We start from the raw sequence: 111,364 nt of genomic DNA, 5'->3' as shown, positions 1-111,364 counted from the left end.
CAGGCTCGTGGTCCGCGCCACCCGCGTCGGCTCCGACACCCAGCTGGCGCAGATGGCCCGGCTGGTGGAGCGGGCGCAGGCGGGCAAGGCGGCCGTGCAGCGGCTCGCCGACCGGATCTCCGGGGTGTTCGTGCCGGTCGTCATCGCACTGGCGCTGGGCACGCTCGTGTTCTGGCTCGTGACCGGCGGATCGGCCGCGGCCGCGTTCACGGCGGCGGTGGCCGTGCTCATCATCGCCTGCCCGTGCGCGCTCGGCCTGGCCACGCCGACCGCGCTCATGGTCGGCACCGGCCGCGGCGCCCAGCTCGGCATCCTCATCAAGGGACCCGAGGTGCTGGAGTCGACCCGCCGCGTCGACACCGTCGTGCTCGACAAGACCGGCACGGTGACCACCGGCCGGATGGCACTGGTGGACGTGCACGTGGCCGAGGGCACCGACACCACGGAAGCGCTGCGCCTGGCCGGGGCGCTGGAGGACGCCTCCGAGCACCCGATCGCGCAGGCCATCGCCGCCGGGGCCCGCGACCGCGTGGGCGACCTGCCCGCCGTCGGCGAGTTCGCCAACGAGGAAGGGCTCGGGGTGCGCGGCGTCGTCGAGGGGCGCGCCGTGCTCGCCGGGCGGCCGCGCCTGCTCCAACAGTGGAGCCAGCCGCTGCCGCCCGACCTGGCCGAGGCCGTCGACGCGGCGCACGCCGAGGGCCGCACCGCCGTGGCAGTGGCCTGGGACGGGCAGGCGCGCGCGGTGCTGGTCGTGGCCGACACGGTCAAGCCCACCTCCGCCGACGCCGTCGCCCGGCTGCGCGGGCTCGGGCTGACCCCGGTCCTGCTCACCGGCGACAACGAGGCCGTCGCCAGGGCGGTGGCCGCGGAGGTCGGCATCGACGAGGTGATCGCGGAGGTGCTGCCCGAAGACAAGGTCGACGCCGTACGCCGCCTGCAGGCCGACGGCAAGGTCGTGGCGATGGTGGGTGACGGGGTGAACGACGCCGCCGCGCTCGCCCAGGCCGACCTCGGCCTCGCGATGGGCACCGGCACCGACGTCGCCATCGAGGCGGGCGACCTCACGCTCGTGCGCGGGGACCTGCGCGCCGCCGTCGACGCGATCCGGTTGTCGCGCCGGACGCTGCGCACGATCAAGGGCAACCTGTTCTGGGCGTTCGCCTACAACGTGGCCGCCCTGCCACTGGCCGCGGCCGGCCTGCTCAACCCCATGATCGCCGGTGCGGCGATGGCGCTGAGCTCCGTGTTCGTGGTGACCAACAGCCTGCGGCTGCGCCGCTTCCGCACCGCCGTCTGAGCCCGGCAGTGAATGGCACATTCCTTGCGTTCACCGCAGGGAATGTGCCATTCACTGCCGGGGAACAGCTCAGTCGCCGACCTGGCGGTTGCCCTTCGGCTTGCCGGGCTGGCCGGCGACGCCCTTGGGTGGCGGGTGGATCGGCTCGGCCGCGCTGTCCGGGGACACCGGTGAGCCGTGCCGGGTCGGCCCCGGCTGGTCCGGCCGGGTCTCCTGGTCACCGCCCGGTGACGGCTCCGCGCCCTGCTCCAGCTGCTCCAGCCGGTTCTCCAGGGTGGTCACGACCGGTGCCCGGTCGGCGTGCGCCCGCTCGTAGTCGAGCACCTGACGCACCTCGTCGGCCGTCAGCGACCGGATCCGGTCGCGCAGCGCGGGCACCGGCAGGTGGTCGTAGTCCGCGAGCGGAAGTTCCTCGCGGGCGGTCTCGGCCATGGCTGCCTCCTTGTCCTCGTTCACACGTCAGGGATGTGGCCTGGTCGCCTCCGCGTCGATCTCCGCGATCGCCGTCCGGACCGCGTCGGCCACGTCCCGCTCCGCCAGCGAGCGCGAGCGCTGCCCGCGTGCGGCCACCCGGACCGGCACGCCGCCGATCGCGCCCTCGCCCTCCTCTTCGTCCGGATCGACGAGCAGCAGCGACCGCACCGGACCGGGCCGCCGCGACAGCAGGTCGCGCACGTCCGGCCGCACGGGACCGCGGGTGACCACGTCGATCGGCCTGCCCAGCGCGTCCGGATCGGCCAGCATCCGCTCGGCCTCCGGAAACGCGTCCGGGGTGGCGAGGCGGCACCACACCACCTGCCGCTCGGACGTCAGCCGCCGCCAGGCCTCCGGCAGCTCCTGGTGCCATTCCTCCGCCGGGTCGAGCACGAGCACGGCCGGCGCCTCGAAATCGCCCTCCTGGACGACGGAAGTACCCACTGGCCGCTCCTTCCCGGCGACACGTCCGGCGTCATTCCCCGAACGGGTAGGTCTCGGGCTCGCCCGCCTCGGGTTCCCAGGGATGCAGCGGAGCAAGCGCGTCCGTTCGATCACAGTGGACGAACACGTCGTACCGGTCACCGAGCACCGTGGGCACGTCGCCGCCCACACGGCCGAGCTCCGGGTCGTAGACCACACCGATCGCGCGGTGTCCGCGAACGGCCGAGGCCCACCCCGGTGCGCGGTCGCCGTCGAGCACGAACAGGCTGTCGCGGTCGGGTACCGCCTCGTGCAGCAGCGCCTCGGTGGTGCCCGGCCGGGCCTCCGGCACCGGCATCCGGCTCACCGGGCCGCCCCAGAAGCCGGACGCGAGGACGGTGCCGGAGTGGGTGCCGAAACCCACGGCCACGACCCCGTCCCCGGCATGCCGCTCGCGGACCAGCTGCCCGACGTTGAACATCCCGGCGGAGGCCATCGAGGTGGCCCTGGCGTCGCCGATGTGGGTGTTGTGCGCCCACACCACGGCCTTGGCGTCCGGGCCGTACGCTGCGACGAGCCGGTCGAGCGTGTCGGTCATGTGCTCGTCCCGCACGTTCCACGAACGGGCCCCGCCGCGCACCATCTCGCGGTAGTAGCGTTCGGCGCCCGCCACGATCTCCGCGTTCTGGGCGGCGACGAACGCCGGGTCGAGGCCCTCCGTGGCGGAGCCCGCCGCCTTCGACCGCAGCCCGGCCAGCAGCCGCACGACCTCCTCCTCGCATGAACTGGGCACGAGCGAGGCGGCCGAGCGGGCGTACGAGGCCGGGTCCTCGTGGTGCGGTTCGAAGCAGTGGTAGGCCTCCATGGCGGCCTCCACCTGGTCCGGCTCGTGCTCGCGGAGGTAGTCGAGGATGTCCCGCAGCGAGTCCCACAGGCTGTAGACGTCCAGCCCGTGAAAGCCCACCGGCGGGCCGCCGGGACGCGCCGTGTTGAACCCGCGCAGCCACCCCGCGAAGTCGGCGACGTCCTCGTTCGCCCACATCCACGTCGGCCACCGACGGAATCCCCACAGCACCTGCCTCGGGTCGTTCGGGGCGCCCGGCGCGCCGGTGACGCAGCAGTGCACGCGGTGGCAGTCGGGCCAGTCGCCCTCCACGGCGACGAACGAGAAGCCGCGCTCGTCGATCAACCGCTTCGTCAGCTCGGCCCGCCACCGGTAGAACTCCGCCGTGCCGTGCGAGGCCTCGCCGATCAGGACGTAGCGGGCCGCGCCGACCCGCTCCAGTACCGGGTCGAGATCCTGCGGGCTGCGCAGCGGCACCGCGTCCTGCCGGGCACGCGCGACATCGTTCTCCATCGTTGTCTGGTTTCCCGCCGCCGGTGGGGCGAAACCGGCGAATAGGTGCTGTCCGGGCCGGGTAACCGGCCGCCGTCGGCAGGAAGGAGGAACACCCGTGATCAGGCATCAGGATCTCGTCGACTCCGTCCGGCGGCACGCCGGGGTGGACACCACCGAACAGGCGAGGGGCGCCACGACGGCGGTGCTGCGCACGATCGGGCACTGCCTGCGCCCCGAGGACCGGCGGCGGCTGGCGGAGGACCTGCCCGGCACCGTGGCCGAGGCGGCCGACGTGCCCGGCCAGCTCGAGGCGCGCGATGCCGACGAGCTGCTGACGGAGGTGGCGTACCGGCTGGACACCACCCCGGAGCGGGCCCGGTACCTCGCCAAGGCCGTGGTCGCGGGGCTGCGGGACAACGACCCGGACCTGGTCGCGTTCCTCCGTGCCCGCGTGACCTCCGACCTGCTGGACGTCCTCGCGGCGGACGGCGACCCGCCGGACCGCGCGGAGAGCGTCCGGCCCGGCGAGCCCACCGAACTGTCCGATGAGGACGTTCAGCGGGCACTGCGTGGCCGCACCGGGTGGACGGGCGACCACACCGGGATCTCCCGCACGGTGGAGTTGCCGGACGACCGCGTCACCCCGCTGGTGGAGCGGGTTCAGCGCGAGGCGCGGGCGCGCAACGACCACGCGCACGTCGACCGGTTCCCCGGTGGCGTGACGTTCACCCTGCGCACGGGCAACCGCGGCGTGGTGACCCGGCCGGACCTGGAGCTCGCCGAGCGGATCGACGCGGCGGTCGAGGACGTCGGCTCGGGCGGCCGCCCCGGCTGACCGCGGTGCAGGGCACATTCCGTGCGCTGGAGGCAGGGAACGTGCCCTGCACCGCCCGCCGGGCGGGCTCAGCCGTCCGGTTCGAGGCAGTACACCGAGAACGCCTTGCGGATGACCGGCTGCGCCACGTTGCGGACGGGCACGCCGCCGGGGGTCTCGCCCTTCTCGGAGCCCAGGTGCGCGTGCCCGTGCAGCGCGAGCCGGGTGCCGCTCGCGTCGATCGCCTCGCCGAGCTGGTACGCCCCGAGGAACGGGAAGATCTCGGGCGGCTCGCCCGCCAGGGTCTCCGGCACGGGCGCATAGTGGGTCAGCGCGACCTTCGCGTCGCAGTCCAGGGAGTCCAGCGCGGACCGCAGCTTGTCCGCGATCTCCACCGTGTGCCCCACGAACGCCTTCATCTCCGGCTCGCCGAAGGCGCTGCCGCACTTGCCCGCGAAGCCGCCGCCGAAGCCCTTGACCCCGGCCACGCCGAGCGTCAGCCCGTTCACCGGCACCACCGCGGTGTCGCCCTCCAGCACGTGGATCCCCGCGTTCTCGAGGATCTGCCCCACCTCGGGGACGGCGTCGTCGTGGTAGTCATGGTTGCCGAGCACCGTGAACACGGGCACGCCGACGTCGCGGAACTCCTCGGCCACCACCCTCGCCTCGGCGGGTGTGCCGTGCCGGGTGAGGTCGCCCGCCAGCAGCAGGACGTCCGCGTGCTCGGGGAGGTGGTCCAGCGCGGGCCGCAGGCGGCCGCCGGCGTCCTCGCCGAGATGCACGTCCCCGACCGCCGCGACGCGGATCATCGGATCACCTCCGCTTCCCCCGGTTCGTCCGCCTCGACGACACGCACGTCGTTGTGGACGGTGGCCCCGGGCTCCCACTCGTGCAGGACCTGGCCGAGCTCCTCCTTGCAGGATTCGGAGGACACGGTGCCGGTGAGCCGGATGTCGTCTCCGTCGACGGACACCTGCACCCCCAGCTCGGACGTGCGGGGATCCTCGGCGAGCGCGCGGTGCAGTCTGGCCGCGCGGTACTCGGGTGCTTCGGACTCAGCCGGGCCGGACATCGGCGGTCCCTCCTTCCGGAACGGCGCGCAACGTGCCGGACAGGTCCCGGGCGTGCACGATGCCGAGCTCCGCGAGCAGGGTCAGGAACGCCCTGGCGTAGGGCGACGCGGCCGTCTCGCGGGCGACGCGGGACCAGTCCACCTGTTCCCGCAGTGCCCTGGCGATGGGCAGCAGCGGGGTGAAGTCGCAGCGATGCTCCTCCAGCACGAGGAGCTTGTCGACGAGGACGTCGGTCGCGGGCAGCACCGGGGCCCTGGCCGGCCCGATGCGCCGCTCGTCGGCCCGGCCGAGCAGCTCGTGGGTGACCTCCCGCTGGTTCGGGCGGTAGATCAGGTCGACCAGCCGGTCGCCGTCGTAGGCCTTGGTGAGCCAGTCCTCCGGCGGGTCCACCGCGCGCATGCCCTCGGCGACCAGCGCCTGCCGCGCCGCGGCCGCGTCGTCCTCGGTCACGAGGACGTCCACGTCGTGTTCCGTCGCGGGGCCGCCGTGCGCGTACACCGCGCATCCGCCGGCGATCGCGAACGGGATGCCGCTGGCGCGCAGGATGCTCGTCACCTTGGTCACGGTGCGCAGCAGCTGCTCCTGGTCCACGTCCACGAGCACCGGGTACCCGGTTGTCCGTGCCGCCAACCGGGGGCGTTTGCCCCCGGCCCCGCCGGGTACGCGCTGGGCACGGTGACGAGAGGAGGCGGCCATGGCGCGGCCGAACCCGATCACGATGCAGAAGTACCTCTCCGGGGTGCACTACCCGTGCTCCCGCGACGAGCTGGTGGAGCACGCCAGGGACCAGGGCGCCGACGGCGACGTGCTGGAGCACCTGCGCTCCCTGCCGGACCGCACCTACGACGGCCCGAACGCGGTGAGTGCCGAGTACTCCCGCACCTGACGGCGGGTCCCGCCGGGCGCGGCACCCCCCGGGCGACGTTTACGCGCGGGGCGGGCGGACCACCCTGGCCGCAGGAGGTGCGCCATGACTGATCTCGCCGTGGAACTGGACCTGCCCGCCGCCGGTGCGGACACCGCGCGCGGCATCCGCATCGACAACCCCGTCGACGGTTCGCTCGTGGGCCGCATCGCGATGGCCACCCGCGAGGAGGTGACCGGGATGGTGGCCTCCGCGGGGCGGGCAGCGTACTCGTGGGCGCGGACTCCCGCGGCTGAGCGGGGTGCCGCGCTACGGGCGGCCGCGGCGGCCGTCCGGGACCGGGCCGACGACCTGGCCCAGGTGAACGAGCGGGAGACCGGCAAGCCGGGGGCCGAGGCCAGGGAAGGGGCCCTCGCGGGTGCGGGCACGCTGGAGCAGTACGCCGAGCTCGGGCCCGTGCACCGCGGGCGGAGCCTGCTGGGGGACGTGTCCGCCACCGACCTGATGGTGCCGGAGCCGCGTGGCGTGGTGGCCGTGCTGACGCCGTGGAACGACCCGGTCGCGGTCGCGTGCGGCCTGCTCGGCGCCGCGCTCGCCACCGGCAACACCGTCGTGTACAAGCCGAGCGAGCGGTGCCCGCACACCGGCCTGCTGCTCGGCGACATCCTCGCGCCGTACTTCCCGGCGGGGGTGCTGCACAGCGTCGCGGGCGACGGTGAGGTGGGCGCGTGGCTCGCCGGCAGCGCCGGGGTGGACGTGGTCGCGCACGTCGGCAGCACCCGCACCGGCCGGTCGATCGCCGAGGCCGCGGCCCGCACCGGCGCGAAGGTGCTGCTGGAGAACGGCGGCAACGACCCGTTGCTCGTGGACTCCGACGTGGACCCCGTGTGGGCGGCGAAGCAGGCCGCGACCGGCGCGTTCGTCAACAGCGGCCAGATCTGCGTCGCCGTGGAGCGGATCTACGTGCACCGTGCGGTGGCCGACGTGTTCACCGACGCGCTCGCGGCCGAGGCCGAGCGCACGGGCCTGCTGCCGCTGGTGGACGTGCCGCACCGGGACGGGGTGCACGAGCACGTGACCGACGCCGTCGCCCGTGGCGCCGTGCTGAAGGCCGGGGGCGTGGTGCCGGACGGGCCGGGCGCGCAGTACCCCGCGACGGTCCTGTCCGGTTGCGAGCCCGGAATGCGGGTGCTCACGGAGGAGACGTTCGGACCCGTCGCGCCGGTGCGCGTGGTGGAGGACTTCGAGCGGGGGCTGAACGAGGCGTGCGACGACGCCTACGGCCTCGCGGCGACGGTGCTGACCAGCTCGATGGAGCACGCCCAGCGCGCGTGGCGGGCGCTGCCGGTCGGCACGGTGAAGGTGAACGCCGTGTTCGGCGGCGCGCCCGGCGGGGCGGCCCAGCCGCGCCGGGCCAGCGGCCAGGGCTTCGGCTACGGCCCCGAGCTGCTCGACGAGATGACCACCACGAAGGTCGTCCACATCGAGCCCGCGCCCGGCTGAGCCCGCAGACCCATCCCCGCGCCGCAGTGGCGAGCGCTGCCTCGCTGCCTCGCCGCCGGTCTGAAGCGCACCCAATGTGGCGTTCGGTGCGTCGAGCGCACCGAACGCCACATTGGGTGCGGCCACCGTAGCGGGGCGCGTGGGGTGGGGTGGGGGGTCAGCGGGCGAAGAGGCCCACGAGGTTGCCGCGCGCCAGCGTGTGGTCCTTGGCGGCCGCGCGCACGTCCTCGGCGGTGGCACCTTCGCCGAGCCCCAGCGGCCGGTCGACGGCGTACAGCCGGAAGAAGTACCGGTGCGCGTCGTCGCCGACGGGTGGCTGGGGGCCGCCCCAGCCGAGCTCGCCGAAGTCGTTCCGGCCGGGCACGCCGCCCGGCGGCAGCTCGCCCTCCCCGGCGCCCCGGGCGTCCGGTGGGATGTTCGTGACCACCCAGTGCGTGAACGTGCCGCCCGGCGCGTCCGGGTCCTCGACCACGAGCGCCAGCTCCTCGGTGCCGTCCGGCACCCGTGTCCACTCGAGCGGGGGCGAGATGTCGTCGCCGACGCGGGAGTAGCGGTCGGGAACGATCGTGTGGTCGCTGAACGCCGCGCTGCGCAGCTCCAGCTCCGCCGCCACCGGCCGGGGCGGCTGGTCGATCGACGGGTCGCCCCGGCTCGTGCCCCGGGTGCCCTGCGGTCCGGCCGCGCGCCCCGGGTCGCCGAGCGGGCGCGCCGGGTGCTCACGCTCCAGCCGCTCGTTGGCCGCCTCGTCCGCGTGCTGGTCCGGCACGCCACGGTCGTCGTACTCGGCCCGCAGCCGCGTGCGCCGCACGTCGTAGGAGTGGCTTCCGGGATCCGGCATCGCGACCTCCTTTCGGCAGTGTCGCGACAGGCATTCCCGGCCGGGACGGGGGCAAACCCGCTACCGCACCACCACCGAGTGCTCGCCGCGCGGCACCAGCTCACCGATCACCGGCGCTCCCGGGATCTCCCCCGCCACGAGCAGTCCCCCCGACGTCTGCGCGTCCGCGAGCAGCACCGCGGTCTCCTCGTCGACGGCCGACAGATCCGTGTGCGGGCGCACCCAGTCCAGGTTGCGCCGGGTGCCACCGCTGACGAACCCCGCGCGGACCGACTCCCGCGCCCCCGCGACGTACGGCACGGCGGCCGAGTCGAGCACGGCCGACACCCCGCTGGCCCGCGCCAGCTTGTGCAGGTGCCCGAGCAGCCCGAACCCGGTGACGTCGGTGGCGCACCGGGCGCCCGCGGCCACGGCCGCCCGGGCGGCCCGGTCGTTGAGCGTGGTCATCACCTCGATCGCCTCCGCGAAGCGTTCCGCGGTCGCCTTGTGCCGCGTGTTCAGCACCCCGATCCCGAGCGGCTTGGACAGCGACAGCGGCTGTCCCGCCCGCCCGGCGTCGTTGCGCAGCAGCCGGTCCGGGTGCGCCGTTCCGGTCACCGCGAGCCCGTACTTGGGTTCCGGGTCGTCGACGCTGTGCCCGCCCGCGAGGTGGCAGCCCGCGGCGGCGCACACCTCGGCGCCGCCCCGCAGCGTCTCGGTGGCCAGCTCGAACGGCAGTGTCTCCCTCGGCCAGCACAGCAGGTTCAGCGCCACCACGGGGGCGCCGCCCATCGCGTACACGTCGGACAGCGCGTTGGCCGCCGCGATCCGCCCCCAGTCGTACGGGTCGTCGACCACCGGCGTGAAGAAGTCGGTGGTGGCGATCAGCGCTTGGTCGCCGCGCAGGCGCACGGCCGCCGCGTCGTCGCCCGCGTCGAGCCCGACGACCAGCTCGCCCTCGGCTCCCTCGGGCCGGGCGCCGGTGAGCCCGCTCACCATCTCCTCGAGCTCGCCGGGCGGGATCTTGCAGGCACAGCCGCCGCCGTGGGCGTACTGGGTGAGTCGGTAAGCCATGTCACCATGGTGCCGCCGCCGCTCGGCTCGCACACCTCGGCGACTCCTGCGAGGATTGTCCGCACGGCACGGGGAGGCGTATCCGGCCTGGTGGCCGGCGCGGTCTTCAAAACCGTTGAACGGCAGGCACTGCCGTTGGCGGGTTCGATTCCCGTCCGCCTCCGCCATACCACAGAGGTCCGGACCATGACTGACGACCCGAGGCGTCACATACCCCGCACCGACGCGCTGCTGGCGGAGCCCCGGCTGGCGAAGGCGGCGGCGGAGCTCGGGCGCGCTCTGGTCAAGTCGACCATCGCCGCGGCGCAGCACCAGGCGCGGCTCGGGGAGATCGCGCCGGGGGAGGTCGCGGAGCGCGCGCTGGAGTCGCTGCCGCCCACGGCGGCGTCGCTGCGCCCGGTGCTCAACGCCACCGGCATAGTGGTCCATACCAATCTGGGCCGGGCGCCGCTGTCGGCGGCCGCGCTGGACGCCGTGCGCGCCGCGGGCGGGAGCACCGACGTCGAGTTCGACCTCACCACGGGCCGGCGCGCCCGGCGCGGGCGCGGGGCGCTCGCCGCGCTCGCCGAGGCCGTGCCGGACGCGGGGGGCGTGCACGTCGTCAACAACAACGCGGCCGCGTTGCTGCTGTGCGCGCTGGCGCTCGCGCCCGGCCGGGAGATCGTGCTGAGCAGGGGCGAGCTGGTCGAGATCGGCGACGGCTTCCGCATCCCGGAGCTGCTGGCCAGCGCGGGCGCCCGGCTGCGTGAGGTCGGCACCACCAACCGCACCACCGCGGCCGACTATGCCGCGGCCATCGGTCCCGACACCGGCTTCGTGCTCAAGGTCCACCCCTCGAACTTCCGGATCAGCGGTTTCACGGCCGAGGCCCGGATCGAGGAGCTGGCCGGCCTCGGCGTCCCGGTGGTCGCCGACATCGGTTCCGGCCTGCCGGCCCCGCACCCGCTCCTGCCGGACGAGCCCGACGCCACCTCGGCGCTGCGGGCCGGGGCCGCGCTGGTCACCGCGAGCGGGGACAAGCTCCTTGGCGGCCCGCAGGCGGGGCTGCTGCTGGGTGAACGCGAGCTCGTCGAGCGGTTGCGCAGGCATCCCGCGGCCCGTGCGCTCCGGGTGGACAAGCTCACCCTGGCCGCGCTCGAGGCGACCCTGCGCGGCCCGGCGCCTCCGGTGACCGCCGCGCTGGACGCGGATCCCGGTGAGCTGAAGTCCAGGGCCGAGCGGCTCGCCGCCGCGCTCGCCGGCCGGGGCGCCGACGCCGTGGCGGTGGAGTCGGCCGCCGCGGTCGGCGGTGGTGGCGCTCCGGGAGTCGAGCTCAGCAGCGCCGCGGTGTCCCTTCCGGAGGACGTCGCCGCGCGGCTGCGGGCGGCGGACCCGCCGGTGGTGGGCCGCGTGGAACGCGGCCGGTGCCTGCTCGACCTGCGCACCGTCGACCCCCGCGACGACGACCGCCTGCTGGAGGTGGTGGCGCGATGCGCGTGCTAGCCACCGCGGGCCACGTCGACCACGGCAAGTCCACGCTCGTCCGCAGGCTGACCGGGATGGAACCCGACCGGCTCGCCGAGGAACGCAGCCGTGGCCTCACGATCGACCTCGGCTTCGCCTGGACCGAAGTGGACGGTCGTCTGCTCGCGTTCGTCGATGTGCCGGGGCACGAGCGGTTCGTGTCCAACATGCTCGCCGGCGTGGGTCCCGTCGCGGCGGCGCTGGTCGTCGTCGCCGCCGACGAGGGCTGGCAGGCGCAGTCCGCGGAACATCTCGCCGCGCTCGACGCGTTCGGTGTGCGGCACGGCCTGCTCGTGGTCACCAAGGCGGACCGGGCGGACCCCGCGCCGGTGCTGGCCGACGCGCGTGACCGGATCGCGGGCACGACGCTCGGCGACGTGCCCGCCGTCGCGGTGAGCGGGCGGACCGGGGAGGGCCTGGACCGGTTGCGCGCCGAGCTCGCCGCGCTCGCCGACCGGCTGCCCGATCCCGACCCGGCCGCCGACGTGCGGCTGTGGATCGACCGGGCCTTCACCGTGCGCGGCTCGGGCACGGTCGTCACCGGCACCCTCGGCGCGGGCACCGTGCGCACGGGGGACGAGCTGGTGCTCGCGGGCACCGGGGACCGGGTGACCGTGCGCGGCCTGCAGTCCCTGGGCAACACCGCCGCCGAGATACCCGCGGTGGCCAGGATCGCGGTGAACCTGCGCGGGGTGGACCGCGACCGGGTGCGCCGGGGCGACGCCCTGCTCACGCCCGGTGCGTGGCCCTGCTCGGCCGAGCTGGACGCGCGGCTGCGCGGCGACAAGGCGGCCGAGCTGCACCGGGAGCTCGTCCTGCACCTCGGCGCCGCGGCCGTGCCCTGCCGTGTCCGTCCACTGGGGACGGACACGGTCCGGCTGACGCTGCGCTCCGCGCTTCCCGTCCGCGCGGGCGACACCGGTCTGCTGCGCGACCCTGGCGAGCACCGCGTGCCGGCCGGGATCGAGGTTCTCGACGTGTGCCCGCCCGGGCTGCGCCGCCGGGGAGCCGCGCGGCGGCGGGCCCTCGAGCTCGGCGCCGGTGAGGCTGCCGCCGCCTACGTCCGCAGGCAGGGTGCCGTCACCGGCAGTGAGCTGCGGACGCTCGGCTGGGATCCGCCCTTCCCGCCGCGGGTGGACGACTGGGTGGTCGACGACGGACTGTGGGAGAACCTGCCCGCTCGCGCACGCGACGGCTACGCCGCCTGGTCCCGCGGGGACGAGCTCGCCGCGGGCATGCCCGCCGACGCGCTGCGCCGGGAGCTGGGGGTGCCCGCCGAGCTGCTGCCCGCCACCCTCGCCAGGGCCGGGCTGGAGCTGCGCGACGGGCTCGTGCGCAGGCCGGGATCGGCGGGCGCGCTGCCCGAGCGCGTCGAGCGTGCCCTGCGCGAGGTGGAGCGGGGCCTGGCGGCCGCGCCGTTCCGCGCGCCCGAGGCCGACGATCTCGCGGCGCTCGGGCTGGGCAGGCGGGAGCTGGCCGCCGCCGAGCGCGCCGGCAGGCTGTGGCGGCTCGCCGACGGCCTCGTGCTCGGCCCCGACGCGCCGCGCAGGGCCGCGGAGGTCCTGCGCGGCCTCGCCGGGACGTTCACGGTCAGCCAGGCCAGGCGCGCGCTCGGGACCACCCGCCGGGTCGCGGTGCCGCTGCTGGAGCACCTCGACGCCGACGGGGTCACCGAGTGCCTGCCCGACGGCACTCGCCGGATCAGCCCAGGCTGAACAGCGGCCCCGTGATCGTGAGCCCGAGCTCGTCCACGTGGGCGAAGAAGGCGAACAGCATCAGCGAGGCGCCGGCCAGCGAGAGATCCTTGTTGAACTGGATCATCTCCGACTGCCGGGCCTGCGCGTCGGTCTCCTTCCAGAACGGGTGCATGAGCACCGCGGTGGGGACCAGGAACACCAGCAGAAGCAGCGCACCGAGGTCGGCCCACACGCCGAGCAGCACCATCAGCCCGCCGACCGCGAGCAGGACACCCGACGCGGGCACCGCCACGCTCGGTCCCGGCACGCCCCGCGACCGGGCGTACCCCGACATGGCCTGGACCTGTGTCAGGTGTCCCATGGCCGAACCGAGGAACAGCACCACGAAGAGGATGCGACCGATCAGCACGAGAACGTCCATCATGGACCTCCTGGGGGTTGAGGTGCCCCCATGATGGACCCATGTAGCTGAGCGTTCAACCTTTGCCGCCGCGCGGTGGCCGTGGCGCCGGGCCGGGCGGGGTGTTCGCGTCCAGTGAATGGCACATCGCCTGCGCTGAACGCAGGCGATGTGCCATCCACTGCCGTCGCCTCAGACGTGGTCACGGGGCACGGTGGTGTGCCAGTTTCGCGAGACCACCCGCTGGCCCCCCTCGAAGGCGTCGAGCCGCGCGTGGACCCGGAACTCGGTGGGCGTGCACGTCAGGGTCGTGTGCGTCTTCGTCTCGACGTCCCAGTCCCCTCGCACGAACCGCATGGTCCAGTCCACGTGCCCGCGCACCGAGGAGAAGTCGTCGCCGACCCACTCGTAGTTCTCGTAGGCACAGCGCCGCACGTCCAGCTCGATGTCCTCGAACCGGATCACCCCGAGGTCCTTCACCACCTCCAGGGCCGAGTGGTAGTCGACGAGGTCGCGCGACACCGTCCACTTCTGCCTGCCGGGCTCCACCTGGGTGGTCTCGATCGGCGGCGCGCCCTCGGGCTCGCCGAACGGTGTCATGGGAGCGTCCTCGGTGTCCGTGGCCCGCACCGGCAACGTCAGCGTGCTGGCGCCGGTGAACACGCTCAGCCGCACCGGCTCCGGCGGCGGCCAGGCGAGCGGCCAGTACGACGTGGAGATCGCCAGCCGGATCCGGTGGCCCGCCGGGAAGGCCTGCGCCATGCCGTTGAGCTGCACCCGTACCCGGTAGCGCCGGCCCGGCTCCAGAGTCTGCGGCTCCGCGGGCCCCTCCAGGTGGGTCAGGTTGAGCAGGCCGTAACTCACTCGCGTGGCCCTGCCGTCGGGCGCGACATCGGACAGCCGTACGGCCACCATCGCCACCGGCCGGTCGACCGCGAACTCCAGGTCCAGCACCGGCCCGCCGAGGATCTCGTAGCGCTCGGTGAGCACCTCGCTGTCGAACACCAGCGAACCGCCGTCCTCCTCCCGCTGGTCGTACGGCAGGTCCGGGGGTGCGTTGTAGGAGCACCACTTCCCGGCGAACTGCCCCACCGACAGCGGCGACTCGATGGTCAGCTCCTCCTCGGCCTCCGCGGGGTCGCCTCCGTCGTGGGTGAGGCTGTAGCGGCGCAAGGTGAACGCGTCCTCGGCCAGCCGCCGCGGCGGCCACTCCGGCTCGCCGATCCAGCGGCCGGGCCGCTCCTCGTAGGCAGTGGAGGGCCGTACGCTCTCCTGCATCCAGATCCGCAGCATCGGTTCCCGCTCGATGCCGTTGTCGATGCCCTTGAGCCAGCGGTCCCACCAGCGCACCAGCTCCTGCAGAAATCCGATGGCCGGGCCCGGTTCGCCCAGATGCGGGTACTTGTGCGACCACGGCCCGATCAGCCCCTGCCTCGGCACGTCCAGTTCGGACAGCAGCCGGAACACCGAGTTCGAGTAGCCGTCCGCCCAGCCGCTGACCGCCAGCACCGGGCACTGCACGGCGGTGTAGTCCTCGCAGATCGAGCCGTGCCGCCAGTAGTCGTCGCGGCGCTGGTGCCGCAGCCACTCGATGATCCAGGGCTCGCCGCGCTCGAGGCGGTCGTGCCACATCTTCCGCCAGTTATCGCCGACCACGGCGGGATCCGGCGGGCACGAGTTGTAGGCGAACATCGTGGACGCCCACGACAGGTTGTCCGACAGCAGGCAGCCGCCCATGTAGTGCACGTCGTCGGCGTACCGGTCGTCGGTGGAGCTGACGGTCGCGATCGCGCCGAGGCTGGGCGGCCGCCGCGCCGCGATCTGCAGCGCGTTGAAGCCGCCCCACGAGATGCCCATGATGCCGGTGCTGCCGTCGCACCACGGCTGTTCGGCCAGCCAGCGCAGCACGTCCTCGCCATCCCGGAGCTCCTGCTCGAGGTACTCGTCGGCGAGCACGCCCTCGGAGTCGCCGCTGCCGCGGAGGTCGACCCGGACGCCCGCGTAGCCGTGCCCCGCGAGGTAGGGGTGGTGGATCGAGTCCCGCCGGGCGGTGAGGTCGCGCTCGCGGTACGGGATGAACTCGAGAATGGCGGGCACCGGATCGATGTCGGAGGAGACCGGCCGCCAGACTCTGCCCGCCAGCCGGGTCCCGTCGGACATCGGGATCCAGACATGCTCGTCCTCACGGACGGGGTGGGGGAGTGACGTTACCGTCCGCATACCGCGGTTCTCCTCCTTCGTCTACCGGTTGTCGGCTTCTTCCACGTCCTCGATCTCGAACCGCAGGTGCTCGACGCACTGCTCGTACTTGGCGGTCAGCTCACGCTGGCTGTTCGCTCCGATGTGGACGTCGGCGAGCTCGAAACTGTAGGAATCGCGGTTCTGCTGCTCCGCCAGGCGCACGCCCTCCTCGGTCGTCACCTCGATGGCCACGCCGGGCAGCTCCCGCTGGACCTCGGCGACCTCCTCCTCGGTCGGCACCCTGCGGACGACACCGTCGGTGAACCGGCGCAGGAAGCACTTGGCCGCCATGGGGTAGTTGCCCTCGCCCCGGATCAGCCGTGGTTCCCGGCCCAGGCCGAGCTCCAGCATGTAGTGGTGGTTGGGGACGCCGTCGACCTCCTCGAACAGCCGCGCGTGCGACTGCGAGTGCCGGGGATTGACCTCCAGCACCCAGAGCTTGCCCTCCTCGACGTCCACGAAGTACTCGATGTTGAACGCGACGTTGTCCAGCCCCAGGTGCCGGACGAGCCGCACCGAGACGTCGCTGACCCGGTCGAGAAGGTGCTCGGGGAGCACGGAAGGGTACTGGTAACGGAGGAAGCTGGGGCTCTCCGGGTAGTTGACCGAGTCGATGATGCCGTAGACGCGTGGTTCACCGCGGTAGCTGAACCCTTCCACGGTGATCTGCGCGCCCTCCACCGCCTCCTCCGCGAGGCAGGCCTGGCCGCCGGCCTCCGCGATCTCCGGCGGCAGCGTCAGCCGGTTCAGCACCGCCTCGAACGGGCCGCCGAGCTCGGCCACCCCGGCCTTGATCTCGTCGACCGCCTCGGTGAAGGCCTCGTCACTGTCCACACGGAACGCCAATTTGGACGAATAGGACTTGACGGGCTTGAGCCACAACGGGTAGCGGAGGTCGCCCGGCGGGTTCGTGTCGTGGTCGAGGTCCACGGTCGCGAACGCCGGGTACTCCTCGATCACCTTGCTCTGCTCGAGCCTGCTCCAGTACTTGTGCTCGCACTTGGCCACGGCCTCCAGGCTCGCGGCGGGCAGGCCGAACCGTTCGCAGAGCAACGGAACCAGCGAGGACACGGGGAAGTCCCAGTAGCCCACGATGGCGTCGATCGGGCCGTCGAACTTCTCCAGCTGCCGCTGCGCCGAGTCGAGCAGCGCGTCGAAGTCGATGTTCTCGCCCATCAGCTCGTCCAGATCGAGCAGTTGGTGGAAGCGGTAGTCGCCCGCGTCGGGCAACTGCCGCAGCACCTCGTGGTTGAAGTCGTCCAATCCGACCACGAAGACGTTCTTGGTCACGGCACCGGTCCTCCCTGCGCACTGTCGTGCCCGCAGGGTGTCCAGTCGGCCCGTGGCTAAACCCCGCCCGGTGCGCCGCGCCGTGGCCAGGAGCGGAAACGATCAGCGCACACCGCGCGGGCGGAACTGGATGCTGATCCGCGGGCCGACGGGCCTGTTCGTCTTCGGCACCGCGTGTTCCCAGGTCCGCTGGCAGGAGCCGCCCATCACGATCAGGTCCCCGTGGCCCAGCGCGTGCCGCACCGTGCCGCCGGGGGAGTCCCTGGGGCGCAGCAGCAGCGCGCGCGGTGCCCCGACCGACACGATCGCGACCATCGTGTCCTCCGTACCGCCCCGGCCGATGGTGTCGCCGTGCCAGGCCACGCTGTCGCGCCCGTCGCGGTAGTAGCACAGGCCCGCGGTGCGGAACGGCTCACCGAGCTCGCCGGCGTAGTGCGCGGACAGCGCCGACCGCGCCTGCGCGAGTACCGGGTGGGGCAGCTCGTCGTGCTCGTCGTAGAAACCGAGCAGGCGGGGCACGTCCACCACGCGGTCGTACATCCGCCTGCGGTCGGCGTGCCACGGCACGTCGGCCACCAGCCGGTCGAACAGCGTGTCGGCTCCGGTGAGCCAGCCGGGCAGCACGTCGATCCAGGCACCCCGGCCCAGCTCGGTCCGGCAAGCCCCGGACAGCGGCCGCAACGCCACCGGCGCTCCGGCGTCGAAGAGGGAACCCTGCAGTGCGGGACGCATACCCCGAGCGTACCCCCGATCGAACACCCGTTCTACCCGCGAGTCCCCCGCTCAAGCTCGCGAGTGCTGCACTCCGTGCCCCGAATGTCGCGCTCCGGTGCGGAGCGGCGGCGAACTCGCACCGGCTCGCCGCGCCGAGCGCGGAACACGCCACCCTGAACGCAGCACTCGCGGTGTTGAACGCAGCACTCGCGGTGCTGGCCGGGGACTCGCGAGTCTGGGCGGGGGACTCGCGGTCAGGCGGCGGTGAGGCTGTCCAGGGCGGCGCGCAGGCGCTCCGTGGCCTCGCGGGCGACGGGCTCCAGGTCCGGGTTGCCCGTCACCTGCGCCATCAGGTCCGGGTGCAGTGCCTCGACGACGGTCTCGCCCTCGTCCGTGCGGACGACGACGTTGCAGGGCAGCAGCAGGCCGATTCGCCGGTCGGCGCCGAGGGCACGGTGGGCCAGTGGCGGGTTGCAGGCGCCGAGGATGAGGTAGTCCTCGACGTCCTCGCCGAGCTTCTCCCGCAGGGTGGCCTGGACGTCGATCTCCGTGAGCACACCGAAGCCCTGCTCCCGCAACGCCTCGCGGGTCCGCTCCACGGCCTCGGTGAACGGCACGGGCAGGCGAGTGGTGATTCCGATGTCCATCACTCCAATATACCTGCCGGGGTATGCCCACGTTGGGTGGTATACCCGGCGGGGTATACTGGACCGTATACGGCGTGGGGTATCGGACCGAGGAGGATTCCCATGGCCACCATGGAACTGACGAACGAGAACTTCGAGAAGGTCGTGCGGGGACCGGGCACGGTGCTCGTGGACTTCTGGGCATCGTGGTGCGGGCCGTGCCGGGTGTTCGGCCCCGTCTTCGACCGGGTGTCGGAGCGGTACCCGGACGTCGTGTTCGGGAAGGTGAACACCGAGACGCAACCGGAGCTGGCGAGTGCGTTCGGCATCTCGTCGATCCCGACACTGCTCGTCGTGCGTGACGGCGTCGTGCTGTACGCGCAGCCAGGGGCGCTGCCGGAGCTGTCGCTCGAGCAGCTGATCGACAAGGTGCGCGAGGCCGACATGGACGAGGTCCGCGGCCGGATCGCCCGGGCAGGGCGATAAGTACCCTACCGGGTACGGACAAGGAGGATGTCGTGGAACTCAACGAAGATGTGGTCACGGACGTGCTGAAGCGCCTGCGCCGCGCGCAGGGCCAGGTCGGCGGCGTGATCCAGATGATCGAGGACGGGCGGGACTGCAAGGACGTCGTCACGCAGCTCGCGGCCGTGTCGAGAGCGCTCGACCGTGCCGGTTTCAAGATCATCGCGAGCGGTCTCACCCAGTGCGTCCGCGAGGCGGGCGAGGGCTCGCCCCAGGCGGAGGCCGACCGCGAACAGCTGGAGAAGCTCTTCCTCGCCCTCGCCTGAAGGGAGATCGTCATGATCCGGATCGACTCCATCGACACGCCGACGCTCGGTGACCGCAGCTACCTCGTCAGCGACGGCGAGGTGGCCCTCGTGGTCGACCCGCAGCGCGACATCGACCGCGTGCTGGATCTCGCGCGGCGGCGCGGCGTGCGGATCACGCACGTGTTCGAGACGCACATCCACAACGACTACGTGACCGGTGGTCTCGCGCTGGCCCGGGCCACCGGCGCGGCCTACCACGTGAACGCGGCCGACGAGGTGTCGTTCGAGCGCACGCCGGTCGCGGAGGGCGAGGTGGTCGAGGTCGGCGCCGTTCTGCGGGTGCGGGCGCTGGCCACGCCGGGACACACCCACAACCACCTCTCCTACGTCGTCACCGCGCCCGGCAGGCCGCCCGCCGTGTTCACCGGCGGCTCGCTGCTGTACGGCTCGACGGGGCGGCCCGACCTGCTCGGCCCCGAGCACACCCCCGTGCTGGTGCGGGCCCAGTACGCGTCGGCGCACCGGCTCGCGACCGAACTGCCGGAGGAGACCGAGATCTACCCGACGCACGGTTTCGGCAGCTTCTGCTCGGCGACGCAGTCCGGCGGCGAGCGGTCCACGATCGGCCAGGAGAAGCGGACCAACCCGGCGTTCACCCAGGACGAGCAGGACTACGTCGAGCACCTGCTGGCCGGGCTGGACGCCTATCCCGCCTACTACGCGCACATGGAGCCGCTCAACAGCGCGGGCCCCGGCGAGCCGGACCTGAGCCCGCCCCGGCGGGCCGCGGCGGGGGAGCTGCGCGAGCGGATCGAGTCGGGTGAGTGGGTGGTCGACCTGCGCACGCGAACGGCGTTCGCGGCGGGGCACGTGCTCGGCAGCCTCAACTTCGGCATCGAGGGCAGCTTCGCGACCTACCTCGGCTGGCTCCTCCCGTGGGGCACGCCGATCACGCTCCTCGGCGAGACCGGCGAGCAGGTCGCCGAGGCGCAACGGGAGCTGTGCCGTATCGGCATCGACCGGATCGAGGCGGCGGCCACGGGGTCGGTACGCGACTGGACCGGCGGGCAGGAGCCGGCGAGCTTCCCGGTGGCGGACCTCACCGACCTCGCCGCGGTGCTGCGGCACCGGCCGGTCGTCGTGCTCGACGTCCGGCGCGACCTCGAATGGGGCGGCGGGCACGTCGACGGCGCGGTGCACATCCCGCTGCACGAGCTTCCGCGGCGCCTCGGCGAGGTACCGCCCGGTGAGGTGTGGGTGCACTGCAAGTCCGGCTACCGTGCCGCGATCGCCGCGTCCCTGCTCGACGCGGCGGGCAGGCGGGTGGTCGTGGTGGACGACGAGTTCGACACGGCGGAGCGCGCCGGAGTGCCCCTTGTGGCCGCGGGGGCGGGTCGCTGACGCACTCGGCGGCACCGGCCCGCCCTCCCGGTCAGCGGCGCAGCACCGCACGCCTGCGCTCGTACTCCTCCTGGTCGATCTCCCCGCGCGCGAAGCGCTCGTCGAGGATCCGCTGGGCGTCACCCGAAGGGCGCTGGCCGCCGCCGGGGTGCGTGAACCGGCGCAGGAGCAGCACCGTGATCGTGATCAGGCCGCCCCAGAACACGATCATCATGATGACCATGAGCAGGCCGCCCAGCCAGCCACCGTTCCAGTATCCGTGGTCCCAGTAGGGCATCTCATTCCTCCTTGTCCCGCGTGCGCCGTCCGAACCGGAAGTAGGCGGCGGGCCCGGCGAAGTTGACGGCGATGGCGAGTGCCCACGCGCGTCGCGGCCCGCGGACATCCGCCGGGTCGCGGCGCGCCAGGTCGGCCCACGCCGCGCTCGCGAGGCCCAGCTGCACCGCCGTGAGCCCCGCGAGCAGACACCGCTGCGCGGTGCTCAGGTCCCGCAGGCGCCGGTACTTCGCACTCTCCATGTACTGAGGATGCCCGCGGCCGGCCGGGCTCACGCAGGGCCGGACGACACCGGTCGCCGGGACGTTCGATCCTGCCCCGGCGCGCGAGAACGACGGATCGTCGGCGGCGGCGCGTTGCTGTGGGCCGACCGGGTGGAACGTGGTGCGGACGGGTACCTCTCGGTCTCGCACCCGTTGGGCACCGGTGGCCACGCCATCGCCGCCGAGGGGATCCACCTGGAGGGGCCCGCGACCGACTGGGTACCGGTGGGCGCGGCCGTCGGCGAGTTGCGCGTGCGGGTCACCGGCCTGGGCGCGCCGGACCCGGTGTTCGTCGGTGTCGCCCCGGCAGCCGAAGCGGCGCGCTACCTGGCGGGCGCGGAGTACGCGACCGTGCGCGACCTCGCCGACGGCTCGCTGACTGTCCACAGTGGCGGACCGCTTCCCGTTCCGCCCGCGGCGGCGGGCATCTGGGTCGCCGAGGACTCCGGGGCCGGCTCGCGGACGCTGAGCTGGCCGGTGGGCGGCGGTGACTGGACGGTGGTGGTCGCCAATGCCGACGGTACGCCCGGGGTGTCCGTCCGGGTGGAGGCCGGTGCGACCGTTCCCGGGCTGCCGTGGTTCGCCACCACGGTGCTCGCCTGCGGTGCGGCCCTGCTCGTCGGCGGTGTCGCACTGATCGCCGTGGCCGCGTACCGGGCGGCCCACGAGCCGGCGAGGCTCGCCGGGGTCGCGCGGGTCTGGCGAGGCTGGCGCCGCCCCCTACAATCGGAGCATGCGACCGGTGACCGAGGTGCCCGATGTCGTGGGCCTGGGTGCGGAAGACGCCTGCGAGATCGTCCGGAGGGCCGGTCTCGTGCCGTTCGGCCCCGAAGGTGCCGACGCGCCAACATCCGGCGTGGTCACCGGGCAACGGCCGGTGGGTGCGGCGGGCGCGGAGGAGGGCGCGCCCGTGTATCTGTGGACCAACCGCGGCAAGGACCTCGCGGGGGACCTCGTCGGGCCGACTCCCGTCGAGTCCGCCGATCTCGACCCGGTCTAGTTCGCCTGGCGGTGCCGGTGAGTGACCTTCAGCAGGGGGACGCGACGTTCTGGCTGTGCCGGAACAGGTTCGCCGGATCGACCGCCGACTTGACCGCGGCCAGCCGCCGGTGCGTCTCCGGTTCGAACACCGTGCCGGGGTCGACGCGCTGCCCGTAGGCGAAGTTCAGCGACCTGCCCAGCGTGTACGACCGCACCGCGGCGAAGGCCCGCGCGTGTGCCGCGCCGGCCGCCGCGAACTCCTCGGCACCGGTGACGGGGGAGAGCACCCGCAGCAGGTACCGGGCCGAGCGATGTCCGACAGGGCTCCCTTCCGCCGGTGGGCGGGCGAGTGCACCGCCGAGGTGACGGATGTCCACAATGCACGGGACCGGTGCGGCGGCGGTCAGGTCGAGCACGTCTCCCAGCGCGGCCGTGTCCCCGCCGGACAGCAGCGCGCTGTCGCCCCGGTACCCGTGTGGTTTCGTGGGATCCTGGAAGATCGACCCGTAGTCGCGGAACGGCACCGGTCCCAGCGTGTCGAGCAGCGGTGCCCCGGCCGCCCGCAACGGTGCCACGAGTTCCTCGCCGGCGGCGACATCGGTGCAGGTGATCCGGACCTGGGCGATCCGCCGTCCCCGCAACGCCTCCGGTACCGCGGGGATGTCGGGGAACGGGACGACGGCCAGCGCCGAGGTCAGCGTGTCGGGCAGGTCCGCCGTCCACCGCAGGTACGCCGCGAGCGCCGAGCGCGTGGCGGGGAAGGACAGGCCGCCACCGTACAGTGTGGTCACCGGCACCAGGCCGATCTCGAGGCCGGTCACGACCCCGAAGGCACCGCCGCCGCCCCGTAGCGCCCAGAACAATTCGGGTTCGGCATGCGGCGAGACCCGGCGCAGCCGCCCGTCGGCGGTGACGATCTCGGCGGAGCGCACGTGGTCGGCCGCGTAGCCGTAGCGGCGGGCGAGCGGCCCGAGACCACCGCCGAGCGTGTACGCCACCGCGCCGACGTCCGGCGCGGAGCCGCTCAGCGGGGCGAGGCCGTGCGCGGCGGCGGCGTCGATCACCCGCCGCCACGGTGCGCCCGCGGCGACCCAGGCGGTGCCCGCCCCCGGGTCCAGGCGCACGGTGTCCATGCGCCGGGTGGAGATCAGCACGCCGCCGTCGGCGGCCGACACCGTTCCGTGGCCGGTGGCCTGCACGGCGACCGGGAGGTTCCGTTCGGCGGCGAAACGCACGGCGGCGCACACGTCGCCGGCGCCGAGCGCGCCCACGACCACGTCCGGCTGGTGGCGGAGGTGGGTCTGGAAACCGCCGCACTCGTCGGCGAAGCCGTCCGCACCTCGCGTCCGGACGGGGCCGCGGACCTGGCCGGCAAGGACGTGGACGGTCGAACTCGGGATGCTCATGGGACCAGCCTGCGCGCGCCCGAATCAGAAGTCCAAGATCTGGATCAGCTCACTGCTAGCATTTCTGCTTATGGAACTACGCCAGCTGCGTTACCTCGTCGCGGTGGTCGACGAGGGTGGCTTCACCCGGGCAGCCGAGAAGTTGCACGTCGCCCAGCCCGGCGTCAGTGCGCAGATCCGGCAGCTGGAACGTGAGCTCGGCCAGCCATTGCTGGATCGCTCGGCGCGCGGCGTGCGGCTGACCGAGGTGGGTCTCGCCGTGCTGCCGTACGCGCGGGCCGCGCTCGAGGCCGTCGAGGGAGCCCGGTTCGCCGTCGACGAGCTGACCGGCCTGCTGCGCGGCCGGGTGTCGGTGGGCACCGTCGTCTCGTGTGGCGCGCTGGGTGTGCCCGACCTGCTGGCCGCGTTCCACCGGGCGCATCCGGGCGTCGAGATCACGCTGTCCGAGGCCAACTCCGACGAGCTGCTGCGCCGGTTGCGCACCGGCGAGCTCGACGTCGCCGTCGCCGCGCTCGCGGGCGGCCCGCCGCCGGACGTCGAGGTACGCACCCTCGTCGAGGAGCCGATCGTCGCGGCGGTCGCGAACGGGGACCCGCTCGCGGAGCGTGGCGCGGTGCCCGTCGCCCGGCTCGCGCGCCGACCGCTGATCAGCCTGCCGCCGGGAACGGGGCTGCGGGCGAGCCTGGACGAGGCGTGTGCGCAGGCGCGGGTCACGCCGAAGATCGCCTTCGAGGCGGGTGACCCGGATGTGCTCGCGGACCTCGCCGTGCGGGGACTGGGGGTGGCGGTGCTGCCCGAGTCGGCGGTGCGGGAGCGGCCGGGCGAACTGCGTGCGGTCGCGATCACGGATCCTCCGCTGCGCGGCCGTGTGGTGGTCGCCTGGCGGCGCGGCGGGCCGAACGGTCCCGCGGCGCGCGCCTTCCTCGGCCACGCCCGCGCGGCCCTGGCCGGGCCCGCGCCGCCGGCTCATTCGGCCGGGGTGACGAGCCCGTAGCCGAGCCCCGGGCCGCGCGCGTACACCGGCGTGGTGAGCTCGGGTTGCTGCGGAGGACCTCCGTTCATTCCGGATAGGACGGAGCTCAGCGCGGCACGGGTCTGCGTTCGTCCGTCCGCTGTGGCCTGCTCGGCTAGGCCCTGGAGCCGGGTGATCGCGACCTCCGCCTGTCACCGAGGCCGGCCCCGGCGAGGACTCGGTGCCCTACCGGACCGGGGATGCTCCGGGACGGGCCGGCGCAGGTTGTCCTCCGGCCCGGCCGGATGCCGGGCGGGACGTCGGCAGCCGCGTGCGCCACGTTGCCGCAGCTCCGCGATCGCGACGCTGTCCGCGCCGGCCACTCTGCCCCGCCGTCGGTATCGGTCGGCGCACACACGGCGGGACGTGCTCCGCTCGTGGCGCGGCGCGTGCTGGGCGAGCTCCTTCCGCTGTGCGGGTGTCACGGAGCCGGGTCATGCGCCCTTCTCGTCGTTTCCGGTGCGCGCCGCCCGCCGTTCGCCGGGCCACCCAGGGCCGGAGGTCACCCCGGGGACGGGCCTTCGGACCGGCGCGCGGAAGGTTGGCGGGTTCCTAGTGTGGGAAACCACCCGGACACGGCACGACGAGGGAGGGCTGACGGCGATGACCAGGAACGTTTCGCACGAACCGACGGCGGGGCAGCGGCACCGGGCCGCGCGGGCGCTGGCAGCGCACGCGCGCGACGCGGATGAGCTCGCCGAACTGCTGCAGATGACCGGGCTGACCGCCGCGGAGGGCCGCTACGAGCCGCCCGCCGACGCGGAGCGGCCGGAGGAGGCCCGGGAACCGGCCGCCGACCCGGAGGAGACGCGCAGGCTGGCGAGGACGCTGCTCGCGTCCTACGCGTCCGCGAGGTGACCGGCGCTCCGCGAGCGGCGGGAAGGCACACGGCCCCTCCGGAGCGGTGCGCGGCGGGAGCTACCTGTACCGGGGCCACGGCGGGCCGCGTGGTTTCGCGTGTGCGGCTCGGCGACGGCTGACCGTGTCCGCGACTTGTGCACGTGTGCCTGCGTCGTGCGATGCGGACACGCGTGCGCAGTCGGCGGACACGCGTCCACAGATCGCGGACACGCGTGCACAGCCGGCGGACACGGTGGCTGGTCAGGTGCACCACTCACACGGGTGGAGATGAGGACTACGGAAGGTCGCACACGACCATCCTTTGTGGACAAAGGGCACATCGCCCGCGCCGAACGCGGGCGACGTGCCCTTCGCTGCCACAGTTCAGGACTCGCGCTGGGCCGCGGTGTACGGCTGGGAACCGGAGGCCGGGCCGTCGTCGGTCAGCGTGCTGCGGTGGGTCTCCTTCGTGGCCAGGATGCACAGCACCGTGAGCAGGCAGCAGCCCGCGATCATCGCGGAGATCGCCATGGTGCCCGAGCCGCCGGTGGCGCTGAGCGTCCCGGCGAACAGCACCGGCGCCAACCCAGCGCCGGTGCCGGCGATCTGGTAGCCCAGCGACGCTCCGGTGTACCGGGTCCGGGTGCCGAACATCTCGGTGTACAGCGCCGCGAGTGGCCCGTACATCGCCGGGTGCACCACCGACTGGCCGAGGATGACGGCCAGTGTCAGCAGGGCCGCGGACCCGGTGTCGATCATCGGGAACAGTGCGAAGCTGAGCGCGCCCATCGCGACCGCACCGGCCAGCACCACCGGCCGCCTGCCGACCCGGTCCGAGAGCGCCGAGAAACCGATGATGCCGGCCACCGCACCGACCGAGGACACGGTGAGTGCGTTGAGCACGGTCTGCCGCTCGAAACCGGCGTCCACCGCGTACGCGATGAGGAACGTCGTGAGCGTGGCCTGCGCGACGAAGGCGCCGAAGCCGACGCCGACGGCCAGCAGCAGGTTCCTTGGGTGCCTGCGGACGACCTCGACCAGCGGCATCGACTCGCGCCCGGCCGGCTTGGCGACGCTGAACACCGGCGTCTCCTCGACCTTGAGCCGCACGAACAGGCCCAGCGCCAACAGCGCGGCGCTGAGCAGGAACGGGATCCGCCAGCCCCAGGCGAGGAACTGCTCCTCGGTGGTCGCCGCGGCGGTCAGCGTCAGCGCGAGCGTCGAGACGACCATGCCGCTGGGCGCGCCCGCGTTGGTGAAGCTCGCCCACAGGCCGCGCCGGGACGTCGCGTGCTCCGCCGACATGAGCACGGCGCCGCCCCATTCGCCGCCGACCGCGATGCCCTGCGCCACTCGCAGCAGCACGAGCAGGATCGGGGCCCACGCGCCGATCTGCTCGTTGGTCGGCAGCATGCCGATCAGCATGCTCGCGACGCCCATCATCGTCATCGTGATCACGAGCATCTGCTTGCGGCCGAGCCGGTCGCCGAAGTGGCCGAACACCACACCGCCGAGCGGCCGGGCGAGGTAGCCGGTGGCGAACGTGCCGAGGCTGGCGACCGTGCCGACGAGCGGGTCCAGGTCGGAGAAGAAGACCCGGCTGAACACGACCGCCGACGCCGTCGCGTACAGCAGGAAGTCGTAGTACTCGATCAGGCTGCCGAGGTAACTGGACAGCACCGCCCTGCGGAGCTGCGTTCTGGAATGGCGGGGAGGCTCTGCGCCGTGCGTCTCGCGCGGTTCGGTCATCGCGATGCCCTGTCTGTCGGAGTCCGCTGCGGTGGGGACGAACGTGGCGTAGGCCACGTCCCGTGCCTCAGAAAGTAAGCAGATGAATCACTGCCGTCAAGGTGATGCCCAATATCGAAGTGGCTACGCTGGCCGGGTGACCGAGTTCGCGCACCTTCCCGTGGAGTCCGAGGCGGCAGGCGACACCGACGAGCAGGCAGGCGGCCCGCACGGCGCCGCGCGCCCGCAGGCGTTGCTGCTGACCTTCTTCGGCGGCTACGTACTGGGCCGCGGCGTGCACGTGGCCACGTCGAGCGTGCTCGACGTGCTCGCGCGGGTCGGGCTGTCCGAGCACGCCACCCGGTCGACGCTCAGCCGGATGGCGCGGCGGGGCCTGCTGCACCGCACGCGCCGGGGCCGCAAGGTCTACCTCGGGCTGACGCGCAGGTCACGCCAGATCCTGCACGACGGCGAGATCCGCATCTGGCGCCTCGGCGCGGTCAACACCCACTGGGACGGCACGTGGACCCTGCTCGGCTTCACGATGCCGGAGTCCTGGCAGCGGCAGCGGCACGTGCTGCGGTCGCGGCTGCTCTGGGCCGGGTTCGGCAGCCTGCAGGGCGGGTTGTGGATCGCCCCGTCGACGGTCGAGGTGGAACCGCTGCTCGAAGGGCTCGAGGCGGCCGAGCACGTGAAGGTCTTCCAGGCCAGGGCGCTGCCCCCGACCGACGTGGACGACCTGGTGCACGACGCGTGGGACCTCGGCACCCTCGCGGCCCGCTACCATCGCTTCCTCGAGCGGTGGGGGTCCGGTGCGCCGCCCGCCGACCCGCCGGACAGCCTGGCCAAGCAGTTGCTGCTGCAGACCGAGTGGCTGCAGATCGTGCGGCAGGACCCGAGGCTGCCGCAACAGCACCTGCCCGCCGACTGGCCTGCCGAGCGAGCCCAGCGGGTGTTCCGGGCGCTGCACGCGGACTTCGAGCCCGCGGCGCGCGCGACCGCCGCCGACGTCCTCGACACCATCCCGGACGAGGAGGCGACGATCGATCACATTGGGCAGGTCGATGACGGAAGTTGACGTCACTGCCCGTGATGATGACTCGCCGCCGGTCCGGAGCCGAGCAGTCCGTTCAGCAGCGCGCGGATCCTCGGCGCCGGGTCGGGGGCGGTACCGGGAAAGGTGAGCCGGCCGAGGATCGTCCCGTCGAGGTACTCCAGGAGCATCGCGCAGTGCCGCTCGGGGTCGGTGGAGCCGAGCCGGGCGAGCCACGACACGCCCAGTTCCGTCAGCCGCGACCGGCCGCGAGCCAGTGGTGCGCGCAGCTCCGGCCGGGCCGCCGCCTCCAGGAACAGGGCGTAGCGGGCGGCCGTGCGGTCACGGCCGGGGCCGGTCGCGTCCACGACGAGACCGGCGAGCGCGTCCGCCAGCCCCGCCGGGTCGGTGGGCCGGATCCGGTCCGTCAGCGCCTCCCACGTGCGCCGGTCGAGTTTCTCGAGGTGTTCGGCGAGCCCGGCGACGAGTGCGGCCCGGGTGCGGAAGTGGTTGGACGTGGTGCCCGGCGGCACACCGGCGGCGGCGTCGACGGCCTGGTAGGTCAGCCGCCGGGCGCCTTCGGTGCCGAGCAGGTGCATCGCCGCGTCCAGTACCTGTTCCCGCCTGCCGCGCATGACCCTCCCTCGGTACTACAAACATAGTGAAAAATTACTACGAACATAGTAGCGTGGCGACATGAGCGGGAGAGCGGCGATCGTCGGCGGGGGAATCGGCGGCCTGGCCACGGCGGCCTGCCTGCGCGGCCACGGTTGGGAGGTCGAGGTGTTCGAGCGGGCGCCGGGGCCGCCCGAGACGGGCACCGCACTGGGCATGTGGCCGCACGCGCTCGCCGCCCTGGACACCCTCGGCCTCGGCGGTGCCCTCCGGGCCGGAGCCACCCGGCAGAGCGGCGGAACGCTGCGCCGCCCCGACGGCACCACGGTCGCCTCCCTCGGCCTCGGCGGGGGCGTGTACCTGGTGTCCCGGCCTGCGCTGCTGAAGCTCCTCTCCGGGGCACTCGGCGGCACGGCCGTCCACTACGGAACCCCCGTGGCCGACATCCGTGCGCTCACCGGGTACGACATCGTGGTCGCCGCCGACGGGGCGAACAGCAGGGCCAGGTCAGTCCTCTTCGGACAGCGATACACCCCCGTCCCGGCGGGGGTCACGGCGTGGCGCGGAACCGTGCCCGGTGCCCCCGCCGTCGCGGGTGAGACGTGGGGCAGGGGCGCGCTGTTCGGCATCACCCCGCACGACGACGGGAGCACCAACTGGTACGCGTGCGTGCGCGACGGCGACCTGGCGGGCACCGGCGCCGCCGACGACCGCACCCTCCTGCGCACCCACTTCGGCGCGTGGCACCGCGACGTGCGGGACGTCCTCGCCCGAATCGACGCACCGGGTGTGCTGCGGCACCAGCTCACCCACCTGGTCACACCGCTGCCCTCGTACGTGCGTGACGGCGTGGCGCTCATCGGCGACGCAGCCCACGCGATGCTGCCCAACCTCGGCCGCGGTGCGTGCGAGGCGCTCGTCGACGGCGTCACCCTCGCCCGGCTGCTGGTCACCTCCGACCGGCCCGACCGGGCGCTCGCCGCCTACGACCGGGTCCGGCGCCGCCGGACCCAGCGCCTGGTGCGGGCGTCCGCCGTGCTCAACCGCGTCGCGCTCGCCCGCCGGTGCACCGGTCTGCGCGATGTCACGGTCCGCCTGGCGACGGCCGCGGCCCCTCGCCGGTGACCGCGCCCCAGGTGCGCGCGAGCCGGTCGGTGTCGGCGTACGCGGGCAGGTCCGGCGGCAGCGGCGTGCCGTCCCGCACGGCCAGCGCGGTGCCCACGGTGGCGTGCAGTGCCGCACGGAACAGCAGGGACCCCGTGCTCACCCGCCGGACCCCCAGCCTGGCCAGCCCGCGCAGCGTGTGCCGGGAGGGGTCGAACAGGACGTTCAGTGGCACGGGCACGGCGGCGGCGACCGCGCGGATCTCGTCGGCGCCGGAGAGCCCGGGCACGAAGACCCCGTCGGCACCGGCCGTGACGTAGCGTTCCGCGCGGGCCAGCGTCTCCGCCAGATCCGCCGGTTCCGCGCGTGCCCAGTGGGTGTCGATCCGGGCGTTGACGAACAGGCCCGGCACCCGCTCCCGCACGGCCCGGATCAGCACCGCCTGCCCGGCCGGGTCGGCCAGCACGCCGCCGCCCCGGCCGTCCTCCAGGTTGATGCCCACCACCCCGGCGGCAGCGAGCTCGGCGGCCAGCGTGGCGACGTCGGCGGGATCGGGGGAGAAGCCGTCCTCGATGTCCACCGTCACCGGGCAGGGCAGCCGCGTGAGCAGCCGTGCCAGCGCGAGGGCGGCCGCGCGTCCCGCACCGGCGGCGTCGGGCAGCCCGTGTGCGGCGTTGACGCCGAGACTCGTGGTGCCGACGGCCGGGAAGCCTGCCTCGGCGAGCGCGGCCGCCGACGCGAAGTCCCACGCGTTGGGCAGCACCAGTGGCGCGGGACCGCGGTGCAGCGCGCGGAAGCGCGCGGCGTGCCCCGGGCTCATCGGACCGCCCCCGACCGCGGGAGACGCGGTGGGCGCGGCGGACCCAGCGGACGCAGTGCGGTGACGACGCCGGTGGCCAGGGCGACGGCGTGCTCGCGGCCGGGGCAGGCGTGCTCGCCCGCGCCGAACGGCAGTCCCGCCGCGGCGAGGTCCAGCTCGGCGACCGCACCCGCCGCGAGCGCGTGCCCGCCCAGCCGCACCGCGTCGCGGGCGTGCCTGCGGGTCAGCCGCACGGGCGGGGCGGTGGCGAGGGCGTGGCCGACCGCGGTGCCCGGGTCGCCCGGCACCGTGGCGGCCGCCGCGACCAGTCGTGCCGTCGCGTCGCAGGCCTGCACGAGCAGGCCGATGAGCACGGCGGTGCGGTCGTCGGTGCGGCCGCCCGCGGCCGCCACCAGGCGCCCGACGGCGGCGTCGGCCTCCGGGTTCTGCGCGGTGTGCGGCTGGTAGTGGCGCGCGACCGTGCGGACATCGGCGGGTTCCACGCCGGGCAGCCCGAGCGCGCCGGCGAGCACCACGACCGGCACGTCCCCGGGATCGGCTGCCGGATCGCCGTCCGGCGGCCCGGCCACCGCCCGCTCGGCGGCGCGTTCCAGCGCCGGCACGGAAAGCCGCGCCAGCTCCGCGACGGCGAGCGCCCGCAACGCGTGGTGGCGGGCGCCGGTGGCGAACCGGGGGACACCCGCCCGCAGCCAGGCCAGGCCGCCGGGCGGCGGGTCCACGGCCACGGCAGGCACGGTGCAGCGCGGGTCGGTGAGCGCGGCCAGGACGAGGCCGGGTTCGGACACGGTGATCGGCATGCCCGGGACGTTACGGTCCGGTCGTTTCGGGCGGCGCCGAAACGTCGGCGGGGGAGAATGGGCGGATGACCGGGAACGCGCCGGGCGTCGCGCTGGCGGAGCTGGCCGGGCTGCTCGCCGACCGCACCCGCGCCACCTTCTGCCTCGCGCTGCTCGACGGCCGCGCGTGGACCGCGGGCGAGCTGGCCGCCGAGGCCGGGGTGGCGGCCTCGACGGCGAGCGAGCACCTGGACCGGCTGCTCGCGGGCGGGCTGCTCGTGCAGCGGCGGCAGGGCAGGCACCGCTACGTGCAGCTGGCCGGTCCCGGCGTGGCGGAGCTGCTGGAGGGGCTCGTCGCGCACGCCGGGCCGGACCCGCGGCCGCGCGGGTCACTGCGGGCCGCCACGGCCTCGGCGGCCCTGGCCAGGGCCAGGACGTGCTACGACCACCTGGCGGGAAAGCTGGGCGTGGTGCTCACCGACGCGCTGGTGGCCCGCGGCCTGCTGGACGGTTCGGCGGGGTTCGCCTTCACCGAGGCGGGCAGGCAGTGGCTGGCCACCCTCGGCCCCGGCGCGGCGAACCACCCGCCGTCCACCCGGCGGCCCCTGGCCAGAGCGTGCCTCGACTGGACGGAGCGCCGCTCCCACCTCGCGGGCGCCGCCGGGGCCCTGCTGTGCGCGCACTTCTTCGACCGCGGCTGGGTCAGGCGGATCGGCGGCGGGCGTGCCGTCCGCCTGACCCCGGCCGGTGAAGCCGCCCTGCGCGACGTGTTCGGCGTCGACCCGGCCGCCGCCGGACTCCGCTGACCGTCCGCCGGTCGGTCAGGTGCGGGCGGGGGTGGCGAGCAGGGACTCGACCCGCGCGCGGATCTCCGGCGTGTCCAGGCCGCGGACCGTGAGCGTGGTGCGGCGGCGCAGCACGTCGTCGGCGGAGACCGCCCACTCGCGGTCGGCCGCGTACGCCACCTGCGCCCAGATGTCCGGCCCCTCGGGATGCACCCGCTCCAGCAGCGCCGCGTCCCGCAGCCCGAGCCCGAGCAGCTCGTGGCTCTGCGTGCCGTACTGGCGCACCAGGTGCTCCACCACGTCGGCGGGCAGGTCCGGCAGCGTGGCGGACACGACGTGACCGATGGCGGCTGGCTCCCCGGCACCGGGCAGCGGCACCGCACCCGGAACGGAAGCCCGCTCCGGCAGCAGGCCGCGCAGCCTGCCGAGCACGGTGCGGCCGATGTGCCGGAACGTCGTCCACTTGCCGCCCGCGATGCTCACCATGCCGCGGCTGCCGAGCGAGATCACCGTCTCCCGCCTGGCGTGGCTGGTGTCCTGGTCGCCGCCCGGCAGCACCCGCAGGCCGGCGAACGAGTACAGCACGTCCTCCCGCCGCAGGTGGTCCGGTTCGATCGCCAGCGCGGCCTCACCGAGGATCTGCTCCGTGTCTCCCGCTGTGACGCCCACCTCGGCCGGGTCGCCCTCGTACGGCTCGTCGGTGGTGCCGAGCAGCAGCCGCCCCTCCCACGGGAGCGCGAACGACACGCGCACGTCGTCGACCGGCGTGGTCACCGCGGCGTGCCACGGCGCCCGCCTGCGCAGCACCAGGTGCGCGCCCTTGGACAGCCGTACGCTGGGGGCCGCGGCCGGGTCCTCCATCCGCCGGAGGTGGTCGACCCACGGCCCGGTCGCGTTCACCACCACCCGGGCGTCCACACCGAACTCCGCTCCGGACAGCCGGTCCCGGACGTCCACACCGGACACCCGGCCCCGGGTCGTGCGCAGGCCGGTCACCTCGGCGTGGTTGAGCAGCACCGCCCCGGCCTGCGCCGCGGCCATCGCGGTGGTGACCGCGAGCCGGGCGTCGTTCATCTGGTGGTCGTGGTAGAAGCCGCACCCGGTGAGGCCGTCGGCGCGCAGCGCGGGGACGTACTCCCGCGCCGTCGCGGGGGAGACCAGCCTGCCGATCCCGTCCCGGAAACCGGACAGCGCGGTGTAGGCGAGCATCCCCGCGCCGATCGCGGCCCTGCCGTGCGGGCCGCCCCGCCGCAGCGCCACCAGGAACGGCAGCGGCCGGACGTGGTGCGGTGCGACCAGCCGGCCGAGCGCCTGCCGCTCCCGGTGGTTCTCCCGGACCAGCCGGATGTTGCCCATCGCGAGGTACCGCAGCCCGCCGTGGGCGAGCTTCGACGACGCGCTCGACGTGGCGCAGGCGAAGTCGCCCCGCTCCACCAGCGCCACGCGGTAGCCCGCGCGCGCCGCCTCCCACGCGGTGGCGAGGCCGATGATGCCGCCCCCCACCACCGCGACGTCGAACCTGCCGGTGCCCAGCGCGGCCATGGTGGCCGCGCGCCGGTCGTGCCGTGACTCGTGCACGTGTTCTTCCTGCCCCTCTCTGCGACATGGACGCCCGGGACGGCTCAGTCGACGTCGACCCAGCCGAGCGTGCGGGAGACCGCCTTCTGCCATCCGGCGTGGCCGCGCGCACGCTGCTCGGCCGACCAGGTGGGCTGCCAGCGCCGGTCCTCCTGCCAGTTCTGTTCGAGCTCGTCGGTGGACCTCCAGAAGCCGACGGCGAGCCCGGCGGCGTACGCGGCGCCGAGCGCGGTGGTCTCGGCGACCACGGGCCGCGACACCGGTACGCCGAGGATGTCGGCCTGTAGCTGCATGCACAGCTCGTTGGCGGTCACGCCGCCGTCGACCCGCAGCACGTCCAGCGTCACGCCGGAGTCCGCGGTCATCGCGTCGACCACGTCCCGTGTCTGGTAGCAGATCGCCTCCAGCGTCGCCCTGGCGACGTGCGCGTTGGTGCTGTACCGCGAGAGGCCGAGCAGCGCACCGCGCGCGTCGGACCGCCAGTGCGGGGCGAACAGGCCGGAGAACGCGGGTACGAAGTAGACACCGCCGTTGTCCTCGACCTGCCGTGCCAGTGACTCGCTCTGCGCGGCGCCGCCGATGATGCCGAGCTGGTCGCGCAGCCACTGCACCGCCGACCCGGTCACCGCGATCGACCCCTCCAGCGCGTAGACCGGCTTGTCGTCGCCGAACTGGTAGCACACCGTGGTGAGCAGCCCGTGCCGCGAGCGGACCAGCTCGTGGCCGGTGTTGAGCAGCAGGAAGTTCCCGGTGCCGTAGGTGTTCTTGGCCTCGCCGGGCCGGAAGCACAGCTGGCCCACGGTGGCCGCCTGCTGGTCGCCGAGGACGCCGGTGAGCGGCACCTCGCCGCCGAACGGCCCGTCGGCCCGGGTGGTGCCGAAGCAGCCGGGGTTCGACGACGGCGCGATCGCGGGCAGCATCCGCCGCGGGATGCCGAAGAACGACAGCAGCTCGTCGTCCCAGTCGCGCGTCTCCAGGTCCATCAGCATCGTGCGGCTGGCGTTGGTCGGGTCGGTGACGTGCACACCGCCGTCCGTCCCGCCGGTGAGCTGCCACAGCAACCAGGTGTCGGTGGTGCCGAAGAGCGCGTCGCCCGCCTCGGCGGCCTCGCGCACGCCCTCGACGTTCTCCAGGATCCACTGCAGCTTGCCCGCCGAGAAGTACGTGGCGGGCGGCAGCCCGGCCTTGCGGCGGATGACGTCGCCCCGCCCGTCCCGGTCCAGCGCGGAGGCGATCCGGTCGGTGCGGGTGTCCTGCCACACGATCGCGTTGCCGTACGGCCTGCCGGTCCTGCGGTTCCACACGACGGTCGTCTCCCGCTGGTTGGTGACGCCGACCGCGGCGAGGTCGGCCGCCCGCAGGTCGGCCTTGGTGAGCGCGGACGCGATCACCGCGCGGGTGCGCTCCCAGATCTCGGTGGGGTTGTGCTCGACCCAGCCCGCGCGGGGCAGGATCTGCTCGTGCTCCAGCTGGTGGCGGACGACCTCGTTGCCGCCCCGGTCGAACACCATGAACCGGGTGCTCGTCGTGCCCTGGTCGATCGCGCCGACATAGCCGCTGTGATCGCTCATCGTTCGCGGTTCCTTCCTGCTCAGGCCTTCTCGAGTTGGGCGGAGGTGGGCACGCGGCCCGGTTCGGGCGGTTCGGTGACCGGCAGGAACCGGCCGACGAGGACCCGGTACAGCGCGACGCCGAGGACCCCGCCGATGAGCGGGCCGACGATCGGTACCCAGAAGTAGGGGTGGCCGTGCTGGTCCAGCCACGCGGTGCCGTACCCGGTGAGCCATGACGCGAGGCGCGGGCCGAAGTCGCGGGCGGGGTTGATGGCGTACCCGGCGTTGGTGCCCCAGGCCATGCCGATGCCGACCACGACGAGGCCGACGACCACCGGCGCGAGATAGGGCGGCGGGTTGATGTTGCGCAGGTCGGTGATGGCGACCACGAGGAACAGCAGGATCGCCGTGCCGATGATCTGGTCCCGGAGCGCGCCGAGGTCGGACACCGCGAGCACGCCGTTGCCGGGCAGCGTCGAGAACACGCCCTGCGTGGCGATCGTGTGGCCGGGATCGGCGGCGGCGAGCACCTCGGAGTAGTTCCACCGCACCAGCAGCGCGGCCACGAACGCGCCCGCCGTCTGTGCGAGCGCGTAGGGGGCGACCTTGCGCCAGGGGAAGTCACGGAACACCGCCAGCGCGACGGTGACGGCGGGGTTGATGTGCCCGCCGCTGATCCTCGCCGAGACGTACACGCCGAGCGTGACGCCGATGCCCCAGGCCCAGGCGATGCTGTCGTGGTCGCCGATCTCGGCGGCGGCCACCTGGGCGACGACGCCGACGCCGAACAGGATCAGGATGAACGTGCCCGCGAACTCGGCGGCCATCTCGCCCACCAGTCCGCGCGCCCGCAGGCGCTCGACCATGTCTCCTCCGTTGGATATGGCTGCGTCCGCCCGGCGGGGCGGACTGTCGAGGGATGACCGCGCGATCGAGAGCGGACGTTAGGAACGGGTTTCCGGCAGGTCAACGCGCCGCGGTCGGCATTGTCGAACGGAGTCACTGGCCCGCGCGGACCACGTCGGTACGCTCCCGCGGCTATGGCCCAGCTCATCGCCCTCCCCCGCGGACGGACGGCGCGCCCGGCGTGTTCGGCATTGTCGAACCGGCGATGCCGGAATACGGTCGTCGGCATGCCTGGCCCGGTGCAGTCCATCGAACGCGCGGCGGCGATCCTGCGCCTGCTGGCGCGCGGCTCCGGCCGGCTCGGCGTCGGCGAGATCGCGGCGTCGCTGGAGCTGGCGAAGGGCACCGCGCACGGCATCCTGCGCACCCTGCAGGGGGTCGGCTTCGTCGAGCAGGACCGCGCCACCGGCAAGTACCAGCTCGGTGCGGCCCTGCTGCACCTCGGCTCGAGCTACCTCGACGTCAACGAGCTGCGTTCCCGCGCGCTCAACTGGGCCGACGCGCTCGCGGCCCGCAGCGGGGAGGCGGTGCGCATCGGCACCCCGCTGGAGGGCAGCGTGCTGGTGGTGCACCACGTGTTCCGGCCGGACGACACGCTGCAGACGCTGGAGGTGGGCGCGTTGCTGCCGCTGCACGCCACGGCGCTGGGCAAGGTGCTGCTCGCCTACGACGCCGACCTCGCGGCCAGGGTCCAGCGCGGCCCGCTGGAGTCGTTCACACGCCGGACGCTGGTCACCGCGCCCGCGCTGACCCGGGCGCTGGCCGCCGTGCGGGACGCGGGCTGGGCCGCCGACGTCGAGGAGTGCGTGCCGGGCGAGGCGGGCATCGCCGCGCCGATCCGGTCCTCCGGCGGGCTCGTGGTCGGGGCGATCGGCATCTCGGGGGCGGTGGAGCGGCTGTGCGGCGCCCGGTCCAGGCCGGACGCGACGCTGGCCGGCCACGTGCGGGACGCGGCGCGGGCCGTGTCCCGCGACCTCGGCGCGGCCCGGTAGCGGGGGAGGGGCGGACCATGGCGCACCGCTACGTGATGGCCATCGACCAGGGCACCACATCGACCCGCTGCATCCTGTTCGACCAGCGCGCCCGGCTGGTGTCGGTGGTGCAGCGGGAGCATCAGCAGCACTTCCCGAAACCGGGCTGGGTCGAGCACGACGCCGTCGAGATCTGGCGCAACGTCGACCGGATCGTGCCGCGCGCGCTGCGGGAGGCCGGTATCGACGCCTCCGACGTGGCCGCGCTGGGCATCGCCAACCAGCGCGAGACCACCGTGCTGTGGGACCGGCACACCGGCACGCCGGTCGGGCACGCGCTGGTCTGGCAGGACACGCGCACCGACGAGCTCGTCCGCGAGCTGGGGCAGCGGCCGGGTGCGGAGGAGGTCCAGCGCCGCTGCGGCCTGCCGCTGTCCACGTACTTCTCCGCGCCGCGGGTGCGCTGGCTGCTCGACCACACGCCGGGGCTGCGGGAGCGGGCGGCGCGGGGTGACGTGCTGTTCGGCACCATGGAGACCTGGCTGATCTGGAACCTCACCGGCGGTCCCGACGGCGGCGCGCACGTCACCGACGTGACCAACGCCAGCCGCACGTTGCTGATGAACCTCGGCACCCTCGACTGGGACCCCGAGCTGCTGGCGTTCTTCGGCGTCCCGAGGGCGATGCTGCCGGAGATCCGGCCGTCGACGGACGTGCACGGCACCACCCGCAGGGTCGTGCCCGGCATCCGGATCGCCGCGACGCTCGGTGACCAGCACGCGGCGCTGTTCGGGCAGACGTGCTTCGCGCCCGGCGAGGCGAAGTGCACCTACGGCACCGGCAGCTTCCTGCTGATGAACACCGGCGCCGAGCCCGTGCACTCCGGGCACGGCCTGCTGACGACCGTGGCGTTCAAGCTGGGGGACGAGCCGGCCCGCTACGCGCTGGAGGGGCCGATCGCGATCACCGGTTCGCTGGTGCAGTGGTTCCGCGACGGGCTCGGCCTGATCCGCAACGCGCCCGAGATCGAGACGCTGGCGCGCACCGTGGCGGACAACGGCGGCTGCTACATCGTGCCCGCGTTCTCCGGCCTGTTCGCCCCGTACTGGCGCAGCGAGGCGCGCGGCATCATCGTCGGGCTCACGTCGTACATCACGAAGGGTCACCTCGCGCGGGCGGTGCTGGAGGCCACCGGCTGGCAGACCAGGGAGGTCGTCGACGCGATGAACGCCGACTCCGGGCTCGCCGCGGCGAACCTGAAGGTCGACGGCGGGATGACCGCGGACAACCTGCTGATGCAGTTCGTCGCCGACGTGCTCGACGTGCCGGTGATGCGGCCGATGCACGCCGAGACGGTGTCGCTCGGCGCCGCCTACGCCGCGGGTCTCGCCGTCGGCTTCTGGCCCGACCTCGAAGGGCTGCGGCGCAACTGGCACCGGGCGGCGCAGTGGCTGCCGCAGATGCCCGCCGCGCGGCGGGAGGAGGAGTACGCGAACTGGCGCCGCGCGGTGGAACTCACGTTCGGCTGGATGAGACCCCGGGGCGGCGGGCCACCGGATCCGCGCAACCCTGGTGACAAGAACTGACAGAATCAGACATAACCGGACAGAATCGAACGGCGATACTTTCGTCCCTTGCCGCCCGCGCGCCGCCGTCGTCATATTGGTTTGGACCACTTCGCCGTTGAAGGGTTCGAACCAATGGTTGACCGCAGAACGTTCCTCGCCGGAATCGGCGCCACCGCCCTGTCCTTGCCCGCGGCGACCGCGTGGGCCCGGCCCGGACGGGCTACCGGGCGCGCCGCCGCGCCCGCGGCCACGCTGCCGCTGACGATCGAGAACTCCTCCGGTGCCTTCGCCAACAGCTCGATCCGGGTCTACATCGTCGGCACCGACCTCGTGCGCGATGTCCAGTGCCGGGTGACCCCCGACGGCATGCCGGTGCCGGTGTCCCTTTCGGACAACGGCCCCGACGGCTACACCGACTACTCCATCCCGCTGTCCGCGTCGGGGACCACCACGCTGCACCTGCCCAGCATGTCCGGGCGCATCTACTTCGCGCTCGGCGACCGGCTGCGATTCCGGGCGGTGACCGACGGAAACGGCAGGCCCGCCCTCCAGTACCCGGCGGGGTGGGTGGAGTCCGACCCCAACTTCGGCGTGCTGCACGACTTCGTCGAGTTCACCCACGCCGCGCCGGGAACGCCGGGACTGAACCCCGGCATGTACTGCAACACCACGATGGTCGACCAGTTCAGCGTCCCGCTGGGGATCCGGCTCGAGGGCGCGGCGTCGCACACCACCGGCACGCTCGAACCCGGCGGCCGCGACCGGATCTTCGCCACGGTGGCCGGCCAGCCGGAGTTCTCCCGGCTCGTGGTGGACGACCTGCGCGTGATCGCGCCGGGGCACGGAATCGACGCGGGCCGCTTTCCCGGCGACTACTTCGCGCCGTACGTGGACGAGGTGTGGTCGAGCTACGGCGCGCGGGACATGCGCATCGACACCGGGTCGGCGACCTTCACCGGGCGGGTCGACGGGTCCGGTGAGTTCGTCTTCACCAAGCACACCGGGGAGCGCACGGCGATTCCGAAACCGTCCACACGCGACGTCTTCTTCTGCGACGGCGCGCTCGCCGCGCCCAACGACGGCCTCCGCGGTCCCGTCGCCTCCATCCTCGGGGCCGGGTTCAACCGCTCGGTCCTGCACGACCAGCCTGCCCAGCCGAGCACCGACCCCGCCACGTTCTACCGGCGCGGCGTGACCAACCACTACGCGCGGGCCCTGCACGAGAACACCGTCGACGGACGGGCCTACGGGTTCGCCTTCGACGACGTCGCCGGGTTCGCCTCCTACGTGCAGGACCCGGCACCCGCGTCGTTCCACGTCACCCTGACCCCCTTCTGACCGGAGCCAGCGATGTCCCGACTTCCCCGTACCCTCGCGGCGGTGCTCGCCGCCGCGCTCGCTCTCACCGGGCTCACCGGGATCGCCGCACCGGGCACCGGCGCCGCGGAACTGCCCGGCAAGCAGCTCACCGGGTACTGGCAGAACTTCGTCAACGGCGCCACGCCGCTGCGGCTGTCCGACGTCTCCGCCGACTACGACCTGATCGCGCTCGCCTTCGCCGAGGCGGACCCGGCACGGCCGGGCGCCGTCACCTTCGATGTCGACCCGGGTCTGTCCGACGCGCTCGGCGGCTACTCGGACGCCCAGCTCAAGGCCGACATCGCCGCCAAGAAGGCGGCGGGAACGTCGATCGTGCTGTCCATCGGCGGTGAGCGCGGCAACGTCGACCTGAGCAGCCCCGCGCACGTGACCAACTTCGTCGACTCGTTCGCCGCGATCGCCGCCGAGTACGGCATCCAGGGTCTCGACGTCGACCTCGAGCACGGTTTCGACGTGGCCAACACCGCCGACGCGATCCAGCGGCTGCGCGACCGGATGGGGCCGGGCTTCCTGCTCACGATGGCGCCGCAGACTCTCGACGTCCAGCCCGGCGGCACGTACCTGCGGCTGATCGACCGGGTGGCCGAGCTGGTGACCGTGGTGCACACGCAGTACTACAACTCCGGCAGCATGAACGGCTGCCACGGCCAGGTCGTCCATCAGGGCACGGTCGACTTCGTCACCGCGCAGGCGTGCATCCTGCTCGACCACTTGCGCCCGGACCAGGTCGCGCTCGGCTTCCCCGCCACGCCCTCGGCCGCGGGTAGCGGCTACGTCGATCCGGACGTGGTCACCGCCGCGCTCGACTGCCTCGCCACCGGCAGCCGGTGCGGCTCCTACGTGCCCGCCGAGCCGTTCCCGGGAATCCGCGGAGTGATGACGTGGTCGGTGAACTGGGACGCCCACAGCGGCGGCGCGTTCTCCCGCCCCGTCCGCGCCCACCTCGACGCGCTGGGCTGACCGGGGCGCCGCCGGCCGACGAGCCCGGCCCGCGCGGTGTCGGGGAGCCGGTCCCACGACGCCGACACCAGCACGACGACCCCGGTCAGCACCAGCCCGCCGCCGAGGTAGCCCGCGATCTCCGCCCAGGGCGGCCCGCCGGCCCGGGGTGTCCCCGGCGTGCCGAGCCGCAGTTCCGCGCGCACGACGCGAGCCTGTTCCGCGCTGAGCACGCCCCGCCGCACCAGGTCGTCGAGCGCCTGGGCGCGGGTGGGTCGTCGGGTCATGGCCTCATCATGGGGCTGCCGGGCGCCGGCACGCAGGGCAGGACGGCTCCACCGCGCGGGGCACCGGGTCCCGCGCGATGGAGGGTCAGGCGGCTTCGCCGCGCGAGCGGGAACGGCTGACGCGGCGGCGCCGGAGCAGCTCGCGGCGCTCCCGCTCGGTCGTGCCGCCGAAGATGCCGAAGTCCAGTCCCTCGTCGATGGCGTAGTCGAGGCACTCGGCGCGCACCGGGCAGCGCGCGCAGACGGACTTCGCCTCGGCCGTCTGCCGGGCACCGGGACCCAGCTCGGACACCGGGAAGAAGAGCTCCGGGTCCTCGTCGCGGCAGGCGGCGTAGTCCCGCCAGTCGTTGTTCACCATGGCAGCCGCCTCCTTCCGGCGGATCGGGTCACGTGCACGGGCGGCTCGGCTGCGGCGAGCGCCTCGTGATCTGGGGGTGGGGGTTCGCGCGGCCGCGAAAGGCGGTCAGACCGTCGCCGCGCGGCGAACGACACGTCCTGCAACGCCGCCCACCGGTCACCTATTCCGGCGATCCGATCCGGGGTTCCCGGCCAGGTCAGCGGGCAAACGCGAGGCCCGGCCGGGGGTGTGAATACCGGCGGGTGACCGGGTAGCCGGATGGTTCGAGGAGCTTGTTCCCGACATCCGGAAGGTGACGCTCATGCGGAAAGCCGCGATCGCCTTGCTCTCGGCGGCCGCGCTCACCGCGACCGCGTGCGGCGGCGGCGCCGACCAGGGCGCTCCCGCACCCACCCCGGGTACGACCGGTACCACGACGGCGCCACGGACCACGGCACCGCCGACCGAGACGGCCACCGAGACCGAGACGAGGACCGAGACGAGGACCGAGACCAGGACGGAGACGCGGACCACGACCCGGCCGGGTGGTCCCGGGACTCCACGGCCCCAGGAATGCCAGGTCACCGAGAACTGGACACTGCGGCCCGACGTGGAGCAGGGCCGGTCGGCGCAACCGATCTTCCAGGTCCGCGCGGGCAGGCACGACTGCTACGACCGCGTGGTGTTCGACATCCGCGGCCGGGCGGCGACGGGCTTCGACGTCCGGTACGTTCCCCGGGTCAACGCGGAGGGCTCCGGCAAGCCGATCCCGGTGGCCGGGGACGCGGCGCTGCGCGTCGTCGTCCGCTCGCCCGCGCAGGGCACCGGCGGCAGCGGGCGGGCCCCGCTCGCGACCACCGGCGAGCACTTCTTCCCCGAGAACGCACTCGCCGACTGGGGCGCGCTCCGCTCGGTCCGGTACGCGGGCTCGTTCGAGAACCAGACGACGTTCGCCCTCGGCGCCCGCGCGAAGCTGCCGATGCGGGCCTTCACCATGGTCGACCAGGAGCGCGGGGTCCGGATGGTGGTCGTCGACATCGCCCACCACGCCAACTGATCCCGGTACACGCGTGTCCGCCGTCGGTGCACGCGTGTCCGCGCCGCACGACGCGGACACGCGTGCACCACCTGCGGACACGGCTGGTCCGAACGTGCCATCGGTGTCCTCCACCCAGTGCACCCAGGGTGACGGCGAGCTCGGCAGCCGCCCACGGCTGGCCCCGCGTGACCCGGCGCACGATCGGTCGTCCGCCCGGCCACGTCCACTCTGGACGTCAGCAGGACCGCCCGCGAAGGATGCCCGGCGAAGGATGCACAGTGGACGTGCGGCGCACGATCGGTCGTGCGCGCGGGCAGCCGAGCGGTCCGGCAGCGGAGCGACGCGCGCCACCCGTGCCGATGTTTAGGACGGTCGGCATCGGTAACCCCCCGGCCGTGCGTCGACCATGGGAGCCGAAATGAGACCAAACGGGCGGGGCCAAAAGAGTTGCGTGCGCTCGCCGACCACATAAGATCGTTCCTGGTGGATGCGGGAGCGAGAGCGGGGGGCCCTGGCGGCCCCGGTTCCGGCCTGGCGGAACTCGCCGGCGCAGCGCACCGGACCTTCGACTCTGAGAAGGGCCGGCGATGACCGACACCGTTCGACGACGTGCGGCCCGCCCGCTCCACCCGCCGTGGCCGCGCTCTCGGGCGCCCCTCACCACCCCGACGGCAGCGCCGCCCGTCCGGACGATCCCCCGCTCCCAGTAGGAGGCGCGATTGACACCACCCGCGGAACAGCCGGCCTGGGAGATCGGTGACACGCCCGATCCCGGGACCCGGCCGACGGAAACCGGCACGCGGCGGGTGGGCTCGCCGGGGGAGGACCACGGCGGGATCCGCGCCAAGGCTCGCCACGAGAACTTCCCCGTGGCGCTGCGGCTCCTGCCGCGCGAGTACCGGCGGCACCTGATGGCCCTCTACGCCTTCGCCCGGATGGTGGACGACGTGGGCGACGAGGGCGAGGCGGAGCCGGGCGAGCGGATCCGGCTGCTCGACCGCATCGAACGCGATCTCGACCGGATCTACACCGGGGTGTTCCCCGCCGACCCGCTCTACGCCGACCTGGCCCAGACCATCCGCGCCCGCGCGCTGCCGAGGGAACCGTTCGCGCGGCTCATCGAGGCCAACCGGCAGGACCAGACCGTGCGCCGCTACCGCACCTTCGCCGACCTGGTCGGCTACTGCACGCTGTCCGCGGACCCGGTCGGCAGGCTGGTGCTGCACGTGTTCGACGCCGCCACGCCGAGGCGGCTGGAGCTGTCCGACCAGGTGTGCACCGCACTGCAGATCCTGGAGCACTGCCAGGACGTCGCCGAGGACGCCGAGGCAGGGCGGATTTACCTGCCCCAGGAGGATCTCGAACGTTTCGGCGTCGCCGAAGAGGACCTCCGCGCGCCCACCGCGAACAGGGCGGTGCGGGCGCTGGTCGGGTTCGAGGTGCAGCGTGCCGTGGCACTGCTGGACACCGGCGCCGAACTCGTCGGCACGCTGCGTGGCGTCGCCCGCTTCGCCGTCGCGGGTTACGTCGCGGGCGGGCGCGCCACCGCGGTGGCGCTGGCCGGCTCCGGGTTCGACGTGCTCGCCGGGCCACCGCGGCCCGCCCGCGCCCGGACCGCCGCCGAGCTGGCGGCGCTCCTCGTCTCCGGCGGTGCCCGGTGAACCCGGCGCGTGCGTACGCCGAGTGCGAGCGGATCACCCGCGAGCAGGCGAGGAACTTCTCCTACGGCATCCGGCTGCTGCCGCCGCCCAAGCGCAGGGCGCTCAGCGCCGTGTACGCGTTCGCCCGCCGCGTCGACGACATCGGCGACGGTGACCTGCCCCGGGCGGAGAAGCTCGCCGCGCTCGACGAGGCGCGTACGCGGCTGCACTCGCTCGACCCCGCGTCCGACGACCCGGTGCTCGCCGGGCTTGCCGACGCCGCGGAGCGGTTCGGCCTGCCGCTGGGCGCGTTCGACGAGCTGATCGACGGGTGCCGGGCCGACGTGCTCGGCACCAGCTACGACACCTTCGACGAGCTGCATCACTACTGCCGCTGCGTGGCGGGTTCCATCGGCAGGCTGTCGCTGGCCGTGTTCGGCAGCCGCGACCCACGGCGCGACGAGCGCACCGCCGACGACCTCGGCATCGCCCTGCAGCTCACCAACATCCTGCGGGACGTGCTGGAGGACCGCCGCGAGGGGCGCATCTACCTGCCGGCCGAGGACCTGCGGAAGTTCGGCTGCACGCTGCAGCTCGACGAGCGGGGCCGGTTCTCCGAGGCCGAGGACGATCTGCTGCCGCTGCTGGAGTACCAGGCGGCCAGGGCCGAGGAGTGGTACGACCGCGGATTGCGCCTGCTGCCGGAGCTCGACTCCCGCAGCCGTGCCTGCTGCGGTGCCATGGCGGGCATCTACCACCGGCTGCTGCGGCGGATGGCCCTGCGGCCGCGCTCGATCCTGCACGGGCGCACCTCGCTGCCCGACTGGGAGAAGGCGGTCGTGGCCGCCAGGGCGCTGACGGGGGTGGGCACATGAGCGGCAGGCACGCGCACGCCGGGTGTCGGTCGGTGCGCTCGACGCACCCAAGGCCACCTGGAGGATCCGTCGCGGGGAGGGGAGCGGCGGCATGACGGCACACGTGGTGGTGATCGGCGGTGGCCTCGCGGGACTCACCGCCGCGTGCGACCTGGCCGACCGCGGCGCCCGCGTCACCCTGCTGGAGGCCCGTGCCCGGCTGGGCGGCGCGACGTTCTCCTTCGACCGCGACGGGATCGCCGCCGACAACGGCCAGCACGTCCTGCTCCGCTGCTACACCGACTACCGGGGCCTGCTGTCCCGGCTCGGCTCGGGCGACGGTATCGAGCTGCAGGACCGGTTCACGATGCCGGTGCTCGCGCGGGACGGAACGCTGACCCGGCTGTCCCGCACGGGCGGTCCCGCGCCGCTGCACCTGGCCGCGGGCCTCGCCCGCTACGCCGCGCTGTCGCCTGCCGACCGGCTGCGCATCCTGCCCGCGGCCGCCGCGCTGCGCCTGCTCGACCCCGCCGACCCGGCGCTGGACGACCGCAGCTTCGGGGACTGGCTCGCCGCGCACGGGCAGAACTCAGCGACGCTGGCCGCGCTGTGGAACCTCATCTCGGTCGCCGCGCTCAACTGCGACGCCGACGAGGCCTCGCTCGCGCTCGCCGTGATGGTGTTCCGCACGGCGCTGCTCGACCGCGCCGACGCCGCCGACATCGGCGTGCCCCGCGTGCCGCTCGACGACCTGCACGTGCGCCCCGCCGAGAAGTACCTCGCCGACCGGGATGCCGTCGTCCGCACCCGCGCCCCGGTGCGGGAGGTCGCCAGGGACGGCTCCGGTTTCGCGGTGCGGCTGGACGACGAGCGGCTGACCGCGGACGCCGTGGTCGTGGCGGCACCGCCCGACGCGGCCGCGGGCCTGTGCCCGGCCGAGGCGGGCCTGCGGGCCGAGCGGCTGCGGCGCCTGGGCTCGGCGCCGATCGTGAACGTCCACGTGGTCTACGAGCGGCCGGTCACCGACCTGCCGTTCGTCGCGACCGTCGGCTCGCCCGTCCAGTGGATCTTCGACCGCACCCGCGTCGCGGGGCTGTCCGGCGGGCAGTACCTGACGATCTCCCTCTCGGCCGCGGGGCGCTGGCTCGACACCCCGGCGAGGGAGCTCCGGGAGACGTTCCTGCCCGAGCTGGGCAGGCTGCTCCCGGCCGCGGCGCACACGCCGCACACGCACTTCTTCGTCACCCGCGAGCGGCGCGCGACGTTCCGGCAGGCGCCGGGCACCGCGCGGCTGCGGCCGGAGCCGTCCACCGCGTTGCCCGGCCTCGTCCTGGCCGGCGCGTGGACCGCGACCGGGTGGCCCGACACGATGGAGGGAGCCGTGCGAAGCGGACACACAGCGGCCGGACTCGTCACCGACCAGGTGCTGGGAGGTGCGGCATGACGGCGACCCTGCCCGTGGAGATCACGGCGACCCGCGAGCTCGTCCAGCCCGCCCTGCGCGCCGCGGTGGACGAGCTGGAACCGTCGATGCGGCGCATCGTCTCCTACCACCTCGGCTGGCTCGACGAGCATGGCGAGGAGGTCACCGCGGGCGGCGGCAAGGCACTGCGGCCCGCGCTCGCGCTGCTCGCCGCGCAGGCCGTGCGGGCCGAGCCGGAGGCGGCGCTGCCCGGCGCGGTCGCCGTGGAGCTGGTGCACAACTTCTCGTTGCTGCACGACGACGTCATGGACGGCGACACCGAGCGCAGGCACCGGCCCACGGTGTGGCGGCTGTTCGGCACTCCCGCCGCGATCCTCGCCGGGGACGCGCTGCTCACGCTGGCCGTGGACGTGCTCGAACGCGCCGCCGACCCCGCCGCCACGTCCTGCCTCACCGAGTCGGTGCAGCAGCTGATCTCCGGGCAGAGCAAGGACGTCGACTTCGAGCACCGCACCGACGTCGAACTCGGTGAGTGCCTGGAGATGGCCGACGGCAAGACCGGGGCGCTGATGCGCTGCGCCGCCCGGGTCGGCGGCCTGCTCGGCAAGGCGGAGCCCGAGGCCGCCGACCTGCTCGGCGGTTTCGGCGGCAATCTCGGCCTGGCGTTCCAGCTGGTCGACGACGTGCTGGGCATCTGGGGCAGCCCCGAGGTGACCGGCAAGCCCGTGCTGGCCGACCTGCGCGTGCGCAAGAAGTCCGTTCCGGTGGTTGCCGCCTTCGCGTCGGGTACTCCCGAAGGTGAGCGGCTGCGCGAGCTGTACCGGCAACCCGATCCGCCGACAGAGGAGGAGCTGCACAGGATGGCAGACCTGATCGAGCGTTCCGGGGCCCTGTCCTGGACCCGGGACGCGGCCGAGCGCTACGCCGCGGAGGCGCGAACGTGCCTCGACCGGCTCCGCCCGCCCGCGGAGATCCACACGGCGCTGGCCGACCTCACCCGGTTCGTCCTGGAGCGTGACCGATGAGCGAGGTGATCGACCGTTCCGCACCCGCCGACACGATGCCCGCCGCGCAGGCGGCGCAGCGGGCGCGCGACTACCTGCTGTCCCTGCAGCACGACGAGGGCTGGTGGAAGGGTGAGCTCCAGACCAACGTGACCATGGACGCCGAGGACCTGCTGCTGCGCCGGTTCCTCGGCATCGCCGACGCGCGGATCGAGCAGGAGACGGGCCGGTGGATCCGCTCCCAGCAGCGTGCGGACGGCACCTGGGCGAACTTCCACGGCGGACCGGCGGACCTGTCCACCACCGTCGAGGCGTACACGGCCCTGCGGCTCGCCGGTGACCCGGCCGACGCCGCGCATCTGCGCCGGGCGAAGGAGTACATCCTCGACCACGGCGGCATCGAGGCCACCCGCGTGTTCACCCGCATCTGGCTCGCGCTGTTCGGCGAGTGGCCGTGGGAGCGGCTGCCCGTGCTGCCGCCGGAGATGGTGCTGCTGCCCGACTGGTTCCCGCTCAACATCTACGACTGGGCGTGCTGGGCGCGGCAGACCGTGGTGCCGCTGACGATCGTCGGCTCGGCGCGGCCCCGCCGGGACCTCGGGGTGACCGTGCAGGAGCTGCGCACCGGCGCGGACCTGCCCGAACCGGACTCGTGGCTGAGCTGGGCGGGCGCGTTCCAGCGGCTGGACGGCGTCCTGCACCGGCTGGAGAAGTTCCCGGTCAAGCCGCTGCGCGGGCTCGCCCTGGACCGCGCGGAGAAGTGGATCCTCGACCGCCAGGAGGACGACGGCGGCTGGGGCGGGATCCAGCCGCCGTGGGTGTACTCGATCCTGGCGCTCCACCTGCGCGGCTACTCCACCGACCACCCGGTGGTGCGCAAGGCGCTGGACGGGCTCGACGGGTTCACGATCCGTGAGCGCACCGAGGAGGGCTGGGTGCGCCGCCTGGAGGCGTGCCAGTCCCCGGTGTGGGACACGGCGCTGGCCCTCACCGCGCTGCTCGACGCCGGGGTGCCGCCGGACGACCCCGCCCTGGTGCGCGCCGCCGACTGGGTGCTGGGCGAGGAGATCAACGCCGAGGGCGACTGGCAGGTGCGCAGACCAGGGGTGCGGCCGTCCGGCTGGGCGTTCGAGTTCGCCAACGACCACTATCCCGACACCGACGACACGGCGGAGGTCGTGCTGGCGCTGCGGCGGGTGGCCCACCCCGAGCCGGAGCGGGTGCGCGGCGCCGTCTCCAGAGCCACCGAGTGGCTGGCCGCCATGCAGTCCCGCGACGGCGGCTGGGGCGCCTTCGACGCCGACAACACCAGCACCCTCAATGAGAAGCTGCCGTTCTGCGACTTCGGCGCCGTGATCGACCCGCCCTCGGCCGACGTCACCGCGCACATCGTGGAGATGTTCGCCGCGTTGCAGCTCGGCGGCTCCCGCCCGGCCCGCCGCGGGCTGCGCTGGCTGCTCGACCACCAGGAGCCCGACGGGTCCTGGTTCGGGCGGTGGGGCGCCAACCACGTCTACGGCACCGGCGCGGCCGTGCCCGCGCTCGTCGCGGCCGGCCTCACCGGCACCCACCCGGCCGTGCGCAAGGCCGTCGGCTGGCTGGCCGCGCACCAGAACGCCGACGGCGGCTGGGGGGAGGACCTGCGTTCCTACGTCGACCCGGCGTGGGTCGGCCGGGGCGAGTCGACCGCGTCGCAGACCGCATGGGCGCTGCTGGCGCTGCTGGCGGCGGGGGAACGCGGTGAGGAGGTCCGCCGGGGCATCGACTGGCTGGTGCGCACCCAGCGGCCGGACGGCGGCTGGGACGAGCCGCAGTTCACCGGGACCGGCTTCCCCGGCGACTTCTACATCAACTACCACCTGTACCGCGTCGTCTTCCCGCTCACCGCGCTCGGGCGATACCTGGAGGTGACGAGTCCATGAACTCCGACAAGGCACCGCCGGACGCGGCCGGGCCGGGCGGCGACGACCGGCTCGTCGTCGTCGCGCCGCTCCTGGTCGAGGCGCGCAGCGTCCGCAGAGCGCTGCCCGGGGCCCGCGTCGTCCGGACGGGGCCCCAGGCCCGGCGCTCGGAACGGGTCGAGGCGGCGCTGCGCGAGCAACCGGGCGCCGCGGTGGCCATCGCGGGCGTCGCCGGCGCCCTCGTCGACGGTCTCCGGCCGGGTGACGTCGTGGTCGCCGACGAGGTCCGGTCGCCGCAGGGCACCCGCAAGATCCGGTCGGCTCCGCTGCTGGCCACCGCGCTGCGGCAGGCGGGCATCACCGTCCACCGGGGCCCCGTGCTCGAGTCCGACCACCTCGTGGGCAAGAACGACCGCACCCGGCTGTCGTCGGACGGCGCGATCGCCGTCGACATGGAGTCGGCCCGCCTGCTCGACCTGGCCGGTACCCGGCCCTGCGCCGTGCTGCGGACGATCGTGGACACCCCGGCGCGGCCGCTGGTGTCCCCGGCGACCGTGCCCGGCGGGGTGGCCGCGCTGCGCAGCCTGCGCCGCGCGGCACCCGCCCTGCGCCGCTGGGCGGCGGCGACCGGCGACCGGAAGCTGCTGCTGGCCGGGCCCCGCTCGTTCTGTGCGGGCGTGGACCGGGCCATCGAGATCGTCGAGCGGTTGCTCGAACGGCACGAGCCGCCGGTGTACGTGCGCAAGCAGATCGTGCACAACTCCCGGGTGGTCGGCGAGCTGGAGGAACGCGGCGCCGTGTTCGTCGACGAGCTCGACGAGGTGCCGGAGAACGCGACGGTCGTGTTCTCCGCGCACGGGGTGTCGCCCGCCGTCCGGGACGACGCGGGCAGACGGCAGCTCGACGTCGTGGACGCGACGTGCCCGCTCGTGTCGAAGGTGCACGTCGAGGCGCAACGGTTCGCCAGGGACGGCGACACCGTGTTCCTCATCGGCCACGCCGGGCACGAGGAGGTCGAGGGCACGCTCGGCGAGGCGCCCGGCCGCACCGTGCTCGTCGAGCGGCCCGAGGACGTCGCCGACCTCGAGGTGGAGGACCCCGAGCGGGTGTCCTACCTGATGCAGACCACGCTGGCGATGGACGAGGCCGAGGGCGTGGTGCGGGCACTGCAGGAGCGCTTCCCCGCGCTGCGCGGCCCCGGTTCGGACGACATCTGCTATGCCACCACCAACCGGCAGGAGGCCGTGCGGGCGATCGCCGGGGACAGCGACGTCGTGCTCGTCGCCGGGTCGGCCAACTCGTCCAACTCCCGCCGCCTGGTGGAGGTCGCCCAGCGGGAGGGCACCGAGGCGTACCTGGTGGACGACGTCACCGAGGTGGACCCTGACTGGCTCGTGGGCGCGCGCACGGTCGGGTTGTCGGCGGGTGCCTCGGCGCCCACCGCGCTGGTCGACGAGATCGTGGACGCGCTCGCCGGGCTCGGCGCGGTCGACGTCGAGGAGCGCACCACCACCACCGAGACCGTGAACTTCAGCCTTCCCAAGGAGGTGCGTTTCTCATGAACATGCCCCTGCACCAGAGCCTGCGCGTCGCCAAGTACATCGTGACCCAGAAACTCAAGGGTCGGGAGAAGTTCCCGCTCATCGCCGAGCTGGAGCCGCTGTTCGCCTGCAACCTGGCGTGCTCCGGCTGCGGCAAGATCCAGCACCCGGCCGATGTGCTCAAGCAGCGCATGCCGGTCGACCAGGCGGTCGAGGCGATGGAGGAGTGCGGCGCGCCGATGGTGTCGATCGCGGGCGGCGAACCGCTGATGCACCCGCAGATCGACGTGATGGTCAACGAGCTCGTCAAGCGCAAGAAGTACGTCTTCGTCTGCACCAACGCCGTGCTGCTGCGGCGCAAGCTGGACAAGCTCGACTTCAAGCCGTCCAAGTACCTCGCGTTCGCCATCCACGTCGACGGGCTGCGGGATCGGCATGACGCGTCCGTGGAGAAGGAGGGCGTGTTCGACGAGGTGGTGGAGGCCGTCCGCGAGCTGAAGAGCCGCGGGTTCCGCGTCACCACCAACACGACGGTGTTCAGCACCGACACACCGCAGACGGTGATCGACGTGCTGGACTACCTCAACGACGACCTGCAGGTCGACGAGATGATGATCTCGCCGGCGTACGCCTACGAGAAGGCTCCCGACCAGGAGCACTTCCTCGGCGTGGAGGAGACCCGCGAGCTGTTCCGCAAGGCGTTCGCGAACGGCAACCGGAAGCGGTGGCGGCTCAACCACTCGCCGCTGTTCCTGGACTTCCTGGAGGGCAAGGTCGACTTCGGCTGCACGGCGTGGGGCGTGCCGTCGTACTCGCTGTTCGGCTGGCAGAAGCCGTGCTACCTGATGGGCGACGGGTACGCGAAGACCTACCAGGAGCTCATCGAGACCACGGACTGGGAGGCCTACGGCCGGGGCCGGGACCCGCGCTGCGCCAACTGCATGGCGCACTGCGGGTACGAGCCGACCGCGGTGATGGCCACGATGGGCTCGCTGAAGGAGTCGCTCCGCGCGGCCCGGGGCGCCTGACCCGTTTCGCCCCGCGGGTCATGAGTGGCTCGTTACTGACGATGTTCGTCGGTAACGAGCCACTCATGACCGCGGGTGCTCACGTGGTCGTCACGCCCCTAGTGGGTACCCTGACAGGGTCCATGTCCATATCCGGATTCCATGTCAGGGGACTGGCTGCCTCGATGACGCATCTGAAGACGATCCACCTTCCGGCGCCGAAAGCCGTTCTGGCCAACGCGGCCAGGCATCTGCTGGAGGGGACTCTCGTCCCGCTGGGGCTGTTCTACCTGCTGTTCGTCCTCGTCGGGATGGAGGGCGGTCTGTTCGCGGCGCTCGGCTGGTCCCTGACCGCGATCGCCACCCGGGTCGCGCTGCGCAAGAAGATCCCGGCCGTGCTGACCCTCACCACGTTGCTGCTGGTGGCGCGCACGGTGGTCGGGTACCTGACCGGCGACCTCGTGCTGTACTTCCTGCAGCCCACCCTGCAGAACTTCCTGATCGGGTTCCTGATGCTGGTGTCGGCGTCCCTGGGCCGGCCGTTCATCGCGCGGCTGGCCAGCGACTTCTGCGCGCTGCCTCCGGAACTCGTCGCCAACGCGCACGTGCAGCGCTTCTTCCGCCGGGTGTCGCTGCTGTGGGCGATGGTGTTCTTCACCAACGGTGTCACCACGCTCTGGATCCTCACCACGGCCACGCTGGAGCAGTTCCTCGCCGCGAGCACCGCAGGCTCGTACAGCCTGGTGCTGCTGGCGGCGGCCGGGTCGCTGGCCTGGTTCCGGCGCTCCCTGCGCAACAACGGGATCCGGCTGCGCCTCGGCGGCACCCCGAAGCTCGCGCCGTCGCTGCCCGCCTGACTGGAGCTTTCCCGCACCAACGAGCGAACGTCAGCCGAAGTGCCGTTGCAGGGCGTCCACCGGGCCGGGGGCGAGACCCCGCAGCCGGGCGGGCAGCCGCAGCCAGCCGGGCACGAACACCTCCGCGCGGCGCCGCTCGACGCCCGCCACGAGCGCCCGTGCCACCCGCTCCGCGGGGACCGGCCGGGGTCGGCGCCGCGGGTACGGCGCGCCCCTGCGATCGAAGAACGCCGTGTCCACCACCCCGGGGAAGACCACGGTCACCCCGACGCCGCGCCCGGCCACCTCGTGCCGGAGGCTGCCCGCCAGCACGTGCAGGCCCGCCTTGCTCGCCGAGTAGGCGGCCTCCTCGGCCACCCCCATGCACCCGGCGATCGAGGACACGAGCACGACGTGCCCGTGCCCGCGCCGCAGCATCCCCGGCAGCACGGCCCGCACCAGGTGCAGCACCGAGAGCAGGTTGACCCGCACCAGCCGGTCGATGTCCTCCGGCGGCATCTCCGCGAACCGGCCCGCCCAGCCGACCCCGGCGTTGCACACCAGCAGGTCGACGTCCCCGGCCTCCCCGGCCACCCGGTCCGCGGCCTCCGGCTCGGCCAGGTCGGCCACGCACACGCGCCCGCCGAGGGGGACGGCCACGTCGCCGAGTGCGCGACCGTCGCGGCCGACCACGACGACGCCGGCGCCCCGGCGCGCCAGCTCGGTGGCTGTCGCCGCCCCGATCCCGGACGACCCGCCGGTCACCACCGCGGTGGTTCCCGGCCCGATCACACCGGACGCGCCCGCCGCCACGACCGCCGCTCACCGCCCTTCCCGGACCGCTTCCGTTCCGCCTGTTCCTCCGCCTGCGCGGCCTGCGGCGCACGCTTGCTCAGCACGGCGATCCCGGCCAGCAGCACGCCCACGGCCAGCACCTGCCCGGCCACCGCGGCCGGGGCGTCGTTGAGCCGCTCGCCGAGCCACAGCGCGCCCACCCCGATGCTCACCAGCGGATCGAGCCCGACGATCACCGCCAGCGCGGGCGCGAGCGCGATCCCGACCCGGAACGCGTTCTGGTTCAGCACGAACCCCGTGACGCCGCACACCAGGACCAGGTAGACGTGCCAGCTGGTGAGCATCGTGAGCACGCCGTGCCGCAGGTCCTCGGCCGCGAGCTTCGCCAGCCCGGCCGTGACGCCGTAGAGCACGCCGGTGGCGGTCGCGAGCGCCAGCACGCGCACCCGCCCCGGGTGCCGCACCGCGGCGGTCAGGCACCCCAGCAGGATCACCGCGAGCCCGCCCGCCAGCGGCAGCACCTCGCTCAGCGAGAGGCCCTCCCGGCCACCGCCGGTGGGCCGGGCCAGCAGGAAGAACGCGGCGAGGCCCGCGACGCACAGGCCCGAGCCGAGCAGCACCACGCGGTCCGGCCGGTGCCTGCGCAGCACCGAGCTGCTGATCACGGCGAAGATCAGCGCGGTGACCAGCAGCGGCTGCACCATCACGAGCGGGGCCAGGCTGAGCGCGAGCCACTGCATCGCGATCCCGAGCCCGTTGGTGAGCAGGGAGGCCAGCCACAGCGGGTGCCGCAGCAGGGTCAGCACCAGCTCGAAGCTGACCGTGCCGCCGATGTCGGTCTGCCGGGCGGCGCGATGCTGCAGTGCGCCGGTGAGGCCGAACGCGGCCGCGCCGAGCACCGCGGTGGGGACCGCGATCCACAGCATCCCGCCGTCGCCGTTCATGCCCCTTCTTCCGTGCCTTCGGCGCGCTCGGCCAGTTCACGCAGAACCGCCGCGGTGTTCGCACCCAGCTCGCGGACCAGCGGGGCCTGGTGGGCCGGGCCCGTGTAGCACACCGTGATCCATTCTCCCCAGGTCATCGCGCCCCACGCCAGTCCGGTGCCGGGGGCCAGTGCCAGCAGCGGGTAGGCCTCCGCCAGCCGGGCGCCGTGCCAGCGGATCTCCCGGCGCGGCCCGGGCAGCACGGTGCCGACCGCGTTGAACCACTTCCGCCGGTACACCGCCCGCGCCGCGGCGGCGTGCAGCCACGGCGGCAGCCACGCCATCGCCCGGACGACCGTGTGCGCGGCCTCCGGCACCCCGGAGCCGGTCTGCGCGCGGACCGCCGCCGCCACCAGCTCCGCGCGGCGTTCGACCGGCATCGGGCCGAGCGGCAGGTCCACCGCGACCGCCCCGGTGTGATTGCCCGCGGTGCGCAGGCTGGTGGTGTCGCGCAGCGACCACGGCACCATCAGCCGGAACCGCCGGGGGGCGCGGGAGCGCAGCGTCCGCCGCAGTGCCTCCGCGAACAGCGTCTGCAGCAGCTCCGCCGGTGTCACGCCGAGCGCGCGGGCAGTCTGCCTGACCCGCCTGCCCGGCAGCAGCACCCGTTCGTGATGCCGGGCGGGGGAGCGCAGCGGCCCGTCCGTGGGGGAGGCGCCGGAGCTGCCGCCCGCGACGAGGTGCCGCAGCCCGCGCAGCAGCACGCGGGGCGCGGGCAGCGGGCCCTCCGGGTCCAGTGCGCTCGCCGGCCGTGCCGACCAGGACCTGCCCGCGGCACCGTCGGTGTCCGCCAGCAGCGCCTGCAGTACGGTCACGCCGTCGCCGAGCGCGTGGTGCAGCTTCACCAGCAGCGCGGTGCGGCCGTCGGGCAGGCCGGTCACCAGCCGGGCGGCGCCCGCCCCGTGCGCGAGATCGAGGGGCGCGGAAAAGAACGCGTCCACCGCGGCGTCGAGGTCGGCCGGGCCGTCCGGGGCGCCGAGCGTGACCTCGTCGATCAGGGAGTCCGGGTCGGGTACCGGCAGCGGAGTCCACCGGGCGCGGCGCACCGGCCCACCGCGGTGCAGCCTGCCGTCCAGCCCGGGCACCCCGGCCAGCAGTTCGGCGGCGTGCTTGGCGGTCAGCGGCTGCGGGCCCGGCTCGAACAGCAGCACCGTGCCGACGTGCTGCGGCACCTCGGGTGTCTCGGCGTGCAGGAACAGCGCGTCCGAAGGGGGCAGCACCCGCTCGACCCGCCGCCGGTCCGCCGCGACCAGGCGGGCGAGGCCGTCGGCGAGCCGGTGCGCGCCCGCGTGCCGCAGCGCCGCGTGCTCCAGCTCGCGCAGCCGTCCGGGATGCTCCCGGAACTCGCGCACCGTGCGGGCCAGGTCGCCGGGCGCGGAGCACACGCGGGCCAGGCCCGCCTCGGCCATCAGCTCGGCGTTGGCGCGGCCGTGTCCCGCGATGGGCTTGTGCATGAGCACCGCCCTGCCGCACGCCAGCGCCTCCAGCGACGTCGCCCCGCCCGCGTTGGTCACCACGACGTCGGCGGCGATCATGAGGCCGGCCATGTCGTCGACCCAGCCGAGCACCCGCACCCGGGGATCGTCGCCGAACCGGTGGACCAGCTCCTGCCGCAGCCGCTCGTTGCGCCCGGCCACCACGACGACGCGCCCGTCGGGGTCGCCGTCGAGCAGTTCCCGCACCGTGTCCTCGCCGCGGCCGAACCCGAGCGAACCGCACGACACCGCGGCGACGAACGACCCGGCGGGCAGGTCGAGCGCGCGGCGCGCGGCGTCCCGGTCACCCGGCCGGAACCGGGTGGGCACCGGGGGAGCGGACACCGCGACCGGCGCCCCGGGCACGCCGTCGCGGGCGGGTGCGACGGCGACGTCGTGCATGACCAGGTTGAGGTCGAGGTCGCGGTGTACCCACGAGGGGTGCGGGGCGAAGTCGGAGATCCAGGCGCCGACCGGCACGGTCAGCCCGCGGTGCCTGCGCAGCCACTCGAGCCCGGTGCTGCCCATCGGGTAGGTGGACAGCACGAGATCCGGCCGTTCCCGGTCGAGGACGGGGGCGAGCCGCCTGCCGCTCCACACCCCGATGAACCGCTTGGCGGCGCGGGCGAACCAGCGGTACCGCCACACCGAGCCATAGAAGAAGTCGTAGAGCCCGGGCGTTCGCTCCACGCTGTTCGCGTAGATCCAGCGGAACAGCGGCCCCGTGCCCCGGCCCATGGCGTCCAGCACGTCGACCCAGGTCACCTCGACGTCGGGCCACAGCTCCCTGGCCGCCGCCGCCACGGCCCGGCCCGTGGCGTTGTGCCCCTCTCCCATGTCGGCCGAGACGACGAGGATGCGCCGCGGCCGTCCCGGATCCGCTGCCGTAGTCGTGGTCACCACTGCCTACCCGTACCCCAATCCGCGCAAACAGACACGCCGCGTCCGTGACGTGCTGGGCACAGCCTGCCACGACCGGGCGGGCGCGGCAGGAAGGAACACGGGCGGCGAGTCCGGATCCGGCGGTTTCATCGGCCTCGTCCGGGTTATCTGACAAGAGGGAGCCGATCGAGTCCACCGGTACAGCACGCGGAGGGACGTCATGCTCAGCAGGCGTGAACAGTGGGTGCTCGCGGACATCGAGCGCCGGATCCGCGCCGAGGACCCGGACATCGCGCGCAAGTTCGAGTCGGGCCTCGGCCGCCGCAGGCGGCGTCGCTGGCCGTACGACGCCGCGGTGCTGGCCGCCTTCGCGCTGCTCGTCCTCGGCCTGGTGCTCGCGCTGCCGGTCACCTCGTTCGTGGCGGTGGTGCTGTCGGTGGCCGCGCTCGGAGTGCGGGCGTGGGCCCGCCGCCGGGATCGCGCTCCCGACGACGGGCCGCCACCGTGACGCCTGCGGGCGCGGGGATCACTTGCCGAAGCCCGCGGTGAGCCCGCTCAGCAGGAACCGCCTGCCGATCAGGTACAGCACGAAGATCGGCAGCGCCGAGAGCGTGACCGCGGCGAGCAGCGCGGGGAAGTTGGTGCCGAACTGGCCCTGGAAGTTCCACAGGCCGAGCGTCAGCACCCTGGTCTCCTCCGACTGCGTCAGCACCAGCGGGAAGATGAAGCCGTTCCACGCGGTGAGCGCCGTGAAGATCGAGATGGTCACGATCGCGGGGCGGGCCAGCGGGAGCACCAGGTGCCGCAGCACCCGGAACGACCCGGCCCCGTCGATCGCCTGCGCCTCGTAGAGTTCCTTCGGCACGTCGCGCAGGCTGTTGGCGAGCACCAGGGTGGCCACCGGCAGCGCGAACGCGGCGGTCGGCAGGACGATCGCCGTCAGGCTGTCGTACAGGTTCATCCGCGTGATCATCAGGTACACCGGGATGATCGTCGCCTGCGCGGGAATGGCCAGGCCCGCCAGCAGGAGGGTGAAACCGCGCTGCACCAGCCTGCTCTCGCTGCGCGCGATGGCGTAGGCGGCGGGCACCGCGAGCGCCACCACCAGCCCGACCGTCGCGGCGGTCACCACGACGTTGTTGACCAGGTACCGCAGGAAGCCGCCCTCGATGACCGTCTGGTAGTTCTCCAGCGTCGGCGACATGGGCGGGCTGAGCGGGTGCGCGGTGAGGTACTCGCTGCGCTCGCGCAGGCTCGACGCGACCATGTAGTACAGCGGGACGGCCACCACCACGAGCCAGAGCGTGGCGAGCGCACCGGCGAGCAGATTGGGACGGGTGCGCAGGCGGCGCCGCCTGCGGGGCGCGGCGGCCCCGCCGCGGGGAGGCGCGCCGGCAGGCGTGGCGGGTGGCCGGGTTACGTGCTGGGTGGTCACAGGCCCTCCTGCTGGCTGCTCATCTTGCGGAACCGGGTCACGCGGATGACGGCGAGCGAGAGGGCCGTGCCGAACAGCACGAGCAGGACCGCCATCGTGCTGGCGTAACCCATCTCGAACCCGGCGAAGCCGGTCTCGTACATGTACAGCGGGAGGATGCGGGTCGCCGTGCCCGGCCCGCCGCCGGTGAGGATCAGCACCGTCTCGAACATCGTCATCGTGCCGACGAGGATGAGCACCGACGACGTGACCACCGTGTAGCGCAGCTGCGGCAGCGTGATGTGCCAGAACTGCTTGAACCGCCCGGCGCCGTCGATGGTCGCGGCGTCGTACAGGCTCGCCGGGATGGTCCGCGCCGCGGCCTGGTACAGCAGCGTGTGGAACGGCACGTACTGCCAGGTGAGCACGAACACCACGGTGTAGAGCGCGATCGCCGGGTCACCGAGGAAGAGGAGGTCCGCGAGCGGGCCCCCGGCGGCCTGGGTGACGCCGAAGTTCGGGTCGAGCAGCGCCTGCCACAGCAGCGCGATCGCGGCCGTGGACAGCAGCAGTGGCAGGAAGAACAGCGAGCTGAGCACCGCGCGGTTGCGCTGCCTGCCTGCCGCCCAGACGCCGATCAGCAGGGCGATCGGCGTCTGGGCGGCCCACGCCAGCACCGTGAACAGCAGCGTCCGCCAGAGCGACGCGTGCGCCTCCGGGTCACCGAAGAGCCGGGACCAGTTGTCCGTCCCGGTCAGGGCGGGCAGTTCCAGGCCGCGCCACTCGGTGAAGCTGAGGTACACCACGAGGATCATCGGCAGCACCGCGAAGAGGCCGAAGAAGCCGAACGCGGGCAGGGCGTACCACGCCGACGGACGGTGGTGTGCGGTATGGCTCATGGTGGTGGGTCGCTCCCGGATCAGTGCTGTGCCATCGAGTCGGCGAACTGCTGCGCCGTCAGCTCACCGAGGAACAGCTTCTGCAGCTGGGTGAGCATGAACGTGGCCTCGTCCGCAGGCAGGTCCTGGTCCCAGGAGAGCTGGAAGTTCGGCGCCTCCTTGACGAGCTCGTAGATCCACGTCGTGTACTCGGAGTTCTCCGCGTTGGCGAGCTTGTCCTCGACCCCGCTCACCGCGGGGACGTCGCCCGCGTCGATCAGGGCCTGCACGTACTCCGGGTCGTTCAGCTGGGTGGAGATGAACTTCTTCGCGCTGTCCTGGTTCTGCGACTGGGCGGACACCGAGTAGAAGTTCGTCGGGTTGCCCACCACGTTGGCCGGGTCGCCCTTGCCGCCCGCGATGCTCGGGAACGGCACCCAGCCGAGGTCGCCGCGCTCGACGAACTCGGGGCTCTGCCCGAGCTGGTTGACGTACTCCCACGAGCCCATCAGGTGCATGGCGGCCTTGCCCTGGGCGAGGATGGTGGACGCGCCGCCGACGTCGTAGCCGACGGAGGCGTAGTTCTTGCCGAAGGCGCCCGCCTCGACCAGTTCGGTGATCTTGGACATCGACTCGACGACCGCGGGGTGCTGCCACGCGCCGGGCTTGCCGTCGCGGATGTCCTGGAACACTTCGGGCCCGCCGATGCGGTCGAGCAGGTACTCGGCCCACATCAGCTCGGTCCAGGCCTGCGAGCCGGCGAGCGCGATCGGCTGGATGCCCTCGCCCTTGAACGTGTCCACCAGCGACATCAGGTCGGCCCACGTCTCCGGCGGCTCGGCGCCGGCCTTCTCGAAGACCGCCTTGTTGTAGAACAGGGCGACGGGCTGCATGCCGCGCATCGGCAGGCCGTAGTACTTGCCGTCGATCTTGGCGGCGTCGAGCACGCTGGGCAGGAACGACTGCTTGAGGTCCGGGTTCTCCTCCAGCATGGGGGTCAGGTCCGCGACGCGGTCGGCCTGCACGTACTCGGCGAGGTTGCCGCCGCCCCAGTTGAAGAACACGTCAGGTGCGTTCGGCGAGCCGAGCGCGACCCGCAGCTTCTCCTTGTAGGGGTCGTTGCCGAAGGTCTGGAGCGTGGCGTTGCCGCCCTCCTCGGTGTTGAAGGACTCGATGGACTGCTTCTCGATTTCGTTGAGCACGTCGTCCTGCAGCGCCCACACCGTGATGCCGCCGTCACCGGCGTCGGAGGGGCCTGAGGTGCCACACGCGGCCAAGAGGCTGGTCGCGACCACGAGACCGGTCGCGATCAGTGCGCGCTGGGGGCGCTGCCTGCGCTTGAATGATCGGCGCAACATGCCACCGCCATCCTTTCTGCAACTCTGCGGAAACCTCTGCGGAGGCTGGATGAGGTTCGAAAATGTTTCGAAACATTTCCAATTCGCGGTGGACAGTAGGCGGCCCCTGTGGGGGTGTCAAGACTATGTTTTCCCGCTGTTACCTGGCGTGGAGCTGGGGATTGTCTGTTTCGTTTTCGGCCGGAAGTCCGGTCTTGTGTTTCGGAAGCGTTTCGATAAACTCCCCGCAGCATGGTCGGTGAGAAGGAGGAGACATGGCGGAGACGACGGCGGTCGGTGCGCGCCGGGCGACGCTGGCGACCATCGCCGAGGCCGCGGGCGTCTCGCTGCCGACGGTGTCCAAGGTACTCAACGGCAAGGACGACGTGGCCGCCTCGACGAGGGCGAAGGTCCTGCGGTTGCTCGAGGAGCACGACTACGTGCCGGTCGGCACCCGGCGCCCCGCCAACGAGACGCTCGTCGATCTGGTGTTCACCGCGCTGGACTCCCCGTGGGCGGTGGAGATCATCCGTGGGGTCGTGGAGTCCGGGCTCGACGCCGTCGTCTCATCGATGGCCAACGCACCGCACCGCGAACGCTGGGCCGAGTCGCTGGTCAAGGCGCGCCGGGGCGGGGCGTTGCTCGTCACGTCACAGCTCACCGCGAACGACCGGCGCACGCTCGAGCGGGCCAGGATGCCGCTCGTCGTGATCGACCCGGTCGACCTGCCCAGCCCCGACGTGCCCAGCGTGGGCGCCACCAACTGGGGCGGCGGCCTGTCCGCGACCGAGCACCTGCTGGAGCTCGGGCACCGCCGCATCGCGATGATCGGCGGGCCCGTCGGTTTCCTGTGCAGCAAGGCGCGCATCGACGGCTACCGCTCGGCGCTGGAGCGGGCGGGACTGGCGGCCGACCCGGAGCTCATCCGGCACGGCGACTTCCACCACGAGGGTGGCTACGTCGCGGCGCTGGAACTGCTCCGCATGCCCGAGCCACCGACCGCGATCTTCGCGGGCAGCGACGAGCAGGCGCTCGGCACCATCGAGGCCGCGCGCATGTGCGGCCTGGCCGTGCCGGGAGACCTGAGCGTCGTCGGTTTCGACGACCTGCCGGTGGCGCGCTGGTCGTCCCCTCCGCTGACCACCGTGCGTCAGCCGCTGGCCGAGATGGGCCGGCACGCGGGCCGCATGCTCGCCGACCTGATCGCGGGCAAGCAGCCCGACTCCCGCCGGGTGGAGCTGGCCACCCAGCTGACCGTGCGGGCGTCCACCGCGCCCCCGCGGGCCTGACCGCGCCCGCGACCCCACCGGTGCGCCGCGCCGGCACCGTGACCCTGTCCGCACTCCCGAGGAGCGCCGTGCACGTGAGTGAGCACGAACCCGAAGCCGCCCAGTCCCGCACCGCCGGGGCGCCGTGGGCCGACCCCGCACTGCCCGTGGAACGGCGGGTCGCCCTGCTGCTCGCCGACATGACGCTGGAGGAGAAGCTCGCCCAGCTGGTCGGTGTGTGGGTCGGCATCACCGACTCCGGGGACGAGGTGGCGCCCGCGCAGCACGAGTTCGCCGAGCCGCTGCCGCCGTGGGACGAGCTGACCAAGCCCGGGCTCGGCCAGCTCACCCGCGTGTTCGGCACCGGCCCGGTCGAACCGCTGGCCGGCGCCAGGGTGCTGGCCGACACCCAGCGCAGGCTGGTGGCGGGCAGCAGGCTCGGGCTGCCCGCGATGGCGCACGAGGAATGCCTTTCCGGCTTCACCGCGTGGCAGGCCACCGTGTTCCCCACCCCGCTGGCGTGGGGCGCGTCGTTCGACCCGGACACCGTCGAGCGCATGGCCGCCGGGGTCGGTCGCCAGCTGCGGGACGTCGGCGTGCACCAGGGCCTCGCGCCCGTGCTGGACGTGGCGCGCGATCCGCGGTGGGGCCGCACCGAGGAGACGATCGGCGAGGACCCCTACCTGGTCGGGCTGATCGGCACCGCCTACACCCGGGGCCTGGAGTCGGCAGGCGTGGTCGCGACGCTGAAGCACTTCGCGGGCTACTCGGCTTCGCGCGCCGGGCGCAACCACGCGCCCGCCGGCGTCGGGCCGCGCGAGCTGGCCGACGTGCTCCTGCCGCCGTTCGAGATGGCACTGCGGCACGGTGGCGCCCGCTCCGTGATGCAGTCCTACGCCGAGATCGACGGGGTGCCGCCCGCGGCGGACGAGGAACTGCTCACGGTGCTGCTGCGCGAGCGGATGGGCTTCCGCGGGGTCGTGGTCTCGGACTACTTCGGAGTCTCCTTTCTGGAGACGACACACGGTGTCGCCGGTTCGCCGGGCCACGCGGCCGCGCTCGCGCTGACCGCGGGCGTCGACGTGGAGCTGCCCAGCGTGCGCTGCTACGGCGAACCGCTGCTCGACCTCGTCCGCGCGGGCGAGGTGCCGGAGAAGCTGGTCGACCGCGCCACCGAACGGGTGCTGCGGCAGAAGTGCGAGCTCGGCCTGCTGGACGCCGACTGGGAGCCGGAGCCGGAGGTGGTGCGCCGGGGCGAGCCGGTCGACCTCGACCCGCCCGAGCTGCGCGGGCTCGCCCGCACCCTCGCCGAACGCTCCGTCGTGCTGTTGGAGGGGCGGGATGCGCTGCCGCTGCGTACGCGGTCCTCGTCCGGGCGGATCGCCGTGGTGGGCCCGTGTGCGGACGACTCTCTCGCCCTGCTGGGCTGCTACTCGTTCCCGAGCCACGTCGGTGTGCAGCACCCCGACGTGCCGATCGGCGTGCGGGTGCCGACGCTGCTGGACGGTATCCGGGCCGAGTTCCCCGAGGCCGCGATCACAACGGCGACCGGGTGCACTGTGGACGGTCCGGGCCGGGACGGCTTCGCCGAGGCCGTCGCCGCCGCCCGGGACGCCGACGTCTGCGTCGCCGTGCTCGGCGACCGGGCGGGCCTGTTCGGCCGGGGCACGTCGGGTGAGGGCTGCGACGCCGACGACCTCGCGCTGCCCGGTGAGCAGCGGGCGCTGCTCGGCGAGCTGCTCGACACCGGGGTGCCCGTGGTGGTCGTGCTGCTCTCCGGACGCCCGTACGCCCTCGGCGAGGTGACCGGCCGCGCGGCCGCGATCGTGCAGACGTTCTTCCCCGGCGAGGAGGGCGCCGCCGCCGTCGCGGGTGTGCTGTCCGGGCGGGTCAACCCGTCCGGTCGGTTGCCCGTCCAGGTCCCGCGGACCCCGGGGGGCCAGCCGGCCACCTACCTGCGCCCGCCGCTCGGTGGCCGCACCGACCTCAGCTCGGTGGACCCGACGCCCCTGTTCCCGTTCGGCCACGGGTTGTCCTACACGACGTTCGGCTACGCGGACCTGCGCGTGGGCGACGGTGGTGACGGCGGGGCACCGGAGGTGCCGACCGACGGCGCGGTCGAGGTGTCCTGCCTGGTGCGGAACACCGGTGACCGCTCCGGCGCCGAGGTCGTGCAGCTGTACCTGCACGACCCGGTGGCGTCGGTCACCCGGCCGGAACGGCAGCTCATCGGGTTCGCCCGGGTGGAGCTGGAGCCGGGCGAGGCGGCGCGGGTGCGCTTCCGGGTGCACGCCGACCGGACGGCGTTCACCGGCCGCTCCGGGGACCGGATCGTCGAACCCGGTGCGGTGCGGGTGCACGTCGGCGCGTCGAGCGAGGACATCCGGCTCTCCGGGGAGTTCACGCTCACCGGCGGGACCAGGATCGTCGGCCACGACCGGGAGCTGCTCACCCCGGTGACCGTCGACCGCGACTAGTTCGCCCCGGCGAATTCCGGGCGGTTCCGTTTAGCGGGCTGCAGGGGTGCAACTCCCGCGCGGTAAGGCACCCCTACTTCTCGAAGCGGAGCGTCATGTTCGAGCATTCGAAACGCCTGCAGTTCGAAGCGAAGCCGGAGCAGCCGGACCCGGTGTTCGCCAGGAAGCTGCAGGAACTCATCGGCGGTGCATGGGGCGAGATGACCGTGACCATGCAATATCTCTTCCAGGGCTGGAACTGCCGGGTGGAGGGCAAGTACAAGGACCTGATCATGGACATCGCGACCGAGGAGATCGGTCACGTCGAGATGCTCGCGACGATGGTGGCCCGCCTGCTCGAGGGCGCGCCGGCGACCGAGACCGTGCGGGCGGTCGAGGACCCGGTGATGGCGGCCGTCATCGGCGGGATGGACCCGCAGCAGGCGATCGTCGGCGGTGGCGGCGCCATGCCCACCAACAGCCAGGGCGTGCCCTGGAACGGGGGCTACATCGTCGCCAGCGGCAACCTGCTCGCCGACTTCCGGGCCAACGTCGCGGCCGAGGCGCAGGGCAGGCTGCAGACCGCGCGGCTGTACGAGATGACCGACGACCCGGGCGTGAAGGACATGCTGAAGTTCAACCTGGCCCGGGACACCTACCACCAGAACATGTGGCTGGCCGCGATCGAGCAGCTCAAGGAGGACGGCATGGAGGACACCGTCGCGCCGAGCGCGCTGTTCGACGAGGAGCACCGCGAGCACGCGACCAGCCTGTGGAACCTCTCCGAGGGCAACGAGTCGGCCGAGGGCCGGTGGGCGCACGGCACCGCGCCGGACGGCGAGCACCGCATGGGCATCCTCGAGTCGCCCGAACCGCTCGGCGGTCCCGCCACGGCGCCCCCACCGGACCCGAAGCTCTACGCCACGAGCGGGGACGGCGAGCGCCCGAGGGATCCGCAGCTGACCGGCGGCAAGGGCATGATGGGCAAGCTGAAGGAAGAGCTCAGCTGAGCTGTCGGGCCCCGGGCCGGGGCGGGGCGGGTGCGCCCCGCCCCGGCCCGGTCAGGGGAGGCGGCAGGCGGTCTCCAGCAGCAGCGCGTGCACGAAGGCCTGCGGCAGGTTGCCCCGGAGCTGGCGCTGCACGACGTCGTACTCCTCGGAGTACAGGCCCGGCGGGCCGCTCGCCGACCGGTTCCGCTCGAACCACGCCCGCGCCTCGGCGACGTCGCCACGCTGCAGGCATGCCAGCGCCGTGAAGTAGCCGCACAGCAGGAACGCGCCCTCCGCCGCGTGCAGCGGCCGGTCGTCGTGCCGGAAGCGGTAGACGTAGCCGTCCTCGGAGAGGTCCGCACGCACGGCGGCGAGGGTGACCGCGTTACGCGGGTCGTCCGGCGGCACCGCCCCCCGGATCATCGGCAGCAGCAGGGCGGCGTCCACCCGGCCGTCCCGGGGGGAACGCTGCCAGCGACCGCTCGGGTGCACGGAGTCCCTGGCGGCGTCGGCCACGATCGCGTCGGCGAGGGCGCTCCACGTCGCCGCCTCCTCGCGTCCCGGCCCCACGGCCGCGACCGCACGCAGCCCGGCGGCGCAGATCAGCCGCGAGTGCGCCCAGTGTTCCTCGCGCAGCTCCCACACCCCGGCGTCCGGCTCCGTCCATCGCTTCTCGATCGCCGCCACCGCGGTCCGCACGGCCTCCCACCGGGTCTGGTCCAGCCGGTCGTTCCGGCCCGCGGCGCCGAGCAGCAGCAGCGCCTCGCCGAACGCGTCGAGCTGGAACTGGCCGCTCGCGTTGTTGCCGGTCTTCGGGGCGCCGCCCGGGTAGCCGGGCAGGTGCTCCAGCCGCTGTTCCTCCGGCACCGCGCCCCCGTCGGTGGCGTACACGGGCCGCAGCCCTGGCCCGTCGGTGAGCACCCGCTCGGTGATCCAGTCCACCTGCCGGTCGAACAGCGGGTCGTCCCCGAGCACCGCGAGTGCCTGCCCGGCGTAGCACTGGTCGCGGATCCACGTGTAGCGGTAGTCGTAGTTGCGGCCCGCCCGCACGCGTTCCGGCAGGGACGTGGTCGCGGCGGCGACCATGCCACCGTGCCGGTTGGTGAGCCCGCGCAGCACGGCGTACGCGAGCCGCGCGTCACGGGAACCGACGACGCCGTCCAGCCGGGGCACCTGCGTCCGCCACTGGTGCTCGGTGACCTCCCACAGGTGCTCCGGCAGCGGCGGCGGGTCCCGGAACGGCCGGTCGGCGATCTCCAGCACGAGGTCGCGGTGCTCACCCTCCGGAATGGACAGTCGCGCGGCAAGGCCCTCCCCGGAATGGCGAGCGCCGGGGCAGCCGGACCACCGCAGGTACAGCTCCCCGATCCGGGCGTGCCAGCAGCCGTCGGTGCGGGTGACCTCACGCATCGGCCGCCGGTCGTACTCGCCGCGCGGGTCGAGCTCGGCCAGCACCTCGGCGTCGCCCTCGACGGCGTACACCTGCCGCAGCAGCACCAGGGTGTGCGAGTCCCCGGGGAAGGACAGGGCCTCCCGGCTCTCCACGGTGCCGAGCGACTGCCGCCACCGCGACCGCCAGATCAGTGAGCCGTCCTCGTAGAACCCGCCCGGCACGAACCACGGATCGGCAGGCCGGACCCGGTAGCGGCCCGCACCGCCGAGCATGGCGGTGAACACCGAGGGCGAGTCCCACCCGGGCGCGCACAGCCAGACGACGTCGCCGCGCGGCCCGATCACGGCACCGCGCTCGCCGTCGGCGAGCAGCGCGTACTCGCGCAGGATCTTCGGGGTGTGGTCGGTGGGCGACATCGGCTCAGTCCCGGCTCGTCAGGCCGCGCAGCAGCCGGGCCCCGGACCACGCCGCCGCGGCGGCCACGGTCATCGCGGCACCGGCCACCGCACCCGTGCGCAGCGCGCGCCGCGAGACCGGGGGAGCGGGCTTGCCGGGCGGCTCGCCGGAGCGGGTGCGGGCGCGCCGCATGACCTGCGCCGTGTGCAGCGCCTGGTGCCCGGTGTCCGCGGCCTCGATCTGCGTGGAGCAGGAGAACCCGTCCGCGACCACCAGCGTCGACGGGTCCGCGTCCCGCACCGCGGGCAGCAGCGCCTGCTCCCCGCAGTCCATCGAGATGCCGTACTTGCCGTCCTCGTAGCCCCACGCGCCGGCGAGACCGCAGCAGCCGCCGGTGACGCGCCGCACCGACAGCCCCATCCCCTCCAGCAGCTCGTCCCCGGGGTCGGGCCCGCCGGTGGCGCGCTGGTGGCAGTGGGTCCACAGCAGCGCCTCGCCGTCCAGCTTCGGTGGGGTGATGCCGAACGTGCGGAAGAACTCGGGGAAGTGGTAGGAGTTCTTCGCCAGCCGCCGCGCGTCGTCGTCGTGCGGCATCATGCGGAACAGCTCGTCCTTGAACACGGCCAGGCAGCTCGGCTCCATGCCGACCACCGGCACGTCCGCCCGGACGTACTCGCGCAGCTCGTCGAGCACCCGGTTCAGGTAGTGCTGCGCGGCGTCGAGGAAGCCGTAGTCGTACAGCGGGCGGCCGCAGCAGACATGCCGCTGCGGCATGATGACCCGCCATCCGGCGGCTTCGATCTCCTCGACACAGGCGACCCCGACGTCGGTGTGCAGATGGTTGTTGAACGTGTCCGGGAACAGCACCACCGGCCTGCCGTGCGGGTTCGCGGTACCGCCGCGCCGCCGGAACCACTCCTGCAGCGTCATCGGCGCGAACTCCGGCAGCGGCCGCCGCCGGTCGATGCCGCCCGCGAACTTCGCCAGCCGGGACAGCACCGGAGTCTGGGTGGCGAAGTTGACCAGCTCGGGAACGCGCGACGCGAGCCGCGCGGCCTGGTCGATGAAGCCGAACGCGTACGCGTACCGGGGCCGCCAGCGACGCAGGGACCGGTAGTGGTGGTGCCGGAACTCCGCCTTGTACGCCGGCATGTCCACCCCGACCGGGCAGTCGCTCGTGCAGCCCTTGCAGGCCAGGCACAGCTCAAGCGAGCCGGCGACCTCCTCCGACTGCCAGCCGTCGGTGACGACGTCGCCCTGCATCATCTCGAACAGCATCCGGGCCCGCCCGCGGGTACTGTGCTCCTCCTCGCGGGTGACCTGGTAACTCGGGCACATCGTCTGCGTCGCCGTGGGGTTGCGGCACTTGCCGATGCCGACGCAGCGCAGGCCCGCGTGCGCGAAGTCACCCCGCTCCTCGGGATAGGCCATCGTCGTCGCGGGCCGCCAGGGGTTGTAGTCGGTGCCGAGCCGGAGGTCCTCGTCGAGCCGGTAGGGGTCGACCACCTTGCCCGGGTTCATCTTCCACCTCGGATCCCAGATGGCCTTGAACTCGCGCATCGCCTGGATCAACTCGGGCCCGTACTGTTTCTCCAGCAGCTCGGCCCGCTGCTGCCCGTCGCCGTGCTCGCCGGAGAGACTGCCGCCGAAGGAGACCACGAGGTCGGCGGCGTCCTCGAGGAACGCGCGGTAGTTGCGGATCCCGTCCTGACTGCGCAGGTCGAAGTCGATGCGCGAGTGGATGCAGCCCTGCCCGAGGTGGCCGTACATCGCGCCGGTGAGACCGTACTCGTCGTACTTCCTCCTGAGCGCGGTCAGGTACTCGGCGACCCGGTCCGGCGGCACGGCCGAGTCCTCCCAGCCGGGCCAGTTGTCCCGGCCGTGGGCGAAGGCGGTGCCGCCGAGACCGCCCTCGCGGATCTGCCAGATGTCCTCGGAGTTGCCGCCCTCCTGCACGCTCTTCGCGATGACGACGTCGTCCTCGGCGTGCCCTTTCTCCCGCCGCAGCCAGCGGACGAACTCCTGCGCCGTCCCGATCGACTCCTCGCTGGTGTCGGCGCCGAACTGCACGAGCAACCACGCGCCGTCGGCGTCGCCGGGCAGCTCGGCGATCTCGTCGACGTGCATCTGCTGCTCCTGCTGGCTGTGCACCAGATCCGCGTCGAGGGCCTCCAGCCCGATCGGCCGCCACCGCTCGATGATCTCGGTGACGTGACCCGCCGCCTGCACGATGTCGTCGTAGCGCACCACCACGAGCGTGCGCTCGTGCAGCGCGGGGGTCAGCAGCAGCGTCGCGCGCAGCACGGTCACGCACGTGCTCTCGGTGCCGACGAGCGCGCGGGCGACGTTGAACCCGCGTTCGGGCAGCAGCTCGTCGAGGTTGTAGCCGGAGACCCGGCGCGGGAGTTCGGACACGGGCCGGAAGCCCGCGCGGATCGCGTCGGCGTACCGGTCGCGCAGATCGCGCAGCCGGGCGTAGATCTCGCCCTTGCGACCGCCCGCGGCGATGATCTCGTCGAGGTGTTGCTCCTCGTTCACGCCCACCCAGAAGCGTTCCCCGTCGTAGGTGACCACCTCGAGCGCCTGCACGTTGTCCGACGTGCGCGGCCCCGGTCCGTACAGCTGGGACTGGACGGAGTGGATGCCGCACGAGTTGTTGCCGATGTTGCCGCCGATCGAGCACCGCGAGTGCGAGGACGGGTCCGGCCCGAACACCAGGCCGTGCTGTCCGGTGTGGATGTTGAGCTGCTCGTTGACCACACCGGTCTCGCACGACACCTGGCGCAGCGCGGGGTCGAACGTGCCGATGGCGGTGAGGTACTTGGTGTGGTCGAGCACGACCGCGTAGTTCACGGTCTCCCCGGACAGGCTCGTGCCGCCGCCGCGGTTGAGGATCGGCGCGTCGAAGTCGCTGCAGATCCGGTGGGTCGCGACGACGTCGTCGAGCGTCTTCGGGACGACGACGCCGATGGGCACCTGCCGGTAGTTGGACGCGTCGTTGGCGTACAGCGCCAGCGCTCCCGGGTCGAATCGCACCTCGCCCTCGACCGCGTCGCGCAGCGCGCGCTCCAGCCCGCTCACGTCGACGCTCACCCTGCCCCGGGGCGGCCCCGCGATCGCGGGATGCGTCTTCGCCGGCACCTCGCGCACGGCCTGCCGAGCCGTGCTCGCCATGATGGTCTCCTTTCCCTCAGCTCGGCCGCGAACCGTGGACGCGGTACGGCTCCAGGTCCGCCCACCGCACGTCCAGTCCCAGCCCCGGCCGCGCCGGGTCCGGGCGCAGCGCGCCGCCCTCGGGCCGCAGCGTGCCGTCGAACGCGAGTGACTCGCAGCGGATGTGGTCGTGGAAGTACTCGAGGTGGCGCAGCCGCTTGACGGCGCAGAACGCGTGTGCCGAGGCGGCGGGAGCGCAGTGCGCGGACAGGTCCATCTGGTGCACCGCGGACAGCCCGGCGACCTCGAGCAGGCCGGTGACCCCGCCGCAGCGGGTCACGTCCGCCTGCAGGCAGTCGACGGCGCCCGCGTCGAGGAGGTCGGCGAAGTCGTGCAGGATGAAGCCGTACTCGCCGGCGGCCACGTCGAGCCCTCCAGGTCCGTGGTCGCGGACGAGGCGCAGCCCGTGGACGTCGTCCGAGCTGACCGGTTCCTCCAGCCAGCAGACGTTCCAGTCCGCGGCGAACCGGTGCGCCCAGTACAGCGCCTGCTTGCGGGTCAGCCCGCCGTTGGCGTCGGTGAGCAGGGCCGGGTCGGGCCCGATGGCCTCGCGGACCGCGGTGAGCCTGCCGGGATCCTCGGCGGGATGGCGGGCCGTCTTCAGCTTCACCTGCCCGATGCCCTGCTCCACCCAATCGCCGAGCTGCTCGACGAGCCTGCTCGTCGGGTAGTTGGCGAAACCGCCGCTGCCGTACACCGGCACCTCGTCGTGGAAGGCGGGCAGGACACGGAACAGCGGTTGTTCCAGCAGCCGCGCCTTGAGATCCCACAACGCGATGTCCACAGCGGACACCGCCATGGCACCGGCACCGGGACGGCCGGCGTTGCGCAGCGCCGCGAACATGCGGTGCCACAGCGCGGCCGGGGCGAGCGCGTCGCCGCCGCGCACCACCGAGGCGAGCTTCGACTCGACGAGTGTCGCGACGGCGATGTCGCCGTAGGTGTAGCCGATCCCGGTCCGACCGCCTGCGTGCGCGCGGACGAGCACCATCGTGGTCGAGTCCCAGACCAGCGTGCCGTCCGCCTCGAGCCCGTCCGGCCCGTCCGTGGGCACCGTGAAGGCGTGGACGTCGATGTCCTCGACCTCGATGACGTCCGACATCGCGCTCAGCGGTCGCGGCCGGGCAGGTTCTCGTAGAACTCGGACAGCTTCTGCCGGAACCCGCGCACACCGATGCCGACCTTCTCCGGGTCGCTCAGGACGGCCTTGGCCGACTTCTTGGCCTGCTCCATCTTGATGTGCGGCGGGAGCGGCGGGATCTCCTGGTCCACCTTGAACTCGAGCACGACCGGGCCTGTGCTGGACAGCGCCCGGCGCCAGGCGTCCTCGATGCCGCCCGGATCGTCGCAGTAGATGCCGGTCATCCCGATCAGCTCGGCGTACTTCGCGAACGGCACGTCCGGGATGTACTGCGAGCCCATGAACTTCGGGTCGCCGCCCATCGCACGCTGCTCCCAGGTGACCTGGTTGAGGTCCTCGTTGTTGAACACGCAGAAGACGAGCGGCGGGCCGCCACCGAGCTGCTCGGCGTAGCGCTGCACGGTGATCATCTCGTTCATGCCGTTCATCTGGAAGGCGCCGTCGCCGACGAAGGCGATCACCGGGTGGTCCGGGTAGGCGAACTTGGCCGCGATCGCGTAGGGCACGCCGGGGCCCATCGTGGCGAGTGTGCCGGACAACGACGCGCGCATGCCCTTGCGCAGCTTGAGGTGCCGCGCCCACCAGTTCGTGGAGGACCCGGAGTCGGCGGTGAGGATGCAGTCGTCCGGCAGCATCGGCGAGAGCACGTGGGCGATCGCCTGCGGGTTGATCTGCCCCTGGAAGTGCTGGCTCGCCCGGTCCTCCATGGTCCGGTTCCACGTGCGCACGTGCTCCTCGATCCGCTCCCGCCAGCCGCGGTCCTCCTTGCGCTTGAGCATGGGGATCAGCTGCTTGAGCGTCTCCTTGGCGTCGCCGACGACGTGTGCCTCCATCGGGTAGCGGATCCCGATCATGCTGCCGTCGATGTCGATCTCCACGCCGCGGGCCTGGCCCTCGTCGGGCAGCCACTCCGCGTACGGGAAGCTGGTGCCGATCATGAACAGCGTGTCGCAGTTCATCACCATGTCGTCGCTGGGCTCCGAGCCGAGCAACCCGATCGGTCCGGTGACGAACGGCAGGTCGTCGTCGAGCACCTCCCGGCCGAGCAGTGCCTTCGCCACGCCCGCGCCGAGGAGTTCGGCGGCCTCGACCACCTCGGCTTCGGCGTGCCTGGCGCCCTGGCCGATGAGCATCGCGACCTTGCTGCCCTCGTTGAGCACGTCCGCGGCCTTCTGCAGCTCCCCGGGGTCGGGCAGCACGCGAGGCTGGCTCCAGCCGACGCTGGAGTACACGGCGCCGTGCGTCTTCGGCGGCGAGGGCTGCGCCTCCTCCTCCTGCAGGTCGACCGGCACGACGATGGTCGCGACGCCGCGCCTGGTCAGCGCCGTCTTGAACGCGCGGTCGATGACGTGCCGCACCTGGGCCGGATGCATGCACGACTGGATGAACTCGGAGACGTCGGCGAAGAGGCTCTCCAGGTGCACCTCCTGCTGGTAGTGCGAACCCTGCGCGATCCGCTTCTGCTGGCCGACGATCGCGACGACCGGCTGGTGGTCGAGCTTGGCGTCGTACAGCCCGTTCAGCAGGTGGACGGCGCCGGGCCCCGACGTGGCGATGCAGCAGCCCACCTCGCCGGTGAACTTGGCGTGCCCGCAGGCCATGAAGGCGGACATCTCCTCGTGCCGGGCCTGCACGAACTGGGGATCGCCCTCAGCGCGGTCGAACGCTCCGAGCAGTCCGTTGATGCCGTCCCCGGGATAGCCGTAGACGCGGTGGACGCCCCACTCCCGGATCCGGTCGACAATGTAATCGGCCACCTGCTGCATTGCTGCTCCCAGGACTCAGGTACGGATTGCCTCCGACCGGGTTCCCGGCCTTCCGCCGGTCAAACCGCTGGATTCGGTCCGACCGGACGCGCGGGGCGGGCGTGTGCCGCGGCGGGCGTCAGCCGTGCCTGCGGGCGAGCAGACCGAGCGTGAGCAGCAGCCGGTCCCGGGGATCGGCCACCCGGCGCCCGGTGGCGGACTCGATGCGCTGCAACCGGTAGATCACGGTGTTGCGGTGGCAGTACAGCCGCTGCGCGGCGTGAGTGGGGGAGCCGCCGCTGTCGAGGGTGGCCTCCAGTGTCTCGAACATCGTGTCGCGCTCGTTCGCGGGCAACCGCAGCAGATCGCGGAACGCCACCTCCTGCAACCGGGGCAGCAACTGGGGGCTGCCGGCCAGCAGCGCCTCGGGCAGCCGGTCGTCGAGCATCGCCACCCCGGGACCGGCCAGGGTGCTCGCCGCCGTCTGCGCGAGCGCGTAGGCGTCGCCCGCCTCCGCGAGCGACTGGAAGACGGGGGAGGCGCCCGTCCTGCCGGTGACGGCGGGCTCCAGTGCGCCGAGCACGGCACCGGGCGTGCGCTCGCCCAGCGCGACCAGCCCGACGATCTCGGTGGGCCGGACGTGCCACGAGGAGACGATGCCGTGCGCCGCCAGCGTGTCCCTCGGCGAGCGCAGCGGCTCGTCGCACGGGGTCTCGACCGGCGCCACCACGCACAGCATCGGCCCGCTCGCCGGCAGGCCGAGCGCGGCCGCCGCCTCCGCCGCGAACCCCGGCTCGCTGCCGCGGCCCTCGAGCAGCGCGTTGAGGAAGGCGTGCCGCCGCGACAGCTCCTGGCTGCGCAGCCGCGCCTCCTCCAGCCGGTAGGCGTCCACGAGCGCCGACGAGCTGGAGTCGATCACCTTCCACACGTAGCCGGCCGCGTCGAGCAGCGCGTGGTCGAAGCGACCCGCGAAGCGTTCCCGCGACGTGGCGAGCAGGCCCTCCCAGATCACCCGCCCGCCCAGCCGGTAGGCGCGCAGCACGGCCTCCAGCGGCACGCCCTGCCTGGCCCGCACCCGGCCGGTCTCGATGGACGTGTCCTGCGGGTCCGCGCCCTCCGGCACGGTCGCGCCGAGCGACTGGATGCCGCGCTCCAGGTTGCCCCGCAGGTTCTCCCGCAGCTCGTCCGGGGCGGCGACGCCCAGCTGCGCGTACGAGGGTTCGCGCTGCAGCACGACCAGGGTCAGCCGGTCGGCGAGGCTCTCCAGGTTCTCCAGCAGGACGCGGCTGAGGGTGTGCAGCGCCGCCTTGGCCGGTTCGGAGCATTCGGCGGCCTCCGCGCCCTCCACCGTCGATCGCATCTGCCGAGATTTACACGCGGCGCCGCATCGCGTCCAGGCATTCCGGGCGGCGAGCCCAGAAATCGGCATGATCCTTGGGCGCCGCGCCTATGGCCGGATTTGGGCGCCGCGCATCAGTCTTAGGGCCGCACCAGCTCACACACCCAACGTCGGGAGGCGCGGTCGTGACGTCGCCGGGAACATCCGAGACCACCGGGAGGGCGGGGACAGGCCACCGCCACGCCCGCGGGCGGCCCGATCCGGCGCCGCTGTTCGCCGTGTCCGGCGTGACCGTGCGGTTCGGCGGGCTGACCGCGCTCGACGACGTCTCGCTGGCCGTGCGCCCGCACGAGGTGCACGGCGTGATCGGCCCCAACGGCGCGGGGAAGACGACGCTGTTCAACGTGTGCTGCGGCTTCGTCCGGCCGGACGCGGGCACGATCAGCAGGCACGGCACGCCGCTGACCGACCTGCGCCCGCACCGGCTCGCCGGCATGGGCGTCGCCAGGACCCTGCAGGGACTCGGCCTGTTCCGCGGCCTGACGGTGACCGAGAACGTCATGGTGGGCGCGGACCGGTTCCGCCGCAGCGGTTTCGTGTCCGCGCTGCTCGCGCTGCCCCGCTCCGCCGCGGACGAACGCGCGCTGCGGGAACGGGCGTGGCGGGCGATGAGCGACGCCGGGGTGGCGGAGTTCGCCGGCCGCTACCCGGGCAGCCTGCCCTACGCGGTGCAGAAACGCGTCGCGCTCGCGCGGGCTCTCGCGGCCGACCCCGAGCTGCTGCTGCTCGACGAGCCGGCGAGCGGGCTCGGTCACGACGAGATCAGCGAGCTGGGCGCGTTCGTGCGCGGGCTCGCCGAGCGCATGTCGATCGTGCTGGTCGACCACCACATGGACCTCGTGATGTCGGTGTGCGACCGGATCACCGTGCTGGACTTCGGCCGGGTGGTCGCGGCCGGCGCGCCGGAGGAGGTCCGGGACGATCCGGCGGTCGTCGACGCGTACCTGGGCGAGGAGGCCCACCGGGGAGGCAGTGATGGCAACGATGGCAACGACGGCAACGATGGCTGAGCGCGGACCCGCACTGGAAGTGCGTGACCTGACCACCCGCTACGGGCCGGTGACCGCGCTGAACACGGTCACCGTGCGGGCGCGTCCCGGGGAGATCACCGCGGTGCTGGGCGCCAACGGCGCGGGCAAGACCACGTTGCTGCGCACGATCTCCGGCCTGGTCCGGGGCAGTGACGGCAGCGTGCTGCTCGGCGAGCGCGACCTGACGCGGGCGCCGGCGGAGGCGATCGCGCGAGCGGGCGTGGCACACGTGCCCGAGGGACGCGGGGTGATCACCGAGCTGACCGTGGAGGAGAACCTGCGCCTCGGCGACCTGCTCGGCGCGCGCCGAGCCGACCGCCGGTACCACCTCGCGGACGTGTACGACCTCTTTCCCGCACTGGCGGAGCGGCGCCGCCGCGAGGCCAACTCGCTGTCCGGCGGCGAACGGCAGATGCTCGTGATCGCGCGGGCGCTGCTGTCCGGCCCCGAGGTGCTGCTGCTCGACGAGCCGTCGCTCGGGCTGGCGCCCCGCATCGTCGCGCGGATCTTCGGGATCCTGCGCGACCTCGTCGACCGGGACGGCCTCACGGTGCTCCTGGTGGAGCAGAACGCGCGCAGCGCACTCTCGATCGCCGACGCCGGTTTCGTGCTCAACCTCGGCCGGGTCGTCGCGGCCGCCGACGCGCGCACCCTCGCCGCGGACGACGAGCTGCGGCACGCCTATCTCGGCTTCTGACCCAGTGCCACCCGGAGGAGGACACGCAGGACCATGCAACAGTTCGTCAACGTCACGCTCGGCGGGCTCAGCCAGGGCGCGATCTACGCGGCGTTCGCGCTCGCGCTCGTGCTGATCTGGCGCGCCACGCGGATCATCAACTTCGCCCAGGGCTCGATGGCGATGTTCACCACCTATGTGGCGCTCGTGCTCATCGAGGCGGGGCACTCGTACTGGCTCGCGTTCGGCGCCGCGCTGCTCGGCGGGCTCGTGCTGGGCGCGGTGGTGGAACGCCTGGTGATCCGGCCCGTGGAGGGCGGGCCCGCGCTCAACGCGGTGATCGTGACCCTGGGCCTGTTCGTCGCGTTCCAGGCGATCGCGGCCCTGCTGTTCGGCTCCTCGTTCGAGTCGTTCCCCGCGCCGTTCGGGCTGAGCGGGTTCCGCGTCGGCGAGTTCACCGTCGCGTTCACCCCGTTCAGCGCGTTCGTGATCGGCTCGGTCGTCGTCGTGATGCTCGGCCTGGTGGCCCTGTTCCGGTTCACCGACGTGGGGTTGCGCATGCGCGCGTCGGCGTTCAACCAGGAGGTGGCGCGACTGCTCGGCGTGCGGGTCGGCGGCATGCTGACGCTCGGCTGGGCGCTCGCCGCGGCGGTCGGCTCCCTCGCCGGCCTGCTGATCGCGGGCGGGAACCTCGTGCACCCGGCCTACATGGACGGCGTGATCGTGTACGGGTTCGTCGCCGCCGTGCTCGGCGGGCTGGACAGCCCGGGCGGCGCCGTGGTCGGCGGGCTGCTGATCGGGCTGGCACTGTCCTATGTGAGCGGTTACCTGGGCAGCGAGCTGGTGACACTGGCGGCGCTGGCGATCCTGGTCGCCGTCCTGCTCGTGCGCCCGCACGGTCTGTTCAGCCGCGCGGCGGAGAGGCGGGTGTGACACCGTGCCGGACTCCGTGACCGCGGCGGCCCGCCGCCTGCTGCCTTCGTCGGTCCTCGGCCGCAACCTGCTCGGCGTGCTCGCCGGGCTGCTCGTGGTGGTGGTCGTGCTCGAGCTGACCGGACCTTTCCGCAACTCCCAGTTCGCGACGATGTCCTACTACGCGATCGCCGCTGTGGGACTGACCGTCCTCACCGGACTCAACGGCCAGATCTCCCTGGGGCACGGCGCGCTGATGGCCGTCGGTGCCTACACCACGGGACTGCTGCTGGAGACCGGCGCCGTCCCGTTCCCGGTCGCGATGCTGGCGGCCGCCGCGGTCACCGCACTGGCCGGGGTGGTGGTCGGCGCGGCCGCGGCCCGGTTGCACGGTCCCTACCTCGCGGGTGCCACGCTCGCGCTGGCCGTGGGCGTGCCGGGGCTGGCGATCTACTTCGACGGGGTGTTCGGCGGTGAGCAGGGACTGCGGGTGAGCTCGCCGCGGCCGCCGGACTGGCTCGCCGACGCCGTCTACTTCGTCACCGCGGGCGACCTGACCAGCGCGCGTTACCTCGCCTACATCGGCTGGATCACGCTGCTGGCGGTGTTGCTGCTGCTCGCCAACCTCACGGCGAGCCGGTACGGGCGGATCTGGCGCGCGGTGCGCGACGACGAGGTGGCCGCCGAGCTCGCCGGGGTGCGCCTCGGCCGGATGCGGGTGCTCGCGTTCGTGGTGAGCGCCGCCTGCGCCGGGCTCGGTGGCGCGGTGCTGGCCATGGTGGTGCGGCTCGCCGCGCCGAGCGGGTTCACGATCGTGCTCTCGCTGTCGCTGCTCACGGCCGTCGTGGTCGGCGGGCTCGGCAGCCTCACCGGCGCGCTGCTCGGCAGCGCCCTGCTCGTGTTCCTCCCGCCCGCGGTGACCGGGCTCGGCACCGACCTCGGCTTGACCGGCACGCAGGCGGCCGAGCTCGCCCCGCTGGTCTACGGCGTGGTGCTGGTGGTCGTGATGCTCGTCGCGCCGGGCGGCGTGCTGGGAGCGGTGCACCGACTCCGGCACGCGTGGACGCGGCGGAGACAGGGGGCTCGAGACGTCGGGGCAGTCGGTTCTTCGAAGCAAGGAGGATGAGGATGACCAAGTGGGTGAGACGCCGCCGGACGGCTCTCGTCGCGGCGGTGGCGGCCGCGACCGTGCTGGCCTCGGCGTGCGGCGCGGGCGGCCGCTCCGAAGGTGACTCGGGCGGCGGCGCGGCCGATCCGGGCATCACCGAGGACAGTGTCAAGGTCGGCGCGCACTTCCCGCTGACCGGCGTCGCCGCTCCCGGCTACAGCGCGATCCCCACCGGGGCGAAGGCGTACTTCGACTACGTCAACGCCAACGGGGGCGTGCACGGGCGCACGATCGAGTACGTCTACCGCGACGACGCGTACAATCCCACCAACACCAGCCAGGTGGTCAACGAGCTGGTGCTGCAGGACGAGATCTTCGCGATGGTGGGCGGTCTCGGCACGCCCACGCACAGCGCGGTGCTCGATTTCCTCAACAGCAACGGGGTTCCGGACCTGTTCGTCTCGTCCGGGTCGCTGCTGTGGGACCAGCCGGAGCAGAACCCGATGACCTTCGGCTGGCAGCCGGACTACGAGGTCGAGGGCAAGATCATCGGCAAGTACGTCAAGGAGAACTTCCCCGAGGCCAAGGTGGGGCTGTTCCTGCAGGACGACGACTTCGGCCGGGACGGGGAGAAGGGCGCGCGAGCCTACATCGACGACCAGATCGTCGCGGCCGAGCGGTACGCGCCGGGCAACACCGACATCGGCCCGCAGATCGCGGCGCTGCAGGCGGCGGGCGCCGACCTCGTGATCGGGTTCAACGTCCCGTCCTACACCGCGCTCAGCCAGCTCACGGCCCTGCGGCTGAACTACCAGCCACAGTGGATCTACAGCAACGTGGGCTCGGACCCGGCACTCGTCGGCGCGTTGCTCGGCCGGTTCTCCGAGGGCAAGGTGACCGACTCCAGCATGCTCGACGGCGCCATCACCACCGAGTACATGCCCGGGGTGGACGAGTCGGACGACCCGTGGACCCAGCTGTGGCGGAAGGTCTGGGACGCCCACGGCGGTGAGGAGGGCGAGCTGAGCAACTACCGCATCTACGGCATGGCGCAGGCGTACACGTTCGTGCAGGCGCTGCAGGCCGCGGGTCCCGACCCGACACGGCAGGGTCTCGTCGACGCGCTCGAGCAGGTCGGCGGCGAGCTGCGGGGCCCGGCGTTCGTGCCGTTCCGGTACTCCGCCGACTCGCACGCGGGCATGTCCGGCGTGAAGGTGGTGCGGATCAAGGGCAACGGCAGTGAGGACCTCTCGCCGGTCCAGGTCACCGACAACGGCGACGCCGAGATCACCGAGTACACCGAGGAGCAGGCCACCCCGCCGGCGAACGGCATCCCGGACGTCCAGCCCGCGGGCTGAGCTTCGCTTGCTGTCCCTGCCGCGTGCAGTGAAGGCCACCTTCAGTGCGTTGGACGCAGTGAAGGTGGCCTTCACTGCCCTGCCACCCGCGGAATGGGGGGCGGTCAGCTGAGGCCGAGGGCGGTGGTGAGCACCCGGGCGGTGCCGCCGCCGGTCTCGACCGCCAGGTCGAGTGCGCCGGAGACGTCCAGGTCGGCGGCGAGCAGCGCACGCAGCCGCTCGACGTCCGCCTCCCGCGCCTCGTGCGGCCTGCCCGCCGCACGGTGCAGGCTTTCCAGCCGCTCCGCGGCCCGGTCCAGCAACGCGGGCTGGTACTCCCAGCTCCGCGCCCACGGCCGGTCCACGATCAGCGTCCGCACCACCGGCGCGGGATGCGTGGCGAGCAGATCCTCCAGCAGCACCAGGTTGCCCGCCGACTTCGCCATCTTCGCCCCGCCCACGCGCACGGTCCCGGCGTGCAGCCACGCGCGCGCGTACGGCGTCACGCCGGTGAGCGCCTCCGCCATCGCGGCGTGATAGGCGTGGTGCGGGAACCGCAGGTCCTCGCCACCGGCGTGGACGTCCACCCCGACGCCGAACACCGACACCGCCATGGCCACGCACTCGGCGTGCCAGCCCGGCCTGCCCGGGCCCCACGGCGAGTCCCACGCCGGATGGTCCTCCTCGGCGGGCTGCCACACGGCCACGTCGAACGGGTCGTCCTTGGCCGGGTCGTCCGGCCGCCCGCCGAACTCGCCGGCCAGCCGCAGCGCCTCCGCCTCGGCCAGCCCGGCCCGCGCCACCACGTCGCGGCCGCGGAAGTACACCCCGCCGTCCCGCTCGTACGCCGCGCCCGCTTCGACGAGCGCCCCCGCCAGCCGGATCACCGGGTCGATGTAGGCATGCGCCCTCGGCTCGTGGTCGGGCGCCCGCACGCCGAGCGCCGCCATGTCGCCCTCGAACCGGAACTGCTGGAAGGCGGCGAAGTGGTCGTAGCGCACGCCCGCCCGGCGCGCCGCGGCGTCGAGCACGTCGTCGACGTCGGTGACGTTGCGGCACACCACGGGTTCCACGCCGAGCGCCCGCAGCGCGCGGGCGAGCGTGTCCACCCACACGAACGTGCTCGCGTGCCCGAGGTGGGTCACGTCGTAGGGCGTGATGCCGCATGCGTAGATCCGGGCGCGGTCGAGCAGGTGCACGCGCCTGCCCGCGAGCGTCACCCCGGTGGCACCCCGCGAGGGGCGCCGCCTCGTCATCGACTCGATCAGCATGGCACCACCGTCCCACGCGGCCCGCCGCCGGGCCAGCTACCCGCCCAGCGCGGTCACGCCGGTGAGCAGGCCGCCGTAGAGCAGCAGCCCGGTGAGGAACCAGCCGAACCGCGAACGCGCGCCCGCGGGCAGCTCCTCCTTGAACACGTTGAGCAGCACCGACCCGCTGAGCAGCGCGACGAGCACGCTCACCACCACGACGCCGGCGGGCGCGAGCAACGCGGACAGGACCCAGCCGAACAGCAGCGCGAGGGCGAGCGCGAACCGGCCGGTCGCGGCGAACCGGCGCGGGTAGTGTTCCCGCAGCCCGCGGTCGGTGAGCACGAAGTGCAGTCCCATCGCGATGGTGAACAGCACCGCGAACGCGATGCCGGTGCGCAGCCGTAGCGGCATCGTGTAGGTGATGAGGGCGTTGTAGCCGCAGAACGCGCCCAGGTGCAGCCGGTACACCCACGCGCCCGGTTCCGCGCCGGGCCGGGTGCGCCCGGCGAGGCGTTCCAGGCCGTAGAACACGGCGAACCCCGCCAGCGCCACGGCGAAGATCGCCAGGTCGAACAGCGGCGTGACCTCGACGACGTCGCCGAGCAGTTCCCCGATCGCCGCGTTGCCCGCGGCGACCTCGGGCAGCAGGTGCAGGAACACGTAGGCGACGGCGATCCCGCCCGCGAACGAGCCCGTGGCCGACTCGGGCACCCCCGGCAGGGAACGGATCCGAGGGGCGGCCAGGTGCAGCGCCGCGAGCAGCACCGCCGCGGCGAACGACCCGGCCAGCGCCGTGGTGGTGGACATCGTCATGCCGCCGGGCTACCCGGACCGGCCCGGTCCCAGCACCTCGTGCGCCAGCGCCACCAGGTCCGGGATGGCCGGGTGGCCCGGCGCGCGCCGCCAGGCCAGCACCACGGGGATCGGCGCCGCCCCGGTCACCGGGACGAACGCGACCCCGGGGTAGGTGTGCAGCCTGCGTGTCGCCGACGTCGTGATGCCCACGGCCCGGTGCGCGGCGATCGCGGCGAGCCAGTCGTCGGTGTTGGCCACGCGCAGCGAGCGGGCGGGCCGGATCGCGGGCGGCCACAGGTCCAGTGTGGTCACTCCGGACACCGGGTTGACCGCCACCACCTCGCCGGTGAGATCGGCCAGCGTGAGCTCGTCCCGGCAGGCGAGCGGGCTGTCGGTGGGCACCGCGGCCACCCGCTCCTCGCTCGGCAGCGACGCCGTGGCCAGTCCCGTCGCCCGCACCGGACCGCGCAGCACCGCCACGTCCACCCGGCCGGTGGCCAGGCCCGCGGTGTGGTCGTCGATCCGGAGCAGTTCCAGCGGTGTGTCCGGGTGCCGCTGCTCCCAGCGCCGCAGCAGGTCCGCGGTGTGCCCGCCGAACGCCGCCCACGCGTGTCCCACCCGCAGCGGCCACGGCACGAGCCGCGCCGGGTCGAGCGCGTCGTCGACGGCCGCCAGCGCCGCGGCGGCCTTGTCCCGGAACGCGTGCCCCTCCGGCGTGAGCAGCAGGTGGTGCGTGGAGCGGTCGACGAGCCGGAACCCGAGCCGCTGCTCCAGCTGCCGCAGCGTGCGCGACACGGCGGGCTGCGTGAGGTGCAGCCGTTGGGCGGCGCGCGTGATGTTGCCCTCCTCGGCGACGGCGAGGAAGCAGCGGAGGTGGCGCAGCTCGATGGTCATGCGCGCCGAGCATAACGGGAGTTCGATCGGCATTTCACACGGTGAGACGGCGTCCCTAGCGTCGCGGGTATGACCGCCGTTTCCTCCCCGCCCGTGCGGCACGCGCACCCCGGCGCGGTCGCGCTCGTGCTCGGCGGCGCGCTGTCGCTGCAGTTCGGCGCCGCGCTCGCCGCGCTGCTGTTCCCCCGCGCCGGTGCGCTCGGCGTGGTGACCCTGCGCCTGGTGTTCGCGGCGCTGCTCATGCTCCTCGTCTGCCGCCCCCGGGTACGGGGCCACACGCGGGCGGACTGGTTGCACGTCGCCGCGTTCGGGGTAACGCTCGGCGGGCTGAACACGCTGTTCTACCAGGCGATCGAGCGGATCCCGCTCGGTGCGACCGTGACGCTGGAGGTGCTCGGCCCGCTGACGCTGTCGGTGCTCGCGTCCCGCCGGTGGCTGAGCGTGGTGTGGGCGCTGCTCGCACTCGGCGGCGTGGTCCTGCTCGGGGGCGGCGGGTTCTCCGGTCTCGACCCGGCCGGTGTGGCGTTCGCGCTGGCCGCGGGCGCGCTGTGGGCCTGCTACATCCTGCTCAGTGCCCGCGTCGGTGCCCGCTTCCCCAGGGCGGACGGGCTGGCGCTCGCGCTGACCGCCGGCGCCGTGCTGAGCCTGCCGCTGGGCATCGCCGGGGCGGGCCCCGCGCTGCTCGATCCGGTCACGCTGGGGCTGGGCGCGGTCGTGGCGCTGCTGTCGTCGATGCTGCCGTACACGCTGGAACTGCTGGCGCTGCGCAGGCTGCCCGCGGGCACGTTCGCCGTGCTGATGAGCCTCGGGCCCGCGGTCGCGGCGCTCGCCGGATTCCTCGTCCTGCGGCAGGCGATGACCGCCGTGGAGTGCCTTGGCATCGCGCTTGTCGTCGCCGCCAGCATGGGAGCGGTGCGCATGCGTACAGTCGGGCGCCATGACGGACCCAGACGACCTGCTCGCCCGCGCGGCCCGCGCCGCCGCGGAGTACCGCGCCGGCCTTCCGGAACGGCCCGTGGCCCCGGCGGCGGCCGCCGTCGCCGGGCTGGAGACGGCGTTCGGCGGAGCGCTGCCCCGCTCGCCGAGCGCACCGGATGAGGTCCTCACCGCGCTGCTCCGCGCCGCGGAGCCCGGCCTCATGGCCTCCGCGGGACCGCGTTTCTTCGGGTTCGTGACCGGCGGGGCGCTGCCCGCCGCGACCGCCGCCGACGTGCTGACCACCGCCTGGGACCAGTGCGCGTTCAACCCGGTGCTGGCACCCGCGGGGATCGCGGCGGAGCGCGCGGCGGGGGAGTGGCTCAAGCAGCTGCTCGGCATTCCCGGCGGCGCGTCGGTGGGCTTCGTGACGGGCGGCCAGGCCGCGAACACGGTGAGCCTCGCCGCCGCCCGGCACCACCTGCTCGCCGCCGCGGGGTGGGACGTCGAGCGCGACGGCCTCGCCGGGGCACCGCGCCTGCGGGTGGTGGCGAGCGAGGAGCGGCACGCGACGATCGACCGGGCACTGCGGCTGCTCGGATTCGGCACCGCCGTCGTGGAGCCCGTGGCCGCCGCGCCGGACGGCGCGATCGACGTGGCGGATCTGGAGCGCGTGCTCGCGCGCGGCGGCGGCGCGCCGATCGTGTGCCTGCAGGCGGGCAACGTGAACACCGGGGCCTGCGACGACCTGCGTGCCGCCTGCGAGCTGACACACCGGCACCGCGGCTGGGCGCATGTGGACGGTGCCTTCGGGCTGTGGGCGGCGGCCAGCCCCGCCACCGCCGCCCTCGTCGACGGTGCCGAGCTCGCCGACTCGTGGGCCTGTGACGGGCACAAGTGGCTCAACGTGCCCTACGACTGCGGGTTCGCCTTCTGCGCCCACCCGGACAGCCACGCCGCCGCCGTGTCGTACAGCGCCTCCTACCTGGTGGGCTCGGGCGGCGGGGTCCGAGGGGGAGCGGATTTCACGCTGGAGTCGTCGCGCCGGGCCCGCGGGTTCACCGTGTGGGCGGCCCTGCGGGAGCTCGGCCGGGACGGGGTGGCGGAGCTGGTGGAGCGGTGCCGTGCGCTGGCCCGGCGGTTCGCCGGCCGGCTCGCCGAGGGCGGGGCCGAGATCGTCAACGACGTGGTGCTCAACCAGGTGCTCGCCGGCTTCGGCGACGACGGCCGCACCGACCGTGTGGTGGCCGCCGTACAGCGCGAGGGGACCTGCTGGCTGGGCGGCACCACGTGGCGGGGCAGGAGGCTGCTGCGGATCTCGGTGTCCAACCACGCCACCACCGAGGCCGACGTGGACGCCTCGGCCGCGGCGATCCTGCGCCTGGCCGCGCGTGAGTGACGAACGTGGTGAGACCACGTTCCGCACCCCCGAGCGGTGACCAGGCACGCCACCGGAGCGTCGCCACCGCCGGGGCCCGCTCCAGCCAATCTTGTCATTGACAAGTTCTCGAGCGGCACCGTATCTTGTCAGTGTCAAGATCCCGCTCTCGGGGAGGAACCCATGGCGCCGCTGCTCACCCTCGCCGGAACCGCCCTGCTGGTGGGGCTCGCCGGCCTGCTGGGCGTCACCCCGCTGCGCGGCTGGCTGCCCGCGTTGCGCGGCGGCCTCGCCGCGATGTTCACCGTCACCGGCGTGACCCACTTCGTCGTGCTGCGGGACGACCTCATCGCGATGGTCCCGCCCGCGCTGCCCAGGCCGGACCTGCTGGTGACGCTGACCGGGGTGCTGGAGCTGTGCGGCGCGGCGGGACTGCTGTACCGGCGCACCGTGCCGTGGGCGGCGGGCGGGCTCACCGCGCTGCTGCTGGCGATGCTGCCCGCGAACGTCCACGCCGCGCTGGAGGGCCTGACGCTCGGCGGCGAGCCGGTGACCCCGCTGGTCCCGCGGGTGCTGCTGCAGGTCGTGTTCGGGACGGCGACGACCGCCGTGCTGTGGCTGTCCGTGCGCGAGCGGAGCCGCCGCGGCGCGGACCCGGAGGGAGGACCGGAACCGGCATGGCCGAACACGGGTACCACCACGGCGCCCTGAGGCAGGCGCTGCTCTCGGCCGCGGCGGACGTCATCGGCGAGCACGGGGCGGGCGCGCTGAGCCTGCGCGAGCTGGCCCGCCGCGCGGGCGTGTCGCACGCCGCGCCACAGCACCACTTCGGGGACAAGGCCGGACTGCTCACCGCCTTCGCCGAGGAGGGTTTCGCCCGGCTCGCCGACGCGCTGGCCCCGGCCGGGGACGATCTGCTGGAGCTGGGCGTCGCGTACGTGCGGTTCGCGCTGGGGCATCCCGCGCACTTCCAGGTGATGTTCGTTCCCGCGCTCTACCGCACCGGGGACCCCGGGGTCGCCGCGGCGCGGAAGCGGTCCTGGGAGGCGCTCACCAGGGGAGTCGAGCGGCAGCGCGGCGGGGACACCGCCGACGGCGCCCGGAAACACGACCTGGAGGACGCGGTGGTGGCCGCGTGGTCGATCGCGCACGGCTACGCGTCGCTGTGCCTGAGCGGCGCGCTGCCCGCCGGTGCGGCCGGGGACGTCGACCGGGCGGCGCGCGCCGTGCTCGGCAGGCTGACCGGTCAGCCAGGATAGCGCTCCTCGTGCACGACGGCGTCCAGCGGAAGGCGTTCCCGCCAGCCGTGCCGTTCCAGGTCGGGCACCTCGTGCAGGTGCGTCACCGGGCCGAGGCACAGCCACGCCACCGGGCGGACGCGCGCGGGGATGCCCAGCAGCTCCCGCAGGAAGTCCTCCCGGTAGAAGCTCACCCACCCGACACCGAGGCCCTCCGCGGTCGCCGCCAGCCACAGGTTCTGGATGGCGAGGCAGACCGAGTAGAGCCCCGCGTCGGCGATCGCGTGCCTGCCGAGCACCGCGGGTGATCCGCGCTCCGGGTCGTAGGTGACGACCACCGAGAGGGTCGACGACAGGATTCCCTCGATCCGGATGCGCCGGAACGTCGCGGCCCGGTCACCGGCCAGCTCGGCCTCGAAGGTCGCGCGCTCGGCTTGCACGTGCTCGCGGAACCGCTCGCGCGTGGCGCGGTCGCGGACCAGGACGAAGTCCCACGGCTGGCTCAGCCCGACGCTCGGCGCGGCGTGCGCGGCCGCCAGGATCCGGTGCAGCACCTCCTCCGGCACGGGCTCGCCGGTGAACTCGGCGCGGACGTCCCTGCGCCGCCGGATCAGGTCGTAGAAGTCGGTCGACACGGGCACCGACCCTACGAAACCGCTCCGTTCCCGTATTGACAGGCCTGTGTGAGCCGGGGCATAGTACCCGGACTAGAGCGCGCTAGTAGAGCGCGCTAGCGGTGGGACGGCGTCCCGCACGAGGAGGTGTAGCCGTGACTGTGCCGCAGCCAGGCCCGGTGGCGTTCGACGTCGTCACGATGGGCCGGGTGGGCGTGGACATCTACCCGCAGCAGGTGGGTGTCGGGCTGGAGGATGTCGAGTCGTTCGGCAAGTATCTCGGGGGAAGCCCCACGAACGTCGCCGTGGCCGCGGCCCGGTACGGCCGTGCGGCGGCGGTGATCACCAAGACCGGCGCCGACCCGTTCGGCCGGTTCGTGCGCCGGTCGCTGGAGGGCTACGGCGTCGACCCCCGGTTCGTCGGCACCAGCGCGCACCTGCCGACCCCGGTGACCTTCTGCGAGATCTTCCCGCCCGACGACTTCCCGCTGTACTTCTACCGCTTCCCCACCGCGCCGGACCTGGACATCCGGCCGGAGGAGCTGGATCTGGAGGCGATCAGGGCGGCACGGGTGTTCTGGGTGACCGTGACCGGGCTGTGCCAGGAGCCGAGCCGCTCGGCGACCCTGGCGGCGCTGCGCGCCAGGGCGCGGTCCGGGATCACCGTGCTGGACCTGGACTACCGGCCGATGTTCTGGGACTCCGCGGTCGAGGCGCGGCACTGGGTGGCCGAGGCGCTGCCGCACGTCACCGTCGCCGTCGGCAACCGCGAGGAGTGCGCCGTCGCCGTCGGCCCCGCCGAGAGCCCCTCGGCGACCGCGCGGGAGCTGCGCCGGGCCGGGGTGTCGCTCGCCGTCGTCAAGCAGGGGCCGCGCGGGGTGCTGGCGCTCGACGGCTCCGGCGAGGTCGAGGTGCCGCCCATGCCGGTCGAGGTGGTCAACGGGCTCGGAGCGGGCGACGCGTTCGGCGGGGCCCTGTGCCACGGGCTGCTGGCCGGCTGGCCGACCGAGCGGGTGATCCGGTTCGCCAACGCGGCCGGCGCGCACGTCGCGGGCGAGCTGGCCTGCGCGCCCGCCATGCCGACACAGGCGCAGGTCGAGGCGAAGCTGGCGGAGGTGGCCGGTGTCTGAGCTGGTACGCCGCATCGTGGACACCCGGGTGCGCGAGCCGGAGGCGATCGCCGAGGCCGCCGCGAGGCGCGTTCCCGCGGGCTCGCCGTTCGGCCCGCACGGCCGCACGATGATCATCGCCGCCGACCATCCGGCGCGGGGCGCGAACGCCGTCGGCGGCGACCCGCTGGCGATGGCCGACCGGGGGCGCCTGCTGGAGCGGCTGTGCCTGGCGCTGGAACGCCCCGGCGTCACCGGCGTGCTCGCGACGGCGGACATCCTCGAGGACCTGCTGCTGCTCGGCGCGCTCGACGGCAAGTCCGTGTTCGGCTCGATGAACCGCACCGGACTGGCCGGCTCGGTGTTCGAGGTCGACGACCGGTTCGGCTGCTACGACGCCGAGCAGCTCGCGCGGATGCGCTTCGACGGCGGCAAGATGCTCACCCGCATCGCGCTGGACGATCCGGCCACCCCGGGCGTGCTGGAGAGCTCCGCGCGGGCGGTCGGCGACCTGGCCGACCGCGGGCTGATCGCGATGGTCGAGCCGTTCCTGTCCCGCTGGGCCGACGGGCGGCTCCGCAACGACCTCTCGCCCGAGGCCGTGATCACGTCGATCACGATCGCCTCCGGGCTCGGCCGCACGTCGGCCCGCACCTGGCTGAAGCTGCCCGTCGTGGACGACATGGAGCGGGTGCTCGCCGCCTCGACCCTGCCCGCCGTCCTGCTCGGCGGCGAGGTCAGGGACCCGGACGCCGCCTTCGCCTCGTGGCGGAAGGCGCTCGCCCTGCCGACCGTGCAGGGCCTCGTCGTCGGCCGCTCGCTGCTCTATCCGCACGACGGCGACGTCGCCAACGCCGTCGACACCGCTGTGGGGTTGCTGTGAACGAGAAGCTGTATCGTGCGGCGGGATCCACCGCCGAGGGACCGTTCGAGGTCGTCGTCACCCCCGAGTCCGCGGGCTGGGGGTTCTCCGGGCTCCGCGTCGCCGCACTGTCCGGCGGCAGCCTGGACGTGCACACCGGGGACGCCGAGACGCTCGTGCTGCCGCTGTCCGGCTCGTGCGCGGTCACCGTGGACGGGCGGACGTTCGAGCTGGCCGGGCGCACCGGCGTGTTCGACGCGGTGACCGACTTCGCCTACCTGCCGAGGGACGCCACCGCGACCATCACCGGGTCCGGCCGCTTCGCGCTGCCGTCGGCGCGGTGCGAGCGCAGGCTGCCCGCCCGCTACGGGCCCGCCGCGGAGGTGCCTGCCGAACTGCGCGGCGCGGGCCAGTGCAGCCGCCAGGTCAACAACTACTGCCTGCCGCACACCTTCGAGGCCGACCAGCTGCTGGTGTGCGAGGTGCTCACCCCCGGCGGCAACTGGTCGTCCTACCCGCCGCACAAGCACGACGAGGCCAGGGAAGGGGAGAGCGAGCTCGAGGAGATCTACTACTTCGAGGTCGCGGGCGGCCCCGCGGGCCCCGGCATGGGCTACCAGCGCGTGTACGGCACGCCGGATCGGCCCGTCGACGTGCTCGCCGAGGTCCGCACCGGCGACGTCGTGCTGATCCCGCACGGCTGGCACGGGCCGTCCATGGCCGTGCCCGGTTACGACCTCTACTACCTCAACGTCATGGCCGGTCCCGGCCCGGAGCGGGCGTGGCTGATCTGCGACGACCCGGCCCACGGCTGGGTCCGCCAGACCTGGGAGTCGCAGGATGTCGATCCGCGGCTGCCGTTCGGGAAGGCGGCACGATGAGCGAGACGATCAGGCTGACGACGTCGCAGGCGCTGGTGCGGTTCCTGGCCGGCCAGTACAGCGAGCGCGACGGCGCCGAGCAGCGGCTGATCCCCGGTGTGTGGGGGATCTTCGGGCACGGCAACGTCGCCGGTCTCGGCCAGGCCCTGCTGCAGGCGGCTCGCACGGGTGAGGCCGATCTGCCGTACTACCTGGCCCGCAACGAGCAGGGCATGGTGCACATCGCCAGCGCCTTCGCCAAGATGCGCGACCGGCTGCAGACCTTCGCGTGCACGGCCTCCACCGGTCCGGGATCGACGAACATGGTCACGGGCGCGGCGCTGGCGACCACGAACCGGCTGCCGGTGCTGCTGCTGCCGTCGGACATGTTCGCCACCCGGTACCCGGACCCGGTGCTGCAGCAACTGGAGGACACCCGCGGCGGCGACGTGACCGTCAACGACGCGTTCCGGCCGGTGTCGAAGTACTTCGACCGGATCACGCGGCCCGAGCAGCTGATCCCGGCCGCGCTGGCGGCCATGCGCGTGCTGACCGACCCGGTGGAGACGGGTGCGGTGACGCTGTGCCTGCCGCAGGACGTGCAGGCCGAGGCCTACGACTGGCCGGTGGACTTCTTCCGGCGCCGGGTGTGGCGCGTGGGCCGCCCGGTGCCGGAAGCCCCAGCCGTCGCCCGCGCGGCCGCACTGCTGCGCGGTGCGCGCTCGCCGCTGGTCGTCGCGGGCGGCGGGGTGGTGTACTCCGGTGCGAGCCAGGCACTGCGGGAGTTCGCCGCGGCCACGGGCATCCCGGTCGCCGACACCCACGCGGGCAAGGGCGCGGTGCCATGGGACCACCCGTGCGCGGTGGGCGGGCTCGGCTCGACGGGAACGTCCGCGGCCAACGCGCTGGCCGCCGAGGCCGACGTCGTGCTCGGCATCGGCACGCGGTACAGCGACTTCACCACCGCCAGCCACACCGTGTTCGGCAACCCCCGGGTCCGGTTCGTCAACCTCAACGTCGCCCGGCTGGACGCGGCCAAGCACTCGGCGGAGATGGTGCTCGCCGACGCCAGGCTGGGCATCGAGGCGCTGGCCGCCGAGCTGGGGGAGTGGCGGGTGGACGAGGCCCACCGCTCCCGGGCTCGCCTGCTGGCCGACGAGTGGCGGCGCACCGCCGACGAGTGCTTCACGCGCGGGCACGGTCCGCTGCCCGCGCAGACGGAGATCCTCGGTGCCCTGCGCGACCTCGCCGACGACCGCGACGTGGTGATCAACGCGGCTGGCAGCATGCCCGGCGACCTGCAGATGCTGTGGCGCGCCCGGGATCCGAAGGCCTACCACGTCGAGTACGCCTACTCCTGCATGGGCTACGAGGTGGCCGCGGGGCTGGGCGCCAAACTCGCCGACCCCGGCCGGGAGGTGTTCGTCCTCGTCGGCGACGGCTCCTACCTGATGATGGCGCAGGAGCTCGTCACGATGGTCTCCGAGGGGATCAAGGTGATCGTGGTGCTCGTGCAGAACCACGGGTTCGCCTCCATCGGCTCGCTGTCGGAGTCGCTCGGCTCCCAGCGGTTCGGCACGTCCTACCGCTACCGCAACCCGGAGACCGGCCTGCTGGACGGCGGCGTGCTGCCCGTCGACCTCGCGGCCAATGCCGCGAGCCTCGGCGCCGCCGTGCTGCGCGCGACCACGGTCGCCGAGTTCCGGTCCGCCGTCGAGCAGGCCAGGGCGAACACCACGACCACCGTGGTGCACGTCGACGTGGACCTGTTCGGCCCGAACCCGCCTGGCACCGGCTGGTGGGACGTGCCGGTCAGCGAAGTGTCCGAACTGGACAGCACGCGCAAGGCGTACGAGAACTACACCGCGAGCAAGTCCGCGCAGCGGCACTATCTGTAGGAGAGCACGTGAGGACCATCGAACACTGGATCAACGGCACCGCCACCACGGCGGGCTCCACCAGGACCGCGCCGGTGTTCAACCCGGCCACGGGACAGCGGCAGGCGGAGGTGCTGCTCGCGGACGGACCGGAGGTGGACACCGCGGTGGCCGCGGCCGTCAAGGCGTTCGGGTCGTGGGGCGACTCCTCGCTGTCGCAGCGGATGCGCGTCATGTTCGCGTTCCGGGAGCTGCTCGTGCGGCACGAGGACGAGCTGGCCCGGGTGATCTCGGCCGAACACGGCAAGGTGATCGACGACGCGCGCGGGGAGATCGTGCGCGGGCGCGAGGTCGTCGAGTACGCGTGCGGCATCGCCGACGCGCTCAAGGGCGGCTTCTCCGACCAGGTCTCCCGCGAGGTGGACGTGCACAGCTTCCGGCAGCCGCTGGGCGTGTGCGCGGGGATCACGCCGTTCAACTTCCCGATCATGGTGCCGCTCTGGATGCACCCGATCGCGATCGCCACCGGCAACACCTTCGTGCTCAAGCCCAGCGAGCGCGACCCCTCGGCGGCCAACCTCGTGGCCGAGCTGTACGCCGAGGCCGGCCTGCCCGACGGTGTGTTCAACGTCGTGCACGGCGACAAGACCGCCGTCGACGCGATCCTGGAGCACCCGGACATCGCCGCCGTGTCCTTCGTGGGCTCGACCCCGATCGCGACGTACGTGCACGAGCGTGCCACCGCGGCGGGCAAGCGCGTGCAGGCCCTCGGGGGCGCCAAGAACCACGCCGTCGTGCTGCCGGACGCGGACCTCGAGTTCGCCGCCAGCCACCTCACCGCCGCGGCGTTCGGCTCCGCGGGCCAGCGGTGCATGGCCGTGTCCGTGGGAGTGGCCGTCGGTGCGGCCGGGGACGCGCTGGTCGACGCGCTCGCCCGCAAGGCCGCCGAGGTGCGGGTCGGTCCCGGCGACCGGCCGGGCTCCGAGATGGGCCCGCTCGTCACCGAGGCGGCGAAGCTGCGGGTCGAGAACGCGATCGCTGCCGGCGCCGCCCAGGGCGCGACGGTCGTCGCCGACGGCCGCGGCCTGACCGTCGACGGCCACGAGGACGGCTTCTTCGTCGGCCCCTCCGTGCTCGACCACGTCACCCCCGAGATGGACGCCTACCGCGAGGAGATCTTCGGCCCCGTGCTCGGTGTGGTCCGCTGCGACACGGTCGACGAGGCCGTCGAGCTGATCAACGCCAACCCCTACGGCAACGGCACCGCGCTGTTCACCTCCAGCGGCGCCGCGGCGCGGCGGTTCCAGCGCGCGGTGAAGGTCGGGATGATCGGCGTCAACGTCCCCATCCCGGTGCCGATGTCCTACTACTCCTTCGGCGGGTGGAAGGACTCCCTCATCGGCGATTCGCCCATCCACGGTCCCGAGGGCGTCCGCTTCTACACCCGCCAGAAGGTCGTCACCAGCCGCTGGCCGCACGTGCACCGCACGGTCGAGGCCGCGTTCCACTTCCCCACGTCCAGTTAGGAGCTCGTTTTCCATGACCGTGTCGTCGTCGACCGCACCGCCCACCGTCATCGGCAACCTGTGTCTCGGTTCCGCACCCGACTCCTGGGGCGTGTGGTTCCCCGAGGACGAGCACCAGGTGCCCTACGCGCGTTTCCTCGACGAGCTGGTGCAGGCCGGTTACCGGTGGCTCGAGCTGGGCCCGTACGGCTACCTGCCGACGGAGCCGGAGCGGCTGGCCGACGAGGTCGGCTCCCGGGGCCTGCGGGTCTCCGGCGGCACCACGTTCGGCGCGCTGCATCGCCCGCACGAGTGGGACGACATGGTGGCGCACACGCGCAAGGTCGCGGAGCTGACCGCCGCGTCCGGCGCGCACCACCTCGTCTTCATCCCGACCATGTACCGCGACGAGAGGACCGGCGAGTACACCGAGTCGCCCGAGCTCACCGCCGAGCAGTGGCGCGACTTCGGCAACCGTGCCGACGAGCTGGGCCGGATCCTGCTGGAGGAGTACGACGTGCGGCTGTGCCTGCACCCGCACGCCGACAGCCACATCCAGACCCAGCGGGAGATCGAGCGCTACCTCAACGAGAGCGACGCACGGTACGCCAACCTGTGCCTGGACACCGGGCACGTCGCCTACGGCGGCGGCGACTGCGTCGACCTGATCCGCCGCTACGCCGAGCGCATGGGCTACGTCCACATCAAACAGATGGACGCCGACGTGCTCCGGCAGGTGCGGGAGGAGAAGCTCTCGTTCGGCGAGGCCGTCAAGCGCGGGGTGTGCGTCGAGCCCCCGGCGGGCGTGCCGAACCCCGCCACCGTCCTCGACGAGCTGGCCGCGATCGACGCCGAGGTGTTCGTCATCGTCGAGCAGGACCTCTACCCGTGCGCTCCCGACGTGCCGCTGCCGATCGCGGTACGCACGCGGGAGTACCTGAACAGCCGCGGGCTCGCCAGCGTCCGCAGGCCCGCGAGCCGGGGGCGGTCATGACCGTCCGCATCGGAGTCGTCGGGACGGGAATGATCGGCCAGGACCACATCCGCCGGATCACCGACGTGGTGACCGGTGCCGAGGTGGTCGCGGTGACCGACGTCGACATCGCCCGCGCGGAACGGGTCGCCTCCGGCGTCGGCGCCCGTGCGCTGCCCACCGGGCAGGACGTCATCACCGACCCGCTCGTCGACGCCGTCGTGGTCACGTCGTGGGGGCCCACGCACGCCGAGTACGTGCTCGCGGCGATCGCGGCGGGCAAGCACGTGTTCTGCGAGAAGCCGCTGGCGACCACGGCGGAGGACTGCCTGCGCATCGTCGAGGCCGAGCAGGCCCATGGCCGCAGGCTGGTGCAGGTCGGCTTCATGCGGCGGTACGACCAGGGCTACCGGGCGATGAAGCGGGTGCTGGACGACGGTGACCTCGGCGCCCCGCTGCTGATGCACTGCGTCCACCGCAACCCCACGGTCCCCGAGGCGTACCACTCGGAGATGGCCACGCAGGACACCGCCGTGCACGAGATCGACACGATCCGCTGGCTGCTGGCCGACGAGATCGTCAGCGCGCAGGTGCTCACGCCGCGCCGCACCACCCGCAGGTTCGAGCACCTGCAGGACCCGCAGGTGATGCTGTTCGAGACCGCGAGCGGGGTGCGCGCCGATGTCGAGGTGTTCGTCAACTGCCAGTACGGCTACGACATCCAGTGCGAGACGGTGGGGGAGACCGGCACCGTGCGGCTGCCCGACCCTGCCGACGTGTGGCTGCGCCAGTCCGGCCGGCTCAGCAGCGGCGTCCTGCAGGACTGGAAGCGGCGCTTCGCCGCGGCGTTCGACCTCGAGTTCGTCGAGTGGGTGGCGGCGGTCCGGGAGGGCACGCTCACCGGGCCGGGCGCCTGGGACGGCTACGCCGCCGCCGTCGTCTGCGACACCACCGTCGAGGCACTGCACAGCGGGCGTGCCGTCGAGGTCCGCATGAAGGACCGGCCCGCGTTCTACGAGAGCTGACCCCTCGCCTCGTGAGTGAGAAACGTCGTTCTAACCACGTTTCTCACTCACGAGGCGGGAACATGGAGGACTGCCATGAAGATCGCCCTGGACCCGTACATGCTGCGCGGGCTGCCGATGGCGGAGATGGTGCGCACGGTCGCGGACATGGGGTACGAGTACATCGAACTGTCGCCGCGGGACGACTTCATGCCGTTCTTCCTGCACCCGAGGGCCGACGACGAGAAGGTCGCCGAGCTGCGGACGGTGCTGCGGGAGACCGGGGTGCGGCTGTCGAGCACGCTGCCGCTGTACCGGTGGTCGAGTCCCGACGAGACGGAGCGGCAGGCCGCGGTGCGCTACTGGAAGCGCATGATCGAGGTGACGGCGGAGCTGGAGTGCCCGCTGATGAACTCCGAGTTCAACGGCAGGCCCGAGCGCGCCGCGGAGAGCGAGGCCGCGTTCTGGCGCTCGCTGGAGGAGTTGCTGCCGGTGTTCGAGCGCGAGGGCATCGCGCTGAACCTGGAGGCGCACCCGGACGACTTCATCGAGCGCAACGATCCCGCGGTGGACCTGGTGCGGGCGATCAACAAGCCGTGGGTGAACTACCTGTACTGCGCCCCGCACACCTTCCACCTCTCCGACGGCGCGGGCAACGTCGCCGACATGATGCGTTACGCGGGTTCGAAGCTGCGGCACGTGCACATCGCCGACACCTTCAACCACACCGGGTCCTCGGGGCTGCGCTACATCCTCAACCCGCCGGGCACCCCGGCCCGCGTCCACCAGCACCTCGACATCGGCCAGGGCGAGGTCGACTGGGACGCCTTCTTCGGGACGCTGCGCGAGCTGCGGTTCGACGGGGTCGCCACCGTGTGCGTGTTCGCCTGGGAGGAGCGCGCCGTCGAGTCCGGCAGGTTCATGCTCGAGCGGGTCACCAAGGAGCTCGGCTCGTGAACCGGGCCCGAGCTCGTGCGTGAGAAACGTTGTTTGCCGGATCAGCAACGTTCGCCCTGTCGTGCCTCTGATCGCGGATGGCACAGGTATCGGCGAACGTGACGTCGGAAATCCGCGAGCATGCTCGCGGTCGGTCGGCTGAGAATCCGTTCGTGATCGCTGAAGCGCAGGGAATCCGGGTCCGGCATCGCGGGCATGAACCGCAGGTCCATCCCACCGCCTACGTCGCCCCGACGGCCGCGCTCGTCGGTGATGTCCGCGTAGGGCCGCGGGCGCGGGTGATGTACGGCGCGGTGCTCGATGCCGAGGGGTCTCGGGTCGAGGTCGGGGAGGCGGCGGTGATCTGCGAGAACGCGGTGTTGCGCGGGTCTGCGGTCGCCGTCGACCAGCCGGTGCTTGTCGACGACCACGTCTTCGTGGGGCCGCATGCCACGCTGCTGGGCTGTGCGGTCGGCAGGTGCGTCTATGTGGCGACCGCGGCGACGGTCCTGCAGGGGGCACGGTTGGGGGCCGGCTCGGTTGTCGCTGTCGGCGCGCTCGTTCATGCGCGCACCGTTGTGCCGGACGAGTACTTCGTGCCGCCGAACACCGTGGCGCTCGACGCGCCGGTGCGGCTGCTGGCCCCTGGCGATCCGGGCCTGGCCGAGGCTGTCCGCCGGGTGGGCTTCGCGCAGGTGGCGTTCGGCGTCGACGCGGAGTGGACCGACCGGATCAGCCGGTACGAGCACATCGCGGAGGTGCGCGTCGCCGAGTTCGGCGCGCACGCGGACGATGAGGTTGTGGATCTCGGCTAGCGCCGCATCAGCGATCCTTGTGCTGTGGTGAGCGCCTACGCGCCGTCGTCGACAGGGCGAACGTGCCTGATGCGGCAGTCTCAACCACGCTTCTCACTCACGAACTCGGGGGGACCAGGCGCCTCACCATTCGCGGCGGTTGAGCCCCACCAGCACACGCTCGACGAGTTCGGGGTCCACCGCGGGCGGCTCGCCCTCGGGCTGCTCGGCGACCACCGACCGCCGCCGGTCCCGGCGCGGCAACTGGACCTGCTGCGCGGACACGCCACTGGGCAGCGGCAGCTCGCACCACACCACCTTCCCCCTGCCGTCCAGCGGGACCAGCCCGGTGCGCAGCCCGTCGACGGCGGGCGCCGCCGCGTTCGGCGGGGGATCCTCGTCGTCCTCCACCTCGATCACGAGGCAGTCGCCGGTGAGCCGCACCCGCACCGTGACGAAGCCCGGCGACCGCGGATCGGTGCGGTCGACGACCGCTTTCACGAGCCGCTGGGCCGCGCCGATCGCGCGATCCATGAGCATCTGCAGGCTCCACTCGGTGAGTGAGAACCGGACGAAGATGTCAGTGCAGTTGACGGCGCTGGGCAGTGCGACGAGCCGGATGTCGTCGACCTGCGCGGTCTGGGAATGCACGGCAGATCCTTCCAAGGTCGCGTCCCGCGCGAGCTGCAAGCTGCGCCCGAGGCCCGTATCTTGCCAACCCGCCGCACGCGCTGTCGATGAGGGGTTGGTGACGCACCATGCGCGGAGTGCGATCCGCGCTCGCCGCCCGCCGCCCGCGGCCGGATGGCCTGAGTCACCCGTCGCTGACGAGAACCGTCCGGAAAGGGCCACTCATGACGGTTCGGGCGGGATGCCCGGAAGCGGCCGTTCACGGGAAGGCGCTGGTCCGCAGGGCGCAGCGGCGGTGTGGCGTCCGGCGTAGCCCGAGACCGTTCGGTTACCTTCCATGACAGCGCGCGACCGAACAGGGACCCGTTGTGGACAAGGCGGATCGCGTCTGCTTGCATAGCCTCCGTCGGCGAGGGGGTGGCCGATCAACACGGCCCGGACGCAACGAGAAAGTAGTGGACCACATGGCGACACGGGCGAGAGCGCGCGAGCTGCTGGACCGCTCACGGGTGTTGCTGGACCGCTCCCGCGAAGCGGCCGCGCAGTTCCTCGCCACCCAGCGAGAGGTACCGGAACGGCCGCGGCCCGCGGTGATCGAGGCGCCCCGGCCCGAGCGGGAACCCCGGGAACCGGGCGTGCCAGAGCAGGCGCTCGTCGACATCTGCGCCAGCGTCGCGCTGCGCGACCTCAACCTCGTCGACGCCCTGCTGTCCCAGCTGGAGGAGATGGAGGCGAAGGAGGACGACGAGGACCGCCTCGCCGAGCTCTACCGGCTCGACCACCTCGCCACCAGGCTGCGGCGCAACGCGGAGAACCTGCGCGTGCTCGCGGGCCGCGACGCCGGCGACACCGCGTCCGAGACCGTGTCGCTCGTCGACGTCGTCCGCGCGGCCATGTCGTCGATCGACCAGTACTCGCGCATCACCATCGGCCGGGTCGTGTCCCTCGGGGTCGTCGGGTTCGCCGCGGAGGACCTCAGCCGGCTGCTCGCCGAGCTGCTCGACAACGCGGCCAACCAGTCGCCGCCGAACTCCCCGGTGCGGGTGAGCGCGCACCTGACCGAGCAGGGCAGCGTGCTGCTCCGGATCGAGGACGAGGGCATCGGCCTGCCGCCCGAGCGGCTCAGGGAGCTCAACGACCGGCTGTCGAACGCGCCGGTGCTCGACCACGACGCGGTGCGGCACATGGGTCTCGCCGTGGTCCGCAGGCTGGCCGGCAGGCACGACATGCGCGCATCGCTGGACCGCAGGGTGCCGCACGGCACCACCGCCACCGTGCTGCTGCCCTCCGCGCTCGTCTGCGAGCTGCCCGAGTCGGCCTGGTCGGGCACCCAGACGGTGACCATCCCGATCGGCCGCACCGCCGCCGAGGCGGAACCGGAGGCCACGCCCGGCACCGGATCCGACACGGGGGCAGGCCTGTTCGCCGACGCCGGGGCCCGGCGGGTGCCGGAGCAGCCCGAACGGCACGAGACCACCGCGGCGGGCCTGCCCCGGCGCACGCCCGCCGGAAACGGCCAGCCCGCGCCGAGGCCGCGTCCCGCGCCGGTGCCCGCCACTGGCGGCACCACCGCCAGTGGCCTGCCCCGGCGCGTTTCCCGCAGCCTGAAGAAGCCCTCGGGGGAGGAAGGCTCCCCGGCGGCGCCGTCGGCGCCCACCGGGCCGGAGGAGCGGCCCGAGGACGGGCATGACCGGCTGCTCGCCGACCTGGGCGCGTTCTCCGACGGCCAGCAGGCGGCCCTCGACGAGCAGCGCGCGGCGACCGAAGGCGAAACGGACGGACCATCCGAGGACACGAAGTGACGGCCGAGCACAGCACCCCCGCCACCGACAACTTCTCGTGGCTGATCAACGACTTCGTCCGCAAGGTGCACGGGGTCAGTCACGCGCTGATCATGTCCTCCGACGGCTTCCCGCTGACCGCGTCGGACGCCGTCGGCGAGGAGGACGCCGAGCAGCTCGCCGCGATCGCCAGCGGGCTGCTCAGCCTCGCCCGCAACAGCGCCACGCTGTTCGACAAGGGCACCTGTGAGCAGATCATCATCCGCCTCACCCACGGCTACTTCCTGTTCATGGGCATCGGGGCGGGGGCGGGGCTTGCCGTGCTGACCGGGCCCGACTGCGACATGAAGGTCGTGGCGTACGAGATGACGCAGTTCGTGCGCAACGCGGGCCACGCCCTCACCCCCGAGATCCGCGCCGACCTGCGCCGGGTGCTCACCGCGCGCAGGCCGCGGGGCTGACCGGGCAAGGATGTGATCACAGTGTCCCAGGAGACGTCCCAGGAGACCCCGCCCGTCCGGCCGCAACGGCGGAGCAAGCGGATCCGCCCCTACGCGCTGACCGGAGGCCGTACCAGGACGCGCTTCGACCTGCTGGTCGAGACGCTGATCTCGGTGCCCCGGTACGATCCGAGCCTCGCCGACTCGCTGATGCCGGAGTCACGGAAGCTGTACGAGCGCGCCCGCACGCGGGTGTCCGTCGCCGAACTGTCGGTGCTGCTGGAGATGCCGCTGGGCGTCGTCCGGGTCCTCGTCAGCGATCTCGCCGCGCAGGGGGCGGTCTACATCCACCCCACGGCGCACGCCTACCAGCACGACCGGAACGTACTCGAGAGGATCCTCGATGGACTCAAGCGGCTACCGGTCTGACAGCCCGGCCGGCGCGGAGGACGCGGGCCTGCTCACGGTTTCCGCGAAGATCGTCATCGCCGGTGGGTTCGGGGTCGGCAAGACCACCTTCGTCGGCTCGGTGTCGGAGGTGCCGCCGCTCAACACCGAGGCGTGGATGACGGAGGCCGGCGAGGGCGTCGACGACCTGCCGGACGGCGAGGAGAAGTCCACCACGACGGTGGCGATGGACTTCGGCCGGATCACGCTGCACTCGGATCTGCTGCTGTACCTGTTCGGCACACCGGGGCAGGCGCGGTTCTGGTTCCTCTGGGACGACCTCGCGCGCGGCGCGCTCGGCGCGATCGTCCTCGTCGACACCAATCGGATCGACCAGTCGTTCGCCGCCATCAACTACTTCGAGAACGACTCCGACCTGCCGTTCGTCGTCGCGGTCAACCTCTTCGACGGCGAGCTCAAGCACGACCTGGACGAGGTCCGCGACGCGCTGGCACTGAACCCGGAGATCCCGCTGATCACCTGTGACGCCCGCGATCCGGCGTCCACGGCGGAGGCGCTGCGCGAGCTCGTCTCGTACACCCTGTCGCTGGCGGAGGTCTCGGAACCGGGGAGGATGCGCGCCCATGCGTAAGATCCTGGTCGTCGGCGCGGGCCAGTCCGGGCTGCAGCTCGCGCTGACCCTGCGCGAACACGACTACGACGTCACGGTGATGTCCGCGCGGACCCCGGACGAGATCCGTGCCGGCCGGGTGATGTCGACCCAGTGCATGTTCCACGACGCGTTGCAGCACGAACGCGACCACGGCCTGAACCTGTGGGAGGAGCAGACCGTGCGGGTCGAGGGCCTCGGCGTGTCCATCGCCGGTCCCGACTCCGGCCGCGTGATGGACTGGGTCGGCAGGCTCGACAACTACGCGCAGTCGGTGGACCAGCGCGTGAAGATGGCAGGCTGGCTCGAGCTGTTCGAGCAGCGCGGCGGCAAGCTCATCATCCACGGCGTCACCACGGCCGACCTCAACGCGCTCGCGCGGATGTACGACCTGGTCGTGGTCGCGGCGGGCAAGGGTGAGCTGGTCCAGCTGTTCGACCGCGACCCGGCTCGCTCGCCCTACACCTCGCCGCAGCGGGCGCTGTCCGTGGCCTACGTGCACGGCGTCGGGCCCAGGCCCGAACACCCGGACTTCGACGCCGTGCGGTTCAACATCGTCCCCGGCGTCGGCGAGCTGTTCATGATCCCCGGCCACACCCTCAGCGGGAACTGCCACATCATGTTCTTCGAGGGCGTCCCGGGCGGGCCGCTGGACTGCTGGTCCGACCGGCCCGGTCCGGGCGAGCACCTGGAGCGGATGCTGGGCCTCATGAAGCAGTTCCTGCCGTGGGAGTACGAGCGCAGCAGGGACGCCGAGCTCACCGACTCGCGTGCCACGCTCACCGGCGGGTACACGCCGGTGGTGCGCCGCCCGGTGGGCGAGCTGCCCTCCGGTACGGCCGTGCTCGGCATGGCCGACGTCGTGGTGGCCAACGACCCGATCACCGGACAGGGTTCCAACAACGCCAGCAAGTGCGCGGCCTCCTATCTGGACTCGATCCTGGAGCGCGGCGACCAGCCGTTCGACCGCGCATGGATGGAGCGGACGTTCGAGCGGTACTGGGAGTACGCGCGGCACGTCACCGACTGGACCAACGCGATGCTGCGGCCGCCGCCCCCGCACGTCATGGACATCCTGGGGGCGGCGCAGGAGAACGACGTGGTGGCGCGCCGGTTCGTCAACGGGTTCAGCGACCCGACCGACTACCAGCACTGGTTCATGGACCCGGACAAGGCGGCCGACTACCTCGCGAGCCTGCCCACGCGCACCTGACCGGTGACCGGATCGGTCCGCCCCGCGGCGCGATGATGCCTTCCGGCGCGCCGCGGGGCGGGCGAGACTCGGCACCGTGAACAGAGCCCTTCTCGTCATCGACGTCCAGGAGTCCTTCCGGGCCCGGCCGCTGTGGCGGCTCAGCTCCAACCCGGGCATCGCCGGTCCCGTGGGCACGCTCGTCGAGCACGCCCGTGCCGAGGACGCCCCGGTGTTCTGGGTGCTGCACACCGAACCCGGTTCCGGCACCGTGTTCGACCCGGAGCTCGGGCACGTGCGGCCGATCGAGGGCCTGCGACCGCGCGCCGACGAGGCCGTGCTGACCAAGACCGCGCACAACGCCTTCACCACCACGAACCTGCAGCAGCGGCTGACCGTGCTGGGTGTGCGGGAGGTGACGATCTGCGGCATCCGCACCGAGCAGTGCTGCGAGACCACCGCCCGCATCGCCGCCGACCTCGGCTACGCGGTCACGTTCGTCACCGACGCGACGGCGACCGACCCGATCCCGCACCGGGCCGCGCCCGCCGGCCTGAGCCCCGAGGAGCTGCTGGCCCACCCGGGGACCCTGCACACCGGCGAGATCATCGCGCGCACCGAGTACGCGCTCGCCGGGCGGTTCGCGACGATCCGGACCGTCGCCGAGCTGACGGGTGCGGGACAGGCGTGGTGACGACACGGCCGTGCGGTGCCTCCGCCCGGGGCGGCGGCCGCGACGGGCGGGCGCCGCCCCGCACCAGGTAGCGGGGCCGGGTGCCCGGTAGGCTGACCGGATCGTGACCCGCGTCGTCTTCGTCCTGGTGCCGTCGCTGCACCTGCTGGACCTGGCCGGGCCCGCCCAGGTGTTCTCCACCGCCGCGGACCTCGGCCACGCCTACCCGCTGCACTACGTGGCGGACGACGCCGACGTGCCGACCGCACAGGGGGTGCGCCTGCACGCGGGCGTGGACTGGCCGGATCTCACCCCGGCCGACCTGGTGGTCGTACCGGGCTGGCGCTCACCGCGGCTGAGCGGGCGGCCGCCACTGTCCCGGCGCGCGCTCGACCGGCTCCGGGCGCACCACACGGCGGGCGGCACGGTGGCCAGCGTGTGCTCCGGCGCGGACGTGCTCGGCAGGGCGGGGCTGCTCGACGGTCGCCGCTGCACCACGCACCACGAGCTGCAGGACGAGCTCGCCCGGCGCTATCCCCGGGCGCACGTGGTGCGGGACGTGCTGTTCGTCGAGGACGGGCGCGTGGTCACCTCCGCGGGCATCGCGAGCGGCATCGACCTGGCCCTGCATCTCGTGGCGGGCGGGCACGGTCCCGCGGTGGCCGCCAGGGTGGCGCGGGCGATGGTCGTCTACGCCCGCCGCAACGGCGACGAGAGCCAGGCCAGCGCGATGCTGCGGCATCGTGCGCATCTCGACGACGCCGTGCACCGCGTGCAGGACCTCATCGACGCGCGGTTCACCGAGCCGCTGCCGCTCGCCGCGCTCGCGGCGGCGGCCGGATGCAGCGAGCGCACCGTGACCCGGCTGTTCGGCAGGGCGACCGGGCTCACCCCGTTGCGCTACCAGCAGCTGCTGCGCCTCGAACGCGCGGAGAACCTCATCGGCCGCGGCGTGACCGTGGAGGCCGCCGCCCGCGCCGTCGGCTTCGGCGACGCCCGCATGCTCCGCCGCCTGCGCGCCCGCGGCTGACGGGCAGTGAATGGCACACTACGTGCGGTCAACGCAGGCAATGTGCCATTCACTGCCCGCCGCCGCCCGGCTCGGTGGTGAGCAGCACCTCGGGGGTGTGCTCGCCCGCGGGCAGCGGGACCTCCACCGGTTGGGCGGCCCGCGCCGCCGCGGCGCCCAGGTGCCTGCCGAGCTCCGTGTAGGCCGCGAACTTCTCGTGGTCGAACCACTGGTCGCCGGTCGAGTCGTGCGGGAACTCGGGGTGCCGGGCCGCGTAGGACAGCAGCGGGTACGGCAGCTCCCGCCACAGCAGTGCCTTCACCACGACCAGCCGGCCCCGCACACCGGAGCCGAGCCCGCTCTCCGGCGGGTAGTGGACGGTCCCCGTGAGCACCGGTGACTCCGACAGCCGCGCGGCCAGCCGTGGGTCCCCGTCCCACGGACCCTCGCCCGGCGTGCCCTGCCACGGCTGGTCCAGCTCCACCCGCACGCCGAGCTCCTGCCACGCGAGCGTCAGCGCCTCCGCCAGCGCGGAGCCCGACGGGGGCGGGTCGGCTGTCGCGTCGACGCAGAAGATCCGCGTGCAGCGCCGCCGGAACAGCTCCACCAGGCCGAGGTTGTCGTAGTGCCCGCCGTCGGTGACGTGCAGCAGCGCGTCCCGGTGCGGGTGGCTGCCGAACACCTCCCGCAGCAGGTAGGGCAGCCGGCGCGCCCTCGGCAGCCACGGATGCGTCCACCGGCCCGCCGCGGCCGCCTCGTGCGCGCGCCGCACGAAGCCGGGATTCGGCAGCCACGCGCCGAGCCGGGCCCCGGACACCGCCAGCAGCACCTGGTACCAGCGGCTCGACCTGCCCATCGCCGACGCGAACGCCGCGCCGCTCACCGCCACCGCGCCCTGCACCGTGAGATCTCTGCGGAACCTCGGTGGCACGATCCGCTCCAGATCCTCGGTGCGCACCCAGCCGACGTCGGGCCCGCCCGTCCAGTCCGCGCCGAGCGTGTACGACACGGCACCCAGCCCGGGCGCCGTCCGCGACTCGCCCGTCAGGTTCGCCGCCGCCGCGAACACCACCTCGGGGAACCGCGTCCCGTCGGGGATCCCGCCGTAGCCGGACAGCGTGGTCCGCTCGGCCGCCTCGTACGGGACCGCGACCACCTGCCCGTCGCCGTCGCGCCGGACCGCCCGCACCGCGAACGCGGACGCGATCCGCTGCCGGTAGAAGGGATGCAGGCTCAGCGAGGTCACGTCGAACGCCGCGCCGAGCACCAGCACCACCGCCGCGGCGACCGCACCGGCGGTGAGCGCCCCCGGTCCGCCACCCGTGGCCGCCGCGGCGGCGAACACGGCCAGCCACCCGGCCGCCAGTACGCCGAGTGTGGCGATCACCAGCAGCCGCTGCAGCACGCCGTTCGGCAGCGCCGCCGGCGGCCCGCCGCCCTGCCCGGGACGGAGCATCCCCGACAGCCGCTGCCGGAGCGTCGCGCGGTGGCGCCACACCATCGACGCGATCGTGGCGAGGAACGTCAGCATTACCGTGCCCGCCGGCCCCGCGATCGCGACCGACCGGCCGGTGCGGGCCAGCACCCACTCGACCAGCCACACCAGTGACGGGATCGCGATCGTCAGCACGACGGCGACCACGGTGAGCACCACCAGCCGCCGCGCCAGCCTGCCGGGGCCCCGGCGCCGGTCCGCGGCGCCCCGCGCGAACAGGGCGAGCAGGAAGGCGGCCGCCCCCAGCGCGCCGAGCGCGGCGAGACCGCCGGTGCCCGGCACGGGGAACGGTCCGCCCGTGACCGGGCCGCCCAGCGGCACCCACCGGTAGAGCAGGCCGGCCGCGACGCCGAGGGCGACCGCCGGTCCGAACAGGACGGTCAGCGACAGCAGGAGCCCGAGCGCGACCCGGCCGAGCGCCGCGAGCAGCCGGGCCGGCGTGTCGGCGAGGTAGCTCGAGTGCCGCTGCACGTGGTGCAGTTCGGTGGTGCCCTCCCGGAACGCCGACCGGGGGTCGCGCAGCACCTCACCGGGCAGCGTCGCGGGCCGCGCGCCGGTGAGCGCCTGCTGCAGGGCACCGGCCGTGAACCCGCCGCCGGACACCGACACCAGGTACCGGGCGTCCAGCAGCTCGTCCCGCAGGGACTGCAACGCTCCCATCGCGACGCTGGCCGAGCGGATGCCTCCTCCGGAGAGGCAGAAACCGGTGGTGTGCTCCCCCCGGTCCCACCGCCGCCGCACGTCGGCCGCCGACACGCCGGGCACCGTGTAGGCGTTGCGCCACCGGGTCGCGCCGGCGGGCGGCGTGTCGTTGTTGTCGCTGCCGTCACCGGGTTCGGCGGGCACGGGCGGGTCGCCGTCCTCGATCGGCCGGGGCGGCACCGTCTCGACGGGGATCGCCGCGCGGTCGGCGACGCGCCGCGCGGAATGCAGTACCGATCGCCGCGCCAGCGTCACCGCGCCGCAGGCGGCGACGACCGCGGCCGGGAGCAGCGCGCAGAACCGCACGGTGGCCGCCGCGGCGGTGGCGTCCAGCAGCCACGGCGCCCGGGGCCAGCGCAGGGCCGCGAGCAGTGCCGCGTTCTCCACGACGTCCGCGGCGACCGCGATCACCAGCGCCGTGCGGGCGAAGCGCGCCAGCTCCAGCGCCCGCGGCGTCGCCGCCGCCCACCTGGCCGCCGTGATCCCGCACCACAGCCCGGCTCCGGACAGCACCAGGAGCAGGAAGTCCCAGCGGACGGCGGCTGCCGTCCCCGGCGGGAGCGGCTGGCCCGCACCCCGGAGCGCCACGGCCGCGAGGTGCACGCCGGGCGTCAGCGCCGCGTAGGCGGCCAGCCCGGCGGCGGGCAGCGCGACGGTCGCGACGGCGAGCGCCAGCGCGGCGGACCTGGACGGCGCCGGACTCGGCGTGGACACGGTGACCCCCGGGAGATCGTTGTCGGCACAGGATGCCAGCAGTGTCATCCCCGCCGGGGGCGGTGTAAAGAGCCCGGTTCCGCACATCGTCCCCGCCATCAGGGCAGTTGGTCCCTACCCGGGGTGCGCCGGGTCGGTGAGGGTCGGAACCAGCGAAGCGAGGAGGCACGTGATGCACGTTCTGGTCACCGAGGCGAGGTTCGGCGACTCCGCCGAGACCGTGCGGCGGTTGCGGGAGGACGGCTGCCGGGTCAGCACCTGCCACACCCGGGCGGGGTTGTGCAAGGCACTGGCACCCGCGTCCCGCTGCCCGCTGGACGAGCAGGCCGCCGTCGACCTGCTGGTCGACGTCCGTTCCGGCGACGACGAGCTGACCGCTCGTGAGTTCGGGGCCGTCTGCGCGGTCCGGGCTCGCGTCCCGGTCGCCGTCGTCGACGCCGATCCCGACCGGGCTCCGGTCCTGCCGATCGGGCTGGAGGCGCGCGCCGTCGGCATCCGCGGCAGGCAGTTGCTCGCCGCGTGCGCGAGCTGGCGCCGGGTCCACCAGCCGGGCGGAGCGGGCCGATGACGCACGCACCGGGGATCGCCGCACCGGACGTGCGGTCGGTCATGACCCCGCGGCCGTACACGGTGGGGCCCGACACCGGGTTCCAGGAGATCGCCGCCCTGCTCGCGAGGCAGGCGATCAGCGCGGTGCCCGTCGTGGACGCCGAGGGGCACGTGCTCGGAGTGGTGTCGGAGGCGGACCTGCTGCACCGGCAGGAGCGGGCGGGCCGGGACACGCGGCGGGTGCGCTTCGGAGGTCGCGCGGTGCGCGAGCGCCTGCGCAAGGCCTCGGGGACGTGTGCGCGGGAGCTGATGACGGCGCCCGCGCTCACCGTCGACGCCGCGCAACCGGTGCCGGTGGCGGCGCGGGAGCTGAGCCGGTCCGGCGTGCGGCGCGTGTTCGTCGTGTCCGGCGGCAGGCTCGTCGGTGTGCTCGCCCGGCGGGACCTGCTGCGCGGGTACCTGCGCAGCGACGAGGAGGTGCGGCGCGACATCGCGGTGGAGGTGTTCGGGCGGGCGCTGTGGGTGCAGCCGGACACGGTGGGGATCGCCGTCGAGCACGGCGTCGTCACCCTGCTCGGGCGCATGGAGCGCCGCAGCGACGCGGCACGGGCCGGGCGGCTCGCCGCCGCCGTGCCCGGCGTGCTCGAGGTGCGGAACCGGCTCGGCTACGTGTGGGACGACCAACCGGACCGCAGGCACTCGAGGGCTCGGTCATGACCGTGGCGACGGAACCCGGACAGCGCTCGCTGCTCGTGGACGGCCGGGTGGTGCTCGTCCGACCACTCACCCCGGCCGACGCGGCGGACGTGGCCGCACTGCACCATGGACTGTCCGAACGGGACGGGTACTTCCGGTTCTTCGGGCCCGTGCCGTCGTCGCTGGACGTTCTTGTCGGCCAGATCACCGATGAGGCGACGGGGGAGCGTGCGGCGGTCGGTGCCTTCCTCGATGGCAGGCTGGTCGGTGTCGGCCACTACGAGACGATGGCCGACCCGGGCCTGGTGGAGGTCGCGCTCGCGGTGGACGGCACCGTGCAGGCGGGCGGGGTCGGCACGCTGCTGCTGGAACGCCTCGTGTCGGAGGCGAGGCAGGCGGGCATCACCCGGCTGCTCGCCTCGGTCCTCGCCGAGAACACCCGGATGTTGCGCGTGCTGCGGGACCTGGGGCTGCCCACGACCGTCTCCGGATCCGGGCCGGAACGCGAGGTGACGCTCCGGCTGGATGCCGGCGAGCGGTATCTGGACTCGGTCGCCGCCCGCGAGCGGGTCGCGGAGGTGGCGAGCCTGCGGCACGTGCTGCGGCCGCGCTCGGTCGTGGTGATCGGCGCGAGCAGGCGCGCGGACGCCGTGGGACACGCCGTGCTGCGGAACCTGCTGGAGGCGGGGTTCGCCGGACCGCTCGCGGCGGTCAACCCGCGCGCGGACGAGGTGCTCGGAGTGCCGTGTCACGCGTCGGTGGCGGACGTGCCGTTCGTGCCCGAACTCGCCGTCATCGCCGTGCCCGCACCCGCGGTGCCCGGTGCCGTCGAGGAGTGCGGCAGGCGCGGCGTGCGGGCCGTCGTGATCGTCACGGCGGGACTCGACGCGGCGGCGGCCGCGCGGGTCCGGGAAGCCGTGCGCAGGGACGGCCTCCGCGTGGTCGGCCCGAACTGCATCGGCGTGGCCAGCACGGATCCCGAGGTCCGGCTGGACGCCACGTTCCTGCGTTCGCGGGTCCCCGAGGGGGACATCGGCGTGATGACGCAGTCCGGTGGTATCGCGATCGCGCTCACCGAGCTGCTGGGCTCGGTCGGGCTCGGTGTGTCGTCGCTCGTGTCCGCGGGGGACAAGTACGACATCAGCGGGAACGACCTGCTGCTGTGGTGGCAGGACGACCCGCGCACCGCGGCCGCCGTGCTGTACCTCGAGTCGTTCGGCAATCCGCGCAAGTTCGGCAGGCTGGCCCGCGCGCTGGCGCGGACCAAACCGCTGCTCGCGGTGCGCGCGGCGAGCACGGCGCTCGCCCAGCGCGCCGCCGCGTCGCACACCGCCGCCGTGGCGACCCCGGCGGTCACCCGCGATGCGTTGTTCGAGCAGGCCGGGGTGATCGCGGTGGACACGGTGAGCGAGTTGCTCGCGGTGCTCGCCGTGGTGCGCTGGCAGCCGCTGCCCCGCGGCGCCCGGGTGGCCGTGGTGAGCAACGCGGGCGGCACGGGGGTGCTCGCGGTGGACGCGTGCGCGCGGCACGGGCTGACGCTGCCCGAGCTGGGGGAGGGCACGACGGCGCGGCTGCGGGAACTGCTGCCCGCGCAGGCCAGCGTGCGCAATCCGGTGGACACCACCGCCGTCGTGCCGGCGGAGACGCTCGCTGGCTGTGTGGACGCCGTCATGGCCGACGAGGACGTGGACGCGGTGGTGGTGGCCGCACTGCCCACCGCCGTCGGCGATCCGGCGGCCGACCTGCCCTCGCGCGCCGTGCGCTGGACGAAGCCGGTGCTCGCCGTGCGGCCGGGCCAGCTGGAGACCGTGTTGCCCGCGGGCGGATCCGCGGCGCGGCTGCCCGCGTACGCCGACCCGGAATCCGCGGCGCAGGCGCTCGGCAGGCTCGCGCGGTACGCGGAGTGGCTGCGGGAACCCGCGGCCGAGCCGCCGGACCTCGGCGGTGTCGACGTGCGGCGAGCCCGGGACCTGGTGGCGCGCAGGCTCGAAGGGCCTTCCGGCGAGGGCTGGCTGACGCCGGGCGAGTCGGCGGAACTGCTCGGCAGCTTCGGCCTGCCGGTGGTGCCCACGGAGTTCGCCGCCGACGAGGCGGCCGCGGCGGCGCTGTTCGAGCGTTTCGGCGGGCGGCCGGTCGCGGTGAAGGCGAGCGCGGAAGGGTTGCTGCACAAGAGCGCGGGCGGCGGAGTGCTGCTCGACGTGCGGGACGAGGCGGGGCTGCGCGAGGCGATCGCGGGTTTCCGCCGCCGGTTCGGCGGCACGTTCCGCGGCGTGGTCGTGCAACCCATGGTGTCCCACGGCCGGGAGCTGCTCGTCGGCATCAGTTCCGACGATGTGTTCGGCCCGCTCGTGGTCTTCGGGCTCGGCGGTGTCGACACCGATCTGATCGCCGACCGCGCGGCCCGGCTGGCTCCACTGACCGAGGCCGACGCCGACCGGTTGATCGGTGCCCTGCGTTCCTCGCCCCGGCTGGTGCGGGACCTGCCGGTCCCCGCCGTGCGGGACGTGCTGTTGCGGGTGGGGCTGCTCGCCGAGGCGGTCCCGGAGGTCGCCGAACTCGACCTGAACCCGCTCGTGGTGACGGGCGAAGGATGCGTGGTGCTGGACAGCCGGGTGCGGGTGCGCCGCGATCCGGCCGGTGACCCGTTCCTGCGCTACCTCAAATGATCCGATGTGGAGAGAGGGAAGACGATGAAGGACGTGGAGCGGGCGGTCTACCACACGGTCGCGGCCGCGCTGTACTCCGAGCGCGAGCGAGAGCGGGAGCGGCTGGAGGCGGAGGAACCGCCTCGGCCCGAGCCGGAGCGGTTGCCCGTCGTGGTCGGCGTGGACGGCCCGGCGGCGGCGCTCGAGGCGGCTCGCTGGGCGGCGCGGGAGGCAGGCAGGCTGGGCCTGCCGTTGCGGCTCACGCACGCGAGCGACCTGCCGCCGTTCAACCCGAAGGCGCACACGCCCATTCCGCCGAGCTACGAGGAGGCGCTCGTCCAGTCGGGGCACGAGTGGCTGCGGGAGGCCGCGGACAGGGTCGCCGCGGAGGCACCGGGCGTCGCGGTCGACTGGGATGTGCGCGTCGGCGGCACGGTCGAGGTGCTCGTGGAGGAGTCGGCGGCCGCCCGGATGCTCGTGGTGGGCTCGCGTGGGCTCGGCGGTTTCCGGCGGATGCTCGTCGGATCCGTCGCCGTCGCGGTGGCCGCGCACGCGCGGTGCCCGGTCGTCGTGGTCCGGGCGGAGGAGGTCGCGGAGCAGGCGGAGGACATCGTGGTCGGTGTGGACGGTTCGTCGCTGAGCGCCGCCGCCCTCGCGTTCGCCTTCGAGGAGGCCGCCGCGCGCGGTGCCCGGCTCGTGGCGGTCCGCGCCTGGCGCGACCCGTCGGCCGACGACCTCTGGGCGGGTCTCGTGCTGCGCGACGACATCGCGGCCATCGAGGCGGGGGAGCGGCGAGGTCTGCGACGGGAGATCGCGAGCTGGCGGGAGAAGTACCCCGCCGTCGAGGTCGACGAGCGGCTCGTGCACGCCGACCGACCCGCCGAGGCGCTGCTCGACGCGGCGGGGAACGCTCAGCTCATCGTCGTCGGATCCCATGGCAGGGGTGCGGTGGTGGGAGCCGTGCTCGGCTCCACCGGGCAACGGTTGTTGCACACTGCCCGGTGCCCGGTGGCGATTGTCCGTCCGTAAAGGACTGTTGATGGGATGGACCACGGTGGCCGCGAGGCCCTCGACGGCGATGCCGAGTTCCGGTTGTTGCGAGGGGTGGACAACGTTCCTTTGGCGCGAAAGGAGTCTTCGCTGTCCTCAGTGGAGTATCGGACACCGTGTGTGACCCCGCTTCCACCCGTGTGAGTGGTGCACCTGACTCGCTACATCG

Annotated in this window: 103 protein-coding genes and 1 tRNA gene (1 of these 104 cut by a window edge); 63 read left to right on the top strand and 41 right to left on the bottom strand. The window is 73.4% G+C overall.

Going from position 1 to position 111,364, the window contains the following annotated elements; translation table 11 throughout:
- Positions 1-1,297: the 3' portion of a heavy metal translocating P-type ATPase gene (locus tag B0I33_RS19630; RefSeq protein ID WP_106180292.1), read on the top strand. It extends 1,010 nt beyond the left edge of the window; the window shows 1,297 of its 2,307 coding nt (coding positions 1,011-2,307); its start codon lies off the left edge, out of view; its stop codon occupies positions 1,295-1,297.
- 69 nt (positions 1,298-1,366) lie between these two features.
- Here the strand turns inward: B0I33_RS19630 and B0I33_RS19625 are convergent, their stop codons facing one another.
- Genes B0I33_RS19625 through B0I33_RS19615 form a run of 3 tightly spaced genes read right to left on the bottom strand, consistent with a single transcriptional unit; the run spans position 1,367 to position 3,551 of the window.
- Positions 1,367-1,729, bottom strand: coding sequence for a DUF8129 domain-containing protein (locus B0I33_RS19625; protein ID WP_106180291.1), 363 nt, complete (start codon positions 1,727-1,729; stop codon positions 1,367-1,369).
- Positions 1,730-1,756: 27 nt separating this feature from the next.
- Complete coding sequence (locus B0I33_RS19620; RefSeq protein ID WP_106180290.1) at positions 1,757-2,215, bottom strand: hypothetical protein; 459 nt, start codon at positions 2,213-2,215, stop codon at positions 1,757-1,759.
- A 31-nt stretch (positions 2,216-2,246) separates the two neighbouring features.
- Positions 2,247-3,551 (bottom strand): erythromycin esterase family protein, encoded by a 1,305-nt coding sequence (locus B0I33_RS19615; protein WP_106180289.1) that lies wholly within the window; start codon positions 3,549-3,551, stop codon positions 2,247-2,249.
- 97 nt (positions 3,552-3,648) lie between these two features.
- On the opposite strand from B0I33_RS19615, the gene B0I33_RS19610 reads away from it, so the two are divergent.
- Positions 3,649-4,368 (top strand): DUF2267 domain-containing protein, encoded by a 720-nt coding sequence (locus tag B0I33_RS19610; protein WP_342750078.1) that lies wholly within the window; start codon positions 3,649-3,651, stop codon positions 4,366-4,368.
- A gap of 68 nt (positions 4,369-4,436) precedes the next feature.
- Here the strand turns inward: B0I33_RS19610 and B0I33_RS19605 are convergent, their stop codons facing one another.
- The 3 genes from B0I33_RS19605 to B0I33_RS19595 are packed head-to-tail and all read right to left on the bottom strand — an operon-like array spanning position 4,437 to position 6,017.
- Entirely contained in the window at positions 4,437-5,156 is a 720-nt protein-coding gene (locus B0I33_RS19605; protein WP_106180288.1) for a metallophosphoesterase family protein, read from the bottom strand.
- Positions 5,153-5,419 (bottom strand): BON domain-containing protein, encoded by a 267-nt coding sequence (locus tag B0I33_RS19600; protein WP_106180287.1) that lies wholly within the window; start codon positions 5,417-5,419, stop codon positions 5,153-5,155. The genes B0I33_RS19605 and B0I33_RS19600 overlap by 4 nt, the downstream gene beginning before the upstream one ends.
- The gene (locus tag B0I33_RS19595) at positions 5,403-6,017 is read right to left on the bottom strand and encodes a nucleotidyltransferase family protein (protein ID WP_106180531.1); all 615 of its coding nucleotides are present in this window, start codon (positions 6,015-6,017) and stop codon (positions 5,403-5,405) included. The genes B0I33_RS19600 and B0I33_RS19595 overlap by 17 nt, the downstream gene beginning before the upstream one ends.
- 97 nt (positions 6,018-6,114) lie before the next feature.
- Here B0I33_RS19595 and B0I33_RS19590 point away from each other — a divergent pair, with 97 nt between their 5' ends.
- Positions 6,115-6,306, top strand: coding sequence for a DUF2795 domain-containing protein (locus B0I33_RS19590; protein ID WP_106180286.1), 192 nt, complete (start codon positions 6,115-6,117; stop codon positions 6,304-6,306).
- Positions 6,307-6,390: 84 nt separating this feature from the next.
- Positions 6,391-7,788 carry an aldehyde dehydrogenase family protein gene (locus B0I33_RS19585; protein WP_106180285.1) on the top strand — a complete coding sequence of 466 codons (1,398 nt, stop codon included), beginning with the start codon at positions 6,391-6,393 and terminating at the stop codon, positions 7,786-7,788.
- A gap of 157 nt (positions 7,789-7,945) precedes the next feature.
- On the opposite strand, the gene B0I33_RS19580 is transcribed toward B0I33_RS19585, so the two are convergent.
- Positions 7,946-8,422, bottom strand: a complete 477-nt coding sequence (locus B0I33_RS19580) for a YbhB/YbcL family Raf kinase inhibitor-like protein (protein ID WP_425440504.1) — start codon at positions 8,420-8,422, stop codon at positions 7,946-7,948.
- A gap of 264 nt (positions 8,423-8,686) precedes the next feature.
- Complete coding sequence (selD, locus tag B0I33_RS19575) at positions 8,687-9,679, bottom strand: selenide, water dikinase SelD (RefSeq protein WP_106180283.1); 993 nt, start codon at positions 9,677-9,679, stop codon at positions 8,687-8,689.
- A gap of 72 nt (positions 9,680-9,751) precedes the next feature.
- Between selD and B0I33_RS19570 the strand changes: the two genes are divergently transcribed.
- From B0I33_RS19570 to selB, 3 genes are all read left to right on the top strand, one after another.
- Positions 9,752-9,846, top strand: a tRNA-Sec gene (locus B0I33_RS19570).
- A 19-nt stretch (positions 9,847-9,865) separates the two neighbouring features.
- On the top strand, positions 9,866-11,161 hold the full coding sequence (gene selA, locus B0I33_RS19565; RefSeq protein ID WP_106180282.1) for an L-seryl-tRNA(Sec) selenium transferase: 1,296 nt from the start codon (positions 9,866-9,868) through the stop codon (positions 11,159-11,161).
- Positions 11,149-12,897, top strand: coding sequence for a selenocysteine-specific translation elongation factor (gene selB, locus B0I33_RS19560; RefSeq protein ID WP_106180281.1), 1,749 nt, complete (start codon positions 11,149-11,151; stop codon positions 12,895-12,897). Before selA ends, selB begins: the two co-directional genes overlap by 13 nt.
- Here selB and B0I33_RS19555 read toward each other — a convergent pair.
- The 5 genes from B0I33_RS19555 to B0I33_RS19535 all read right to left on the bottom strand — a co-directional run bounded on the left by B0I33_RS19555 (position 12,884) and on the right by B0I33_RS19535 (position 18,171).
- Positions 12,884-13,303, bottom strand: a complete 420-nt coding sequence (locus B0I33_RS19555; protein WP_245900848.1) for a DoxX family protein — start codon at positions 13,301-13,303, stop codon at positions 12,884-12,886. The two genes, selB and B0I33_RS19555, sit on opposite strands and share 14 nt — an antisense overlap.
- Before the next feature lie 168 nt (positions 13,304-13,471).
- Entirely contained in the window at positions 13,472-15,499 is a 2,028-nt protein-coding gene (locus tag B0I33_RS19550; protein WP_106180279.1) for a CocE/NonD family hydrolase, read from the bottom strand.
- Between the two features lie 21 nt (positions 15,500-15,520).
- Positions 15,521-16,810: an ATP-grasp domain-containing protein gene (locus tag B0I33_RS19545; RefSeq protein ID WP_106180278.1), complete on the bottom strand. Its 1,290-nt coding sequence runs from the start codon at positions 16,808-16,810 to the stop codon at positions 15,521-15,523.
- 102 nt (positions 16,811-16,912) lie between these two features.
- A complete protein-coding gene (locus tag B0I33_RS19540) occupies positions 16,913-17,542 on the bottom strand; it encodes an alpha-ketoglutarate-dependent dioxygenase AlkB (RefSeq protein ID WP_106180277.1) in 630 nt (209 codons plus the stop codon).
- A 236-nt stretch (positions 17,543-17,778) separates the two neighbouring features.
- The gene (locus B0I33_RS19535; RefSeq protein WP_106180276.1) at positions 17,779-18,171 is read right to left on the bottom strand and encodes a DUF302 domain-containing protein; all 393 of its coding nucleotides are present in this window, start codon (positions 18,169-18,171) and stop codon (positions 17,779-17,781) included.
- Positions 18,172-18,273: 102 nt separating this feature from the next.
- On the opposite strand from B0I33_RS19535, the gene trxA reads away from it, so the two are divergent.
- Genes trxA through B0I33_RS19520 form a run of 3 tightly spaced genes read left to right on the top strand, consistent with a single transcriptional unit; the run spans position 18,274 to position 20,324 of the window.
- Positions 18,274-18,636: a thioredoxin gene (trxA, locus tag B0I33_RS19530; protein ID WP_106180275.1), complete on the top strand. Its 363-nt coding sequence runs from the start codon at positions 18,274-18,276 to the stop codon at positions 18,634-18,636.
- 32 nt (positions 18,637-18,668) lie between these two features.
- A complete protein-coding gene (locus B0I33_RS19525) occupies positions 18,669-18,941 on the top strand; it encodes a metal-sensitive transcriptional regulator (RefSeq protein WP_106180274.1) in 273 nt (90 codons plus the stop codon).
- Between the two features lie 12 nt (positions 18,942-18,953).
- A complete protein-coding gene (locus B0I33_RS19520; RefSeq protein ID WP_106180273.1) occupies positions 18,954-20,324 on the top strand; it encodes an MBL fold metallo-hydrolase in 1,371 nt (456 codons plus the stop codon).
- Between the two features lie 31 nt (positions 20,325-20,355).
- Here the strand turns inward: B0I33_RS19520 and B0I33_RS19515 are convergent, their stop codons facing one another.
- Both B0I33_RS19515 and B0I33_RS19510 read right to left on the bottom strand, forming a co-directional pair.
- Positions 20,356-20,601: an SHOCT domain-containing protein gene (locus tag B0I33_RS19515; RefSeq protein WP_106180272.1), complete on the bottom strand. Its 246-nt coding sequence runs from the start codon at positions 20,599-20,601 to the stop codon at positions 20,356-20,358.
- 1 nt (position 20,602) lies between these two features.
- Positions 20,603-20,842, bottom strand: a complete 240-nt coding sequence (locus B0I33_RS19510; RefSeq protein WP_106180530.1) for a PLDc N-terminal domain-containing protein — start codon at positions 20,840-20,842, stop codon at positions 20,603-20,605.
- 754 nt (positions 20,843-21,596) lie between these two features.
- Between B0I33_RS19510 and B0I33_RS19505 the strand changes: the two genes are divergently transcribed.
- Positions 21,597-21,863, top strand: a complete 267-nt coding sequence (locus B0I33_RS19505) for a PASTA domain-containing protein (RefSeq protein ID WP_106180271.1) — start codon at positions 21,597-21,599, stop codon at positions 21,861-21,863.
- A gap of 28 nt (positions 21,864-21,891) precedes the next feature.
- Here the strand turns inward: B0I33_RS19505 and B0I33_RS19500 are convergent, their stop codons facing one another.
- On the bottom strand, positions 21,892-23,250 hold the full coding sequence (locus B0I33_RS19500) for an FAD-binding oxidoreductase (protein WP_106180270.1): 1,359 nt from the start codon (positions 23,248-23,250) through the stop codon (positions 21,892-21,894).
- Between the two features lie 70 nt (positions 23,251-23,320).
- Here B0I33_RS19500 and B0I33_RS19495 point away from each other — a divergent pair, with 70 nt between their 5' ends.
- Together B0I33_RS19495 and B0I33_RS19490 are read left to right on the top strand one after the other, a co-directional pair.
- Entirely contained in the window at positions 23,321-24,244 is a 924-nt protein-coding gene (locus B0I33_RS19495; protein WP_106180269.1) for a LysR family transcriptional regulator, read from the top strand.
- Between the two features lie 621 nt (positions 24,245-24,865).
- Entirely contained in the window at positions 24,866-25,120 is a 255-nt protein-coding gene (locus tag B0I33_RS19490; RefSeq protein ID WP_146147536.1) for a hypothetical protein, read from the top strand.
- A 366-nt stretch (positions 25,121-25,486) separates the two neighbouring features.
- Here the strand turns inward: B0I33_RS19490 and B0I33_RS19485 are convergent, their stop codons facing one another.
- Positions 25,487-26,851, bottom strand: a complete 1,365-nt coding sequence (locus B0I33_RS19485; protein ID WP_106180529.1) for an MFS transporter — start codon at positions 26,849-26,851, stop codon at positions 25,487-25,489.
- A 136-nt stretch (positions 26,852-26,987) separates the two neighbouring features.
- Between B0I33_RS19485 and B0I33_RS19480 the strand changes: the two genes are divergently transcribed.
- The gene (locus tag B0I33_RS19480) at positions 26,988-27,908 is read left to right on the top strand and encodes a PaaX family transcriptional regulator (RefSeq protein WP_245900846.1); all 921 of its coding nucleotides are present in this window, start codon (positions 26,988-26,990) and stop codon (positions 27,906-27,908) included.
- A gap of 2 nt (positions 27,909-27,910) precedes the next feature.
- Here the strand turns inward: B0I33_RS19480 and B0I33_RS19475 are convergent, their stop codons facing one another.
- Positions 27,911-28,498: a TetR/AcrR family transcriptional regulator gene (locus B0I33_RS19475; RefSeq protein WP_106180266.1), complete on the bottom strand. Its 588-nt coding sequence runs from the start codon at positions 28,496-28,498 to the stop codon at positions 27,911-27,913.
- A 61-nt stretch (positions 28,499-28,559) separates the two neighbouring features.
- On the opposite strand from B0I33_RS19475, the gene B0I33_RS19470 reads away from it, so the two are divergent.
- Positions 28,560-29,603: an FAD-dependent monooxygenase gene (locus tag B0I33_RS19470; protein WP_106180265.1), complete on the top strand. Its 1,044-nt coding sequence runs from the start codon at positions 28,560-28,562 to the stop codon at positions 29,601-29,603.
- On the opposite strand, the gene B0I33_RS19465 is transcribed toward B0I33_RS19470, so the two are convergent.
- Complete coding sequence (locus B0I33_RS19465) at positions 29,563-30,402, bottom strand: isocitrate lyase/PEP mutase family protein (RefSeq protein WP_106180264.1); 840 nt, start codon at positions 30,400-30,402, stop codon at positions 29,563-29,565. The genes B0I33_RS19470 and B0I33_RS19465 overlap by 41 nt on opposite strands.
- Positions 30,399-31,199, bottom strand: coding sequence for a hypothetical protein (locus B0I33_RS30030; protein ID WP_106180263.1), 801 nt, complete (start codon positions 31,197-31,199; stop codon positions 30,399-30,401). The genes B0I33_RS19465 and B0I33_RS30030 overlap by 4 nt, the downstream gene beginning before the upstream one ends.
- 65 nt (positions 31,200-31,264) lie before the next feature.
- On the opposite strand from B0I33_RS30030, the gene B0I33_RS19455 reads away from it, so the two are divergent.
- A complete protein-coding gene (locus B0I33_RS19455) occupies positions 31,265-31,984 on the top strand; it encodes an ArsR/SmtB family transcription factor (RefSeq protein WP_106180262.1) in 720 nt (239 codons plus the stop codon).
- A gap of 15 nt (positions 31,985-31,999) precedes the next feature.
- Here the strand turns inward: B0I33_RS19455 and B0I33_RS19450 are convergent, their stop codons facing one another.
- The 3 genes from B0I33_RS19450 to B0I33_RS19440 are packed head-to-tail and all read right to left on the bottom strand — an operon-like array spanning position 32,000 to position 35,960.
- A complete protein-coding gene (locus B0I33_RS19450; RefSeq protein ID WP_146147535.1) occupies positions 32,000-33,634 on the bottom strand; it encodes an FAD-dependent oxidoreductase in 1,635 nt (544 codons plus the stop codon).
- Positions 33,586-35,112 (bottom strand): glycerol kinase GlpK, encoded by a 1,527-nt coding sequence (gene glpK, locus B0I33_RS19445; protein ID WP_106180261.1) that lies wholly within the window; start codon positions 35,110-35,112, stop codon positions 33,586-33,588. Before glpK (B0I33_RS19445) ends, B0I33_RS19450 begins: the two co-directional genes overlap by 49 nt.
- A 20-nt stretch (positions 35,113-35,132) precedes the next feature.
- The gene (locus B0I33_RS19440) at positions 35,133-35,960 is read right to left on the bottom strand and encodes an MIP/aquaporin family protein (protein WP_106180260.1); all 828 of its coding nucleotides are present in this window, start codon (positions 35,958-35,960) and stop codon (positions 35,133-35,135) included.
- Between the two features lie 267 nt (positions 35,961-36,227).
- On the opposite strand from B0I33_RS19440, the gene B0I33_RS19435 reads away from it, so the two are divergent.
- The 4 genes from B0I33_RS19435 (at position 36,228) to B0I33_RS19420 (ending at position 40,879) form a co-directional block, all read left to right on the top strand.
- Positions 36,228-36,992 (top strand): IclR family transcriptional regulator, encoded by a 765-nt coding sequence (locus B0I33_RS19435; RefSeq protein ID WP_106180259.1) that lies wholly within the window; start codon positions 36,228-36,230, stop codon positions 36,990-36,992.
- 17 nt (positions 36,993-37,009) lie between these two features.
- Entirely contained in the window at positions 37,010-38,557 is a 1,548-nt protein-coding gene (gene glpK / locus B0I33_RS19430) for a glycerol kinase GlpK (protein WP_106180258.1), read from the top strand.
- Positions 38,558-38,671: 114 nt separating this feature from the next.
- Complete coding sequence (locus B0I33_RS19425; protein WP_106180257.1) at positions 38,672-39,877, top strand: beta-1,3-glucanase family protein; 1,206 nt, start codon at positions 38,672-38,674, stop codon at positions 39,875-39,877.
- Positions 39,878-39,889: 12 nt separating this feature from the next.
- On the top strand, positions 39,890-40,879 hold the full coding sequence (locus B0I33_RS19420) for a chitinase (RefSeq protein ID WP_106180256.1): 990 nt from the start codon (positions 39,890-39,892) through the stop codon (positions 40,877-40,879).
- 351 nt (positions 40,880-41,230) lie between these two features.
- Here the strand turns inward: B0I33_RS19420 and B0I33_RS19415 are convergent, their stop codons facing one another.
- Complete coding sequence (locus B0I33_RS19415; protein WP_106180255.1) at positions 41,231-41,503, bottom strand: WhiB family transcriptional regulator; 273 nt, start codon at positions 41,501-41,503, stop codon at positions 41,231-41,233.
- Positions 41,504-41,804: 301 nt separating this feature from the next.
- Between B0I33_RS19415 and B0I33_RS19410 the strand changes: the two genes are divergently transcribed.
- The 10 genes from B0I33_RS19410 to B0I33_RS19370 all read left to right on the top strand — a co-directional run bounded on the left by B0I33_RS19410 (position 41,805) and on the right by B0I33_RS19370 (position 52,748).
- Positions 41,805-42,539 carry an AMIN-like domain-containing (lipo)protein gene (locus B0I33_RS19410; RefSeq protein WP_106180254.1) on the top strand — a complete coding sequence of 245 codons (735 nt, stop codon included), beginning with the start codon at positions 41,805-41,807 and terminating at the stop codon, positions 42,537-42,539.
- 285 nt (positions 42,540-42,824) lie between these two features.
- Positions 42,825-43,112, top strand: a complete 288-nt coding sequence (locus tag B0I33_RS30935) for a 1-deoxy-D-xylulose-5-phosphate synthase N-terminal domain-containing protein (RefSeq protein ID WP_425440498.1) — start codon at positions 42,825-42,827, stop codon at positions 43,110-43,112.
- A 128-nt stretch (positions 43,113-43,240) separates the two neighbouring features.
- On the top strand, positions 43,241-44,182 hold the full coding sequence (hpnC, locus tag B0I33_RS19405) for a squalene synthase HpnC (RefSeq protein WP_245900843.1): 942 nt from the start codon (positions 43,241-43,243) through the stop codon (positions 44,180-44,182).
- A complete protein-coding gene (gene hpnD, locus B0I33_RS19400) occupies positions 44,179-45,036 on the top strand; it encodes a presqualene diphosphate synthase HpnD (protein WP_106180253.1) in 858 nt (285 codons plus the stop codon). Before hpnC ends, hpnD begins: the two co-directional genes overlap by 4 nt.
- Before the next feature lie 91 nt (positions 45,037-45,127).
- Positions 45,128-46,459 carry a hydroxysqualene dehydroxylase HpnE gene (gene hpnE, locus B0I33_RS19395; RefSeq protein WP_106180252.1) on the top strand — a complete coding sequence of 444 codons (1,332 nt, stop codon included), beginning with the start codon at positions 45,128-45,130 and terminating at the stop codon, positions 46,457-46,459.
- The gene (locus tag B0I33_RS19390) at positions 46,456-47,463 is read left to right on the top strand and encodes a polyprenyl synthetase family protein (RefSeq protein ID WP_106180251.1); all 1,008 of its coding nucleotides are present in this window, start codon (positions 46,456-46,458) and stop codon (positions 47,461-47,463) included. The genes hpnE and B0I33_RS19390 overlap by 4 nt, the downstream gene beginning before the upstream one ends.
- A 35-nt stretch (positions 47,464-47,498) precedes the next feature.
- Complete coding sequence (shc, locus tag B0I33_RS19385; protein WP_425440503.1) at positions 47,499-49,364, top strand: squalene--hopene cyclase; 1,866 nt, start codon at positions 47,499-47,501, stop codon at positions 49,362-49,364.
- Positions 49,361-50,905 (top strand): 4-hydroxy-3-methylbut-2-enyl diphosphate reductase, encoded by a 1,545-nt coding sequence (locus B0I33_RS19380; protein ID WP_106180249.1) that lies wholly within the window; start codon positions 49,361-49,363, stop codon positions 50,903-50,905. Before shc ends, B0I33_RS19380 begins: the two co-directional genes overlap by 4 nt.
- Positions 50,902-51,912, top strand: coding sequence for an adenosyl-hopene transferase HpnH (gene hpnH / locus B0I33_RS19375; protein WP_106180248.1), 1,011 nt, complete (start codon positions 50,902-50,904; stop codon positions 51,910-51,912). Before B0I33_RS19380 ends, hpnH begins: the two co-directional genes overlap by 4 nt.
- A gap of 164 nt (positions 51,913-52,076) precedes the next feature.
- Positions 52,077-52,748 (top strand): VC0807 family protein, encoded by a 672-nt coding sequence (locus B0I33_RS19370; protein ID WP_106180247.1) that lies wholly within the window; start codon positions 52,077-52,079, stop codon positions 52,746-52,748.
- A gap of 30 nt (positions 52,749-52,778) precedes the next feature.
- On the opposite strand, the gene B0I33_RS19365 is transcribed toward B0I33_RS19370, so the two are convergent.
- From B0I33_RS19365 to B0I33_RS19355, 3 genes are read right to left on the bottom strand one after another with little or no spacing between them, the layout of a single operon-like run.
- Positions 52,779-53,519 (bottom strand): SDR family NAD(P)-dependent oxidoreductase, encoded by a 741-nt coding sequence (locus B0I33_RS19365; RefSeq protein WP_106180526.1) that lies wholly within the window; start codon positions 53,517-53,519, stop codon positions 52,779-52,781.
- Positions 53,516-54,466, bottom strand: coding sequence for a DMT family transporter (locus B0I33_RS19360; RefSeq protein ID WP_146147533.1), 951 nt, complete (start codon positions 54,464-54,466; stop codon positions 53,516-53,518). Before B0I33_RS19360 ends, B0I33_RS19365 begins: the two co-directional genes overlap by 4 nt.
- A complete protein-coding gene (locus B0I33_RS19355; protein ID WP_245900841.1) occupies positions 54,463-56,880 on the bottom strand; it encodes a wax ester/triacylglycerol synthase domain-containing protein in 2,418 nt (805 codons plus the stop codon). Before B0I33_RS19355 ends, B0I33_RS19360 begins: the two co-directional genes overlap by 4 nt.
- 202 nt (positions 56,881-57,082) lie before the next feature.
- On the opposite strand from B0I33_RS19355, the gene B0I33_RS19350 reads away from it, so the two are divergent.
- Positions 57,083-57,370, top strand: a complete 288-nt coding sequence (locus tag B0I33_RS19350; protein ID WP_106180246.1) for a DUF3040 domain-containing protein — start codon at positions 57,083-57,085, stop codon at positions 57,368-57,370.
- An 18-nt stretch (positions 57,371-57,388) separates the two neighbouring features.
- On the opposite strand, the gene B0I33_RS19345 is transcribed toward B0I33_RS19350, so the two are convergent.
- From B0I33_RS19345 to B0I33_RS19335, 3 genes are read right to left on the bottom strand one after another with little or no spacing between them, the layout of a single operon-like run.
- The gene (locus B0I33_RS19345) at positions 57,389-58,297 is read right to left on the bottom strand and encodes a carbohydrate ABC transporter permease (RefSeq protein ID WP_342750075.1); all 909 of its coding nucleotides are present in this window, start codon (positions 58,295-58,297) and stop codon (positions 57,389-57,391) included.
- Positions 58,294-59,175: a carbohydrate ABC transporter permease gene (locus B0I33_RS19340; protein WP_106180245.1), complete on the bottom strand. Its 882-nt coding sequence runs from the start codon at positions 59,173-59,175 to the stop codon at positions 58,294-58,296. Before B0I33_RS19340 ends, B0I33_RS19345 begins: the two co-directional genes overlap by 4 nt.
- Positions 59,176-59,195: 20 nt before the next feature.
- Positions 59,196-60,512, bottom strand: coding sequence for an ABC transporter substrate-binding protein (locus B0I33_RS19335; protein WP_106180244.1), 1,317 nt, complete (start codon positions 60,510-60,512; stop codon positions 59,196-59,198).
- Positions 60,513-60,766: 254 nt separating this feature from the next.
- Here B0I33_RS19335 and B0I33_RS19330 point away from each other — a divergent pair, with 254 nt between their 5' ends.
- From B0I33_RS19330 to B0I33_RS19320, 3 genes are all read left to right on the top strand, one after another.
- Positions 60,767-61,780: a LacI family DNA-binding transcriptional regulator gene (locus tag B0I33_RS19330; RefSeq protein ID WP_106180243.1), complete on the top strand. Its 1,014-nt coding sequence runs from the start codon at positions 60,767-60,769 to the stop codon at positions 61,778-61,780.
- A 74-nt stretch (positions 61,781-61,854) separates the two neighbouring features.
- Positions 61,855-64,236: a beta-xylosidase/alpha-l-arabinosidase gene (locus B0I33_RS19325; protein WP_245900839.1), complete on the top strand. Its 2,382-nt coding sequence runs from the start codon at positions 61,855-61,857 to the stop codon at positions 64,234-64,236.
- Positions 64,237-64,331: 95 nt separating this feature from the next.
- Complete coding sequence (locus B0I33_RS19320; protein ID WP_106180242.1) at positions 64,332-65,225, top strand: manganese catalase; 894 nt, start codon at positions 64,332-64,334, stop codon at positions 65,223-65,225.
- Positions 65,226-65,276: 51 nt separating this feature from the next.
- Here the strand turns inward: B0I33_RS19320 and B0I33_RS19315 are convergent, their stop codons facing one another.
- The 5 genes from B0I33_RS19315 to B0I33_RS19295 all read right to left on the bottom strand — a co-directional run bounded on the left by B0I33_RS19315 (position 65,277) and on the right by B0I33_RS19295 (position 74,452).
- On the bottom strand, positions 65,277-67,013 hold the full coding sequence (locus tag B0I33_RS19315; protein WP_106180241.1) for a glycoside hydrolase family 15 protein: 1,737 nt from the start codon (positions 67,011-67,013) through the stop codon (positions 65,277-65,279).
- Positions 67,014-67,017: 4 nt separating this feature from the next.
- Positions 67,018-70,167, bottom strand: a complete 3,150-nt coding sequence (locus tag B0I33_RS19310; protein ID WP_106180240.1) for an FAD-binding and (Fe-S)-binding domain-containing protein — start codon at positions 70,165-70,167, stop codon at positions 67,018-67,020.
- A gap of 16 nt (positions 70,168-70,183) precedes the next feature.
- Positions 70,184-71,308 carry an enolase C-terminal domain-like protein gene (locus B0I33_RS19305; RefSeq protein ID WP_106180239.1) on the bottom strand — a complete coding sequence of 375 codons (1,125 nt, stop codon included), beginning with the start codon at positions 71,306-71,308 and terminating at the stop codon, positions 70,184-70,186.
- 5 nt (positions 71,309-71,313) lie between these two features.
- On the bottom strand, positions 71,314-73,113 hold the full coding sequence (locus B0I33_RS19300) for a thiamine pyrophosphate-requiring protein (protein ID WP_106180238.1): 1,800 nt from the start codon (positions 73,111-73,113) through the stop codon (positions 71,314-71,316).
- A 118-nt stretch (positions 73,114-73,231) separates the two neighbouring features.
- Positions 73,232-74,452 carry a PucR family transcriptional regulator gene (locus B0I33_RS19295; protein ID WP_106180237.1) on the bottom strand — a complete coding sequence of 407 codons (1,221 nt, stop codon included), beginning with the start codon at positions 74,450-74,452 and terminating at the stop codon, positions 73,232-73,234.
- Positions 74,453-74,616: 164 nt separating this feature from the next.
- Here B0I33_RS19295 and B0I33_RS19290 point away from each other — a divergent pair, with 164 nt between their 5' ends.
- The 5 genes from B0I33_RS19290 to B0I33_RS19270 are packed head-to-tail and all read left to right on the top strand — an operon-like array spanning position 74,617 to position 79,576.
- A complete protein-coding gene (locus B0I33_RS19290) occupies positions 74,617-75,501 on the top strand; it encodes an ABC transporter ATP-binding protein (protein ID WP_425440497.1) in 885 nt (294 codons plus the stop codon).
- Positions 75,494-76,219, top strand: coding sequence for an ABC transporter ATP-binding protein (locus B0I33_RS19285; protein ID WP_245900836.1), 726 nt, complete (start codon positions 75,494-75,496; stop codon positions 76,217-76,219). Before B0I33_RS19290 ends, B0I33_RS19285 begins: the two co-directional genes overlap by 8 nt.
- Positions 76,220-76,252: 33 nt before the next feature.
- Entirely contained in the window at positions 76,253-77,131 is an 879-nt protein-coding gene (locus B0I33_RS19280; protein WP_106180234.1) for a branched-chain amino acid ABC transporter permease, read from the top strand.
- Positions 77,132-77,135: 4 nt separating this feature from the next.
- Positions 77,136-78,236 (top strand): branched-chain amino acid ABC transporter permease, encoded by a 1,101-nt coding sequence (locus B0I33_RS19275; protein WP_106180233.1) that lies wholly within the window; start codon positions 77,136-77,138, stop codon positions 78,234-78,236.
- A 2-nt stretch (positions 78,237-78,238) separates the two neighbouring features.
- Positions 78,239-79,576 carry an ABC transporter substrate-binding protein gene (locus tag B0I33_RS19270; RefSeq protein ID WP_219927225.1) on the top strand — a complete coding sequence of 446 codons (1,338 nt, stop codon included), beginning with the start codon at positions 78,239-78,241 and terminating at the stop codon, positions 79,574-79,576.
- A 104-nt stretch (positions 79,577-79,680) separates the two neighbouring features.
- Here the strand turns inward: B0I33_RS19270 and B0I33_RS19265 are convergent, their stop codons facing one another.
- Genes B0I33_RS19265 through B0I33_RS19255 form a run of 3 tightly spaced genes read right to left on the bottom strand, consistent with a single transcriptional unit; the run spans position 79,681 to position 82,497 of the window.
- Positions 79,681-80,826 (bottom strand): cysteine--tRNA ligase, encoded by a 1,146-nt coding sequence (locus B0I33_RS19265; RefSeq protein ID WP_106180231.1) that lies wholly within the window; start codon positions 80,824-80,826, stop codon positions 79,681-79,683.
- 36 nt (positions 80,827-80,862) lie between these two features.
- Complete coding sequence (locus B0I33_RS19260; RefSeq protein ID WP_106180230.1) at positions 80,863-81,621, bottom strand: hypothetical protein; 759 nt, start codon at positions 81,619-81,621, stop codon at positions 80,863-80,865.
- A 9-nt stretch (positions 81,622-81,630) separates the two neighbouring features.
- The gene (locus B0I33_RS19255; protein ID WP_106180229.1) at positions 81,631-82,497 is read right to left on the bottom strand and encodes a LysR family transcriptional regulator; all 867 of its coding nucleotides are present in this window, start codon (positions 82,495-82,497) and stop codon (positions 81,631-81,633) included.
- A gap of 69 nt (positions 82,498-82,566) precedes the next feature.
- Between B0I33_RS19255 and B0I33_RS19250 the strand changes: the two genes are divergently transcribed.
- The 4 genes from B0I33_RS19250 to B0I33_RS19235 all read left to right on the top strand — a co-directional run bounded on the left by B0I33_RS19250 (position 82,567) and on the right by B0I33_RS19235 (position 86,049).
- The gene (locus B0I33_RS19250; protein WP_106180228.1) at positions 82,567-83,595 is read left to right on the top strand and encodes an EamA family transporter; all 1,029 of its coding nucleotides are present in this window, start codon (positions 82,567-82,569) and stop codon (positions 83,593-83,595) included.
- Entirely contained in the window at positions 83,567-84,811 is a 1,245-nt protein-coding gene (locus tag B0I33_RS19245) for a pyridoxal phosphate-dependent decarboxylase family protein (RefSeq protein WP_106180522.1), read from the top strand. Before B0I33_RS19250 ends, B0I33_RS19245 begins: the two co-directional genes overlap by 29 nt.
- A 162-nt stretch (positions 84,812-84,973) precedes the next feature.
- On the top strand, positions 84,974-85,501 hold the full coding sequence (locus tag B0I33_RS19240; RefSeq protein WP_106180227.1) for a DoxX family protein: 528 nt from the start codon (positions 84,974-84,976) through the stop codon (positions 85,499-85,501).
- The gene (locus B0I33_RS19235) at positions 85,468-86,049 is read left to right on the top strand and encodes a TetR/AcrR family transcriptional regulator (protein WP_106180226.1); all 582 of its coding nucleotides are present in this window, start codon (positions 85,468-85,470) and stop codon (positions 86,047-86,049) included. The genes B0I33_RS19240 and B0I33_RS19235 overlap by 34 nt, the downstream gene beginning before the upstream one ends.
- Here the strand turns inward: B0I33_RS19235 and bluB are convergent.
- Positions 86,037-86,669 (bottom strand): 5,6-dimethylbenzimidazole synthase, encoded by a 633-nt coding sequence (bluB, locus tag B0I33_RS19230; protein ID WP_425440496.1) that lies wholly within the window; start codon positions 86,667-86,669, stop codon positions 86,037-86,039. The two genes, B0I33_RS19235 and bluB, sit on opposite strands and share 13 nt — an antisense overlap.
- Before the next feature lie 128 nt (positions 86,670-86,797).
- Here bluB and iolC point away from each other — a divergent pair, with 128 nt between their 5' ends.
- The 9 genes from iolC (at position 86,798) to B0I33_RS19185 (ending at position 96,583) form a co-directional block, all read left to right on the top strand.
- On the top strand, positions 86,798-87,772 hold the full coding sequence (iolC, locus tag B0I33_RS19225) for a 5-dehydro-2-deoxygluconokinase (RefSeq protein ID WP_281259438.1): 975 nt from the start codon (positions 86,798-86,800) through the stop codon (positions 87,770-87,772).
- Positions 87,765-88,634, top strand: coding sequence for a Cgl0159 family (beta/alpha)8-fold protein (locus B0I33_RS19220; protein ID WP_106180224.1), 870 nt, complete (start codon positions 87,765-87,767; stop codon positions 88,632-88,634). The genes iolC and B0I33_RS19220 overlap by 8 nt, the downstream gene beginning before the upstream one ends.
- A complete protein-coding gene (iolB, locus tag B0I33_RS19215; protein ID WP_106180223.1) occupies positions 88,631-89,494 on the top strand; it encodes a 5-deoxy-glucuronate isomerase in 864 nt (287 codons plus the stop codon). The genes B0I33_RS19220 and iolB overlap by 4 nt, the downstream gene beginning before the upstream one ends.
- Positions 89,491-91,371, top strand: a complete 1,881-nt coding sequence (gene iolD / locus B0I33_RS19210; RefSeq protein ID WP_106180222.1) for a 3D-(3,5/4)-trihydroxycyclohexane-1,2-dione acylhydrolase (decyclizing) — start codon at positions 89,491-89,493, stop codon at positions 91,369-91,371. The genes iolB and iolD overlap by 4 nt, the downstream gene beginning before the upstream one ends.
- Positions 91,372-91,379: 8 nt before the next feature.
- On the top strand, positions 91,380-92,876 hold the full coding sequence (locus B0I33_RS19205) for a CoA-acylating methylmalonate-semialdehyde dehydrogenase (RefSeq protein WP_106180221.1): 1,497 nt from the start codon (positions 91,380-91,382) through the stop codon (positions 92,874-92,876).
- A gap of 13 nt (positions 92,877-92,889) precedes the next feature.
- On the top strand, positions 92,890-93,849 hold the full coding sequence (locus B0I33_RS19200) for a TIM barrel protein (RefSeq protein ID WP_106180220.1): 960 nt from the start codon (positions 92,890-92,892) through the stop codon (positions 93,847-93,849).
- Positions 93,846-94,853: a Gfo/Idh/MocA family protein gene (locus B0I33_RS19195; RefSeq protein ID WP_106180219.1), complete on the top strand. Its 1,008-nt coding sequence runs from the start codon at positions 93,846-93,848 to the stop codon at positions 94,851-94,853. The genes B0I33_RS19200 and B0I33_RS19195 overlap by 4 nt, the downstream gene beginning before the upstream one ends.
- 75 nt (positions 94,854-94,928) lie before the next feature.
- The gene (locus B0I33_RS19190) at positions 94,929-95,789 is read left to right on the top strand and encodes a sugar phosphate isomerase/epimerase family protein (protein ID WP_106180218.1); all 861 of its coding nucleotides are present in this window, start codon (positions 94,929-94,931) and stop codon (positions 95,787-95,789) included.
- A gap of 77 nt (positions 95,790-95,866) precedes the next feature.
- Positions 95,867-96,583: a gamma carbonic anhydrase family protein gene (locus B0I33_RS19185; protein ID WP_245900834.1), complete on the top strand. Its 717-nt coding sequence runs from the start codon at positions 95,867-95,869 to the stop codon at positions 96,581-96,583.
- 123 nt (positions 96,584-96,706) lie between these two features.
- Here the strand turns inward: B0I33_RS19185 and B0I33_RS19180 are convergent, their stop codons facing one another.
- A complete protein-coding gene (locus B0I33_RS19180; protein ID WP_106180217.1) occupies positions 96,707-97,213 on the bottom strand; it encodes a histidine kinase in 507 nt (168 codons plus the stop codon).
- Between the two features lie 443 nt (positions 97,214-97,656).
- Here B0I33_RS19180 and B0I33_RS19175 point away from each other — a divergent pair, with 443 nt between their 5' ends.
- The 7 genes from B0I33_RS19175 to B0I33_RS19145 all read left to right on the top strand — a co-directional run bounded on the left by B0I33_RS19175 (position 97,657) and on the right by B0I33_RS19145 (position 103,365).
- Entirely contained in the window at positions 97,657-98,994 is a 1,338-nt protein-coding gene (locus B0I33_RS19175; protein ID WP_106180519.1) for a sensor histidine kinase, read from the top strand.
- Complete coding sequence (locus B0I33_RS19170) at positions 98,991-99,434, top strand: roadblock/LC7 domain-containing protein (RefSeq protein ID WP_106180216.1); 444 nt, start codon at positions 98,991-98,993, stop codon at positions 99,432-99,434. Before B0I33_RS19175 ends, B0I33_RS19170 begins: the two co-directional genes overlap by 4 nt.
- 21 nt (positions 99,435-99,455) lie before the next feature.
- Complete coding sequence (locus B0I33_RS19165; RefSeq protein ID WP_425440495.1) at positions 99,456-99,842, top strand: DUF742 domain-containing protein; 387 nt, start codon at positions 99,456-99,458, stop codon at positions 99,840-99,842.
- Positions 99,817-100,452, top strand: a complete 636-nt coding sequence (locus B0I33_RS19160) for a GTP-binding protein (RefSeq protein WP_106180215.1) — start codon at positions 99,817-99,819, stop codon at positions 100,450-100,452. The genes B0I33_RS19165 and B0I33_RS19160 overlap by 26 nt, the downstream gene beginning before the upstream one ends.
- Positions 100,445-101,683, top strand: a complete 1,239-nt coding sequence (locus B0I33_RS19155; protein ID WP_106180214.1) for a styrene monooxygenase/indole monooxygenase family protein — start codon at positions 100,445-100,447, stop codon at positions 101,681-101,683. Before B0I33_RS19160 ends, B0I33_RS19155 begins: the two co-directional genes overlap by 8 nt.
- A gap of 76 nt (positions 101,684-101,759) precedes the next feature.
- Entirely contained in the window at positions 101,760-102,356 is a 597-nt protein-coding gene (locus tag B0I33_RS19150; protein WP_106180213.1) for a cysteine hydrolase family protein, read from the top strand.
- Positions 102,357-102,459: 103 nt separating this feature from the next.
- Positions 102,460-103,365, top strand: coding sequence for a GlxA family transcriptional regulator (locus B0I33_RS19145; RefSeq protein ID WP_106180212.1), 906 nt, complete (start codon positions 102,460-102,462; stop codon positions 103,363-103,365).
- A 49-nt stretch (positions 103,366-103,414) separates the two neighbouring features.
- On the opposite strand, the gene B0I33_RS19140 is transcribed toward B0I33_RS19145, so the two are convergent.
- On the bottom strand, positions 103,415-106,255 hold the full coding sequence (locus B0I33_RS19140) for a patatin-like phospholipase domain-containing protein (protein WP_146147532.1): 2,841 nt from the start codon (positions 106,253-106,255) through the stop codon (positions 103,415-103,417).
- Between the two features lie 172 nt (positions 106,256-106,427).
- Here B0I33_RS19140 and B0I33_RS19135 point away from each other — a divergent pair, with 172 nt between their 5' ends.
- Genes B0I33_RS19135 through B0I33_RS19120 form a run of 4 tightly spaced genes read left to right on the top strand, consistent with a single transcriptional unit; the run spans position 106,428 to position 111,174 of the window.
- Positions 106,428-106,823, top strand: coding sequence for a hypothetical protein (locus B0I33_RS19135; RefSeq protein ID WP_106180210.1), 396 nt, complete (start codon positions 106,428-106,430; stop codon positions 106,821-106,823).
- Positions 106,820-107,521 (top strand): CBS domain-containing protein, encoded by a 702-nt coding sequence (locus tag B0I33_RS19130; protein ID WP_106180209.1) that lies wholly within the window; start codon positions 106,820-106,822, stop codon positions 107,519-107,521. The genes B0I33_RS19135 and B0I33_RS19130 overlap by 4 nt, the downstream gene beginning before the upstream one ends.
- Positions 107,518-110,166 carry a bifunctional acetate--CoA ligase family protein/GNAT family N-acetyltransferase gene (locus B0I33_RS19125; RefSeq protein ID WP_106180208.1) on the top strand — a complete coding sequence of 883 codons (2,649 nt, stop codon included), beginning with the start codon at positions 107,518-107,520 and terminating at the stop codon, positions 110,164-110,166. The genes B0I33_RS19130 and B0I33_RS19125 overlap by 4 nt, the downstream gene beginning before the upstream one ends.
- Positions 110,167-110,190: 24 nt before the next feature.
- Positions 110,191-111,174, top strand: a complete 984-nt coding sequence (locus B0I33_RS19120) for a universal stress protein (RefSeq protein ID WP_106180207.1) — start codon at positions 110,191-110,193, stop codon at positions 111,172-111,174.
- Positions 111,175-111,364 lie beyond the last annotated feature (190 nt).

Origin of the sequence: Prauserella shujinwangii (genome assembly GCF_003001955.1) — a bacterium.
Taxonomy (GTDB): Bacteria; Actinomycetota; Actinomycetes; order Mycobacteriales; family Pseudonocardiaceae; genus Qaidamihabitans; species Qaidamihabitans shujinwangii.
This window is presented reverse-complemented; position numbering and strand designations above follow the sequence as displayed.

Excerpts from the sequence above, each read along its gene's own strand:
- B0I33_RS19625 (WP_106180291.1), bottom strand. The coding sequence starts at position 1,729 with ATGGCCGAGACCGCCCGCGAGGAACTTCCGCTCGCGGACTACGACCAC.
- B0I33_RS19615 (WP_106180289.1), bottom strand. The coding sequence starts at position 3,551 with ATGGAGAACGATGTCGCGCGTGCCCGGCAGGACGCGGTGCCGCTGCGC.
- B0I33_RS19605 (WP_106180288.1), bottom strand. The coding sequence starts at position 5,156 with ATGATCCGCGTCGCGGCGGTCGGGGACGTGCATCTCGGCGAGGACGCC.
- B0I33_RS19600 (WP_106180287.1), bottom strand. The coding sequence starts at position 5,419 with ATGTCCGGCCCGGCTGAGTCCGAAGCACCCGAGTACCGCGCGGCCAGA.
- B0I33_RS19590 (WP_106180286.1), top strand. The coding sequence starts at position 6,115 with ATGGCGCGGCCGAACCCGATCACGATGCAGAAGTACCTCTCCGGGGTG.
- B0I33_RS19585 (WP_106180285.1), top strand. The coding sequence starts at position 6,391 with ATGACTGATCTCGCCGTGGAACTGGACCTGCCCGCCGCCGGTGCGGAC.
- selD (WP_106180283.1), bottom strand. The coding sequence starts at position 9,679 with ATGGCTTACCGACTCACCCAGTACGCCCACGGCGGCGGCTGTGCCTGC.
- selA (WP_106180282.1), top strand. The coding sequence starts at position 9,866 with ATGACTGACGACCCGAGGCGTCACATACCCCGCACCGACGCGCTGCTG.
- selB (WP_106180281.1), top strand. The coding sequence starts at position 11,149 with ATGCGCGTGCTAGCCACCGCGGGCCACGTCGACCACGGCAAGTCCACG.
- B0I33_RS19555 (WP_245900848.1), bottom strand. The coding sequence starts at position 13,303 with ATGATGGACGTTCTCGTGCTGATCGGTCGCATCCTCTTCGTGGTGCTG.
- B0I33_RS19550 (WP_106180279.1), bottom strand. The coding sequence starts at position 15,499 with ATGCGGACGGTAACGTCACTCCCCCACCCCGTCCGTGAGGACGAGCAT.
- B0I33_RS19540 (WP_106180277.1), bottom strand. The coding sequence starts at position 17,542 with ATGCGTCCCGCACTGCAGGGTTCCCTCTTCGACGCCGGAGCGCCGGTG.
- B0I33_RS19535 (WP_106180276.1), bottom strand. The coding sequence starts at position 18,171 with ATGGACATCGGAATCACCACTCGCCTGCCCGTGCCGTTCACCGAGGCC.
- trxA (WP_106180275.1), top strand. The coding sequence starts at position 18,274 with ATGGCCACCATGGAACTGACGAACGAGAACTTCGAGAAGGTCGTGCGG.
- B0I33_RS19520 (WP_106180273.1), top strand. The coding sequence starts at position 18,954 with ATGATCCGGATCGACTCCATCGACACGCCGACGCTCGGTGACCGCAGC.
- B0I33_RS19515 (WP_106180272.1), bottom strand. The coding sequence starts at position 20,601 with ATGCCCTACTGGGACCACGGATACTGGAACGGTGGCTGGCTGGGCGGC.
- B0I33_RS19510 (WP_106180530.1), bottom strand. The coding sequence starts at position 20,842 with ATGGAGAGTGCGAAGTACCGGCGCCTGCGGGACCTGAGCACCGCGCAG.
- B0I33_RS19505 (WP_106180271.1), top strand. The coding sequence starts at position 21,597 with ATGCGACCGGTGACCGAGGTGCCCGATGTCGTGGGCCTGGGTGCGGAA.
- B0I33_RS19500 (WP_106180270.1), bottom strand. The coding sequence starts at position 23,250 with ATGAGCATCCCGAGTTCGACCGTCCACGTCCTTGCCGGCCAGGTCCGC.
- B0I33_RS19495 (WP_106180269.1), top strand. The coding sequence starts at position 23,321 with ATGGAACTACGCCAGCTGCGTTACCTCGTCGCGGTGGTCGACGAGGGT.
- B0I33_RS19490 (WP_146147536.1), top strand. The coding sequence starts at position 24,866 with ATGACCAGGAACGTTTCGCACGAACCGACGGCGGGGCAGCGGCACCGG.
- B0I33_RS19485 (WP_106180529.1), bottom strand. The coding sequence starts at position 26,851 with ATGACCGAACCGCGCGAGACGCACGGCGCAGAGCCTCCCCGCCATTCC.
- B0I33_RS19475 (WP_106180266.1), bottom strand. The coding sequence starts at position 28,498 with ATGCGCGGCAGGCGGGAACAGGTACTGGACGCGGCGATGCACCTGCTC.
- B0I33_RS19470 (WP_106180265.1), top strand. The coding sequence starts at position 28,560 with ATGAGCGGGAGAGCGGCGATCGTCGGCGGGGGAATCGGCGGCCTGGCC.
- B0I33_RS19465 (WP_106180264.1), bottom strand. The coding sequence starts at position 30,402 with ATGAGCCCGGGGCACGCCGCGCGCTTCCGCGCGCTGCACCGCGGTCCC.
- B0I33_RS30030 (WP_106180263.1), bottom strand. The coding sequence starts at position 31,199 with ATGCCGATCACCGTGTCCGAACCCGGCCTCGTCCTGGCCGCGCTCACC.
- B0I33_RS19455 (WP_106180262.1), top strand. The coding sequence starts at position 31,265 with ATGACCGGGAACGCGCCGGGCGTCGCGCTGGCGGAGCTGGCCGGGCTG.
- B0I33_RS19450 (WP_146147535.1), bottom strand. The coding sequence starts at position 33,634 with ATGGCAGAAGGCGGTCTCCCGCACGCTCGGCTGGGTCGACGTCGACTG.
- glpK (WP_106180261.1), bottom strand. The coding sequence starts at position 35,112 with ATGAGCGATCACAGCGGCTATGTCGGCGCGATCGACCAGGGCACGACG.
- B0I33_RS19440 (WP_106180260.1), bottom strand. The coding sequence starts at position 35,960 with ATGGTCGAGCGCCTGCGGGCGCGCGGACTGGTGGGCGAGATGGCCGCC.
- B0I33_RS19435 (WP_106180259.1), top strand. The coding sequence starts at position 36,228 with ATGCCTGGCCCGGTGCAGTCCATCGAACGCGCGGCGGCGATCCTGCGC.
- glpK (WP_106180258.1), top strand. The coding sequence starts at position 37,010 with ATGGCGCACCGCTACGTGATGGCCATCGACCAGGGCACCACATCGACC.
- B0I33_RS19425 (WP_106180257.1), top strand. The coding sequence starts at position 38,672 with ATGGTTGACCGCAGAACGTTCCTCGCCGGAATCGGCGCCACCGCCCTG.
- B0I33_RS19420 (WP_106180256.1), top strand. The coding sequence starts at position 39,890 with ATGTCCCGACTTCCCCGTACCCTCGCGGCGGTGCTCGCCGCCGCGCTC.
- B0I33_RS19415 (WP_106180255.1), bottom strand. The coding sequence starts at position 41,503 with ATGGTGAACAACGACTGGCGGGACTACGCCGCCTGCCGCGACGAGGAC.
- B0I33_RS19410 (WP_106180254.1), top strand. The coding sequence starts at position 41,805 with ATGCGGAAAGCCGCGATCGCCTTGCTCTCGGCGGCCGCGCTCACCGCG.
- hpnE (WP_106180252.1), top strand. The coding sequence starts at position 45,128 with ATGACGGCACACGTGGTGGTGATCGGCGGTGGCCTCGCGGGACTCACC.
- B0I33_RS19390 (WP_106180251.1), top strand. The coding sequence starts at position 46,456 with ATGACGGCGACCCTGCCCGTGGAGATCACGGCGACCCGCGAGCTCGTC.
- shc (WP_425440503.1), top strand. The coding sequence starts at position 47,499 with ATGCCCGCCGCGCAGGCGGCGCAGCGGGCGCGCGACTACCTGCTGTCC.
- B0I33_RS19380 (WP_106180249.1), top strand. The coding sequence starts at position 49,361 with ATGAACTCCGACAAGGCACCGCCGGACGCGGCCGGGCCGGGCGGCGAC.
- hpnH (WP_106180248.1), top strand. The coding sequence starts at position 50,902 with ATGAACATGCCCCTGCACCAGAGCCTGCGCGTCGCCAAGTACATCGTG.
- B0I33_RS19370 (WP_106180247.1), top strand. The coding sequence starts at position 52,077 with ATGACGCATCTGAAGACGATCCACCTTCCGGCGCCGAAAGCCGTTCTG.
- B0I33_RS19360 (WP_146147533.1), bottom strand. The coding sequence starts at position 54,466 with ATGAACGGCGACGGCGGGATGCTGTGGATCGCGGTCCCCACCGCGGTG.
- B0I33_RS19350 (WP_106180246.1), top strand. The coding sequence starts at position 57,083 with ATGCTCAGCAGGCGTGAACAGTGGGTGCTCGCGGACATCGAGCGCCGG.
- B0I33_RS19340 (WP_106180245.1), bottom strand. The coding sequence starts at position 59,175 with ATGAGCCATACCGCACACCACCGTCCGTCGGCGTGGTACGCCCTGCCC.
- B0I33_RS19335 (WP_106180244.1), bottom strand. The coding sequence starts at position 60,512 with ATGTTGCGCCGATCATTCAAGCGCAGGCAGCGCCCCCAGCGCGCACTG.
- B0I33_RS19330 (WP_106180243.1), top strand. The coding sequence starts at position 60,767 with ATGGCGGAGACGACGGCGGTCGGTGCGCGCCGGGCGACGCTGGCGACC.
- B0I33_RS19320 (WP_106180242.1), top strand. The coding sequence starts at position 64,332 with ATGTTCGAGCATTCGAAACGCCTGCAGTTCGAAGCGAAGCCGGAGCAG.
- B0I33_RS19315 (WP_106180241.1), bottom strand. The coding sequence starts at position 67,013 with ATGTCGCCCACCGACCACACCCCGAAGATCCTGCGCGAGTACGCGCTG.
- B0I33_RS19310 (WP_106180240.1), bottom strand. The coding sequence starts at position 70,167 with ATGGCGAGCACGGCTCGGCAGGCCGTGCGCGAGGTGCCGGCGAAGACG.
- B0I33_RS19305 (WP_106180239.1), bottom strand. The coding sequence starts at position 71,308 with ATGTCGGACGTCATCGAGGTCGAGGACATCGACGTCCACGCCTTCACG.
- B0I33_RS19300 (WP_106180238.1), bottom strand. The coding sequence starts at position 73,113 with ATGCAGCAGGTGGCCGATTACATTGTCGACCGGATCCGGGAGTGGGGC.
- B0I33_RS19295 (WP_106180237.1), bottom strand. The coding sequence starts at position 74,452 with ATGCGATCGACGGTGGAGGGCGCGGAGGCCGCCGAATGCTCCGAACCG.
- B0I33_RS19285 (WP_245900836.1), top strand. The coding sequence starts at position 75,494 with ATGGCTGAGCGCGGACCCGCACTGGAAGTGCGTGACCTGACCACCCGC.
- B0I33_RS19280 (WP_106180234.1), top strand. The coding sequence starts at position 76,253 with ATGCAACAGTTCGTCAACGTCACGCTCGGCGGGCTCAGCCAGGGCGCG.
- B0I33_RS19270 (WP_219927225.1), top strand. The coding sequence starts at position 78,239 with ATGACCAAGTGGGTGAGACGCCGCCGGACGGCTCTCGTCGCGGCGGTG.
- B0I33_RS19265 (WP_106180231.1), bottom strand. The coding sequence starts at position 80,826 with ATGCTGATCGAGTCGATGACGAGGCGGCGCCCCTCGCGGGGTGCCACC.
- B0I33_RS19260 (WP_106180230.1), bottom strand. The coding sequence starts at position 81,621 with ATGACGATGTCCACCACCACGGCGCTGGCCGGGTCGTTCGCCGCGGCG.
- B0I33_RS19255 (WP_106180229.1), bottom strand. The coding sequence starts at position 82,497 with ATGACCATCGAGCTGCGCCACCTCCGCTGCTTCCTCGCCGTCGCCGAG.
- B0I33_RS19250 (WP_106180228.1), top strand. The coding sequence starts at position 82,567 with ATGACCGCCGTTTCCTCCCCGCCCGTGCGGCACGCGCACCCCGGCGCG.
- B0I33_RS19240 (WP_106180227.1), top strand. The coding sequence starts at position 84,974 with ATGGCGCCGCTGCTCACCCTCGCCGGAACCGCCCTGCTGGTGGGGCTC.
- B0I33_RS19235 (WP_106180226.1), top strand. The coding sequence starts at position 85,468 with ATGGCCGAACACGGGTACCACCACGGCGCCCTGAGGCAGGCGCTGCTC.
- iolD (WP_106180222.1), top strand. The coding sequence starts at position 89,491 with ATGAGCGAGACGATCAGGCTGACGACGTCGCAGGCGCTGGTGCGGTTC.
- B0I33_RS19200 (WP_106180220.1), top strand. The coding sequence starts at position 92,890 with ATGACCGTGTCGTCGTCGACCGCACCGCCCACCGTCATCGGCAACCTG.
- B0I33_RS19195 (WP_106180219.1), top strand. The coding sequence starts at position 93,846 with ATGACCGTCCGCATCGGAGTCGTCGGGACGGGAATGATCGGCCAGGAC.
- B0I33_RS19190 (WP_106180218.1), top strand. The coding sequence starts at position 94,929 with ATGAAGATCGCCCTGGACCCGTACATGCTGCGCGGGCTGCCGATGGCG.
- B0I33_RS19185 (WP_245900834.1), top strand. The coding sequence starts at position 95,867 with ATGGCACAGGTATCGGCGAACGTGACGTCGGAAATCCGCGAGCATGCT.
- B0I33_RS19175 (WP_106180519.1), top strand. The coding sequence starts at position 97,657 with ATGGCGACACGGGCGAGAGCGCGCGAGCTGCTGGACCGCTCACGGGTG.
- B0I33_RS19160 (WP_106180215.1), top strand. The coding sequence starts at position 99,817 with ATGGACTCAAGCGGCTACCGGTCTGACAGCCCGGCCGGCGCGGAGGAC.
- B0I33_RS19155 (WP_106180214.1), top strand. The coding sequence starts at position 100,445 with ATGCGTAAGATCCTGGTCGTCGGCGCGGGCCAGTCCGGGCTGCAGCTC.
- B0I33_RS19135 (WP_106180210.1), top strand. The coding sequence starts at position 106,428 with ATGCACGTTCTGGTCACCGAGGCGAGGTTCGGCGACTCCGCCGAGACC.
- B0I33_RS19130 (WP_106180209.1), top strand. The coding sequence starts at position 106,820 with ATGACGCACGCACCGGGGATCGCCGCACCGGACGTGCGGTCGGTCATG.
- B0I33_RS19125 (WP_106180208.1), top strand. The coding sequence starts at position 107,518 with ATGACCGTGGCGACGGAACCCGGACAGCGCTCGCTGCTCGTGGACGGC.
- B0I33_RS19120 (WP_106180207.1), top strand. The coding sequence starts at position 110,191 with ATGAAGGACGTGGAGCGGGCGGTCTACCACACGGTCGCGGCCGCGCTG.